The 113520-nt window shown below is 72.3% G+C and carries 97 protein-coding genes and 2 pseudogenes; 46 read left to right on the top strand and 53 right to left on the bottom strand.

Features of this window, described 5'->3' with window-relative positions:
- Positions 1-73 precede the first annotated feature (73 nt).
- From ACIPSJ_RS02435 to ACIPSJ_RS02415, 5 genes are all read right to left on the bottom strand, one after another.
- The gene (locus ACIPSJ_RS02435; protein ID WP_401342860.1) at positions 74-2245 is read right to left on the bottom strand and encodes a SpoIIE family protein phosphatase; all 2172 of its coding nucleotides are present in this window, start codon (positions 2243-2245) and stop codon (positions 74-76) included.
- Between the two features lie 219 nt (positions 2246-2464).
- Positions 2465-4432, bottom strand: coding sequence for an acetoacetate--CoA ligase (locus tag ACIPSJ_RS02430; protein ID WP_401342859.1), 1968 nt, complete (start codon positions 4430-4432; stop codon positions 2465-2467).
- Complete coding sequence (locus tag ACIPSJ_RS02425) at positions 4429-6066, bottom strand: bifunctional 3-(3-hydroxy-phenyl)propionate/3-hydroxycinnamic acid hydroxylase (RefSeq protein WP_401342857.1); 1638 nt, start codon at positions 6064-6066, stop codon at positions 4429-4431. The genes ACIPSJ_RS02430 and ACIPSJ_RS02425 overlap by 4 nt, the downstream gene beginning before the upstream one ends.
- A gap of 17 nt (positions 6067-6083) precedes the next feature.
- Entirely contained in the window at positions 6084-7022 is a 939-nt protein-coding gene (locus tag ACIPSJ_RS02420) for a fumarylacetoacetate hydrolase family protein (RefSeq protein ID WP_401342855.1), read from the bottom strand.
- A 32-nt stretch (positions 7023-7054) separates the two neighbouring features.
- Positions 7055-8212, bottom strand: a complete 1158-nt coding sequence (locus tag ACIPSJ_RS02415) for a VOC family protein (RefSeq protein WP_359223669.1) — start codon at positions 8210-8212, stop codon at positions 7055-7057.
- A gap of 135 nt (positions 8213-8347) precedes the next feature.
- Here ACIPSJ_RS02415 and ACIPSJ_RS02410 point away from each other — a divergent pair, with 135 nt between their 5' ends.
- Positions 8348-8983, top strand: coding sequence for a TetR/AcrR family transcriptional regulator (locus tag ACIPSJ_RS02410; protein ID WP_359223667.1), 636 nt, complete (start codon positions 8348-8350; stop codon positions 8981-8983).
- Between the two features lie 8 nt (positions 8984-8991).
- On the opposite strand, the gene ACIPSJ_RS02405 is transcribed toward ACIPSJ_RS02410, so the two are convergent.
- Together ACIPSJ_RS02405 and ACIPSJ_RS02400 are read right to left on the bottom strand one after the other, a co-directional pair.
- Complete coding sequence (locus ACIPSJ_RS02405) at positions 8992-9753, bottom strand: DUF2993 domain-containing protein (RefSeq protein ID WP_401342852.1); 762 nt, start codon at positions 9751-9753, stop codon at positions 8992-8994.
- A gap of 122 nt (positions 9754-9875) precedes the next feature.
- Entirely contained in the window at positions 9876-10496 is a 621-nt protein-coding gene (locus tag ACIPSJ_RS02400; RefSeq protein WP_401342850.1) for a TetR/AcrR family transcriptional regulator, read from the bottom strand.
- Positions 10497-10698: 202 nt separating this feature from the next.
- Between ACIPSJ_RS02400 and ACIPSJ_RS02395 the strand changes: the two genes are divergently transcribed.
- Positions 10699-12312 carry an MFS transporter gene (locus tag ACIPSJ_RS02395; RefSeq protein WP_401342848.1) on the top strand — a complete coding sequence of 538 codons (1614 nt, stop codon included), beginning with the start codon at positions 10699-10701 and terminating at the stop codon, positions 12310-12312.
- Positions 12313-12631: 319 nt separating this feature from the next.
- Here ACIPSJ_RS02395 and ACIPSJ_RS02390 read toward each other — a convergent pair whose 3' ends face one another.
- Positions 12632-14299, bottom strand: a complete 1668-nt coding sequence (locus ACIPSJ_RS02390) for a PASTA domain-containing protein (RefSeq protein ID WP_401342846.1) — start codon at positions 14297-14299, stop codon at positions 12632-12634.
- 149 nt (positions 14300-14448) lie between these two features.
- Positions 14449-15114, bottom strand: a complete 666-nt coding sequence (locus tag ACIPSJ_RS02385; protein ID WP_401342844.1) for a TetR/AcrR family transcriptional regulator — start codon at positions 15112-15114, stop codon at positions 14449-14451.
- 92 nt (positions 15115-15206) lie between these two features.
- Between ACIPSJ_RS02385 and ACIPSJ_RS02380 the strand changes: the two genes are divergently transcribed.
- Both ACIPSJ_RS02380 and ACIPSJ_RS02375 read left to right on the top strand, forming a co-directional pair.
- Positions 15207-16166: a D-2-hydroxyacid dehydrogenase family protein gene (locus ACIPSJ_RS02380; protein WP_401342842.1), complete on the top strand. Its 960-nt coding sequence runs from the start codon at positions 15207-15209 to the stop codon at positions 16164-16166.
- A 122-nt stretch (positions 16167-16288) separates the two neighbouring features.
- Positions 16289-16576 (top strand): chaplin, encoded by a 288-nt coding sequence (locus ACIPSJ_RS02375; RefSeq protein ID WP_355711807.1) that lies wholly within the window; start codon positions 16289-16291, stop codon positions 16574-16576.
- Positions 16577-16640: 64 nt separating this feature from the next.
- Here the strand turns inward: ACIPSJ_RS02375 and ACIPSJ_RS02370 are convergent, their stop codons facing one another.
- From ACIPSJ_RS02370 to ACIPSJ_RS02340, 7 genes are all read right to left on the bottom strand, one after another.
- A complete protein-coding gene (locus ACIPSJ_RS02370) occupies positions 16641-17507 on the bottom strand; it encodes a tyrosinase family protein (RefSeq protein ID WP_401342840.1) in 867 nt (288 codons plus the stop codon).
- On the bottom strand, positions 17491-17985 hold the full coding sequence (locus ACIPSJ_RS02365) for a tyrosinase family oxidase copper chaperone (RefSeq protein WP_359223651.1): 495 nt from the start codon (positions 17983-17985) through the stop codon (positions 17491-17493). Before ACIPSJ_RS02365 ends, ACIPSJ_RS02370 begins: the two co-directional genes overlap by 17 nt.
- A 142-nt stretch (positions 17986-18127) precedes the next feature.
- Positions 18128-18652 (bottom strand): hypothetical protein, encoded by a 525-nt coding sequence (locus ACIPSJ_RS02360; protein WP_393793220.1) that lies wholly within the window; start codon positions 18650-18652, stop codon positions 18128-18130.
- A 146-nt stretch (positions 18653-18798) separates the two neighbouring features.
- Entirely contained in the window at positions 18799-19383 is a 585-nt protein-coding gene (locus tag ACIPSJ_RS02355) for a vitamin K epoxide reductase family protein (RefSeq protein WP_401342837.1), read from the bottom strand.
- The gene (locus ACIPSJ_RS02350) at positions 19383-19883 is read right to left on the bottom strand and encodes a DUF5949 family protein (RefSeq protein ID WP_401342835.1); all 501 of its coding nucleotides are present in this window, start codon (positions 19881-19883) and stop codon (positions 19383-19385) included. Before ACIPSJ_RS02350 ends, ACIPSJ_RS02355 begins: the two co-directional genes overlap by 1 nt.
- A gap of 153 nt (positions 19884-20036) precedes the next feature.
- Positions 20037-20327, bottom strand: coding sequence for a hypothetical protein (locus tag ACIPSJ_RS02345; RefSeq protein WP_355711819.1), 291 nt, complete (start codon positions 20325-20327; stop codon positions 20037-20039).
- A 220-nt stretch (positions 20328-20547) separates the two neighbouring features.
- The gene (locus ACIPSJ_RS02340; protein WP_355711821.1) at positions 20548-20787 is read right to left on the bottom strand and encodes a chaplin; all 240 of its coding nucleotides are present in this window, start codon (positions 20785-20787) and stop codon (positions 20548-20550) included.
- A 267-nt stretch (positions 20788-21054) separates the two neighbouring features.
- Between ACIPSJ_RS02340 and ACIPSJ_RS02335 the strand changes: the two genes are divergently transcribed.
- The 9 genes from ACIPSJ_RS02335 (at position 21055) to ACIPSJ_RS02295 (ending at position 31412) form a co-directional block, all read left to right on the top strand.
- Complete coding sequence (locus ACIPSJ_RS02335) at positions 21055-22146, top strand: DUF3344 domain-containing protein (protein WP_401342832.1); 1092 nt, start codon at positions 21055-21057, stop codon at positions 22144-22146.
- Between the two features lie 57 nt (positions 22147-22203).
- On the top strand, positions 22204-23343 hold the full coding sequence (locus ACIPSJ_RS02330; protein ID WP_401342830.1) for a glycosyltransferase: 1140 nt from the start codon (positions 22204-22206) through the stop codon (positions 23341-23343).
- A complete protein-coding gene (locus ACIPSJ_RS02325; RefSeq protein ID WP_359222413.1) occupies positions 23340-24761 on the top strand; it encodes an exopolysaccharide biosynthesis polyprenyl glycosylphosphotransferase in 1422 nt (473 codons plus the stop codon). The genes ACIPSJ_RS02330 and ACIPSJ_RS02325 overlap by 4 nt, the downstream gene beginning before the upstream one ends.
- Before the next feature lie 2 nt (positions 24762-24763).
- Positions 24764-26056 (top strand): O-antigen ligase family protein, encoded by a 1293-nt coding sequence (locus tag ACIPSJ_RS02320; protein WP_401342828.1) that lies wholly within the window; start codon positions 24764-24766, stop codon positions 26054-26056.
- Between the two features lie 74 nt (positions 26057-26130).
- Complete coding sequence (murJ, locus tag ACIPSJ_RS02315) at positions 26131-27768, top strand: murein biosynthesis integral membrane protein MurJ (RefSeq protein ID WP_401342826.1); 1638 nt, start codon at positions 26131-26133, stop codon at positions 27766-27768.
- Positions 27752-28516 (top strand): polysaccharide deacetylase family protein, encoded by a 765-nt coding sequence (locus ACIPSJ_RS02310; protein WP_401342824.1) that lies wholly within the window; start codon positions 27752-27754, stop codon positions 28514-28516. The genes murJ and ACIPSJ_RS02310 overlap by 17 nt, the downstream gene beginning before the upstream one ends.
- Entirely contained in the window at positions 28517-29656 is a 1140-nt protein-coding gene (locus ACIPSJ_RS02305; protein WP_401342822.1) for a glycosyltransferase, read from the top strand. It begins immediately after the preceding gene.
- Positions 29653-30294 (top strand): lipopolysaccharide biosynthesis protein, encoded by a 642-nt coding sequence (locus tag ACIPSJ_RS02300; RefSeq protein WP_355711837.1) that lies wholly within the window; start codon positions 29653-29655, stop codon positions 30292-30294. The genes ACIPSJ_RS02305 and ACIPSJ_RS02300 overlap by 4 nt, the downstream gene beginning before the upstream one ends.
- Positions 30291-31412 carry a GNAT family N-acetyltransferase gene (locus ACIPSJ_RS02295; protein WP_401342820.1) on the top strand — a complete coding sequence of 374 codons (1122 nt, stop codon included), beginning with the start codon at positions 30291-30293 and terminating at the stop codon, positions 31410-31412. Before ACIPSJ_RS02300 ends, ACIPSJ_RS02295 begins: the two co-directional genes overlap by 4 nt.
- Here the strand turns inward: ACIPSJ_RS02295 and ACIPSJ_RS02290 are convergent.
- A complete protein-coding gene (locus tag ACIPSJ_RS02290; protein ID WP_401342819.1) occupies positions 31409-32800 on the bottom strand; it encodes a glycoside hydrolase family 26 protein in 1392 nt (463 codons plus the stop codon). The two genes, ACIPSJ_RS02295 and ACIPSJ_RS02290, sit on opposite strands and share 4 nt — an antisense overlap.
- A gap of 139 nt (positions 32801-32939) precedes the next feature.
- Between ACIPSJ_RS02290 and ACIPSJ_RS02285 the strand changes: the two genes are divergently transcribed.
- Positions 32940-34295, top strand: coding sequence for an ATP-grasp domain-containing protein (locus ACIPSJ_RS02285; protein ID WP_359222426.1), 1356 nt, complete (start codon positions 32940-32942; stop codon positions 34293-34295).
- Complete coding sequence (locus tag ACIPSJ_RS02280; protein ID WP_359222428.1) at positions 34295-35551, top strand: FAD-dependent oxidoreductase; 1257 nt, start codon at positions 34295-34297, stop codon at positions 35549-35551. Before ACIPSJ_RS02285 ends, ACIPSJ_RS02280 begins: the two co-directional genes overlap by 1 nt.
- Positions 35552-35609: 58 nt before the next feature.
- Here ACIPSJ_RS02280 and ACIPSJ_RS02275 read toward each other — a convergent pair whose 3' ends face one another.
- The 3 genes from ACIPSJ_RS02275 to ACIPSJ_RS02265 form a co-directional block, all read right to left on the bottom strand.
- A complete protein-coding gene (locus ACIPSJ_RS02275) occupies positions 35610-36362 on the bottom strand; it encodes a chaplin family protein (RefSeq protein ID WP_401342816.1) in 753 nt (250 codons plus the stop codon).
- A gap of 121 nt (positions 36363-36483) precedes the next feature.
- A complete protein-coding gene (locus ACIPSJ_RS02270; RefSeq protein WP_359222432.1) occupies positions 36484-36711 on the bottom strand; it encodes a chaplin in 228 nt (75 codons plus the stop codon).
- 289 nt (positions 36712-37000) lie between these two features.
- Positions 37001-37417, bottom strand: a complete 417-nt coding sequence (locus ACIPSJ_RS02265; protein WP_401342813.1) for a rodlin — start codon at positions 37415-37417, stop codon at positions 37001-37003.
- A 270-nt stretch (positions 37418-37687) separates the two neighbouring features.
- Here ACIPSJ_RS02265 and ACIPSJ_RS02260 point away from each other — a divergent pair, with 270 nt between their 5' ends.
- Together ACIPSJ_RS02260 and ACIPSJ_RS02255 are read left to right on the top strand one after the other, a co-directional pair.
- On the top strand, positions 37688-38104 hold the full coding sequence (locus ACIPSJ_RS02260; RefSeq protein WP_401342811.1) for a rodlin: 417 nt from the start codon (positions 37688-37690) through the stop codon (positions 38102-38104).
- Between the two features lie 229 nt (positions 38105-38333).
- Complete coding sequence (locus tag ACIPSJ_RS02255) at positions 38334-38747, top strand: rodlin (RefSeq protein ID WP_401342809.1); 414 nt, start codon at positions 38334-38336, stop codon at positions 38745-38747.
- 64 nt (positions 38748-38811) lie between these two features.
- Here the strand turns inward: ACIPSJ_RS02255 and ACIPSJ_RS02250 are convergent, their stop codons facing one another.
- From ACIPSJ_RS02250 to iolC, 10 genes are all read right to left on the bottom strand, one after another.
- Positions 38812-40722 (bottom strand): AMP-dependent synthetase/ligase, encoded by a 1911-nt coding sequence (locus ACIPSJ_RS02250; protein ID WP_401342807.1) that lies wholly within the window; start codon positions 40720-40722, stop codon positions 38812-38814.
- Between the two features lie 114 nt (positions 40723-40836).
- Positions 40837-42342 (bottom strand): VWA domain-containing protein, encoded by a 1506-nt coding sequence (locus tag ACIPSJ_RS02245; protein ID WP_401342805.1) that lies wholly within the window; start codon positions 42340-42342, stop codon positions 40837-40839.
- 157 nt (positions 42343-42499) lie between these two features.
- Positions 42500-43363, bottom strand: coding sequence for an ABC transporter permease (locus ACIPSJ_RS02240; RefSeq protein ID WP_359222444.1), 864 nt, complete (start codon positions 43361-43363; stop codon positions 42500-42502).
- Entirely contained in the window at positions 43360-46005 is a 2646-nt protein-coding gene (locus tag ACIPSJ_RS02235; RefSeq protein ID WP_401342803.1) for a CocE/NonD family hydrolase, read from the bottom strand. Before ACIPSJ_RS02235 ends, ACIPSJ_RS02240 begins: the two co-directional genes overlap by 4 nt.
- 217 nt (positions 46006-46222) lie before the next feature.
- Positions 46223-47623, bottom strand: coding sequence for an APC family permease (locus ACIPSJ_RS02230; RefSeq protein WP_359222448.1), 1401 nt, complete (start codon positions 47621-47623; stop codon positions 46223-46225).
- 330 nt (positions 47624-47953) lie between these two features.
- Positions 47954-49456 carry a CoA-acylating methylmalonate-semialdehyde dehydrogenase gene (gene mmsA / locus ACIPSJ_RS02225; protein ID WP_393533365.1) on the bottom strand — a complete coding sequence of 501 codons (1503 nt, stop codon included), beginning with the start codon at positions 49454-49456 and terminating at the stop codon, positions 47954-47956.
- 14 nt (positions 49457-49470) lie between these two features.
- Positions 49471-51348 (bottom strand): 3D-(3,5/4)-trihydroxycyclohexane-1,2-dione acylhydrolase (decyclizing), encoded by a 1878-nt coding sequence (gene iolD / locus ACIPSJ_RS02220; protein WP_401342800.1) that lies wholly within the window; start codon positions 51346-51348, stop codon positions 49471-49473.
- Positions 51345-52160: a 5-deoxy-glucuronate isomerase gene (gene iolB, locus ACIPSJ_RS02215; protein WP_355710654.1), complete on the bottom strand. Its 816-nt coding sequence runs from the start codon at positions 52158-52160 to the stop codon at positions 51345-51347. The genes iolD and iolB overlap by 4 nt, the downstream gene beginning before the upstream one ends.
- Positions 52161-52167: 7 nt before the next feature.
- Positions 52168-53049: a deoxyribose-phosphate aldolase gene (locus ACIPSJ_RS02210; RefSeq protein ID WP_359222533.1), complete on the bottom strand. Its 882-nt coding sequence runs from the start codon at positions 53047-53049 to the stop codon at positions 52168-52170.
- Between the two features lie 65 nt (positions 53050-53114).
- On the bottom strand, positions 53115-54065 hold the full coding sequence (iolC, locus tag ACIPSJ_RS02205; protein WP_401342798.1) for a 5-dehydro-2-deoxygluconokinase: 951 nt from the start codon (positions 54063-54065) through the stop codon (positions 53115-53117).
- A 124-nt stretch (positions 54066-54189) separates the two neighbouring features.
- Here iolC and ACIPSJ_RS02200 point away from each other — a divergent pair, with 124 nt between their 5' ends.
- From ACIPSJ_RS02200 to ACIPSJ_RS02190, 3 genes are all read left to right on the top strand, one after another.
- Entirely contained in the window at positions 54190-55116 is a 927-nt protein-coding gene (locus ACIPSJ_RS02200; protein WP_401342796.1) for a sugar phosphate isomerase/epimerase family protein, read from the top strand.
- Positions 55117-55325: 209 nt separating this feature from the next.
- The gene (locus ACIPSJ_RS02195) at positions 55326-56198 is read left to right on the top strand and encodes a helix-turn-helix domain-containing protein (RefSeq protein WP_401344533.1); all 873 of its coding nucleotides are present in this window, start codon (positions 55326-55328) and stop codon (positions 56196-56198) included.
- A gap of 404 nt (positions 56199-56602) precedes the next feature.
- Complete coding sequence (locus ACIPSJ_RS02190; RefSeq protein ID WP_355710446.1) at positions 56603-56803, top strand: MerR family transcriptional regulator; 201 nt, start codon at positions 56603-56605, stop codon at positions 56801-56803.
- Positions 56804-56813: 10 nt separating this feature from the next.
- Here the strand turns inward: ACIPSJ_RS02190 and ACIPSJ_RS02185 are convergent, their stop codons facing one another.
- Together ACIPSJ_RS02185 and ACIPSJ_RS02180 are read right to left on the bottom strand one after the other, a co-directional pair.
- On the bottom strand, positions 56814-57857 hold the full coding sequence (locus ACIPSJ_RS02185) for a zinc-dependent alcohol dehydrogenase family protein (RefSeq protein WP_359222458.1): 1044 nt from the start codon (positions 57855-57857) through the stop codon (positions 56814-56816).
- Positions 57858-57911: 54 nt separating this feature from the next.
- Positions 57912-60173 (bottom strand): MMPL family transporter, encoded by a 2262-nt coding sequence (locus ACIPSJ_RS02180; RefSeq protein WP_401342793.1) that lies wholly within the window; start codon positions 60171-60173, stop codon positions 57912-57914.
- 198 nt (positions 60174-60371) lie between these two features.
- Here ACIPSJ_RS02180 and ACIPSJ_RS02175 point away from each other — a divergent pair, with 198 nt between their 5' ends.
- From ACIPSJ_RS02175 to ACIPSJ_RS02160, 4 genes are all read left to right on the top strand, one after another.
- Entirely contained in the window at positions 60372-61034 is a 663-nt protein-coding gene (locus tag ACIPSJ_RS02175; protein WP_401344532.1) for a TetR/AcrR family transcriptional regulator, read from the top strand.
- A 121-nt stretch (positions 61035-61155) separates the two neighbouring features.
- Entirely contained in the window at positions 61156-62106 is a 951-nt protein-coding gene (locus ACIPSJ_RS02170) for a PrsW family intramembrane metalloprotease (RefSeq protein WP_359222462.1), read from the top strand.
- A gap of 73 nt (positions 62107-62179) precedes the next feature.
- Entirely contained in the window at positions 62180-62419 is a 240-nt protein-coding gene (locus tag ACIPSJ_RS02165; protein ID WP_359222464.1) for a heavy metal-associated domain-containing protein, read from the top strand.
- Positions 62420-62569: 150 nt separating this feature from the next.
- Positions 62570-64840, top strand: coding sequence for a heavy metal translocating P-type ATPase (locus tag ACIPSJ_RS02160; protein ID WP_401342791.1), 2271 nt, complete (start codon positions 62570-62572; stop codon positions 64838-64840).
- 564 nt (positions 64841-65404) lie between these two features.
- Here ACIPSJ_RS02160 and ACIPSJ_RS02155 read toward each other — a convergent pair.
- Together ACIPSJ_RS02155 and ACIPSJ_RS02150 are read right to left on the bottom strand one after the other, a co-directional pair.
- A complete protein-coding gene (locus ACIPSJ_RS02155) occupies positions 65405-66694 on the bottom strand; it encodes a citrate synthase (RefSeq protein WP_351690840.1) in 1290 nt (429 codons plus the stop codon).
- A 178-nt stretch (positions 66695-66872) separates the two neighbouring features.
- Entirely contained in the window at positions 66873-69161 is a 2289-nt protein-coding gene (locus tag ACIPSJ_RS02150; protein WP_401342789.1) for an ATP-dependent RecD-like DNA helicase, read from the bottom strand.
- A gap of 243 nt (positions 69162-69404) precedes the next feature.
- Between ACIPSJ_RS02150 and ACIPSJ_RS02145 the strand changes: the two genes are divergently transcribed.
- Positions 69405-72152: a P-loop NTPase fold protein gene (locus ACIPSJ_RS02145; protein WP_401342787.1), complete on the top strand. Its 2748-nt coding sequence runs from the start codon at positions 69405-69407 to the stop codon at positions 72150-72152.
- Between the two features lie 211 nt (positions 72153-72363).
- On the opposite strand, the pseudogene ACIPSJ_RS02140 reads toward ACIPSJ_RS02145, so the two are convergent.
- Positions 72364-72905: pseudogene (locus ACIPSJ_RS02140) on the bottom strand (DUF5753 domain-containing protein); the annotation flags it as partial.
- Here ACIPSJ_RS02140 and ACIPSJ_RS02135 point away from each other — a divergent pair.
- Positions 72852-73048: pseudogene (locus tag ACIPSJ_RS02135) on the top strand (ATP-binding protein); the annotation flags it as partial. The pseudogenes ACIPSJ_RS02140 and ACIPSJ_RS02135 sit on opposite strands and share 54 nt — an antisense overlap.
- 12 nt (positions 73049-73060) lie before the next feature.
- Here the strand turns inward: ACIPSJ_RS02135 and ACIPSJ_RS02130 are convergent.
- Together ACIPSJ_RS02130 and ACIPSJ_RS02125 are read right to left on the bottom strand one after the other, a co-directional pair.
- Positions 73061-73795: an SDR family oxidoreductase gene (locus ACIPSJ_RS02130; protein WP_393533410.1), complete on the bottom strand. Its 735-nt coding sequence runs from the start codon at positions 73793-73795 to the stop codon at positions 73061-73063.
- Complete coding sequence (locus tag ACIPSJ_RS02125; RefSeq protein WP_401342785.1) at positions 73792-74061, bottom strand: Atu4866 domain-containing protein; 270 nt, start codon at positions 74059-74061, stop codon at positions 73792-73794. Before ACIPSJ_RS02125 ends, ACIPSJ_RS02130 begins: the two co-directional genes overlap by 4 nt.
- 139 nt (positions 74062-74200) lie before the next feature.
- Between ACIPSJ_RS02125 and ACIPSJ_RS02120 the strand changes: the two genes are divergently transcribed.
- The 4 genes from ACIPSJ_RS02120 to ACIPSJ_RS02105 all read left to right on the top strand — a co-directional run bounded on the left by ACIPSJ_RS02120 (position 74201) and on the right by ACIPSJ_RS02105 (position 77954).
- Complete coding sequence (locus tag ACIPSJ_RS02120) at positions 74201-75028, top strand: helix-turn-helix transcriptional regulator (protein WP_401342783.1); 828 nt, start codon at positions 74201-74203, stop codon at positions 75026-75028.
- An 87-nt stretch (positions 75029-75115) separates the two neighbouring features.
- On the top strand, positions 75116-76057 hold the full coding sequence (locus tag ACIPSJ_RS02115) for a CPBP family intramembrane glutamic endopeptidase (protein ID WP_401342781.1): 942 nt from the start codon (positions 75116-75118) through the stop codon (positions 76055-76057).
- Between the two features lie 100 nt (positions 76058-76157).
- Positions 76158-76940: a VOC family protein gene (locus ACIPSJ_RS02110; RefSeq protein ID WP_359222483.1), complete on the top strand. Its 783-nt coding sequence runs from the start codon at positions 76158-76160 to the stop codon at positions 76938-76940.
- 126 nt (positions 76941-77066) lie between these two features.
- Positions 77067-77954 (top strand): 4Fe-4S domain-containing protein, encoded by an 888-nt coding sequence (locus tag ACIPSJ_RS02105; protein ID WP_401342779.1) that lies wholly within the window; start codon positions 77067-77069, stop codon positions 77952-77954.
- On the opposite strand, the gene ACIPSJ_RS02100 is transcribed toward ACIPSJ_RS02105, so the two are convergent.
- Genes ACIPSJ_RS02100 through ACIPSJ_RS02090 form a run of 3 tightly spaced genes read right to left on the bottom strand, consistent with a single transcriptional unit; the run spans position 77883 to position 79283 of the window.
- On the bottom strand, positions 77883-78494 hold the full coding sequence (locus ACIPSJ_RS02100) for a GNAT family N-acetyltransferase (RefSeq protein ID WP_401342777.1): 612 nt from the start codon (positions 78492-78494) through the stop codon (positions 77883-77885). The genes ACIPSJ_RS02105 and ACIPSJ_RS02100 overlap by 72 nt on opposite strands.
- Positions 78495-78543: 49 nt before the next feature.
- Positions 78544-78714 carry a hypothetical protein gene (locus tag ACIPSJ_RS02095; RefSeq protein WP_401342775.1) on the bottom strand — a complete coding sequence of 57 codons (171 nt, stop codon included), beginning with the start codon at positions 78712-78714 and terminating at the stop codon, positions 78544-78546.
- Positions 78711-79283 (bottom strand): dienelactone hydrolase family protein, encoded by a 573-nt coding sequence (locus ACIPSJ_RS02090; RefSeq protein ID WP_359222488.1) that lies wholly within the window; start codon positions 79281-79283, stop codon positions 78711-78713. The genes ACIPSJ_RS02095 and ACIPSJ_RS02090 overlap by 4 nt, the downstream gene beginning before the upstream one ends.
- An 81-nt stretch (positions 79284-79364) precedes the next feature.
- Here ACIPSJ_RS02090 and ACIPSJ_RS02085 point away from each other — a divergent pair, with 81 nt between their 5' ends.
- The 8 genes from ACIPSJ_RS02085 (at position 79365) to ACIPSJ_RS02050 (ending at position 87882) form a co-directional block, all read left to right on the top strand.
- Entirely contained in the window at positions 79365-80003 is a 639-nt protein-coding gene (locus tag ACIPSJ_RS02085) for an ArsR/SmtB family transcription factor (RefSeq protein WP_401342772.1), read from the top strand.
- Positions 80004-80127: 124 nt separating this feature from the next.
- Entirely contained in the window at positions 80128-81192 is a 1065-nt protein-coding gene (locus ACIPSJ_RS02080) for a LacI family DNA-binding transcriptional regulator (protein WP_359222491.1), read from the top strand.
- On the top strand, positions 81189-82739 hold the full coding sequence (locus tag ACIPSJ_RS02075) for a sugar ABC transporter ATP-binding protein (RefSeq protein ID WP_359222492.1): 1551 nt from the start codon (positions 81189-81191) through the stop codon (positions 82737-82739). Before ACIPSJ_RS02080 ends, ACIPSJ_RS02075 begins: the two co-directional genes overlap by 4 nt.
- The gene (locus ACIPSJ_RS02070) at positions 82729-84675 is read left to right on the top strand and encodes a substrate-binding domain-containing protein (RefSeq protein ID WP_359222493.1); all 1947 of its coding nucleotides are present in this window, start codon (positions 82729-82731) and stop codon (positions 84673-84675) included. The genes ACIPSJ_RS02075 and ACIPSJ_RS02070 overlap by 11 nt, the downstream gene beginning before the upstream one ends.
- A gap of 91 nt (positions 84676-84766) precedes the next feature.
- Positions 84767-85780, top strand: a complete 1014-nt coding sequence (locus ACIPSJ_RS02065; protein WP_401342769.1) for a ribokinase — start codon at positions 84767-84769, stop codon at positions 85778-85780.
- Positions 85777-86166, top strand: coding sequence for a D-ribose pyranase (rbsD, locus tag ACIPSJ_RS02060; protein WP_401342767.1), 390 nt, complete (start codon positions 85777-85779; stop codon positions 86164-86166). Before ACIPSJ_RS02065 ends, rbsD begins: the two co-directional genes overlap by 4 nt.
- A 198-nt stretch (positions 86167-86364) precedes the next feature.
- Positions 86365-86877, top strand: coding sequence for a peptidase inhibitor family I36 protein (locus ACIPSJ_RS02055; protein WP_401342765.1), 513 nt, complete (start codon positions 86365-86367; stop codon positions 86875-86877).
- A 39-nt stretch (positions 86878-86916) separates the two neighbouring features.
- Positions 86917-87882, top strand: a complete 966-nt coding sequence (locus ACIPSJ_RS02050) for a hypothetical protein (RefSeq protein ID WP_401342763.1) — start codon at positions 86917-86919, stop codon at positions 87880-87882.
- A 14-nt stretch (positions 87883-87896) separates the two neighbouring features.
- On the opposite strand, the gene ACIPSJ_RS02045 is transcribed toward ACIPSJ_RS02050, so the two are convergent.
- The 7 genes from ACIPSJ_RS02045 to ACIPSJ_RS02015 all read right to left on the bottom strand — a co-directional run bounded on the left by ACIPSJ_RS02045 (position 87897) and on the right by ACIPSJ_RS02015 (position 94667).
- Positions 87897-88871 carry a helix-turn-helix domain-containing protein gene (locus tag ACIPSJ_RS02045; protein WP_401342761.1) on the bottom strand — a complete coding sequence of 325 codons (975 nt, stop codon included), beginning with the start codon at positions 88869-88871 and terminating at the stop codon, positions 87897-87899.
- A gap of 431 nt (positions 88872-89302) precedes the next feature.
- On the bottom strand, positions 89303-89653 hold the full coding sequence (locus ACIPSJ_RS02040) for a hypothetical protein (RefSeq protein ID WP_359222537.1): 351 nt from the start codon (positions 89651-89653) through the stop codon (positions 89303-89305).
- Between the two features lie 231 nt (positions 89654-89884).
- Complete coding sequence (locus tag ACIPSJ_RS02035) at positions 89885-90964, bottom strand: MerR family transcriptional regulator (RefSeq protein ID WP_401342759.1); 1080 nt, start codon at positions 90962-90964, stop codon at positions 89885-89887.
- Positions 90965-91141: 177 nt separating this feature from the next.
- Positions 91142-91360, bottom strand: a complete 219-nt coding sequence (locus ACIPSJ_RS02030) for a hypothetical protein (protein WP_401342757.1) — start codon at positions 91358-91360, stop codon at positions 91142-91144.
- A 171-nt stretch (positions 91361-91531) separates the two neighbouring features.
- Positions 91532-92329 (bottom strand): sugar phosphate isomerase/epimerase family protein, encoded by a 798-nt coding sequence (locus tag ACIPSJ_RS02025; RefSeq protein ID WP_359222539.1) that lies wholly within the window; start codon positions 92327-92329, stop codon positions 91532-91534.
- A gap of 32 nt (positions 92330-92361) precedes the next feature.
- Complete coding sequence (locus ACIPSJ_RS02020) at positions 92362-93513, bottom strand: dihydrodipicolinate synthase family protein (protein WP_401342755.1); 1152 nt, start codon at positions 93511-93513, stop codon at positions 92362-92364.
- Positions 93510-94667, bottom strand: coding sequence for a Gfo/Idh/MocA family oxidoreductase (locus ACIPSJ_RS02015; RefSeq protein ID WP_359222506.1), 1158 nt, complete (start codon positions 94665-94667; stop codon positions 93510-93512). The genes ACIPSJ_RS02020 and ACIPSJ_RS02015 overlap by 4 nt, the downstream gene beginning before the upstream one ends.
- 227 nt (positions 94668-94894) lie before the next feature.
- Between ACIPSJ_RS02015 and ACIPSJ_RS02010 the strand changes: the two genes are divergently transcribed.
- Positions 94895-95941, top strand: coding sequence for a LacI family DNA-binding transcriptional regulator (locus ACIPSJ_RS02010; RefSeq protein WP_398944084.1), 1047 nt, complete (start codon positions 94895-94897; stop codon positions 95939-95941).
- Between the two features lie 487 nt (positions 95942-96428).
- Here the strand turns inward: ACIPSJ_RS02010 and ACIPSJ_RS02005 are convergent, their stop codons facing one another.
- Both ACIPSJ_RS02005 and ACIPSJ_RS02000 read right to left on the bottom strand, forming a co-directional pair.
- On the bottom strand, positions 96429-97664 hold the full coding sequence (locus ACIPSJ_RS02005) for an FAD-dependent monooxygenase (protein WP_401342752.1): 1236 nt from the start codon (positions 97662-97664) through the stop codon (positions 96429-96431).
- Between the two features lie 125 nt (positions 97665-97789).
- Positions 97790-98170 (bottom strand): hypothetical protein, encoded by a 381-nt coding sequence (locus ACIPSJ_RS02000; protein WP_401342750.1) that lies wholly within the window; start codon positions 98168-98170, stop codon positions 97790-97792.
- Positions 98171-98555: 385 nt separating this feature from the next.
- On the opposite strand from ACIPSJ_RS02000, the gene ACIPSJ_RS01995 reads away from it, so the two are divergent.
- The gene (locus tag ACIPSJ_RS01995) at positions 98556-99491 is read left to right on the top strand and encodes a GNAT family N-acetyltransferase (protein WP_401342748.1); all 936 of its coding nucleotides are present in this window, start codon (positions 98556-98558) and stop codon (positions 99489-99491) included.
- A 17-nt stretch (positions 99492-99508) separates the two neighbouring features.
- Positions 99509-100309 carry a sugar phosphate isomerase/epimerase family protein gene (locus ACIPSJ_RS01990; protein WP_359222515.1) on the top strand — a complete coding sequence of 267 codons (801 nt, stop codon included), beginning with the start codon at positions 99509-99511 and terminating at the stop codon, positions 100307-100309.
- A gap of 51 nt (positions 100310-100360) precedes the next feature.
- Here the strand turns inward: ACIPSJ_RS01990 and aroA are convergent, their stop codons facing one another.
- Positions 100361-101611, bottom strand: a complete 1251-nt coding sequence (gene aroA / locus ACIPSJ_RS01985) for a 3-phosphoshikimate 1-carboxyvinyltransferase (RefSeq protein ID WP_359222517.1) — start codon at positions 101609-101611, stop codon at positions 100361-100363.
- 443 nt (positions 101612-102054) lie between these two features.
- On the opposite strand from aroA, the gene ACIPSJ_RS01980 reads away from it, so the two are divergent.
- Both ACIPSJ_RS01980 and ACIPSJ_RS01975 read left to right on the top strand, forming a co-directional pair.
- A complete protein-coding gene (locus ACIPSJ_RS01980; RefSeq protein ID WP_401342745.1) occupies positions 102055-103848 on the top strand; it encodes a glycoside hydrolase family 3 protein in 1794 nt (597 codons plus the stop codon).
- A gap of 102 nt (positions 103849-103950) precedes the next feature.
- Entirely contained in the window at positions 103951-104571 is a 621-nt protein-coding gene (locus ACIPSJ_RS01975) for a hypothetical protein (protein ID WP_359222521.1), read from the top strand.
- Position 104572: 1 nt separating this feature from the next.
- On the opposite strand, the gene ACIPSJ_RS01970 is transcribed toward ACIPSJ_RS01975, so the two are convergent.
- Positions 104573-104965 (bottom strand): hypothetical protein, encoded by a 393-nt coding sequence (locus ACIPSJ_RS01970; RefSeq protein ID WP_401342743.1) that lies wholly within the window; start codon positions 104963-104965, stop codon positions 104573-104575.
- A gap of 114 nt (positions 104966-105079) precedes the next feature.
- Positions 105080-108829, bottom strand: coding sequence for an ABC transporter ATP-binding protein (locus ACIPSJ_RS01965; protein WP_401342741.1), 3750 nt, complete (start codon positions 108827-108829; stop codon positions 105080-105082).
- A 287-nt stretch (positions 108830-109116) separates the two neighbouring features.
- Here ACIPSJ_RS01965 and ACIPSJ_RS01960 point away from each other — a divergent pair, with 287 nt between their 5' ends.
- Positions 109117-110829, top strand: coding sequence for an MOSC domain-containing protein (locus ACIPSJ_RS01960; RefSeq protein WP_401342739.1), 1713 nt, complete (start codon positions 109117-109119; stop codon positions 110827-110829).
- Positions 110830-110837: 8 nt separating this feature from the next.
- Here the strand turns inward: ACIPSJ_RS01960 and ACIPSJ_RS01955 are convergent, their stop codons facing one another.
- Entirely contained in the window at positions 110838-111332 is a 495-nt protein-coding gene (locus ACIPSJ_RS01955) for a hypothetical protein (protein WP_401342737.1), read from the bottom strand.
- A 121-nt stretch (positions 111333-111453) separates the two neighbouring features.
- Here ACIPSJ_RS01955 and ACIPSJ_RS01950 point away from each other — a divergent pair, with 121 nt between their 5' ends.
- Together ACIPSJ_RS01950 and ACIPSJ_RS01945 are read left to right on the top strand one after the other, a co-directional pair.
- The gene (locus ACIPSJ_RS01950; RefSeq protein ID WP_401342735.1) at positions 111454-112302 is read left to right on the top strand and encodes a serine hydrolase; all 849 of its coding nucleotides are present in this window, start codon (positions 111454-111456) and stop codon (positions 112300-112302) included.
- A 77-nt stretch (positions 112303-112379) separates the two neighbouring features.
- Positions 112380-113405 carry an esterase-like activity of phytase family protein gene (locus ACIPSJ_RS01945; RefSeq protein WP_401342733.1) on the top strand — a complete coding sequence of 342 codons (1026 nt, stop codon included), beginning with the start codon at positions 112380-112382 and terminating at the stop codon, positions 113403-113405.
- Positions 113406-113520: the final 115 nt, after the last annotated feature.

Below are 113520 nucleotides of genomic sequence, written 5' to 3'. Positions count from 1 at the left end.
TGCGTTCCACGGCCCCGGCTCCGCGTTCCCCGGATGCCCGCGCAAAAAGGGCTGGTTATGAGTGATCTACCGGTCAGGCGAACAGTGCCTGGAGCCCGGCGGGTTCGGTCTCGCTCAGTTCGGCCCAGACCGTCTTGCCGTGGCGGGCGTGGCGGGTGCCCCAGCGGGCGGCGAGCTGGGCGACGAGCAGCAGGCCGCGGCCGCCCTCGTCGAAGGTGCGGGCGCGGCGCAGGTGAGGGGTGGTGCCGCCGGCGTCGGACACCTCGCAGAGCAGGGTGCTCAGGCCCCGCCCTTCGGCGGGCCGGGGGAGGATCAGGCGCAGCCGGACCGGGGGCCTGCCGTACCGGATGGCGTTGGTGACCAGTTCGCTGACCACCAGTTCGGCGGAGAAGGCGAGTTCGTCCAGCCCCCAGGCGGTGAGCTGCCGTGCGACCCCGGCCCGGGCCGGGGCGACGGACGCCGGGTCGGGTTCCAGGTCCCAGGCGGCGACCCGGTCGCCCCCGAGGGTGCGGGTGCGGGCCAGCAGCAGGGCGACGTCGTCGTGCGGCCGGCCGGTGGGCAGCAGGGCTTCCAGGACCGTGTCGCAGGCGGTCTCCAGGGAGGGGGCGGGCCGGGCGAGCGCCTCCCGCAGGGCGGTGAGGCCCGCCTCCACGTCGCGGTCGCGGGCCTCGATCAGGCCGTCGGTGTACAGGGCGAGCAGGGTGCCCTCGGGCAGCTCGGCCTCCACCGCCTCGAACGGCAGTCCGCCCAGGCCCAGCGGCGGGCCGGGCGGCAGTTCGAGGAGGCCGGCGGTTCCGTCGCCGTGCGTCACGGTCGGCAGCACATGGCCGGCGCGGGCCAGGCTGCAGCGGCCGGCCACGGGGTCGTAGACCGCGTACAGGCAGGTGGCGCCGATGTCCCCGGCCGGCTCCCGGTCGGGGTCCAGGTCCGGGTCGGTGTCCGGGTCGGCGGCGGCCTCGGCGGCGAGCCGGATGACGACGTCGTCGAGGTGGGTCAGCAGTTCGTCGGGGGGCAGGTCGATGTCGGCGAGGGTGCGGACGGCCGTGCGCAGCCGGCCCATCGTGGCGGCGGCGTGGATGCCGTGGCCGACGACGTCGCCGACCACCAGGGCGACCCGGGCGCCGGACAGCGGGATCACGTCGTACCAGTCGCCGCCCACCCCGGCCCGGTCGCCGGCGGGCAGGTAGCGGCAGGCGACCTCGACGGCGGACTGTTCGGCGGTCCGCCGGGGCAGCAGGCTGCGCTGCAGGGTGAGGGCGGTGGTCCGGGCGTGGGTGTAGCGGCAGGCGTTGTCGACGGCCACCGCCGTCCTGGCCGCGAGTTCCTGGGCGAGCAGCAGGTCCTCGTCGTCGAAGCGGCCGGGCCGGTGCTGCCGGGGGTACCGGGAGAAGCGGGCGACGCCGAGGGTGGTGCCGCGGGCGGTCAGCGGCACCACGAGGGTGGCGCGGTCCGCCGTGGTCTGCCGGGCGGGCTCTCCGGTGGCCAGGGCACGGGCCGCCGGTGAGCCGTCGGGGCAGATGTGCGGCTCCTGCACCTTGACCGCCGGTTCCGGACCGCCCTCGGGTCCCGTCCGCTGGGCGGCCCGGCGCAGCAGGAACGGCTCCGCGGCCGGGGTGTCGTGGCCGCGCACCACCGAGTCGAGCAGGTCCACGGTCACCAGGTCGGCGAAGTCCTCGGCGGCGAGGTCGGCCAGCTCCTGGGTGGTACGGGCGATGTCCAGGGCGGTGCCGACGCGCAGGCCGGCCGCGTTGACCAGGGAGAGCCGCCACTGCAGCCGCCGGTCCCGTTCCGCCTGGAAGGCCAGGACGCCCTGTTCGGCGGTGCGGTCCACGTACCGGGTGGCGATGGCGAGGAGCCGGCGGGCGGCCGTGTCGACCACTTCGGGGTCGTCCGACAGCCGGGGCAGTTCGGCGAGGAGCCGGTCGAGGATGACGCCCTCGCCGAGCCGGTAGGCCCGCAGCATCACGGTGACGGAGGTGCCGGTCCTGGCCAGGGTGCGGGCGCGGTCCGCGTCGGCCGGCGGCGGGTCCAGGGCGCTGGGGTCGAGGCCGAGTTCCAGGCCGGTCAGCACGCCGAGGACATGCTCGGCGGTGTTCTCGGACGTCAGCCGCGCCAGCTCCGGATCCTCGAACAGCTCGGGCACCTCGTCGCGCAGGCACCGGGTGACACCCGCGATCAGCTCGTCCACCCGCGGGGCGAGCGCACGCGCGGCCCGGGGGAGAAGCCCGTCGGCGGTGCCGTCCACACCCTCGACGGTACGCCCCGCAGGGCACCCCTCACCCGGCGACGACAGCCGGCCGGACCGCCCTGACGGACGGGACCCTCCCGTCAGGCGCCCCGCCCACCAGGCGCCCCTCCGACCGAGCGCCCCGCCCCTCATATCGCTCGCCCCGCCGAGCAGCCCCCTCCCACCGGGCGAAGCCCCGCCGGCGGGCAGCCCTCTCCGACCGGGCGCCCCCGCCCCTCACCCGGCCCGCCCCCGCCGGGCCGCTCCCAGGCGGGCGTAGTGGGCGATGAGGTCGGGGGCGTCCACGGTGGCCGGGTCGACGGCCTCCGCCACGGGGGTGCCCTGGAGGAGGCGCTTGACGGGGACCTCCAGTTTCTTGCCGGTGCGGGTGTGGGGGATGCCCGGTACTTCGAGGATCTCGTCGGGGACGTGGCGGGGTGAGGCGCCGCCGCGGATGGCGTCGCGGATCCGGTCGCGGAGGGTGTCGTCGAGGGCCGCCCCGGCGGCGAGGACCACGAACAGCGGCATCCAGTAGCCGCCGTCCGGCTCCTCCGCGCCGACGACCAGGGCCTCGGCGATCTCCGGGAGGCGTTCGACGACGTCGTGGATGTCGGCGCTGCCGAGGCGGACGCCGTTCCTGTTCAGCGTGGAGTCGGAGCGGCCGTGGACGATCACCGAACCGTGCCCGGTGACGGTGATCCAGTCGCCGTGCCGCCACGCACCCTCGTACACCGAGAAGTAGGCGTCGCGGTAGCGGGTGCCGTCCGGGTCGTTCCAGAAGTACAGCGGCATCGAGGGCATGGGGCGGGTGACGACCAGTTCGCCGACCCGGTCCACCACCGGCCGGCCCGCGGAGTCGTACGCGGCCAGCGCCACCCCCAGGTGGGGCGCGGACAACTCACCTGCCCACACCGGGGTGTTGGGCGCGCTGCCCGCGAAGCCGGAGACGACGTCCGTGCCGCCGCTGATGGAGGCGAGCAGGACGTGCCCGCCCACGTGGTCGCGGACCCAGGGGTAGGCGGAGGCGGGCAGGGCGGAGCCGGTGCAGCCGACCACGCGGATCGCGGACAGGTCGTACGCGGACGGGTCGATGCCGAACTTGGCCATGCCCAGCAGGTACTGGGGGCTGGTGCCGAAGACGGTCACCCGGTGCCGGGCGGCCAGCTCCCACAGGGTGTCGGGCTTGGCGAGCGGCGCCGGACTGCCGTCGTAGGTGCAGGTCGTGGCGCCGGTCAGGAGGGTGGAGGCGACCAGGTTCCACATCATCCAGTGGGTGGTGGTGTACCAAAGCAGGCGGTCGCCGGGGCCGAGGTCGGAGTGGAGGCCGAGGGTCTTGAGGTGTTCGAGCAGGACACCGCCGTGGCCGTGCACGATGCCCTTGGGCAGACCCGTCGTACCGGAGGAGAAGACCACCCACAGCGGGTGGTCGAACGGGACCGGGGCGCAGGCGAGTTCCTCGGTGCGGGTGGCCGCGTCCTCCCAGGGGACGACCAGGGTGGGGTACGGCCGCGCGGGCCACGGCAGGCCGACGTGGTCGACCAGCAGGGTCGCCTTCAACGTCGGCAGGGCGCGGGCGAGTTCGAGGACGGCGTCGCGGCGGTCGTGCACAACGCCGTTGAAGAGGTAGCCGTCGGCGGCGACCAGCACGGTGGGTTCGAGCTGGCCGAAGCGGTCGGCGGCGGCCTTCGGCGCGTAGTCCTGCCCGCACACCGACCACACGGCGCCGAGGCTCGCGGCGGCGAGGAACGCGACGATCGCGTGCGGGGTGTTGGGCAGATGGCCGACGACCCGGTCGCCCGGCTCCACCCCCAGGTCGCGCAGGGTGGCGGCGACGGAGGCGACCTGTGCGCGCAGCTGCTTGCCGGTCACCTCGTACGCGGCGCCGGTCTCGGCGAGGGCGACGATCGCGGGCCGGTCGTCGGTGAGGTGCCGCAGGGCGTGGTGGGCGTAGTTGAGGGTGGCGCCGGTGAACCAGCGGGCGCCGGGCATCCGTTCCTCGGCGAGCACCTGTTCGTAGGGCAGGGCGGCCTCGATCCCGAAGTAGTCCCAGACCGCGCCCCAGAAGCCCGCGAGGTCGGTGACCGACCAGTGGTGGAGGCCGGTGTAGTCGGTGCCGTCGAGCCCCGCGTGGCGGGCGAAGTCCACGATGCGGCTGCGCTCGACGGCCTGCGGATCGGGTGTGGTGAAGGGGGCCGGCCGGGTCATCGTGTGGCGCTCCTCGGTGAGGGTGAGGGGGTGGTGTGCAGGAGGGCCGCCCAGGCGGCGGTGTCGGTGAAGGCACGGCCGCCGGCCGGCACGACGTCCAGGACGACACGGTCCGGCCGCAGCAGCACGGCGTCCGCCCGGCCGGCCCGCAGCCAGGCGGCGAGCGTGCCGTCGTCCCCGAACGCGCCGACCGGAACCGCACGCACACCGAGCCCCCGGGCGAGCGCGGCCAGCGCGGGCGCGGGGCCGTCGGCCGCGGTCAGAACGGCGAAGGAGTCACCGAGCACCTCGTCGAACCGGATACGACGGCGGTCGGCGGGCCCTGCGGGACCGGCCTCGGGACCACCGCCCGCACCCCCGTCGGCGCGCACCCACGGCTGTGGGCAGTAGGTGCCGGCGAGGCTCCGGCGGGTGGTGCCGCGGCGGACGAGGGGGCCGGGGGTGAGGGGTGGGCTGAGGTCGCGGCCGGCCAGTGTGGTGAGGCCGGGGATGCGGCAGGCGGCGGCCAGCAGCCGGCGGCGCAGGGGCGCGGCGCCGTCCTGGCCGCCGGTCATGGCCCAGCCCATGGCGACGGCGAGCCGGATCACATGCCGGGCGTGCGGCCTGCGTTCGCTCTCGTAGGTGTCCAGGAGCCGCTCGTCGCCGCCCTGCCGGAGCACGCGGGCCAGCTTCCAGCTGAGGTTGTAGGCGTCCCGCAGTCCCGCGCACAGCCCCTGTCCGACGAACGGCGGGGTGAGATGGGCGGCGTCGCCGAGGAGGAAGACCCGGCCCGCGCGCCACCGGTCGGCGATCCGCGCCCGGAAGGTGTACGGCGTCTCGCGGACGACCTCGAACTCACCGTCGTAGGAGAGCGGCAGCCAGGGCGCGATCAGCTCGCGCAGCGGCCGCTCCGCCCCGGCGAGCTGCCGGAACTCCCAGCGGTAGCGGTCCTCGCCGACCCGCATGAAGGTGGCGGGCAGTTCCGGGTCGCAGACCTGGTCGACGCCGTCCCAGGAGCGGACGTCGGCGGGGGTGCGGACGTCGACGACGGTCCAGCTCTCCTCGAAGCGCAGGTCCTCCCAGACGGCCCCGACGGCCGCGCGGGTGAGGCTGTTGGCGCCGTCGCAGCCGAGCACCGCCTCGGCCCACAGCTCGTGCTCGCCGTCGTCGTCGCGGTAGGCGACCCGGACCGGGCCGGCGGTGTCCGGGCCCACCGCGGTGACCTCGGCGCCGCCGCGCAGCTCGCACTCGGGGCGCCGGGCCAGCTCGGCACGGAGCAGCCGTTCCAGCCGGGGCTGCTCGAACATGCTGGTCTGCGGGTAGCCGTGCGGTCCGTGGCCGGCGCGGCGGAACTCGGCCATCACCCGGTGCCGGGCGTCGAGCAGCCGCAGCCCGTTCCCCGGGCGGGCGATCGCGGCGAACTCCTCCCCGACGCCCGCGGCCTGGAGGATCCGGCGCACCTCGTCGTCGACGACGAGGGCGCGCGGGAGCGGATAGACGTCCCGGTGGCGTTCCAGGAGGACACTGCGGACTCCGCGCCGGGCGAGCAGCAGGGCGGCGGTCACGCCCACCGGCCCGGCACCGACGATCACCACGGGGACGTCAGGCACTACAGGTGCTACGGGCGCTACGGGTACGGCTGGTACGGCGGTCATCTGCGGCTCCCTCGGTCCTAGCGCGCGTCCGTGACGGGGGTGCGCTGCTCGCCGAGGTCGATGAGGCCGTCCGGGGTCGAGATCGTCGCGGTGACCACGTCGCCCGCGCGCAGGTAGCGCGGGTTGCGGGCCTGGCTCCTGAAGAACGCCTTCCACTTCACGGCGGGCGGCAGCAGCGCGCCGAGCTTCTCGACCGCCTTCGGCGGGGCCTTCAGGGCGGTGCCGCCGGGGGTGCCGGTCAGCAGCAGGTCGCCCGCGTCGAGCGCCTGGAAGCCGGCCAGCAGGGTCAGCGCCCGCGCCGGGCGGACGATCATGTCGGCAAGGGTGCGGTCCTGGCGCGGCTCGCCGTTGACGCTCAGCCGCAGCCGCAGATCGGGCAGCCGGTCGAGGTCGCCGGGCTCCAGCAGCGCCAGGTACGGGCCGGTGGGGGTGAAGGTGGGGTACGACTTGCTCTCGTAGAACTGCGTCTTCGTCAGCTGTACGTCCCGGGCGCTGACGTCGTTGGTGACGACGAGTCCGGCGACGTACGACGGCAGGTCCCGTTCCTCGACGACGGCGCCGACGGGCAGGGACGCGCCCATGACCAGGCCGAGTTCGACCTCGTAGTCGAGGAAGCGCACGTGCGGCGGCCGGACGACGGCCTCGGCCGGGCCGCTGACCGAGCCGGACGCCTTGCGGAAGAAGGCGGGCGGGATGTCGCCGGTGAAGCCCGAATCGCGGGCGTGGCTGCGGTAGTTGACCATCTGGGCGACCACCCGGCAGGGGGTGGTGACCGGGGAGAGGGCGACGAGGCCGGCGACGGGTGTGCCGGTCTCGTCCGAGCGGGCCGCCTCCTGGACGGCGGCCCGGTCGGCGATCAGCTCGGCGGTGGTGACGGCCTTGGTGGGGACGGGCACGGCGCGCTCGCCGCGGACGGCCCACCAGCCGTCGGCGGTGCGCAGGACGTTGGTGCTCATGGGGTGGCTCTCTGTAGGTCTGCGGGAGGGGGTCAGGAACGGGCGGCCTTGAGGAGGCCGAGCAGCCGGGCGGGGTCCATCTCGTTGTCGCCGCGCAGCGCCTGGACGACCTCGCGGATCCGCTGCGGGGAGGGGCTCGCACCGAGGAAGTCCCGGGTGGCGGGCGGTCCCCACTGGGCGAGGCCGCTGGTCGACATCGGCGCCCAGCCGGGTTCCACGTCGTGGGAGAACAGGTCGCCGTCGGCGAAGTGCTCCAGCATGAAGCGGTCCGGGTCGCGCCAGTAGTCGAAGAGCTGGCTGCCCTGGATGTGCCGGCCGATGCCCCAGCTGCGCCGGTAGCCGCGCTCCCTGAGGTACTCGCCGCCGGCGGCGATCGCGTCCAGGTCGGTGACCTGGTAGGCGGAGTGCACATAGCCCGTGCCCGGCCCCAGGTGCATGGCCAGCGTGTGGTGGTCGGCCGGTACGCCGCCCAGGTCGCAGCGGAGGAACGCCATGGTCGGGCCCCGGTCGCGCTGCCCGTCCAGGAACAGGAAGTCGGACACGATCATGCCGAGGGTGTCCAGGTACCAGTCCAGGGCCCGCCCGAACACCCGGGTCTCCAGCACCACATGGCCGAGGCGCTGGATCCGGGACGGTTCGCGGGGCGGCCGCTGGGTGGCGTTCGTACGACGGTGATCCGTGCCGGAGTTGAGCAGCAGCGGCCGCTGTTCCGGGAGCGCCGGCAGCGGCTCACCGCCGTGCACCACCCGCACCGGGAAGCCGGACGGGTCGAGCAGGTCGACCGCCTTCCCGCCGCCGGGCTCGTCCGTGTCCCGTACGGCCGCCCCCGTCGCCCGGGACAGGCGGTCCAGGTCGGCCCGCTCGGCGGCCCGGAACGCGGGGCCGATGAACCGGGAGGCGCGGCCCCGGCGGATCACCGTGCAGGGCGGGCCGGCGAAGGTGCCGCGCAGCCACAGCTCGGTGTCGGTGCGGGCGGCGACCCCGAAGCCGAAGTCCCGGGCGAAGACCTCGGCCCGGTCCAGGTCCGGCTTCTCGAACTCCAGCCAGGCCAGGTCCGCCACCTTGATCACGGGGTTCCGGGACCGGCCCGGGTGCTCCCCGCGCAGGGCACCCCGCTCGCTGTGGAGGTCCTGGTGGGCCGTCTTGACGTCGGCCTTGACGCCGGCTTCCGGGACGCGGGTTTCAGACATGGTGCCCTCCGAGCAACATCGCCGTAATGATGAAATCATCAAGTGTGACAGTTACGTCGTCAAGATGTTCCGGCCCGGAAATGATGAATTCATCAGGACTGTGACCGTCATCGCTCTCGCGACTAGACTCCGCGCATGCCTACGTCAGCCCCGCCCAGCAACCGCTTCGAGCGGCGCCGCGCCGAGACCCGTCAGGCGCTGGTGCGCGCGGCCCGGCGGATCCTCGCCGAGACCGGGGACACCGGCGCCAGCATCCAGGCGATCGCCGAGCGCGCGGACGTCGGCTTCGGCTCCTTCTACAACCACTTCGACTCCAAGACGGAGCTGTTCGAGGCGGCCGTGGTGGACGCCCTGGAGGAGTTCGGCCAGACCTTCGACGAGCGGCTGGCCGGGATCGACGACCCGGCGGAGCTGGTCGCGGCGGGTTTCCGGCTGAGCGCCCGGATGGCGGACTCGCACCCGGAGCTGATGCAGGTCCTGCGCCGCCGCGGCCTCGGCCACATCCACAGCGAGAACGGCCTGACCACCCGGGCCGTGCGGGACGTCCAGGTGGGCATGGACTCCGGCCGGTTCACCGTCGTCGACCCGGCCGTCGCCCTGTCCGCGCTCGGCGGCACCCTGCTGTCCCTGGTGGAACTGAGGTTCGCCCGCCCCGAGCTCGACGGCGACGAGGCCGCGGCGAACCTCGCCGAGATGGTGCTGCGCATGCTGGGCGTGCCGCCGGACGACGCCCGCGAGGTGGCCCGGCGCCCGTTGCCCGACGCGGACTGACATCCCCGTCAGCCCGGCCGGAAGGTGACCGACCGCCCGGTGAACCGGGCGTCGATCCCGTCCCGCGCGGTGCTGACCGACCGCAGCCGCAGCCCGTCCGGGACGTTGCGCAGCGGCACCGGCACCGACAGGGCCCGGTCGAGCAGCGCCTTCAGCGGCGGCAGCAGTTCCCCGTCGACCGCGCGGACGTCCGAGAAGGCGACCCGGTTGCCGGCGGCCGCCGAGACCTTCGCACTCACCGTCACCTCCCCGACCAGCGGCACCGTGGCCGTCGCCTCGACCCGCCCCGGCGCGTCCCCCTGGACCACGGTCACCCCGAGCGCGTCCGACACGTCGTCGTACGACAGGAACGCGGTGGCGTCCACCGCACGGGCGCGCGCCTCCTCGGCACTCCCCGAGGTCTCCAGCCCGTCCAGCCCGACCGTCAGCCGCGTCACCGGCAGCGGCCGGTCCGCCCCCTCGGCCGGTATGTCCCGGGCGACCAGATCGACATGGTCCAGCCGCCCGGCGGCGAGCTGCGTCAGCACGGGAAACCCCCGCACATGGACCTCGGGCGGCAACGGCGTCCCCATGCCGTCCTGGAACGCCCTGGCCGTACGGCTCTCCGCGTGCCCGGCGGCCACCCGGTCGACGGCCACGGCACCGAGCAGCAGAACGACCACCGAGGCCACACCGACGAGTTGCCGTCGCCGCTTCGGTGGCGGGGGGCTCGCGTAGACGGAGGCGTCGCCGTAGCAGGGGTCACCGACGGGTTCGTGATCGAGGTACATGGATGTCCTTCCGGAAGATGCAGCGCCCCGAAAGGGGCGCGGGGCTGTGACATATGCGGCTCCGCCGCGCGGGCGCGACCAGCCCCGACGGCGCCGCGCCCAACCGACAACGCATCACGGCCCTACCGCCCCAGCCCCCGCACGCAAGCAACCGCCCGGTCCCGGTCCACGCCCACGGCGACCAGCGCCGCGACCGCCGCTCCCCCACCGTCGTCGGCCCATGTACCGCCGTTCACGCACTCCAGGAGCCCCAGCAGATACCCCTCCAGTGCCCGGCTCATCGGCCCCGCCGGCACCGCCGTCCGGAAGACCCCCGCCCGCTGCCCCCGCCCGATGACCGCCGCTGCCGTCTCCCGCGCGGGCGCGAGCACCTCGGCCACCTTCTCCGCCCCGAGGTCCTGCGGCGCGAGCCGCAGCAGCATCCGGTAGCGGTCGCCGACCGGCCAGACCGCGAGCACGAACCGCGCCAGCGCGGTGTCGGCGTCGGCCTCCCGGCCCTCCCACGTACCGAGCGCCCGCCGCAGCGCCTGCGCGGCGTCCTCCACCAGGCCCGCCACGAGCGCGGCCCGCCCGTCGAAGTGGCCGTAGACCGTGCGGCGCACCACACCCGCCGCCTCGGCGATGTCACCGAGGCTGCTGTCGGGATCGCGGCCGAGTTCCCGCCGGGCCGCCTCCAGGATGCGGTCCCGGGTGAGCCGGCCACGGACCCGCGCCGGGGTGTCCACGACGGGTGCGTCGGTCATGACGGGACCTCCGATCGACGGACGGGAGAACAGGGCCGACACCAGGGCCGGCCAGGCCAGGGCCGGCCAGGCCAGGGCCGGCCAGGCCAGGGCCGGGAACGACTCGATAGTTGCACACCGACGGGCAATAAACTAGTCTGCACACCGATGGGCAATTAACCGCCCTCCCTGCTTCCCCCTACCTCCCGTCGAGGAGCTTTCGATGCCGCTCTCCGTGAAGACACCCGCCGAGAAGACCACGGAGCCCTATCCGCGCCGCTGGTGGGCGCTGCTGGTGCTCTGCCTGAGCCTGCTGATCGTCGTCATGGCGAACACGTCGCTGATCGTGGCGGCGCCGGACATGACGAAGGACCTGGGCCTGAGCAGCAGCGATCTGCAGTGGGTCATCGACGGCTACACCGTCCCCTACGCCGCGCTGATGCTCGTCCTCGGCTCGATCGGCGACAAGTACAGCCGGCGCGGGGCGCTGATCGTGGGTCTGCTGGTCTTCGCGGGCGGCGCGGTACTGGGCAGCCTGGTGGACCGGACGGAACTGGTCATCACCGCCCGCGCGGTGATGGGTGTCGGGGCGGCCGTCGTGATGCCGGCCACGCTCTCCCTGCTGGTGGCGATGTTCCCGAAGGGGGAGCGCGCCCGGGCCATCACCGCCTGGTCGGCCACCTCGGGTCTCGCCATCGCGGTCGGTCCGCTGGCCGCGGGCTGGCTGCTGGCGGACCACGCCTGGGGCTCGACGTTCCTGATGAACGCCCCGGTCGCCGTGGTCGGCGTGGTCGGCGCGCTGCTGCTGGTACCGCCGTCCAAGGCCGAGGGCATGGGCCGGATCGACTACGTCGGCGGACTGCTGTCGATCGTCTCGGTCGGCTCCCTGGTCTACGCGACCATCGAGGGCCCGCACTTCGGCTGGGGCGCCGGCCCGATCGCCGCGGCCGTGGTCGCCGGGGTCGGCCTGGTCGCCTTCGCCGCCTGGGAGCTGCGCCACCCCAACCCCATGCTGAACGTCCGCAAGTTCACCGAGCGCCCCTTCGGCGGCTCCATGCTCGCCGTGCTGTTCTTCTTCTTCGGCACCTTCGGCTCGATCTACTACTCCACCCAGTACCTGCAGTTCGTGCTCGGCTACGACGCCCTGGAGACCGGCGTACGACTGCTGCCGCTGGCCGGTGCCGTGTTCGCCGGCGCCGCGGTGACCGGCCGGGTGGCGCCGAAGCTGGGGGTGAAGGCGGTGGTGGGCATCGGCATGGCGATCGGCACGACGGGCGTCCTCCTGCTGACCCGGGTCGACTCCGGCTCGACGTACGCCGACTTCCTGCCGACCCTGCTGGTGCTCGGCTTCGCGATCGGCCTGAGCCTGTCCCCCGCCACCGACACCATCATGGGCTCCTTCCCCGAGTCCGAACTGGGCGTCGGCGGCGGCGCCAACGACACCGCGCTGGAACTCGGCGGCTCGCTGGGCATCGCCATCCTGGGCTCGCTGCTCGCCACCTCCTACAAGGACAGGCTGAGCGACCTGGTCGGCGGTCAGCTCCCGGCGACCGCGCTGGACACCGCGAAGGACTCGGTGGGCGGCGGGCTCGCCGTCGCCGAGCAGGTCGCGAAGACCCCCGGCGGCGGGGTGCAGCAGGCCCAGGCCCTGGTCGAGGCGGTGCACGAGTCGTTCGCCCACGCCGTCGCCCACACCAGCCTGATCGGCGGCATCATCATGGCCGCCGCGACCATGATCGTCGTCGCCGTCCTGCCCGGCCGCAAGAGCGCGGACCGGCGCCGCCGGGAGGAACCGGCGCCCGCCCCGCAGGAGACCGAGACCGTGGGCGTCGACTGACCCCCACCGAAAGACGGGCCGGACACCGCTCCGGCCCGCACTCCCCCGGAACGGGCTGTGCCTGAGCGGCGCACGGCCCCGGGACGGTGCCGGACGGGGACCCCCCGCCCCCCCGGCACCGTCCCCCTTTCCTTTTCCCGCCCCTCTGCCCAGCCCGCACCCACGGATCCCCCGAACCGCACCCGCACACCCGCACCCGCACACCCGGCCCCGCGCGACCGCGACCCCGGCGGACGCCGACCGCCGACGACGGGGACGCGGCCTCGCCGACGGCCGCACCCCCGCACGCGCCCCCGGAAGGCACACGACCGCCGCCGCCCTAACCCGCCTCGGTCGTCGCCGACTTGGTCGCGGTTCCGTCGGTCGGTGTCGTGCCGGCCGACGACTGTTCGCTCGGCTTCTCGGTGGTGACGACCACGGTGCCGCCCGCGGCGATCTCGCTCCCGGCGGCCGGGCCGCTCGACGTCACCACGGCGTCGGAGTCCTGGGAGTACCCGGTGGCGACGGCGAGTTGAAGGCCGAGCGCGCCCAGTTCGTCGCGGGCCTCGGCGAGGGTCGCGCCGCCGAGGTCGTCGGGTATCCGCACGGTCCGCACGGCCTCGGCCACCTCGACGTCGACCGAGGTGCCCGGCGCGACCCCGGTGCCGGAGGCGGCGCTCTGCCCGATCACGGTCCCGGCCTCGGCACCGCTCTCCACCTCGGTCGTCCGGCCCAGCTCCAGCCCCGCCCCGGCCAGCAGGCTCCGGGCCTCGCTCAGGGTCGCCCCGGTGAGATCCGGGACGGTGGCCTTCGCCGCCTCCTCGGCCGCCGTCGCGGTCGCCGTGGACCCGGGCGCCCGCTTCTTCGGGGCCCCGGTCGAGACCGTGACCGAGACGGCCGCGCCCTTGGCGAGTTCGCCGTCGCCGGGGCTCTGCTCGCAGACACGGCCCCTCGGCTGATCCGCGCAGGGCTCCCGGTCGGCGACGGTGACCGTGAGGCCGACGTTGCCCGCCGTGCTCCGGGCCTGGGCCAGGGTCTGGCCGACCAGGTCGGGGACGTCGGTCCGGCCGTCGTCGGCCGTACCGCGCCCGAACATGTACCAGCCGAGGACGAGCCCCAGGGTGACGACGCCCGCACCCGCGACGGCCAGCGCGACGGTCCCGCCCCGCCGCCCGCCCGCCGCCCGCTCCCCCTCCTCCCCCTCCTCCCCCTCCTCGCCTTCCCCGCCTTCCCCGCCTTCCTCGTGCGGGCCGACGGCCGCCACCGGCGGCGCCCCGAGACACGCCTCTACGTCGGCGAGCATCTCCTGCGCGGACCGGTAGCGGAACTCCTGGTCCTCCGTCAGCGCGCGCAGCACGATCGCGTCCGCCTTCGACCGGTCCGTCTCCGCCGTGGCCGGGTCGCCCGTGAACGGCGGGCACAGGGTGAGCAGTTCGTACAGCAGACAGCCGGTGGCGTACAGGTCGGAGCCGGCGTCGACGTCGTACCGCGCGGTCCCGAAGTCCCGCACCTTGACCCGGCCGGCAGAGGTCAGCATGACGTTGGCCGGTCTGATGTCACCGTGCGCGATGCCGCAGTGATGGGCGTGGGCGAGGGCCCGCAGGACGCCGGCCGTGATCTCCAGCGCGTGCCCGACACTCGGCGGCGGCTCCGTGTACAGGGCCTCCCGCAGGGTCGTGCCGTCGACGTACTCCGTCACGAGGTACGGCAGCCCGACGCCGTGGACCGGATGTTCGCCGGTGTCGTACACGGCGGCGACGGCAGGGTGGTTGAGCGAGGCCGTGGACCGGGCCTCGCCGCGAAACCGTTCCTGGAGCAGCGAGTCGTGGACGAGGTCGGCGCGCAGCGTCTTCACGGCGACCGGGCGGTCCAGCCGGAGGTCGTGGGCGAGGTACACCTGGGTCATGCCCCCCGAGCCGAGCAGTCGGCGCAGTTCGTAGCGGCCGCCGAGGACGGCCGCCCGCACGGGCGGGGAGAAGGTCGGGTCGTGTGGTCCGCCGAAGGTCACTGCGCTTCTCCGTCACGAGGGGAAAGTACGGCAAGATAATTGCACATGCGCGGGTAACTAAAGAAGGGGCGGCACAGACGACGAGACCCCGGTGCCGATGCACCGGGGTCTGTTCTGCTTCCTTCGGGTCCGCGGCCGGGCCGCCAGGCTCAGCCGCCGTCGGCGGCGGTGTCCTCCGGCGTGTCCTCCGGCGCGGTCTCGGCGGCGACGGCGTCGACGACCGCGCGGGCCTCCCGCTCCGGGACCCCGGCCGCGATGAGCGTGGCGGCGGCGACCCGTGTGCCGTCGTCCTCGAACGCCCCGGTGTTGACCTCTTCCAGCAGGGCGATCGTCATCGCCTCCAGGGCCGCGCTGAGCACCGCGGGCGGCAGATGGGGATGGAAGACGCCCTCCCGCTGTCCCCGCTCCACGATGGCGGTGGCCCGGATCCGGGCGGGTGCGAGGACCTCGGTGACCCGCTCCGGGCCCAGGTCCCGCTGGGCGAGGGCGAGCAGCATCCGGTAGCGGTCGCCCACCGGCCACAGCGACAGGGAGAAGCGCGCGAGCGCCCGTTCGGCCGGCTCCGCCGTCTCCGCCCCCGAGGCCACGGCGGCCTGCAGCGTCTCGGCGGCCTCCTCGGCCAGCGCCTCCAGGAGCGCGGCCCGCCCGGGGAAGTGCCCGAAGAGGGTGCGCCGTACGACACCGGAGGCGCGGGCGAGTTCCTCCAGGGTGATGTCGGGGTTGCGCCCGAGTTCCTGGCGGGCGGTGGCCAGAATGCGCGCCCGGTTGGACCGTGCGTTGCGTCGCTGCGGCACGCGGCCGACGGGCTGGGACACGGTACGACCTCGATGAAGACCGGACGGACAACGGGCGCCCTCATTCTGACACGCACCCCGGAACGCTCCGTGGTGGCCGGTACGGTGGAGCAATGCGTCTTCGGTGTGCGGTGCTGGACGACTTCCAAGGGGTGGCCGGGGATTTCGGGGACTGGTCGGCCCTGTCCGGCGAGGTCGAGGTCGTCTCGCTGCGCGAGCACCTCACCGGCGAGGACGAACTCGCCGCCGCCCTCGCCGGCTTCGACATCGTCGTCACGCTCCGCGAGCGGGTTCCCTTCCCCGCCTCCCTGCTGGACCGGCTGCCGCAGCTCCGGCTCCTGGTCGCCTCCGGCATGCGCAACACCGTCATCGACTACGCGGCCGCCGAGGCGAACGGGGTCACCGTCTGCGGTACCGCCAGCTCCTCGGCACCGCCGGTCGAACTGACCTGGGCGCTGCTGCTGGGGCTGGCCCGCTCGGTGGTCCGGGAGAACCAGAACCTGCGCTCCGGCGGCCCCTGGCAGTCCACCGTCGGCGCCGATCTGCACGGCCGCCGACTGGGGCTGCTCGGCCTCGGGAGGATCGGCGGCCAGGTCGCCCGGGTCGGGCTCGCCTTCGGGATGCGGGTGAGCGCCTGGAGCCAGAACCTCACCAAGGAGCGCGCGGAGGAGGTCGGGGTCGAACCCGCGCCGAGCAAGGAGGACCTGCTGGCCACCAGCGACTTCGTCTCGGTCCACCTGGCGCTCGGCGACCGTACGCGGGGACTGCTCGGGCCCGCCGAGTTCGCCCTCCTCAAGCCCACCGCCTACCTCGTCAACACCTCCCGCGCGGCCATCGTCGACCAGGACGCCCTGCTCGCCGCCCTGCACGAGGGCCGGATCGCCGGTGCCGGCGTCGACGTCTTCGACCTCGAACCGCTCCCGGCCGGCCACCCGATGCGCACCGCCCCCCGCCTGCTGGCCACCCCCCACCTCGGCTACGTCTCCTACGCCAACTACACGACGTACTACGGCCAGGCGGTGGAGAACATCCGCGCCTTCCTGGCGGGCTCCCCGCTACGACAGCTGCCGTGATCCCGGCCCTTGGAGTGATCGTCCCGTGATCGGCGTGACCAGGTGCAGGTCGCGGCGTTGAACGGGGAGTGCGGCGGCTGGTCCTGCCGCCGCACTCCCCGAGCAACAAGAAGGAGAACGTGATGTCTCGCATCGCGAAGGCTGCCGCCGTCGCCCTCGGCACCGGCGCTGTGGTGATCGGCGGGGCCGGCCTGGCCCTGGCCGACGCGGGTGCCAACGGCGAGGCCGTCGGCTCGCCCGGCGTGCTGTCCGGGAACGTCATCCAGGTCCCGGTCAACATCCCGGTCAACCTGTGCGGCAACACCATCGACGTGGTCGGCCTGCTGAACCCGGCGTTCGGCAACACCTGCGTCAACAACGGCCACCACGACAAGGGCGGCGACAACAAGGGTGGCGGCTACGGCCACTGAGCCACCGCACACGGAAGAGCCCCGGCGCCCATGGCACCGGGGCTCTTCCCGTCTCCAGAGCGCCTCAGCCGTACCGGTAGATCCGGCTCACGTCCTCCAGCGACTCCGGGGTGACGTCCCACGGCGGCAGCTTCTCGCGGCGGGCGACGATCCGGTCGTGCTGGGGGTCGGCGACGCCCGGCGGGGCGGCCGGCAGGTAGCGCGGCCCGCGGTGCCGGGCCTTCCAGCGCTCCCACTGCAGGTCGATGAAGGCGTGGTGGAACCAGAAGACGGGGTCGTTGACGGAGGCCCCGCCGAGCATCGCGCCGCCGACCCAGCGGTGCACCCGGTTGTGGTTGTGCCAGGACGCGCTGCCGCTGCCGGTCCCCCAGCCCTCCAGCTTGTTGCGGAAGCCGCGGGTGACGGTCGAGTCCCAGGGCGCGACGTCGTAGGTGGGGTCGTCGAGCGCCCAGCCGAGCTCCGCCCGGGTGGGCAGCTGGAGGGGATCACGGGCGCGGCCGAGGTCGCGGGCGAGGAACGCGCCGTCGGTGATGCCCTCCTTGATGGTCCAGTGCCCGGCCGAGTAGGCGAACGGGCCGGTCATCACCTGCTGGTCCCGGGCCCGGCCGTTCCCGCCGAGCAGGTCCTTGGTCCAGGGCACGGAGGTCCGGGTGCGGTCCCGGGTCCAGTCCCAGTACGGCACGGTCAGCGATGAGTCCACCCGGCGCAGGGCACGCTCCAGGTCCAGCAGGAAGCGGCGGTGCCAGGGCAGGAAGGACGGCGCCATATGGGCGGCGCGCAGCCCGTCCTCGCCGTCGGAGGTGTAGTACTCGATGTGCGTCCGCACGAACTCGTCGTACTCGCCCCGGCGTTTGACCTCCAGGAACGCCTTCACCAGCCGCTTGCGCTCGCCGGCCGTCAGCCTGCTGACGTCCTTACGCGTGTACGCCATGGTCGCCCCCCATGTTCATGTGTCCACCGCCCATCGGTCCCGGAGCCAGGTCGCGCAGCCGCTGCCCGGGCCCGATCTCGTCGACGGCCGCCCGGGCCGCCTCCAGCGGGGTCGGGTACGAGCTGTAGTGGTCGACCATGCTCAGCCAGGTGCCGTCGGCCCGGCGCATCAGATGCAGCGGCCGGCCGTCCACCGTGACCTGCCACTCGCCGCCCGCCGCGGCCCGTCCCGCCGCGGGCACCAGGACGCCCCGGATCCGGCGGCCCCGGTAGGTCTCGTCGAAGGAACTGCCCGCGGGCCCGTCCACCGAGGGCACCGGGCGGGAGGCGGCGACCACCGGGGCGAGCGCCAGCGCCGCCGCGGAGGCGAACAGCCCCCGGGTCACCTCGCGCCGCGTGGGTCTGCCCGCCCCGGCTCTGTCCGGCTGCCCGGCCCCGGGCTCCGCGCCCACCGCCACACCACCGACTCCGACGACCATGCTCACTCCTCGTACGGTTCACCGACCACTGTCGGTACCGGTAACCGTCCGAGGGGCCGCCCGGTCACCGCCGCGCCGCCATCCGGTGCACGGCGGGTCCGAAACGGCCGTGTACGCGAAGGCAGTTAGGGGGTTTCGGCGGCTACAGACCGGGTCCGGCGCCCAGGTCGCCGCCGGCGACGGTCTGGACGACCGGGGCGAGCAGGCCCACCTCGGGCTGCTTCAGGCCGGGCAGGCCGAAGTTGTTCGGGTTCGGCGCGGTGAGCGGGGCGTCCACCGACAGGCCGGGGGCGAGGGTACGCAGGTCGCCGGCGGGGGCGGAGACGCCGACGTGGTCGAAGCGGTCGCCGAGGACGTGCGGGAGCGGGGCGCGCAGGTCGACGCCGGGCAGTCCGCCGCTGAGCGGCAGCTGGGGCAGCGCGCGGTCCGGGAGGAGGTGGCCCTCGACGTAGCGCGGGCCCTCGGGGGCGCCGGGCATCAGCAGCGGCAGCTCCATGCCGAGCTTGGGCACCTCCATGTTGAGGGACTTCTCGACGCCGTCCAGGGGCACGGGGATCGGGACCGTGCCGGCCGCGGCGGCGGGCACGGCGGCGGCGCCCACGGCTGCCACAGCGGCCGCGACTCCCGTGACGGCGGCGGCGAGGGTTCCTCGGGTGGTCGGCTTCATGTCAGGTACGGGCCCTTTCCGGAGCGAGGGAGAACGAGGGGGGAGCGACGTCCGTACCGGGTAACGAGCCGGAAAACGGCATCAGTTCACAATTCGCCCGGGTGCAGCATTAGTCGGCTGGTCACCCATCCCGTTCATCCCATTCATCAGCTCGTCCAGAAGTCCCACCAACGGGTCAGGACCAGCATGCCGACGACACCGATGTGCAGCAGCGGAAGCACCCAGGTGAACTCGCCGAGGAACGCGCGCAGCCACCGCGGCGCGGGCAGGAAGCGGTGGCGTACGGCGAAGGAGGTGACGTACCAGAACAGCACGATGGTGGCGACCCAGGCCAGGCAGCACCACAGGCACAGCGCGTCGATCCGGTACAGCGACTCGAACTGCAGCCAGGAGACGAAGCCGACGCCGAACAGGCAGCCGGCGTCGAAGGCCAGCCAGTACCAGCCGGGGAAGCGGGCGCCGGCCAGCAGGCTCATGCCGACGCAGATCACCACGCCGTAGGCCACCAGGCCCAGCATCGGGTTGGGGAATCCGAACGCCGAGGCCTGGTCGCTCTTCATCACGCTGCCGCAGGACACCACGGGGTTCAGGCTGCACCCGGGGACGAAGCGCGGGTTCTCCAGCAGCTTGAACTTGTCGAGGGTGATGACCCAGGAGGCCAGCAGTCCGGCCGCGCCCGCGATCACCGTCAGCAGCGCGAACCCCCGGCCGGCGCCCGCGGTGCCGGACATCAGCCGCGCAGGCTGCGGGCCGGCAGCACGACGTGCGCGGCGGCCGTCAGGGTCTCCTCGGCTCCCGCGAACTCCTTGAGCGCCTCGGGGGTGACGGGCCTGCCGGGCTGGGCCTCGGGCCAGGGGCGGGTGGTGAACACCAGGTAGGCGTAGCCGCGTTCGCCGACGGCGGCGAGCCACTCCTCGGGCGTGGGGCACTGGGCGTTGAGCGGGGCCAGATTGAGGACGGCGACACCGGACTGGACGAGCAGGGTGACGGGCAGGCTGGGCCGGGCGGTGCCGTCGACGAGGTCGCCGCCGACCGGCAGTCCGTTGTTCTCCAGCAGCGCCGCGACGGCGGCCGTCGCGGCCTCGGGGCCGGCGGCGGAGTCACCGAGGGGATAGACCAGCAGATAGGGCATGTCGGTGCCGTCGGGGGCCTCGCCGCTCCAGGCCAGCATGACGAGCGTGCCGAGGTCGGCGGCGCGGAAGGGGCGGGTCGCGCTTGGGGTTGAGGTCACCGCGCGACCCTATCGACGGGCCGCCGGGCGGCCGGGCGGACGCTCACCCGACCGGCGGACCCGGGCGGCCCCCGCCACCCGAACGAGGGACACCTCTCGACGTCTCGAACGGTGTCCCTCGAACGGCCCTGCGGCGGGCCCGGCCTGCTCGTCTCAGCCCTGCAGGGGCAGGCCGCCGAGCAGCGGGTTGTGCTGGTTCAGGCTGCCGGCCGCGCCCTTGACGGTGCTGAGCACGGAGTCCTTGTTCTCGGTGTCGAGCGCGTTGGACTGGTGCTGCAGGGGCATCGCCTGGTTCAGGTCGATGGGGCCCTTGGTGAGCGTGTTCACGGCGCCGTTGAGGCTGGAGGGCGTGAGGTCGGCGGTGCTGTACGCGAACGCGGGCGCGGCGACGCCGGCGAGAGCCACGGAACCGGCGACGACGGCGGCGGCCTTGAGGGACTTCATCGTGTTCCTTTCTTCGGCGACTTTCGGCAACGCAAGCCACCTGCGGAAATGCTGACGCCGTACCTAACGACGCCCTCGCGGGCCGGAAACCCCGCGCCCGGAAGACATATGAGATCCCCCGAGGGAGTCCGGCGCGGCCACCAGCCCTCGGGCAGAAAACCGGCCGTCCGCCCGCGCGGGATGCGTGGGCGGACGGCCGGCGAAGGGAACTGCTGTCGCGTCAGTCGTTGACGCAGGTGTTGCCGAACGCGGGGTTCAGCAGGCCGATCACGTTGATGGTGTTGCCGCACACGTTGATCGGCACGTGGATCGGAACCTGGATCACGTTGCCGGACAGCACACCCGGGGAGTGCGCGGCGACGGCGTTCGCACCGCTGTCGGCGGCAGCCACACCGGCGCCGCCGGCGACGGCCGCGACGGCGGCGGTGGACAGGACCAGGCCCTTCGCGATACGCGACATGGAGAGGTACTCCTTGGGATCGAAACAAACATCCGGGCGGATGCCCAGCGCTGTGTCAACGCGCGGCACCGGCCCGGGTTGTGCCGCCAAAGGAGTGATCTCCCGAGAGGCCGCCTTCACCATTCCGACACACTTGTCCGGTTTCAATGGATTAGTACGGATAGCGACTAGAGTTGCGGGTCTCCTGACTTACCCGTACGGGCATCCCGTCGCACTCTTCCCGCCTCCCCCGCCTCCCCCTCCTCTCCCGAAAGGGCGAAGCCGGCCATGCGCAATCCCCTGGGCCCGCTGCTGTGCCGTGCGTCGGCGAGCGCGCTCGCCCTCGCCGCGATCTGGGCCCCGGGCGTTGCCCGGGCGACCGCCCCGCCCGCCGGCGAGTCCCCGCGCATCCCCTTCGCCGAGCGCTACCACGCGGTGCTGCACGGCGGTTTCGCCCGCGCGGCCAACGCCACCATCAGCTGCCGTACGACGAACGCCGCGCCCTCCGAGCCGCCCTGCGCGGCCGCGCGCGAGGGCCGGGTCCCGGCGGTGAACGGGAACTTCGACATGTTCTACGTCGACGTGGACGACGACCCGAACACCTACGACTCCTCCCGCGCCGAGGTGCTGCTGCCTGCGGGCTCCCGGGTCACGTACGCGCGGCTGTACTGGGGCGGCAATCTGCTGGTGGGCGAGCAGAAGCCGGCCAAGGACGACAAGCGGGTGCTGATCGCCGAACCCGGCGGCCAGTACAAGGAGTTGCTCGCCGACACCGTGGTGGGCCACCGGGTGGGCGGTGGCGCCGACGCCTTCCAGGCCTCCGCGGACGTCACCCGCCTGGTCCGGTCGAGCGGCTCCGGCCTGTGGACGGTCGGTCAGGTGAACACGGCCATGGGGAAGTCCCGGCCCGGTGCCTGGGGCGGCTGGACGCTGGTCGTGGCGTACGAGAACCCGGCCGAACCACTGCGCGCGCTCTCCCTCTGGGACGGCTTCGACTCCCTCGGCACCCCGGCCGAGGTACGGCTGAACGGGCTACATGTCCCGCGTGGCGCCGGCGGCCGGGTGGGCCTGGTGGCCTACAACGGCGACCGGGGCACCACCGGCGACTCGCTCACGTACGCCACCGCCGACCAGACCCCCCTCCCCCTGGGCGACCCCGCCGACCCGGCCGACGACGTACTCAACTCCACGATCAACGAACCCGGCCCGGTAAGCGCCCGGCGTGAACCGGCGTACGCCAACACGCTCGGCTACGACTCGGATGTGTTCGATCTAGGTACTGGTCTCGCGCAGGGCGGTGACCAGCCGACCTTCCGTCTCGTTTCCCAGCGCGACGCGGCGTGGGCGGGCGCGCTCTTCGCCGCCGTGGACGTGCAGTAGTGCGGCGCGTTCCCGCCCGCAGTCCCGAGCGCCCCCCGTGAGCGAGGAATCCCGCGTATGCACCGATCAGCACCCGACCCTCGGCCACGGGTCCTCCACCTGACGCAACCCGTCGAGGGCGGGGTGGCCCGAGTGGTCCTGGACCTGGCGAAGGCCCAGCTCACGGCCGGTCTGCGGGTCACGGTGGCCTGCCCCGGCGGCGAACTGGCCGCGAGCGCGCGGGACCTGGGCGCCGAGGTGCGCCCCTGGCAGGCCGAGCGCTCCCCGGGCACCGGCCTGCGGGACGAGGTACGACGGCTCGCCCGCCTCCTCGACGAGGTACGGCCCGAACTGCTGCACGCCCACAGCGCCAAGGCGGGCCTCGCCGGCCGGCTGGCCGTGCGCGGGCGCGTCCCGACCGTGTTCCAGCCGCACGCCTGGTCCTTCGAGGCGGTCGGCGGGGCCACCGCCGCGCTGGCGCTGCGCTGGGAACGGTGGGGCGCGCGCTGGGCGCACCAGGTGGTGTGTGTCAGCGAGGCCGAGCGGGCGACCGGCGTACGCGCCGGTGTCCGCGCCCCGTATGCCGTCGTACCGAACGGCATCGACACCGAACGCTTCACCCCCGGCGCCTCCCCGCACGGCCGGCCGGGGCCCCTGGTGGTCTGTGTCGGGCGGCTGTGCCGGCAGAAGGGCCAGGACCTGCTGCTGCAGGCCTGGCCCGAGGTGCTGCGCCGGGTGCCCGACGCCCGGCTGGCCCTGGTCGGCGACGGACCGGACCAGGAGGCGCTGCGCCGGATCGCCCCCGCCTCCGTCGAGTTCCCGGGCGCCGTCACCGACGTCCTCCCCTGGTACCGGGCCGCCGACCTGGTGGTGCTGCCCTCCCGCTGGGAGGGCATGGCGCTGGCCCCGCTGGAGGCGATGGCCTGCGGGCGGCCGGTCCTGGTCACCGATGTCGACGGCGCCCGCGAGAGCCTGCCGTCCGCGCACGCCGCGCACTGCCTGGTCCCGCCCGGGCGGCCGGGCGTGCTGGCCGGGGCCGTCGCCGGGCTGCTGCTCGACCCGGGGCTGCGCGCGTCGCTCGGCGAGCGGGGGCGCCGGCACGTCCTGTCCACGCACGATGTGCGGCGCACGGCGCAGGCGGTCGCGGGGCTGTACCGCGAACTCCTCGGCGGGCGGCCGCTGGTGTCCTTCGAGTGCAGGGAGTCCATCCACTCGTGACCGCGGAAAGCACCGTCCCCTCCCCCGGCGCGCAGCCGCGGGACCACGGACTCTCGCCCGTCTCGGTCCTCCCGCCGCGCGCCGCCGGCGGCTTCCGGTTCCCGCTGCGGCGGCCGCCCGCGCGGCCCGCCTCCCCGGCGCCGCTGCTCGCCGCCGACCTGTGTGCCGCGCTGCTCGGCGCGGCCGCGCTCGACCAGGCCACCCACCGGCCCGTCCTGGTCGGGCTGCTGATGTCCGGGGCGATACTGCTGCGCCCGCCCTCGACCCGGCGGGTGGCCGGCGTCCTCGACGAACTCCCCTCCGTCTGCGGCCGGATCGCCGTCGTCTGGCTGGGCCTGGCCGCGGTCGTCGCCGCCTGGAACCCGGACCGCGCGCTGTCCGCCCGCGCCCTGCTGCTGGGCTTCGCCCTGCACACGGTGGCGGCCTGCGCGGGCCGCGGCCTGGTGCACTCGCGGCGCCGCCTGGCCCTGCTGCGCCGGCCGCGCGCCGCCCTGGTCATCGGCCCCGCCGCCACCGCCCAGCGGGTCGCCGCCGCGGTACTGCGCCACCCGGGCTGCGGGGTACGCCCGGTCGGCGTGGTCGCCGAGCACCCCGAGGGCCCCGCGGGGCTGCCCGTGCTGACCAGCGGCGAGGAGGTCGAGCGGGCCCTCATCCAGAACGGCGTCCGGGCCGTCCTCGCCGTCCACCCCGCCGTCCGCACCGAACAGGGCCCGCTGCTGCGGGCGCTGGCCGAGTCGGGCTGCGTGGTCTGGGAGGTCGACGCGGACTCACCGGCGTACGAGATGCGCGACCAGCTCGCCGGGTTCTCCTGCCGAAGGCTGGAGATGGGCTCGCGGCGGCGCGGCAGCATCGGCAAGCGGGTCCTCGACATCGCCGTCTCCGGGTCGGCGCTGGTCCTGGTCAGCCCGCTGCTGCTGGTGTGCGCGGCGGTGCTCCGGCTCACCGACGGGCCGGGCGTCGTCTTCCGGCAGGAGCGCATCGGCAAGGACGGCCGCCCCTTCACCCTGCTGAAGCTGCGCACCCACCGCCCGGTCGACGAGCACGAGGCCGCCACCCGGTGGAGCGTCGCCGGCGAGATCCAGATGAGCCGCTTCTGCCGCTTCCTGCGCCAGACCTCCCTGGACGAGCTGCTCCAGCTGTGGAACGTGCTCTGGGGCGACATGAGCCTGGTCGGACCGCGCCCCGAACGGCCGTACTTCGTCGGCCAGTTCAGCCAGAGCTACCCGGGTTACGCGGCCCGCCACCGGATGCAGACCGGCATCACCGGACTCGCCCAGATCAACGGGCTGCGCGGCGACACCTCGATCGAGGACCGGGCCCGCTTCGACAACGCCTACATCGACAACTGGTCGCTGTGGCAGGACATCTGCATCCTGCTGCGCACCGCGGCCGCGCTCGTGCGCTCGACGGGGAGCTGACGATGAGCTTCGCACTGTCCCCGGCCCGGCCGCTGCGGCTGCCCCCGGTGCTGGCCGCGGTCGCGGTGCTCGCGGTCCTCGCGCTGCCGCTCGCGGCGGGCGGCGACGGGGAGAGCGGGGCCGGACCGGCGGACGCGGTGTCCGCCCTGGTGGTGCTGTACGCCGCGCTGCGGGCGGTACGGGAACGGCGGCGGCCGCTGTCGGCGACGGCCGCGGTGGTGCTGGGCATGCCGGTGGCGGGACTGGCCGTCGCGGCCATGGGCGCGGCCTCGCCGGGGGCGGGACTGACCGGCCTCGGCCGCTATCTCCAGGTGTTCGTGCTGGTCCCGGCCGCGGTCGTGCTGCTGGTCCGCGACCGGGCCGACTTCCGGCTGCTGGCCTGGTCGTTCGTGGGACTCGCGGTCTGGCAGGGAGCGGTCGGCGTGCACCAGTACGTCACCGGGACCGGGGCGTCGTACCAGGGCGAGCTGATCCGCGCGGTCGGCACGTTCGGGCCGCAGGACGTGATGGGCATGGCGACGGTCGTGTCCTTCGGGCTCGTCTGCGCGCTGGGCCTGGCGCTGGGCCGTGCGCCGGTACGGCAGCGGGTGGCGGCGGGCGCGTGCGCACTCGGGCTGCTGCTGCCGCTGGCCGTGTCCTTCAGCCGCGGGGCCTGGATCGCGACCGTGCTGACCTGCGCGGTCCAGCTGGTCCTTGCCGGGCCGCGGCGGGCGCTGAAGGTGGCCGCGGTCGCGGTCGCGGCGGGCGTGGTGCTGGTCGGGGGCTTCGGGATCGGTACGGCGATGCTCCAGGAGCGGCTCAGCAGCATCGGGCAGGTGACCGACGCGCCGGACCAGTCGGTGGTCGACCGGTACACGTTGTGGGCGGCGGCGACCGGGATGTGGCGCCAGCACCCCGTGACCGGCGTCGGTCTGAAGAACTTCCCCGCATACCGGGACGGGCACGCGTCGCTGGCGCTGTCCTCCGGGAGCGACACGGAGGGGGCGGGGGCGGCGTTCCGGAAGCAGCCGCTGCTGTCGCCGCACGACATGTATCTGCTGGTCCTCAGCGAGCAGGGGCTGCTCGGGCTGCTGGCGCTGGCGGGCAGCTGGCTGGCCTTGCTGGTGTGCGGGCTGCGGGGGCTGTGGCGGGTGCGGGGCGGTGCCGGGCTCGACTGTGCGCTGGTGGGGTGCGGGTTGCTGATCTGGCAGCTCGTCGACTTCGCGTACGCCGACATCGGGGGGCCGTCGACCGTGCTGACGGCGGTGGTGTTCGGGGTGGTGGCGTGGTGGGCGTTGGTGGGGGCGGCCGAGTAATGCAAGGGGTGCAGGGGTCGGATGTCGACCGCGGGTCGGTGGGGGCTGGGCGCGCCCACGCGGCGGAGCCGCAAATGTCACAGCCCCGCGCCCCCAAGCAGGGAGTTGGCGACACCGGAGTTGAAGGGGCGCCGCCAACTCGTGGATTCCTCGCCAAGGCCGCTCTCGTCACCGCCGTCTTCTCCGTCGCCGGTGCGTTGCTCGGGCTCATTCGGGATCAGTCGCTCGCGCGGCTCTTCGGGGCGGGGCGGGACACCGACGCGTTTCTTGTCGCCTGGACGATCCCGGAGTTCGCCGCGACGCTGCTCATCGAGGACGGGCTGGCCTTCGCGCTGATCCCCGCCTTCAGCATGGCGCTCGCCCGGCGGGCGCAGGGGGCGGCGGGAGATCCGGTGCGGGCGCTGGTCGCGGGGACGCTGCCCAAGCTGGCGCTGGCGTTCGCCGCGGTGGGCGCGCTGCTCGTCGGGGGTGCCCCGCAGCTCGTCGAGGTGCTCGCGCCGGGGCTGCGCGATCCCGGGCTCGCCGTCGACTGCACCCGGCTGACGGCGACCTGTGTGCTGACGTTCGGGCTGGCCGGGTACTGCAGTGCGGCCCTCCGCGCCCACCGGCGCTTCCTGGCCCCGGCCGCGATCTACGTCGCCTACAACGCCGGGATCATCGCGGCGATGTTCGCCCTCGGCGGGCACTGGGGCGTGCGGTCGGCGGCGTTCGGGGTCGCGGCCGGGGGCGCGCTGATGGTCGTCGTACAACTTCCAGCGCTGCTCAGGCAGTTGCGGAACAAGGCCAAGGGCAAGGCCAAGGCCGAGGCACGGGAGAGCGCGGCCGTCGCCGGGGCGCAGCCGCTGAACCTGGTGCTGATGGCGACCGTGCTGCTGTTCGCGCTGTGCCGGCAGTCGCAGGTGCTGATCGAGCGGTTCCTCGCCTCGCATCTGCACTCCGGGGCGATCTCGCACCTGAACTACGCGCAGAAGGTCGCGCAGATCCCGATGACGATGTCGATGATGCTGTGCACGGTCACCTTCCCGGTGGTGGCCCGGGCGCTGGCCGAGGGCGACACCGAGCGGGCCCGGCGCCGGGTGGAGCGGGACCTGTCGGTGGCGGCGAGCGTCGTGCTGCTGGGCACCGCCGTGGTGGTGGCGTGTGCGCCGCAGCTCATCCATCTGCTGTTCCAGCGCGGGGCGTTCACTCCGCAGGACACGGCCGCCACCGCCGGGGTGATGCGCGTGTACGCGCTCGGGCTGCTCGGGCAGACCCTGGTCGGGGTGCTGGTCCGCTCCTACTTCTCGGCGGGCCGCGCCACCTGGTACCCGGTCGCCGCCATGGCCGCCGGGATCGTGGTCACGTCGTGGATCGGCGCCCTGACGGTCGGGTCGTACGGCGTCACCGGTATCGCCGCCGCCAACGCCACCGGCATCACCGCCACCGCCGTCGTCCTGCTGGCCGGGATGGGCCCGCGCAGTGTCCCGGTCGGTGTCCGGCGGGTGCTGGCGGAGCTGAGCCGGCCGGTGCGGGCGGCCGTGATCGCGACCGTGGTCGGGACCTTCTTCGCCCAGCGCCCGGCGGATCCGCTCACCGGTCTGGCCGCCGGGGTCACGACCGTGACCGCCGTCTTCGTCCTGCTCGGCTGGGCCCTGGACGCCCAGGGCTTCGCACCCGCACTCCGTTCCGTAGGCACCGTCACCCGAAGGCTCGCGCATGCCGTCTTCCATTGAGTCCGCCGATTCCGCCGAGCAGGTCCGGCCCGTCACGGGCCCGGTCCCCTGGGTCGCCATGTACCACTCGGTGGGCGACTGCTCCGACGATCCGTACCGCATCACCGTCACCCCCGAACGGCTGGAGAGACAGCTGGGCTGGCTGCGCCGACGCGGGCTGCGCGGGGTGTCGGTCGGTGAACTGATCGCCGCCCGGGCCCGGGGCGAGGGGCGGCGGCTGGTCGGGCTCACCTTCGACGACGGGTACGCCGACTTCCTCGACCACGCCCTGCCGCTGCTCGACCGCTGGGGCTGCGGCGCCACCCTCTTCGTGCTGCCGGGGCGGCTCGGCGGCCACAACGACTGGGATCCGCTCGGCCCGCGCAAGCCGCTGCTCACCGCCGACGGGATCCGGCGGGCGGCGGCCGGCGGGGTGGAGATCGGCTCGCACGGCCTGACCCATGTCGATCTGACGAAGGCCGACCCGGCGACGCTCGCCGCCGAGACGGTGCAGAGCCGGGCCCGGCTGGAGGAGCTGGTCCAGGCGCCCGTCGGCGGATTCTGCTACCCGTACGGCACGGTCGACGGGCGGGCCGTGGACGCCGTGCGGGCCGCCGGGTACGGCTACGCCTGCGCCATCGACCCCGGCGACCTGAACGGCGTCCACGCCCTCCCCCGGGTGCACGTCGGGCAGAACGACCGCGCCCCGCACCTGTTCCTGAAGTACCGGCTGCACCGGCTGCGCCGCCGTCCCGTCGAGGGGCTGTGAATGAAGGCGCTGCATGTCATCACGGGCCTCGGGGTCGGCGGGGCGGAGCAGCAGCTCCGGCTGCTGCTGCGCCATCTGCCGGTCTCCTGCGACGTCGTCACCCTCACCAACCCGGGGCCGGTCGCGCGGGGGCTGACCGCCGACGGGGTGCGGGTGGTCCACCTCGGGATGGCCGGGAACCGGGACCTGGGCGCGCTGCCCCGCCTGGTCCGGGTGATCCGGCGGGGCCGCTACGACCTCGTCCACACCCATCTCTACCGGGCCTGTCTGTACGGGCGGATCGCCGCGCGGCTCGCGGGGGTACGGGCCGTGGTCGCCACCGAGCACTCGCTGGGCGACACCCAGCTGGAGGGGCGTGAACTGACCGCCGGGGTGCGGGCGTTGTACCTGGCGGGCGAGCGGCTCGGGCGGTCCACGGTCGCCGTCTCGCCGACCGTCGCCGAGCGGCTGCGCCGGTGGGGGGTGCCGGGGCCGCGGATCGAGGTCGTGCCCAACGGCATCGACCTGGAGCGGTTCCGGTTCGACCCGGCCGTACGGCAGCGCACCCGGGCCCGGCTCGGCCTGCCCCAGGACGCGCATGTCATCGGCGGCATCGGGCGGCTCGCGCCCGGCAAGCGGTTCGACGTGCTGATCGAGGCCCTGGTCCGGCTCCCGGCCGACTGCCGGCTGCTGCTGGTGGGCGGGGGCCCTGAGGAGGGCGCGCTGCGCCGCGCCGCACGCACGGCCGGGGTCGCCGGCCGGGTGCTGTTCGCCGGTGAGCGGCCGTACGTCTCCGACCGGGCGCACGACCCCGACCTGCCCTCCCTGGTCGCCGCCATGGACGTGCTGGCCTCGCCGTCGGCCCAGGAGGCGTTCGGGCTCGCGGTCGTCGAGGCGCTGGCGGCCGGGCTGCCGGTGCTCTACAGCTCCTGTCCGGCCGTCGAGGACCTGCCGCCCGCCGCGGCCCCGGGCGCCCGCCGGGTCGAGGGCGGGGCCGAGGCCTACGCCGAGGCGCTTTCCGCCGTCCGCGCCGCGGGACCCGGCCCGCGCACCGCTCCGGAGGCCGCCCGCCACTACAGCATCACCCGCAGCGCCGCCCAGCTCATGGACGTCTACGCGGCCGCACTCGCCACCTCACCTCAGGGAGTCAGTACGCCATGACCGAGAACCCCGTCCGAGCACCCCGCCCCTTCGCCCGCGCGGTCCGGCCCTGGTCGCTGCTGGCGGCCGGGGTCGTCGCCGGCGGTCTGCTGGGCGGCGCCTACGGCGTGCTCAAGCCCCGCACCTACACGGCGACCAGCTATGTCATCGCCGTCCCCGTCGACCGGACCGACACCGCGTCCGCGCAGGGCTTCGCGCAGGCCTACGGCCGGGTCGCCACCCAGCTCGCGGTGCTCGGGGACGCGCAGATGTGGGCCGGGGTGCCGGTGAACACGCTGCGCACCAGTGTGCAGGCGGAGACCTCGCCGGACGCGCCGATGGTCGCCGTCTCGGCCACCTCGCCGCACCCCCTGCAGGCCGCCGACATGGCGAACGCGGTGGCCCGCTCGCTCACCCGGCACGCCAACGAGACCAAGGCCGACACCCACGTCGAACTCCTTCAGTTCTCCCGGGCGCTGAAGCCGACCGCGCCCACCTCGGCGTCCCCGAAGGTGACCGGTCTGGTGGGTGCGAGCGCGGGCGGGCTGCTCGGCGGCCTGGTGCTTCTGGTGCGGCCCCGGCGCCGCGAGGAGGAGACCACCGTGCAGGCCTCCGTGCCCGGTCCCGCCGTCGCCGCCGACGTACACGGGCAGCTGTGACGACGACGGCCTACCCGACGCTCGCCGCGTACAGCACCGAACTCGTCACCGACGAGCGCGCCTTCGCCGAACTCGGCCCCGCCTGGGGCCGCCTGTACCGGCGGTGCTCCACGGCCACCCCGTTCCAGAGCCACGCCTGGCTGCACTCCTGGTGGCGCTCGTACGGGGTCCCCGGCCGGCTCCGCCTCGTCCTGGTGCGCCACGGCAGTGAACTGGTCGGCGCGGCGCCGCTGATGCTGGTGCGCCGGCCGCTGCCCACGCTGGTGCCGCTCGGCGGGGCGATCTCGGACTACGCGGACGTGCTGCTCACCGACGCCGACGACGACGGCCGGGCGGTGGGCGCCCTCACCGGTGAGCTGGCCCAGGCGGCCCGGACGGCACTGATCGACTTCCGCGAGGTGCGGCCGGGCGGCGCGGTGGAGCGGGTCTACGACCGCTGGCACGGGCCGTGCCGGAAGGTGGCCGACTCGCTCTGCCTGGAACTGCCCGCCGTGTCGATGGAGGAGCTGGTCGGCCGGCTGGCGTCGAACAAGGCCCAGCGGGTGCGCGCCAAGCTGCGCAAGCTCGGCGCGCTCGGGGTGCGCCGGGACACCGTGGCACCCGACGGCGTCGACGCGGCACTGCACCGGCTCCTGGAGCTGCACCGGCTCCAGTGGCAGGGGCGGAAGGTGACGACCGAGCACCTCCAGACACGGTTCCAGGAGCACCTGGTGCGCTCGGTGGGGCCGATGGTGCGCTCCGGGGACGCGGTGGTCACCGAGTTCCGGCTGGACGACGAGGTGGTGGCCGTCGATCTGACGCTGCTGTCGCCCAGCCTGGCCGGCGGCTATCTGTACGGGGCGCATCCGCGGCTGCGGGAGCGCAAGGCGGACGTGGCGGTGATGCTGCTCGACGCCTGCGCCCAGCACACGGGGGCGAGCGAGCGGGGCGCGCTGAGCCTGCTGCGCGGGAACGAGCCGTACAAGCACCACTGGCGGCCCCGGCCGGTCGTCAACCAGCGGCTGCTGCTGGCCCGGCGGCGCACCGCCCCGCTGCTGACGGCGGCGCTGTGCGACGCCGCCGCCCGGCAGCGGGTCAAGGAGGTGCGGCACCGATGGAAGGAACGCCGGCCGGACTAGGACCCGGTGCGCGACCACCAGTCGAGCCGGACGCAGAGCTTCCCGCCGATCCAGTACTCGACCCAGGCGCCCAGGTCCATCGGCGCGCAGTTCGCCGGGGGCGTGACGACCGGCGTGGGGGTCGGGGCCGTGATGTCGGGCGTGGTGCTCGGGGCCGGCCTGGGTGTCGCGGTCGGCGTCGGGGTCGGCCTGGGTGTCGGGGTCGGTGTCGGGGTGGCGGTGTCGAGGCGGCCGGAGAGGGCCGCGCGGTAGACCTTCGACGAGCGCGGGTTCGCCGGGCACTGCCAGACACCGTGCGGGCAGTAGTCGGTCACCGTGTTGTAGAGCGGCTTGTGCTCGTCCATCCAGGCGAGCATCCGCCGCATGTACTCGGTGTTGTCGCCGTTGCGGAAGAGACCCCATTCCGGATAGGAAATGGGTTTCCCGTGGGCCTTCGCGAAATCGACGTGCTGCTGAAGTCCATAAGGCTCCCGCACCTGTTCGTCGAAGGAGAGACCGGTCGGCTGGTCGTACGAATCCATGCCGACGATGTCGACCGTGTCGTCCCCGGGATAGCACTGTGTCCACGGGACGGCGTCCCGGCCGCGGCTCGGTGTGAAGTCGAACCGGAATTTCTGGCCCGGCACCGCGCGCATGGTGCTGACGATCCTGTTCCAGTATTTCTTCCAGGCCTCCGGGTCCGGCCCGCAACGATGGGTGTAGGTAGTGCCGTTCATCTCCCAGCCGAGCACGATCACGGTGTCCGGGACCCGCAGTTCCACCAGCCGTTCGGCCAGGGCCCGGAAGTGGTGGTCGAACTGCCCGGCGGCGCCCTGCCGCAGCAGCGAGCGGACCTCGAAGTCCCCGATGCCCTCCTCGTTGCGCTCCTGCATGGGCACGTTGAGGACGAGCGTCCGGTCGGCCTGCTCCCGCCGCCAGTGCGCCCACACGTCCAGGAAGCCGGGGGCGCCCTCGATGTCGCTCCACCGGTTGCCGGGCAGATACGTGTGCGCGACCTTCAGCTCGGTGCCGCCGAGCCAGCTGCTCAGCTGGGCCATCCGGGCCACGCCCAGCGGACCGGAGTCGAGAAAGGCCCCGAAGGCCGGAGGCGTCACCTTCCCGGGCACGGGCGCGGGACTCGACGCCACGGGCGTGGGGCTCACCGGTACGGGCTTGGGACTCACCGGTACGGGCTTGGGGCTCACCGGCACCGGCAGGGGTGCCGCCGACGCCGGGACGGACGTCGTGGGGGTCGGAGCCGGTGTCGGGTCCGCGACCCGAGCCGTCCCCGCGCCCGCGGCGAATCCCGGACCGGTGGTCAGGGTCGCCGAGGCGACGACGACCGCCGCCGCGACCACGGCCAGGCGGGACGACCGGGACCCCGGCCGCTTTCGCTGCTGCGGAGCCATGCCTGCTCCTTTCTCCATTCGCTGAGGAAGTGCCAGTTACTGACACTCAGTCATATCAATATGAATTCCGCCAGTGCGGTTGCGGCTTTCGGGTGCGCCGAACGTCCGCACGGGTGAACCGACGCAAAGGAAATGGCCTGTGTCGCTGCTAGACATCCGGGTTCCCGCGGTTCTGCTGCGGATCGACCGGAATCCCTTTCACCACGGCACTCTGGGGGCCGTCCGCTCGCTCGGCAGAGCCGGTGTGGACGTCCATGTGGTCGCCGATTCCACCGGAAGTCCGGTCCGCAAGTCCCGGTTCGTCCGGCAGCTGCATCCGCCGCCGGCGCCGGGCGCGTCCCCCGCGGAGATCGTCGCCGTGCTGCGCCGGGTGGCGGCGCGGGTCGCGCGTCCGGCGGTGCTGATCCCGATGGACGACGCGAGCGCGATCGCGGTCGGCCGGCACCGCGAGGACCTCACGCCCGCCTACCTGCTTCCGCAGCAGCCCGCCACCCTGCCCGAACGCGTCGCCGACAAGGCGGAGTTGGCCGAGGTGTGCGCGGCGGCCGGGATCCCGTACCCGAGGACGCTGGTCCCGGACAGCGCCGAGCAGGCCGCCGCCGCCGCCTGGCGGCTGGGGCTTCCGGTGGTCGCCAAGTGGAGCCGGCCCTGGCTGGTGCCGGCCGGGTCCGGGCTGCGCAGCACGGTGGTCGTCCGTTCGGCGCGGGAGGCACGGGAGCTGTATCTGCGGACCGACGAGGCGGGCAGCCGGCTACTGCTCCAGGAGTTCCTGCCGCCGGGTACGGACCGCGACTGGTTCTTCCACGGCTACGCCGACCGCACCGGGACCGTGCGCGCGGGCGGCCCCGGCCGCAAGCAGCGGGCCTGGCCGCGCGGGGCGGGCCTGACCGCGGTCGGCCTGTGGACGCCCAACCCGCAGGTGGAGGCGCTGGCCGAGCGGCTCACCGGCGAGCTGGGCTTCCGGGGCATCTTCGACCTCGACTTCCGCCGCTGCGGCACCACCGGCGGCTATCACCTGCTCGACTTCAACCCGCGTCCGGGCGCCCAGTTCCGGCTCTTCGCCGACAGCGCGGGCCTGGACGTCGTACGCGCCCTGCACCTGGACCTCACCCACCGGCCGCCGGCCGCCGGGGCGCCGCTGGCCGGGCGGGCGTTCGTGGTGGAGAACTACGCGCCGCTGAGCGCGCTGCGCCCGGCCCCGCGCGGGCGGGAGCTGGCCTGGAGCGCGCCGGACGACCGGGGTCCCGGCCTGGCCATGTGGGCGCTGTGGTGCCGGCATGTGGCGGGCCGGCTCCTGGCCCGGCTGTGCCGTCCCGCGCCCGCGGAGCCCGGGCCGCACTCCCCCGTGGTCCGCCAGGCCGGGGAGCCCCCCATGACCGGCGTACCGGGCGAGGAACTCCCCGGTGTGTCCAGCCTCTCGGGTCTGCCTCTCTCCGGCCTGCCCATCGCCGGTCAGCCCGACCGGTCCGACGACGAGAAAGCGAGCAGCTGCTGATGTACGACCTGCTGGTGGTGGGCGCGGGCCCGTACGGCCTGTCCATCGCCTCCCATGCCGCGGCGGCGGGCCTGAACGTGCGGGTCTTCGGCCGCCCGATGGCGTCCTGGCGCGACCACATGCCCCGCGGGATGTTCCTCAAGTCCGAGCCCTGGGCCTCCAACCTGTCGGACCCCGAGGCTCGCTGGCGGCTGGACGTGTACTGCGCGGGCCGGGGGACGGAGGCCCGGCACGGGCGGCCGATCCCGCTGGAGATGTTCGCCGACTACGGCCTGTGGTTCGCCCGCAACGCCGCCCCGCCCGTCGACGAGCGCATGGTCACCCGGGTCGCGCCCCGCACCGGCGGCTTCGAGGTGACGACGGAGGACGGCGAGACCGTGCGGGGACGGACGGTCGCGCTCGCCGTCGGTGTGCTGCCGTTCGTCGAGATCCCGGCCGCCCTGCGCGGCCTCTCCCCCGACCTGGTCTCGCACAGCAGCCACCACGCCGACCTGGACCGCTTCAAGGGCCGGGACGTCACGGTGATCGGCGGCGGCCAGGCGGCCCTGGAGACGGCCGCGCTGCTGGCCGAACAGAGCAGCCGGGTCCGGGTGCTGGTGCGCGCGGACCGGCTGTGCTGGAACGACGTGCCGCCGCCCTGGGAACGCCCCTGGTGGCAGTCGCTCCGCTCCCCGCACAGCGGTCTGGGCCCCGGCTGGCGCAACTGGTTCTACTCCGAGCGGCCGGGCCTGTACCGGCGGCTCGCGGAGCCGACCCGGGCGCGGATCGCGGCCACCGCCCTGGGTCCGGCCGGCGCCTGGTGGGTGCGGGAGCGGGTGGAGAACGGGGTGGAGGTGCTGCTCGACCGCGAGGTCACGGAAGCCCGCGCGACGGCGGGCGGGGTACGGCTGGACACGGCCGGCCGCGGCGGCGGGGTGGGCACCCTGGAGACCGAACACGTCATCACGGCCACGGGGTTCACCGCCACCCGGGAGCGGCTCGGGCTGCTCGCCGAGGAGGTGCGCGGCACGCTGGTGACGGGGGCCGACGGGGCGCCGGAGGTCGGCCGGGACTTCGAGTCGTCGTACCCCGGGCTGTTCCTGGCCGGTCTCATCACGGCGGCGGGCTTCGGCCCGGCGATGCGCTTCGTGCACGGCGCCGGTTTCACCGCGGGCACGCTGGTGCGCGGGGTGCGGCGGCGGCTGCGCTCGGGGCCGGCCGGCTGGACCATCCCGGCGGGCCGCACCGAGTCGGCACCGGACACGGTGCGAAGCTGACGGACGACGGGTGCCGGGCGTTCTGGGCGTCCGGCACCCGGCTCCGCATGCGGCGGGGCTACGGCCTGCGGGACGCGGTCCGGCCCCTGCGGTACAGGATCGTCCCGCCCGCGATCAGTGCGGCGCCGGCCGCCGAGGACGCGAGCAGGGCCTCGGTGCCGGTGTGCGCCAGGGTGGGCGGCGGCGCCTGATGGTTCCCGCCGGGCGGGGTCGTCCGGCGCGGTGGCGTCGACGGACCGGGCGGGGTCGAGTGACCCGGGGGGCTCGGCGGGGTCGAGTGACCGGGCGGGGTGGGCGGGGTCGAGTGACCCGGCGGGGTCGGCGGGGTCGAGTGCCTCGGCGGGGTCGACGGCGGCGGCGTCTCGTCGCAGGGGGGAGAGGACTCATCCCCGTACGGGGGCGGGGTCTCGTGACCGTACGGGGGCGGGGTCTCCCGGGGGCCCTCCGAGCCGTAACCCGGGGTGTCGTGGCCCGAGTTGTCGTAGCCCGAGTTGTCGCCGTGGCCGGAGTCGCCGTAGCCCGGGCCGCCGTGGGGCGGCTCGTGGGTGCGGCCGGTGGCGTGCTCGTGCGACACGTTGGCACAGGAGTTGCCGAAGGCCGGGTTCAACGCGGCGGCCGCGTCGACCGAGTTGCCGCAGACGTTGACCGGCACGTTCACCGGGGCCTGCACGTTGTTGCCGGACAGGACGCCCGGCGAACCGTTCGCGGCGCCGTTCGCTTCCGTGTCGGCGAGAGCGGGACTGGCGTACAGGGACAGAATGCTCGTCGCGGCGGCGGCCGCGAACATCCCCCTGCTGAGGCTCTGTCGCAATCTCGTTGATCTTCCTGCTTGAAGAAGTGGGAAAGCCGGCCTCGGAGCGCGGATGCGAAGGATCGACGGTCCGAGGCCGGCCGTGACGCAGCCGGGGTGCTGGTGTGCTGCGTAGGTGTCGTCAGTCGTTGACGCAGGTGTTGCCCAGCGTGGGGTTCAGCAGCGCGATGATGTTGATGCTGTTGCCGCACACGTTGATCGGCACGTGGATCGGGACCTGGATCACGTTCCCGGAGAGGACACCCGGGGAGCCGACGGCGGCACCGTGGGCACCGGCGTCCGCGAAGGCCGGGGCGGCACCGCCCAGGGCCAGGATCGCGCCGACGACGACAGCTGCGGTCTTCTTCATGAACTATCCCTTCTCTGCGGTCATGCCCGTGTGACGGCCGAAACCGAGCGAGCACAGCATGGACGGCTCGCACCATGACCGGCAGGCTGTAGAACGAGGGACGGACGGCGGAAGAAACTGCGGAACATGCGCCGTCGCCCAATTCACTCGAACGCCTTCAGGGAATTGACGCGAAGAGGGGAAACGGTTCTTCAGAAAGGTTCCGCGCAGGAATTCCGAGGATTGCAGCGAAAACCGCTCGGGCGGCGCGTGAACACACGCCGCCCGAGCGGGCCTTACGACAACGGGGTCACTGGTTGCCGACGCCGTTCGCCGACAGGGCCGAGATGTCGTCCAGGATGTGCGACAGCGGCTCGTCGCCCTTGGCCTGGGTCGAGTTCTCCGCGCACTGCTGGTTCTGCGCCGCGGAGAGGATCGGCACGTCCTGCAGGACGCCGACGGAGGCGAGACCGGAGATCACGCTCTGGACGTTCGCCTTCACGGGCAGGCCCACACAGAGCTTGTTCAGCGAGCCTCCGACCAGGGTGGCCTGCGGGCTCATGTTGCCCTTGGTCACCGCGTTGCCGAACGCCTCGTGGGCGCCGTTGCCGCTGGCGGAGGTGGTGCCGTGGTCGTTGCCGGTGGCAAGCGCCATGGGGGCTGCCGCCGCCGACACACCTACGACGGACGCGGCGACCGCCGCCGCGGCCATTGCCTTCTTCAGCATTTCCTGTTTCCTTTCCCGGCTTTTGAGCCAAGACGGACGTTCCTGCCCGGCATCAACCGCTCGCGTCCGGAATGGTTGCGGCAGGGACCCGGCACGTCACCCGATCGGATCGACGGGCTGCCCGGAATTCCCCGTGAACACTGGACCGTCGGCGGATTCACGGATTGCCGGGCCGTGGGCCATTGGGGTGAAGGGGAGCAACCAACCGGAACGCGGGCAGTTGACCAGAGCGCTCCGGTGGACGGGGTGTCCTCAGAAGGGAATTGACAAGTGATCAAGAAGATTCTGGCCTCCGCCGCTGTCGCCGCCTCCGTCGTCGGCGTCTCGGCCGCGGCCGCCGCGCCGGCCCTCGCCACCGGCAACGACCACGGCACTACCTCCGCCAGCGGCAACGGCGCGTACCAGTCGTTCGGCAACTCCGCCACGTACGGCAACATGAGCCCCCAGATGGCGCTCATCCAGGGCTCCTTCAACAAGCCGTGCATCGGCCTGCCCGCGAAGCTGAACGTCCAGAGCGTGGCCGCCGTCGGCGCCGCCATCGGCGTGCTGCAGGACGTGCCGATCCTGTCCGCGCCGCAGAACCAGCAGTGCGTCGAGAACTCCACCCAGGCCAAGGGCGACGAGCCGCTGTCGCACATCCTCGACGACATCTCGGTGCTCGCGGCCAACGGCGTCAAGAACAAGTAGTCCGGACGTTTTCCGGGTTCCTTCCGAGGGCCCCTCGGCCGGTGGGCCGCCGACTTCCGGCGGCCCACCGGCCTGCGTCTTCTCCGGTGCGCGTGCCACCGGCAGGGCGCTCGTCGATTGATCGGACTACGCTCCGCCAATCGGGGCAAAGCACGCAACCCCAGCAGGGTTCCGGCAGTTGATGATCACGCAGCTCCTCCCCGGAGTCCGCCTTTCGAAAGGGAACAACATGAAGAAGCTGTGGGCAACCGCGGCCGTCGCCGCCACCGTCGCCGGTCTCGCCGCCACGGCCGCCCCCCAGGCTCTGGCTGTCGGCAACGACCACGGCACCACGTCGGCCAGCGGCAACGGCGCCAAGTCGGAGTTCGGCAACTCGGCCACGTTCGGCGACATGAGCCCGCAGCTCTCGCTGGTCCAGGGCTCGCTGAACAAGCCGTGCATCGGCCTCCCGGCGAAGCTGAACATCCAGAGCGTGATCGCCGGCGCCGCGGCCGTCGGCGTCCTGCAGGACGTGCCGATCCTCTCCGCGCCGCAGAACCAGCAGTGCGTCGAGAACTCCACCCAGGCCAAGGGCGACGAGCCGCTGTCGCACATCCTGGACGACATCTCGGTGCTCGCGGCCAACGGCGCCGGCAACAGGTAGTTCCCAGACGTTCCGCGGGCGGCGGGTCACCGGTTTCTCCGGTGGCCCGCCGCCTTTGCTTCGGTCACCTGCGGTAGAGCGCCTCGATCGCGTCGGCGTAACGGGCGGTCACCGCGTGCCGCTTCACCTTCAGGGACGGGGTGAGCAGGCCGTTGTCCTCGGTGAACTCGCCCTCGACCAGGGCGAAGGCGCGGATCGACTCGGCGCGGGAGACGGCCTCGTTGGTGTGGTCGACCGCCTTCTGCACCTCGGCCCGCATCCGGTCGTCCCGCACCAGCTCGGACAGCGGGGTGTCCGGGGGCAGCTTCCGTACGGAGAGCCAGTGGGCGACGGCCTCCGGGTCGAGGGTGATCAGCGCGGCCACGAAGGGCCGGTTGTCGCCGACCACCAGGCACTGGCCGACGGGCGAGCGGCTGCGCAGCCGGTCCTCCAGGACGGCCGGGGAGACGTTCTTGCCGCCGGAGGTGACCAGGAGGTCCTTCTTGCGGCCGGTGATGGTGAGATAGCCGTCCGCGTCGAGCGAGCCGAGGTCGCCGGTCGCGAACCAGCCGTCGTCCGGGAGGACTTCGGCGGTCGCGGCCGGGTTGTTCCAGTACGACCCGAAGACCACCGGCCCCTTGATCAGCACCTCGCCGTCGTCGGCGATCCGGACGGCCGTCCCGGGGATGGGCTGCCCGACCGTGCCGGGGCGGGGTGCCAGCGGCGGCACGATGGTGGCGGCCGCGCTGGTCTCGGTCAGGCCGTAGCCCTCGTAGACGACGATCCCGGCCGCGTGGAAGAACAGGTTGAGGTCGCGGTCGAGCGGCGAGCCGCCGCTGATGGCGTACCGCATCCGGCCGCCGAGTTCCTTGCGGACGCGCCGGTAGACCAGCAGGTCGTACAGCGCCCACGCCGCGTACAGGCCGGGCCCGGGGCCCTTCCCCGTGCCGAGGAACTTCCGCAGGTAGGCCTCGGCGAAGCGGACGCCGATCCGCTCGGCACGGTCGAAGGACGCGGCGCGCCCGATCTTCTCGGCCGTCGCCCGCCCGGTGTCATGGATCTTCTCGAAGAGGTACGGCACCCCGACCAGGAACGTCGGCCTGAACTCCCGCAGCGCGGGCCGGAGTTCGTCGGGCTTGACGCTCGGGAAGTGGCCCATCTCGATCCGGCCCATCAGGCACGCGATCTGGAGCGTGCGGCCCAGGATGTGGGCGAGCGGCAGGAACAGCAGGGTGGAGGCGGTCTGGCCGGTGACCGCCTGGAAGACGGGGTGCAGCAGCTCGACCGTGTTGGCGGCCTCGGCGTGCAGGTTGGCGTGGGTGAGGACGCAGCCCTTGGGGCGGCCGGTGGTGCCGGAGGTGTAGCAGACGGTGGCGACCGTGTCGGGGGTGAGCGTGGCGCGGCGCTTGGCCACCTCCTCGGCCGGGACGTCCCGGCCGAGGGTGGTCAGGTCGGTGACCGCGCCGGCCGCCAGCTCCCAGATGCGCGGCGGCTGTTCGTGGGCGGCCGTGCCGGTGGTGACGGTGGCCGTGTTCTCCGGGGTCTCGGTGACGACGTGCCGGGCGCCGGAGTCCCTGACGATCCACTCCACCTGGTCCGCGGAGGAGGTGGGGTAGACCGGGACGGTCACCCCGCCCGCCGCCCAGACGGCGAAGTCGAGGACCGTCCACTCGTAGCGGGTGCGGGACATCACCGCGACGCGGTCGCCTGCGGCGAGGCCGGCGCCGATCAGTCCCTTGGCGACGGCGGTGACCTGGGCGGCGAACTCTTCCGCGGTGACCGGGCCGTCGGGGCGCCGCAGTGCCGTGGCGTCGGGTTTCTCGGCGGCGTTGGTGTAGGGGAGGTCCGCGAGGGAGCCGGTGGTGAGGGGTGGGGCCAGGTGCTCCCGGCGCACCTCCCGCACGACCCCGGCCTCGTCCTTGATGACCTCGACCTTGCTCCGGTCGGCCAGGTCGGTTCGTTGACGTGCTCGTTTGAGGTCGCTGCGTACGCTCATGGGGCGTCAACTTACTCGGAAGTAAGGGTAGGTCAATGGGTCCGGACGGTTGGGTTTCGGGTGCGGGTGAGTGGGGGTTGAGCGCGCAGTTCCCCGCGCCCCTGAAGGGGCGCTTCAGCTCGCCTCTTGGATGGCCCTCGCGAGGTCCGCCACGTCCTTGTCCTCCGTCGTCCTTGCCAGCGTCGCGGCGCGGGCCTGGAGCTTTCCGAGGTCCGGGCTCCCCGGTATGTCGTACTCCCCGTCCGCCAGCGCGTCCGCGAAGTAGGCCGCGACCGCCGCCACTTGGAAGCGGGGGGAGGCCGTCCAGACCGAGTCGTGCAGGGCGCTCGTCTCCATCGAGCCGGTGTTCTCGTGCGGGGTGCGGGTGGTGGGGTCGAGCCAGCGGACCGTGGCCGTGGCGAGGTGGCCGTCGGTGTCGGGTCGGGTGCGGACGGCGTAGAGGGCCGTGACCGTGTGGCCGGGGCCGACCTCGCCGCCGTCGACGCGGTCGTCGCGGAAGTCCTGGTCGGCGACCTTGCGGTCCTGGTAGCCGATCAGGCGGAACTCGGCGACGGTGTGCGGGTCGAAGGCGACCTGGGCCTTGGCGTCGCGGGCCACCAGGTCGATGTTCTGCGGGAGTTGGCGGCAGAAGACGTCGGTGGCGGTCGCGGTGTCGGAGACGTAGGTGGTGTGGCCGTCGCCCTTGTCGGCGAGGCGTTCCATCAGGGCGTCGCCGTAGTTGCTGCCGACTCCTATGCCGAACAGGGTGATGCCGTACGCGCGGCGGTCGCCGTCGATGCGTTCGAGGATGGCGTCGGGGTCGGTCTGGCCGTCGTTGGCGAGGGCGTCGGAGATCAGGACGACGCGGTTGGTGGCGTCCTTGCGCAGGCCCTCGACGGCGGTGGCGTAGCCGGTCTCGACGCCTTCGCCGAGGTTGGTGGAGGAGAGGGCCCGGAGGCTGTCGACGGCGTCGTGGATCTCGGCGCGGTGGCCGCCGAGGCGGGTCATCGGCAGGACCGTCTCGGCGTGTTCGCTGAAGGTGACGAGGGCGACCGAGTCGTCGTCGCGCAGCCGGTCGGTCATCGTGTCCAGGGACTTCTTGGCGAGGTCCAGGCGGCCCGGTTCGTCCATGGAGCCGGAGACGTCGATGACGAAGGTGAGGGCGGCCGGCGGGCGGTCGTCGGCGGACTCTGCGGGGCGGGTGCTGAGGCCGACGCGGACCAGGGACCAGTTCGGGCTGCTGGTGCGGGCGCCGTCGACGGTGACCGTGAAGCCGTTGTGGTCGGGGGTGCGGTAATCCTGGCGGAAGCTGTTGACGAACTCCTCGGGGCGGATCGTCGAGGGGTCCGGGCGGCCGCCGTCGGCGAGGGTGCGGCGGGCGTAGCCGTACGAGGCGGTGTCGACGTCGAGGGCGAAGGTGGAGAGGAGGTCGGAGGAGGGGGCGGAAGGGTCGGAGTCGGCGGACGGGGTGGCTTCGGCGCCCTGGGCCCGGGAGGGGGCGGGGGCCGGGAGGCCGGTGTGGTTCGGGCCGTTGGAGTGGCTCTCGTCGCCGGCGCCGCAGCCCGTCAGGAGCAGGGCCCCTGCCGTGGTGAGGGCGAGCAGTGCGCCGTATGTCTGTCGTCGGGTCGGGTGTCGGTCCATCGTCTGTGCCCCCTGTGCCGGTCGGAGTCGACGTCCTGACGTGTCGTCGACTGTGACGGCGCAGGGGGCCGGAACGTGCGCCCCGATGCGTTGCGGATGAATCTCGAACCGGCCACGGACCAGGGGCCTCGAAGCCGGAGGGAGATCGTCCGGTGACCTAGGAGACGATGTCCTTACGGGCGAAACCCCGGAAGGCCAGGGCGAACAGCACCAGGGCGTACGTTATCGAGACCGCCGTGCCCTGGATCATGCCCGACCACTCCAGGTGGGGTTGTACGGCGTCCGCCCAGGCGAACTGCCAGTGGGCGGGCAGGAAGTCGCGCCAGTGGCCGAGGGCGGTAACCGCGTCGAGGACGTTGCCGACGATGGTCAGGCCGACGGCGCCGCCGACCGCGCCCAGCGGGGCGTCGGTCTTGGTGGAGAGCCAGAACGCCAGGCCCGCGGTGACCAGTTGGGACAGGAAGATGTACACGACGACGATCGCCAGGCGCTGGGCCGCGGTGCTGGTGTCCAGTGCGCCGCCGGTGGGGATCTGGAGGGGTCCCCAGCCGTAGGCGGCCGTGCCGACGGCCAGGGCGACCAGCGGCAGCAGGATCATCGCGGCCAGGCTGAGGCCGAGCGCGACGACCAGCTTGGACCAGAGCAGCCGGGCCCTCGGCACGGGTGCGGCCAGCAGATAGCGCAGGGAGGACCAGCTGGCCTCCGAGGCGACCGTGTCCCCGCAGAACAGGGCGACCGGGATGACCAGCAGGAAGCCCGCCGACACGAACAGGTTGACCGCGGCGAAGTTGGCGCCGGAGGCGGTGGCCGTGTCCAGGAGGGTGACCTGGCCGTTCCGCTCGCCCGGCTGCCCGCCGATGGCGAACGCGATCAGCAGCACGAACGGCAGGACGGCGAGGATCCCGCCCATCACCAGCGTGCGGCGGCGCTTGAGCTGGCGGACCAGTTCGACGCGCAGTGGCAGGGTGCGGCCCGCCCGGTAACCGGAGGCGACCGCGGCTCCCTCGGTGAGCGTGCTCATGCGGATCCTCCGATCAGGGTCAGGAAGGCGTCTTCCAGACGGCGGTGGGGGCCCACCGACGCCACGGGCACGTCGAGCCGGACGAGTTCGGCGACCAGGCGCGGGGCGCTGCCGCCGGGCTCCATGCGGACAAGGAGGCCGTCGTCGGTGCGGGTCACCGAGGCGATGCCGGGCAGCGCGGCGACCTTCTCCACGACCGGCTCCTCCACGGGCACGGAGGTGCCGACGAGGAGGGTGTCGCCGGAGCCGACGATCTGGGCGACCGGGCCGGCCTGGATCAGCCGGCCGCGGTCCATCACCACGAGGTGGGTGCAGGACTGCTCGACCTCGGCGAGGAGATGGCTGGAGACGATCACCGTACGGCCGGCGGCCGCGTAGCGGATCATCACCTCGCGCATCTCGCGGATCTGCGGCGGGTCGAGGCCGTTGGTCGGTTCGTCGAGGATGAGCAGGTCCGGCAGGCCGAGCATGGCCTGGGCGATGGCGAGGCGCTGGCGCATGCCCTGCGAGTACGTGCGGACCGCGCGGGCCAGCGCGTCGCCGAGGCCGGCGATCTCCAGGGCCTCGTCGAGGTGGGCGTCCTCGGGCGGACGCCCGGTGGCCTGCCAGTAGAGCTCCAGGTTCTCGCGGCCGGACAGGTGGGGCAGGAAGCCCGCGCCCTCCACGAAGGCGCCGACGCGGGAGAGGACGGGGGTGCCCGGGCGGATGGCGTGGCCGAAGACGCGGATCTCGCCGTCGTCCGGTGTGATCAGGCCCATCAGCATGCGCAGGGTGGTGGTCTTGCCCGCGCCGTTGGGGCCGAGGAGGCCGAGGACCTGCCCCTTCTCCACCCGGAAGGACAGCTCGCGGACGGCGTACCGGTCCGTCGAGCCCTTGTAGCGCTTGCTCAGGTCCGTTATCTGGAGCGGGACTTCGGCCAGCTCCGGGGCGGGGGCCGGGCCCGCTGTCCGGCGGCGGCCGGTGACCAGCAGGGCCAGGGCGGCGAGCGCGCCGGCCAGCGGCAGCCACCACACCCAGGCGGGCAGCGGTGCGGCGGCCGTGTCCACCTGGGGTGCGGTCGGCACGCTCAGGGCGCCCTTGAGGGAGACCGTGTAGGTCGCCGGGGCGGTCGGGGAGGCGTAGCCGAGGTCGGTGGAGGCGAGGACCAGGCGCAGCCGGTGGCCCTTCTGCACCTCGTGGTCGATCGCCGGGAGGGTGATCGTGACGTCCTTGCCGGCCTTGGCGCCCTCGACGCGGATCGGGGCGACCAGCTGGGAGGGCAGCACCTGCTGGCTGCCGTCCGGGCCGACGTCGTACACCTTGCCGAAGAGCACGGCGTCGTCGCTGGTGGAGGTGAGGTGGACGGTGGCGGTGGGGGTGCCGGTGATCTGCACGTTGTCGGTCATCGGTGCCGAGTCGAAGCGGGCGTACTGGCCCGGGAAGTCCAGGGAGACGCCGACGCCGAGGGAGGAGAGCTGGGAGAGGCCGCCGCCGCCGAGGCCGGGCAGCGCGGAGACGCCGGGCGGGCTGGCGCCGGCCGGGTTCTCGACGCGCTGGGTGCCGCCCTTGAGGGCGATGTTCTTCCGGTCGCTCTCCAGGCCCGGGTAGCCGTCGGCGGTCGCGCCGCGCAGCTGGGCGGCGCCGTCGGTGGAGTCGACGCCGCCGGTGCGGGTGATCCGGAAGGCCGGGCCGGTGTCGGTGGCCTTGTCACCCTTCAGGTAGCGGTCGAACCAGGAGGTGACCCGGCCCTCGACGCGGCTGGTCTCCAGGTCGCCGCCGTCGTGGCCGCCGGCGATCCAGTCGACGTCCACGGGGGCGCCGTTGGCCTTGATCGCCTTCGCCGCCGCGTCGGACTGGGAGAGCGTGAACAGGGAGTCGGTCTGGCCCTGGAAGAGGAGGGTCGGCACCTTGATGCGGCTGCCGACGGCCGACGGTGACCGCTCTTCGAGGAGCTTGACCGCGGCGGCGTCCGGCCTGCCCGACTCGGCGACCCGGTCGTACATCTGGCACAGCGCCGGCTGGAAGTTGGCGCAGCCGCCGCCGGTGTTGAAGAAGATCCCGGCCCACAGCTTCTTGAAGACGCCGTTCGGGAACAGAGCGTCCGCGAGGTTCCAGTACGTGATCGACGGGGCGATCGCGTCGACCCGGCTGTCATAGGCGGCGGTGAGCAGCGAGATCGCGCCCCCGTACGACCCGCCCGCCATGCCGACCCGCGGGTCACCGGCCTTGTCCAGCTGCACCTGCGGCTGCCTGGCGAGCCAGTCGATGAGCCGGGAGACGTCGGCGACCTCGCCCTTCGGGTCGTTGAGGCCGATCTTGCCGGTGGACCTGCCGAAGCCGCGCGCGGACCAGGTGAGGACCGCGTAGCCGTCGCGGGCGAGGTGCTCGGCCTCGGCGCGCATGTCGTCCTTGCTGCCGCCGAAGCCGTGGGCGAGGAGGACCGCGGGGCGCCGGCCGGTGCCGGACGTGGTGAAGAACGAGGTGTCCAGACGGACCCCGTCCACCGCCATCACCTGGTCCGTGCTGTGCACCGGGGGCGGGTCGTCGGAGGCGACGGCCGTCCATGTACCGGCGCCGACGAGCACGACGACGGCGGCCGCGGCGGCGAGGAGCCGTCGCGGCCGCCGGAGCAGGGCTCGTAGGCCGGGGGGTCGAAGATCCATGCTTCAACGGTACGGGGCGGCACCGACATCCGAGGCCGACGGTGGGGTGAACCCCGAGCCATCCCTCGGGAGTACGGGGGTGCCGGCACGTACTTCGAGCGCGGTACGACGCCCGTCCCGTTTCCCGGTGCCGAACGGGACGGTGGGCACCTGCGAGCCGGTGGGGGCTGGTCGCGCCCGCGCGGCGGCAGCCGCAAATCGATACAGCCCCGCGCCGCTAGTGGGGTGCTACGTCCTCCGGGATCGAGACGACCCAGTGGGTCTCCTTGCGGGGGCGGAGGTAGAGGGCCCAGTAGAGGGTGGCGGCTGCGGTGATGCCGCCGGTCCAGAGGAGGTAGGTGGTTTCCTGCTGGGTGAGGATGTAGGCGAGGACGGCGATGAGGAGGACGGGCATGGCGGGCCAGAGGGGCATCCGCCAGGCGGGGGTGTGCTTGTGGTGGCCGCGGCGGGAGAGGAGGGCGGCGACGGCGACGAGGAGGTACATGCCGGTCACGGAGACGCCTGTCACGCCGTAGAGGGTGTCGAGGTTGACGAAGCAGAGCAGGGCGCCGGGGACGCCGACGGCGAGGGTGGCGACCCAGGGGGAGCCGAAGCGGCCGAGGCGGGAGAGGGCGCTGTTGACCGGTGCGGGCCAGGCCTTGTCGCGGGCCGAGGCGAACAGGACGCGGGAGTTCTGGATGACCATGACGATGCCCGCGTTGATGATGGCGAGGGCCACGCAGAGGCTGACGAAGGTGCCGACCGCGGAGTTGGACCAGGCGGTGACCATGGAGCTGATGTCGCCGCCGGTGAGGGCCTTGAGGTCGGTCGCGCCCATGGTGATCGCGACGACCGGGACGAGGATGATCACCGTGGAGATCGCGAGGGTGGCGAGGACCGTGCGGGCCACGTTGCGGCGCGGGTGCTCCAGTTCCTCGGACAGGTAGACGGCCGTCGAGAAGCCCTGGGTGACGAAGAGGGCGATGGCGAGGCCGGAGACGACCAGCATGGCGGTGACCGTGGTGGTGTGGCCGCCCGTGTCCGCGACCTGCATGGAGGTGAGGCTGCCGACGCCGCGCTGGCTGTGGGAGAAGCCGAGGACCGCCACCACGCCCGCCGCGATGACCTCCAGGACCAGGAAGACGCCGGTGATCCAGGCGTTCGCGCGCAGGTCCAGCAGGCCGGCGAGGGTCGCGAGGAGCATCACGCCGGCGCCGGTCATGGCCGGGTCGAGATGGACGATCGGGGCGAGGTAGTCGGCCGTGCCCATGGCGATCACCGGGGGCACGATCATGACGACCAGCAGCGAGAGGACGAAGACCAGCCAGCCGGCCAGGCGTCCCGCCAGCGTCGACACCATCGCGTACTCGCCGCCCGCGCTCGGGATGAGGGTGCCGAGCTCGGAGTAGCAGAACGCCACGGCGATACAGAGGAGGGAGCCGATGGCGATCGTCAGGGCGGTGGCGGTGCCGAGGGAGCCGAACAGGTCGGGGACGACCACGAAGAGCGTGGAGGCCGGGGTGACGCAGGAGAGGGTGAGCAGGGTGCCGCCGACTACTCCGATGGAGCGCTTGAGCGTCTTGGGACTGTCGGACGCCTCTGTGACGGCGTTCTCGACGGGGCGGAGCGTGTCGGTCATGCGGCGGTTCCGATCGACTCTGGCGGATGCCTCCGGCGGCTGGACTGTGCTGCATGGAACCCCGACGAAAACCATTGCGTCAATGGCTGTTTACCTTCGGATTCCGCACTCGTAAAGCGACCGGCGTCACATCGCTTTCTTAGGGAGCGGCGGCCGGGATGGACAATCATCAAGCCTTTCGAGCACATGACCTTGGATTCGAAGATCATGTATCGACGATACTTAAGTCACCCGTTTCATCCCCTCAGAACGAGAACCGCAGCACCGCTGACAAAAAAAGTTGAGGCCGTCCGATATCCGGACGGCCTCAACAGGGTCGGGCGGTGACACTCAGTGGTTGCGCGGGAAGCCCAGGTCGACGCCCGCAGGGGCCTCGGAGGGGTCGGGCCAGCGCGTGGTGACGACCTTGCCGCGGGTGTAGAAGTGGGTGCCGTCGTTGCCGTAGATGTGGTGGTCGCCGAAGAGCGAGTCCTTCCAGCCGCCGAAGCTGTGGTAGCCGACGGGGACCGGGATCGGCACGTTCACGCCGACCATGCCCGCCTCGATCTCCAGCTGGAAGCGGCGGGCGGCGCCGCCGTCCCGGGTGAAGATCGCGGTGCCGTTGCCGAACGGCGAGCTGTTGATGAGGGCGACACCCTCCTCGTAGGTGTCCACCCGGAGCACGCACAGGACCGGGCCGAAGATCTCGTCCGTGTAGGCCTTGGCGGACGTCGGGACCTTGTCCAGGAGCGAGATGCCGATCCAGTGGCCGTCCTCGAAGCCCTCCACCGTGTAGCCGGTGCCGTCGAGGACGACCTCGCAGCCCTCGGCCGCCGCGCCCTCGACGTAGGAGGCGACCTTGTCGCGGTGCACGGCCGTGATGAGGGGGCCCATCTCGGACGTCGGGTCGTTGCCGGGGCCGATCTTGATCTTCTCGGCGCGCTCGCGGATCTTCTCCACCAGCTCGTCGCCGATCGCGCCGACCGCCACGACCGCGGAGATGGCCATGCAGCGCTCGCCCGCGGAGCCGTAGGCGGCGGAGACGGCCGCGTCGGCCGCCGCGTCCAGGTCGGCGTCCGGGAGGACCAGCATGTGGTTCTTGGCGCCGCCGAGCGCCTGGACGCGCTTGTGGTTGGCGGCGGCGGTGGTGTGGATGTAGCGGGCGATCGGGGTGGAGCCGACGAAGGAGACCGCCTTGACGTCCGGGTGCTCCAGGAGGCGGTCGACGGCCACCTTGTCGCCGTGCACGACGTTGAAGACGCCGTCCGGCAGACCGGCCTCGGCCAGCAGCTCGGCGATCTTGATGGCGGCGGAGGGGTCCTTCTCCGACGGCTTCAGCACGAACGTGTTGCCGCACGCGATGGCCATCGGGAACATCCACATCGGGACCATCGCCGGGAAGTTGAACGGCGTGATGCCCGCGACGACACCGAGCGGCTGGCGGATCGAGGAGACGTCCACCCGGGTGGCGACCTGCGTGGACAGCTCGCCCTTCAGCTGCACGCTGATGCCGCACGCCAGGTCGACGATCTCCAGGCCGCGCGCGACCTCGCCGAGCGCGTCGCTGTGCACCTTGCCGTGCTCGGCGGTGATCAGCTCGGCGATGGCGTCGCGGTTGGCGTCGAGCAGCGCGCGGAACTTGAAGAGGATCTCCGTGCGCTTGGCCAGGGAGGCCTGGCCCCAGGTCACGAAGGCGTCCTTGGCGGTCTGCACCGCCGCGTCGACCTCGTCGACCGAGGCGAAGGCGACCTTCGTGGTGACCGCGCCGGTGGCCGGGTCGGTGACCGGCCCGAAGTTGCCCGACGTGCCGTCGACGGACTTGCCGCCGATCCAGTGGTTGACGATCTTCGTCATGACCGGTTACTCCTTCACAGATGGCGGCGTCGGGTCGAGACGTGCCGTTCGTAGAGCTCACGTGCCTTGACCGCGGCGGATCGGGTCGCGGTCTCGGCCACAGGTACATCCCACCAGGCCTGCGCCGGAGGCGGGCCCGACACAGTGTCTGCGGTTTCGGTCTCCACGTAGACACATGTGGGAGTGTCGGCGGCCCGGGCCTCGGCGAGTGCCGATCCCAGGTCGCGGACGGTCTTCGCGCGCAGCACGCGCATGCCGAGGCTGGCCGCGTTGGCGGCCAGGTCGACGGGGAGCGGGGCACCCGTGAGGGTGCCGTCGTCCGCGGGGAAGCGGTAGGCGGTGCCGAACCGCTCGCCGCCCACCGACTCGGACAGGCCGCCGATGGAGGCGTAGCCGTGGTTCTGCACCAGCAGCACCTTGATGGCTATCCCCTCCTGTACGGCGGTGACGATCTCGGTCGGCATCATCAGATACGTGCCGTCACCGACCAGTGCCCACACGTTGCGCTCCGGCGCGGCCAGCTTCACCCCGATGGCGGCGGGGATCTCGTAGCCCATGCACGAGTAGCCGTACTCCACGTGGTACTGGTCGTGCGACCGGGCCCGCCACATCCGGTGCAGGTCGCCGGGGAGGGAACCGGCCGCGTTGATGACGATGTCCGACTCGTCGGCGAGGGCGTCCAGGGCGCCGAGGACCTGGGGCTGGGTGGGCCGGATGTCGGGCTCGTCGGCCTCGTAGCAGGCGTCGACGCGCTGCTCCCAGCGCTCCTTGTCCTCGGTGTACTCGGTGACGTACGAGTCGGCGACCGTGTGGTCGTGCATCACCAGCGCCTCGGTCAGTTCGGCGAGGCCGCTGCGGGCGTCGGCGATCAGGGGCAGGCCGGCGAGCTTGTGGCCGTCGTAGGGCGCGATGTTGAGGTTGAGGAAGCGGACGTCCGGGTTCTCGAAGAGGGTGCCGGAGGCGGTGGTGAAGTCGGTGTAGCGGGTGCCGACGCCGATCACCAGGTCGGCGGTGCGGGCGAGTTCGTCGGCGGTGGCGGTGCCGGTGTGGCCGACGCCGCCGACGTCCTGCGGGTGGTCCCAGCGCAGCGAGCCCTTGCCGGCCTGGGTGGAGGCGACCGGGATGCGGGTGGCCTCGGCGAACTCGGCGAGCCCGGCCTCGGCGCGGCTGTGGTGGACCCCGCCGCCGGCGACGACCACGGGGCGCCGCGCGTCCCTGATCGCCCTGACGGCCGCGGCGAGTTCGACGGGGTCGGCACCGGGCCGTCGTACGGTCCACACCCGGTCGGCGAAGAACTCCTCCGGCCAGTCGTACGCCTCGGCCTGGACGTCCTGCGGGAGCGCGAGGGTCACGGCGCCGGTCTCGACGGGGTCGGTGAGGACCCGCATGGCGGCGAGCGCGGAGGGGATCAGCTGCTCGGGGCGGGTGATCCGGTCGAAGAACTTCGACACCGGGCGGAGGGTGTCGTTCACCGACACGTCGGCGGCGTGCGGGAGTTCGAGCTGCTGGAGGACCGGGTCGGCGGGGCGGGTGGCGAAGGCGTCGCCGGGCAGGAGCAGGACCGGGAGGTGGTTGACGGTGGCGAGGGCGGCGCCGGTGACCAGGTTGGTGGCGCCGGGGCCGATGGAGGTGGTGACGGCGTGCGTGGCGAGACGGTTCGATTGACGCGCGTAGCCGACGGCCGCGTGCACCATGGCCTGCTCGTTGCGGCCCTGGTGGTACGGCATGTCGTCCGCGTACTCCAGGAGCGCCTGGCCGAGGCCGGCCACGTTGCCGTGGCCGAAGATGCCCCAGGTGGCGCCGATGAGACGGCGGCGCTCGCCGTCCCGCTCGGTGTACTGGGCGGCGAGGAAGCGGACAAGCGCTTGCGCGACGGTCGACCGAATCGTCATCGGTAACCCTCCAGATGGTCCGGGTGGAAGCAGATCCGCCACTCCCGCGTCGCGCCCGGCCCCGCCATGACGTTCAGGTAGTACATGTCGTGCCCGGGCTGCGCGATCGACGGGCCGTGCCATCCGTCGGGAACGAGCACGGCGTCGCCGGAGCGGACCTCGGCGAGGACGTCCGTACCGCCCTCACGGGAGGGGAATACGCGCTGATACCCGATACCGTTCGGTCCGTCGATCTCGAAGTAGTAGATCTCCTCCAGCTCCGACTCCTCGCCGGGCCGGTGCTCGTCGTGCTTGTGCGGCGGGTACGAGGACCAGTTGCCGCCGGGGGTGATCACCTCGACGGCGATCAGCTTGTCGCAGTCGAAGGAGTCCGCGGAGGCGAAGTTGCGCACCCGGCGGGCGCTGGTGCCGCTGCCGCGGTCTTCGACGGGGACCTCCGGCGCGGGGCCGTAGCGGGCGGGGAGTTGTCGCTCGCACTTCGCTCCTGCCAGGGCGAAGCGGCCTCCCGCGCCGGAGGCGATCTGGACCTGGGCGTCCCGGGGCACGTACACGAAGTCCGAGACTCCGCTGAACACGCTCTCCCGGCCCAGGATCTGGAACTCGTTTCCCTCTGTTTGCACCGTACAACCGCCCTGTAGCGGAAGCACGATCCACTCGCTGTCCCCGGTGGTGAACAAATGCGTTCCACCAGGGGTCAGTTCGACGATCCGGAGGCTGCTGTGCGCCCAACCGGCCCGCTTGGGGTCGATGTCGAGCGTGTACTGGGCGTTCGCGGTCGAACCCTTGCTCAGGTGCAGCTCGTTGGTCGTCATCATCGCCTCACAGCAGTCCGACGGCGGTGTCCACGGCGGCGGCCACGTCGCCGTCCGCCGGGTAGAGCAGCGAGCGGCCGACCACCAGGCCGCGCACGGTGGGGAGTCGCAGGGCGCTGCGCCACTTCTCGTAGGCGCCGTCCTGATCGTCCCCGACCTCCCCGCCGAGCAGCACGGCGGGCAGCGTCGACGTCTCCATGACCTGGGCCATGTCGTCGGGGTTGTCCGTCACCGGCACCTTCAGCCAGGTGTAGGCGGAACTCCCGCCCAGGCCGGAGGCGATGGCGATGGACCGGGTGACCGCCTCCGGGGACAGGTCGTTCTTGACCTTGCCCTCCGGGGTGCGGCGGCTGATGAACGGCTCCACGAAGACCGGCAGCCGGCGCGCGGCCATGTCGTCGATCGCGCGGGCCGTGGACTCCAGGGTGGTCAGGGACCCCGGGTCGTCGTAGTCGATGCGCAGGAGCAGCTTGCCGGCGTCGAACCCGAGGCGCTGGATGTCCTCGGCGCGGTGGCCGGTGAACCGGTCGTCGAGCTCGAAGGAGGCGCCCTGCAGGCCGCCGCGGTTCATCGAGCCCATGACGACCTTGCCGTCGAGGACCCCGAGCAGCAGCAGGTCGTCCAGGATGTCGGCGGTGGCGAGGACGCCGTCGACGCCGGGCCGGGACAGCGCCAGGCACAGCCGCTCCAGCAGCTCCGCCCGGTTGGCCATGGCGAGCTTGTCGCCGCCCACGCCGAGGGCGCCGCGGGCCGGGTGGTCGGCGGCGACGATCATCAGCTTGCCGTCCTCGTTGAGGAGCGGACGGCGGACGCGGCGGGTGGCCGCCTCGGCGATGGCCTCGGGGTGGTGGGTGCGGGTGTGGACGAGGGCGGAGATGTCCACCTTCACCTGCGGGGCGGGGGCACCCGCGCCGGCGCCGTCGACGGGGTGCGCGCCCGTGACGCGGCCGGCCCTCACAGCACCGCTCCGGCGGCGAGCGCGGCGTCGATCTCGTCCGGGGTCGGCATCGCGGAGGAGCACTCCAGGCGGGAGGCGACGATGGCACCGGCCGCGTTGGCGTGCCGCATGATCTTCTCCAGGTCCCAGCCTTCGAGGAGGCCGTGGCAGAGGGAGCCGCCGAAGGCGTCTCCGGCGCCCAGTCCGTTGAGGACGGTGACGGGCAGCGGCGGGACCTCGGCGGAGTCGCCGGCCCGGTTGACGGCGAGGACGCCCTTGGGGCCCTGCTTCACGACCGCGATCTCGACACCCGCGTCCAGCAGCGCCTGGGCGGCGGCCCGCGGCTCGCGGACGCCGGTGGCGACCTCGGCCTCGTCGAGATTGCCGACGGCGACGGTGGCGTGCTTGAGCGCCTCCACGTAGAACGGGCGGGCCGCCTCCGGGTCCGCCCAGAACATCGGCCGCCAGTCCAGGTCGAAGACCGTGGTGCCGGCCTTGGCGCGGTGGGCGAGGGCCGCGAGGGTCGCCGTACGGCTGGGCTCCTCGCTCAGGCCGGTGCCGGTGATCCAGAAGATCCGGGCGTCCCGGACGGCGTCGAGGTCCAGCTCGTGGGCGTCGATCTCCAGGTCCGGGGCCTTGGGCTGCCGGTAGAAGTACAGCGGGAAGTCGTCCGGCGGGAAGATCTCGCAGAACGTCACCGGGGTGTTCAGGCCGGGCACGGAGGTGACCCAGCGGTCGTCGACCCCGAAGCCCTGGAGGGCCTCGTGCAGGTAGGCGCCGAAGGCGTCCTCGCCGGTGCGGGTGATGACGGCGGTGCTCCGGCCCAGGCGGGCCGCGGCCACGGCCACGTTCGTCGCCGAACCGCCGAGGAACTTGCCGAAGGACGACACCTGGGCGAGCGGTACACCCGTCTGGAGCGGATACAGGTCCACTCCGATCCGCCCCATGGTGATCAGGTCGTACGCCATCGGCTTCCCTTCGTCACGGCTCTCCCCCGGTTTGTAGCCCCGCACACCGAGCCCTGTCAATGTTTTGTCCAGACATTCGGACCACCCTTGACAGGGCTTTCTTCCGAGCCGCACCCTGGCGGCCATGACTACGTTGTCACCGCGGTCCCCGCAATCCTCCCTGTCCCGTATCCGGATCGGTTCCGCGCCCGACTCCTGGGGCGTCTGGTTCCCCGACGACCCGGCTCAGGTGCCGTGGCAGCGCTTTCTGGACGAGGTCGCCGACTCCGGCTACGAGTGGATCGAGCTGGGGCCGTACGGCTACCTCCCGACCGACCCCGCGGTGCTCACCGAGGAGACGGCACGGCGCGGCCTGAAGGTGTCCGCCGGCACGGTCTTCACCGGGCTGCACCACGGCGAGGCGGTGTGGGACAAGACCTGGGCGCACGTCGCCGACAACGCGGTGCTCGCCCAGGCGATGGGCGCCGAGCACCTGGTCGTCATCCCGTCCTTCTGGCGGGACGACAAGACCGGTGAGGTCCTGGAGTCCGCCGAGCTGACCGCCGACCAGTGGCGGAACCTCACCTCGCTGACCGAGCGGCTCGGCCGGGAGGTGCGGGAGCGGTACGGGCTGAAGATCGTCGTGCACCCGCACGCCGACACCCACATCGACAGCGAGGAGAACGTCGTCCGGTTCCTGGACGGGACGGACTCCGACGACGTCTCGCTGTGCCTGGACACCGGGCACTACGCGTACTGCGGCGGGGACAGCGTGAAGCTGATCGAGACCTACGGGGAGCGGATCGGGTACCTGCACCTCAAGCAGGTCGACCCGGCCGTGCTGGCCGACGTCCGCGCGAAGGGGACGCCGTTCGGGCCGGCCGTGGCCCAGGGCGTGATGTGCGAACCCCCCAAGGGCGTGCCGGAGTTGGCTCCCGTGCTGACCGCCGCGCAGAAGCTGGGCGTGGAGCTGTTCGCGATCGTGGAGCAGGACATGTACCCGTGCGAGCCGGATGCTCCGGGGCCGATCGCCCGGCGGACCCGGGCGTTCCTGAGGTCCTGCGGGGCGTAGGGACGCCTGTCGAGGGGGCGTTGTGCTTCGCACGTGCGGGTTGTGTGTGGCTGGTCGCGCAGTTCCCCGCGCCCCTAGGGGGCTGCAGCAGGTCCTCGTAGCATGGTGCTGTGGCTTCAGGGAGCCTGCAGGTTCGTCAGGGGCAAGGGGCTGGTGGGAGCTGGGAGTTCGCCACCGCTCTGCCCCACCCCCGGCTGCGGCCGGGGGTGATGAGTTATCGCGGGATCCGGCTCGCGCTCGCCGGGCCGCGGCGGCGGCTGGAGACCCCGATCGGCGCGGTCACCCTGCTGCTGGGCTTCGACGCCCCGATACGGATCTCCCGCGCCGGCCGCCCGCCCGCGGACCTCGTCTCCCTCTGCAACGGGCTGACGACCACCCCCGCCCTGGGCGAGCACAGCGGGCGGTTCGCGGGGGTCGAGGTGCTGCTGGCGCCCTGGGCCGCGTTCGCGCTCTTCGGCACCCCTCAGTACGAGTTGACGAACCGGTCGGTGGATCCGGACGAGTTGCCGCACCTGCTCGGCCGCGGGGTGGGTGAACTCGCCGCCGCGCTGGGCTCGTTGCCCGGATGGGCGGAGCGGTTCGGGCTGGTCGACGACGTGCTGTCGCGCCGGATGGGGGCGGGCGGCGTGGCCTCGGAGCGGGTGGCCCGCGCCTGGTCGGCGCTGCGGCGCAGCGGGGGCGCGATGCCGGTGCCCCGGCTCGCCGACGAAGTCGGCTGGAGCGTACGGCAGTTGGAGAACCGTTTCCGGGAGCAGATCGGGCTGGGGCCGAAGGCGGCGGGGCGGGTGCTGCGGTTGCAGCGGGCGCGGCGGATGCTGGCGCAGGGGCGGAGCCAGGCCGAGACGGCGGCCCTCTGCGGTTTCTACGACCAGGCCCATCTCAGCGGCGAGTTCAAGGCCATGACCGGCTACGCGCCCGGGGCGTTCATGGCGGCCCGGGCCGCCTCGGCCGCGTCGCCGGCGACGGCCGACCGGGTGTCGGGGGCGGCGACGAGTCTCGTGCTGGGGGCGAACGGCCGGAGTGCGGTTTTCTCCAAGACCGGCCGGGGCGGGGTTGTGCAGGCTGATCGCACGGCCGTTTGACGGGGCAGCAACGGGGGAAGCAGGCGGGCCGGACCTGGCGCAGCGGGTCCGGCCCGTCCCCGCGTCCCCCGGTGCCCCTGGTGCCGCTCGTGCCGCTCGTGCCGCTCGTGCCGCTCGTGCCGCTCGTGCCACTGGCGTCCCGGTGCCCCCGGTGTTCGCCATGTCAACGTGCCCCGCCGGTGAACCGGCGTACGCCTTTGCTCCGGCTGTGTCACAAACGCCCCTCTTGTGTCACGCATGTCGCGCCTACGCGGGTTCTCGGTCACACCCGGCACACAGCCGCTTGCCCACGGTCACGCTCCGTCGTTCACCGGGCACAGGCTTTGTGATCGCCAGCGCAGCGCCCGGCTCCCCCGACGACCGCCCCCGGTCGCCGCCGCGGCGCGCGCAGGGAGGTGCCTCTCATGACCGACCGAAGGCTCTGGTCCTACAAGGACATCGCGGCACACATCCGGGTCCAGCCCGACACCGTCCGCTCCTACCGCAAGCACGGACTCCTCCCCCCGCCCGACCATGTCGAGGGCGGCAAGCCCTACTGGTACGCCGACACCGTCCGTGCCTGGGTGGCCTCCCGGCCCGGCAACAGAGGCCGCAGAGACGTCTGAGGGGACCGGCTCAGGCCCACGGTTCGATGACGGTCACCCCCGCCCCCGGTGCCGTGTCCATCGCCGCCAGCGCCCGCGGTGCCGCGTCCAGGGTGATCGTCGAGGTCACCAGCAGGTCGGGGCGGAGGGTGCCGGCGCGGACCAGTTCGAGCAGGGCGGGGTAGGCGTGGGCCGCCATGCCGTGGCTGCCGAGGAGTTCGAGTTCCAGGGCGATCGCGCGGGCCATCGGCAGCGGGGTGGTGCCGTCCGGGGACGGCAGCAGGCCCACCTGGACGTGCCGGCCGCGCCGGCGGAGGGAGTCGACCGAGGCCGCGGCGGTGGCCGGTGAGCCGAGGGCGTCCAGGGAGAGGTGGGCGCCGCCGCCGGTGAGGTCTCGGACCGCAGCCGCCGGGTCGGCGGTGTCCGCCGCGTTCACGCAGTGGACCGCGCCGAACTTCCGTGCCAGGTCCAGGGCCTGGGGTGACACGTCGACCGCCACCACCCGGGCCCCCGACGCGGCGGCGATCATCACCGCCGACAGTCCCACGCCCCCGCAGCCGTACACCGCGACCCACTCCCCGGCCGCGGCCCGGCCCTGCTGCACCACCGCCCGGAAGGCGGTGGCGAAGCGGCAGCCCAGGGAGGCCGCCGTCGCGTACGCCATGTCGTCCGGGATCGCGACCAGGTTCACGTCGGCGTGGTCCAGGGCCACGTACTGGGCGAAGGAACCCCAGTGGGTGAAGCCGGGCTGCGTCTGGCGTTCGCAGACCTGCTGGTCGCCGGCCGCGCAGGAGGGGCAGCCGCCGCAGGCGCAGACGAAGGGGACGGTGACCCGGTCGCCGGGGCGCCAGGCGGTCACCCCGGGGCCGGCCGCCTCGACCACGCCGGCGAGTTCGTGGCCGGGGACGTGCGGGAGCGTGATGTCCGGGTCGTGGCCCATCCAGCCGTGCCAGTCGCTGCGGCAGAGGCCGGTGGCTTCCACGCGGACGACCACGCCGTGCGGGGCGGGGTGGGGGTCGGGGACGTCTCGTACGTCGGGGGGCGTGGCGTAGTGGTCGAAGACGACGGCTCGCATGCGGCTTCCTTTCGGATGACTCCGGGAAGGGTAGGCGTTGCGGTCGCGGTCGGATCAGACACTGACGGTTGAGGGTGGCTGGTCGCGCTCACCCGGCGGCAGCCGGATATCGGATTCGGCCTCGCGCCCCTTTCGGGGCGCGTTGTCGTCGCCCTCGCTCAGGCCGAACCGTTCGTGGAAGCGGCGCAGCGGGTCCGGGGCCCACCAGGTCGCCTTGCCGGTGAGGCGCATGATCGCCGGTACCAGGAGGCTGCGGACGACCATGGCGTCCATGAGGACGGCGAGGGCGATGCCGAGGCCGAGCATCTTGGTGTTGGTGACGCGGGAGGTGCCGATCGCCACCATCACCACCGCCAGGATGATCGCCGCCGCGGTGATGAGGCCGCCCGTGCGCTGAAGGCCGAGGCGGACCGCGCGCTCGTGGTCGCCGGTCCTGTCGTACTCCTCCTTGATGCGGGAGAGCAGGAACACGCCGTAGTCCATGGAGAGGCCGAAGGCCACGCAGAACATCAGGACCGGGAGGGTGGTCTCTATGGAGCCGGGGCTGGTGAAGCCGAGCAGGCCGGAGAGGTGGCCGTCCTGGAAGACCCAGACCACGGCGCCGAACATCGCCGTGAGGCTGAGGGCGTTCAGCAGGACCGCCTGGAGCGGGATCAGGACGCTGCCGGTGAGGAGGAAGACCAGGAACAGGGTGACGATCGCGATGAAGGCCGCCGCCCAGGGCAGGCGGTCCGCTATCGCGTGCTTGGAGTCGACCAGGACGGCCGCGGTTCCGGTGACCTTGGTGCCGAAGGGCGTCTTCAGGGCGCGCAGGTCGCCCACCAGGCGCTGGGCGTCCTCGTCCACCGACTCGCCCTTCGGCTGCACCGCGAAGTACGCGGAGTCGCCCTTGACCAGGGGGCCGGAGACCGAGGCCACCTCGGGCAGGGCGGCCACCCGCTCCTTGTAGGCCGCGTACTGGGCCCGGGTCGCCCGGCCCTCGGCCAGGACCTCCAGGTCACCGCCGGGGTTGCCCGGGAAGCCCTCCCGGATGTGCTGCTGGACGACATGGGACTCGGCCGTGGACGGCAGCTGGCGGTCGTCCGCCGTGCCGAACCTGACGCCCGCGAAGGGCAGTCCGAGGGTGATCAGGAAGGCCGTGGTGACGACGGCGAAGAGCGGTGCCCGGCGCATCACCAGGGTCGCGGTGCGTGCCCAGGCCGTGCCCTCGGCGCCGGCGGGCCGGGACCGCGCGCCCCGGCGGAACAGCCCGCGCAGGTCGAGCGAGTTGACCCGGTGGCCCAGCAGGACGAGCGCCGCCGGGAGCAGGATCAGCGCGGCCGCCGCGGCGAGCAGGACCACCGCTATGCCGGCGTAGGCGAAGGAGCGGAGGAAGTACTGGGGGAAGACGAGCATCGCCGCCAGGGAGACCGCGACGGTCAGCGCCGAGAACAGGACCGTGCGGCCGGCCGTGCGCAGGGTGGTGCCGACCGCCGTCAACGGGTCGGCGCCGGAGTCGAGTTCCTCGCGGAAGCGGCGGACGATGAAGAGGGCGTAGTCGATGGCGAGGCCCAGGCCGAGGGCCGTGGTCAGGTTCATCGCGAAGACCGAGACGTCCGTGACGGAGGTCAGGGCGCGCAGCACCGCGTTGGTGCCGAGGATGGCGACGATGCCGATGCCCAGCGGGAGCAGGGCGGCGATCGCGCTGCCGAAGACCATCACCAGCAGGATCAGCGTGATGGGCAGGGCGATCAGCTCGGCGCGGGCCAGGTCCTCCTTGATGATGGTCTGCATGTCGTGGCGGACCGCGACCATGCCGCCGACCTTGACCGTCACCGGTCCGTGCGCGCCCCGGTAGTGCGGGGCGATGCGGTCCAGGGTGTCGGCCGCCGCCTTCTCGTCACCGGTGATCCGGGCCGCGATCAGCGCCTCGTGGCCGTCCTCGGCGCGCAGGGACGGTGACCCGGTCTGCCAGTACGAGCCGACGCCGGTGACGCCCTTCTCGCCGGACAGCCGGGCGGCCAGCGACTTCGCCTCGGCGGCCACCGCCGGGGTGTCCACGGAGGCGCCGCGCGTGTCCACCAGGAGCAGCAGGTTCGGCTGGGAGTCCGGGAACTCGCGCTCCAGCGCCTTCGTCGCGTACGTCGACTCGGCGGCCGGGTCCTCCCAGCCGCCGCTGCCCAGCCGGTCCGCGACCCCGCTGCCGGCCAGCACGGCGAGCGCGGTGATCACCAGGGCGAGCAGCAGGGAGAGCCGGGGCCGGGCGGTCACGAACCTGGTCCAGCCCCCCGGGCGGGCCCCGCTCCCGGCCTTCGAGGGATCGTTGACTTCGGTCATCCTGCGGTGTCCCCTTCACCCTGACCAGTGCCTGCCGGTACGCATCCGCTTCGCGCACAGGGCAGCATGGGTCGGCCATTGCCTTTTAGACTGGCAAACACGAGTCGTCGCTCGCGTTCCATCAGAATGCGAGCGACCGCTCGCGTTTGTCAATCGCGTTCGGAGAGCTGGGGATAACGCGTGCCCGACAAGCCCGACATGCCAGAGCAGCCCGGCGACACGGCCCCGGGCAAGGAGCAGCCGCGCCGACGGCAGGCCCGCGGCGAGCGGCGCATCCAGCAGCTGCTCGAAGCCGCCGCCTCGGTCTTCTGCACCACGGGCTACACGGCCGCCAGCACCAACGCCATCGCCCGCGAGGCCGGCGTCTCCCCCGGCACGCTCTACCAGTTCTTCCCGAACAAGGAAGCGATCGCGATCGAACTCGGCGACCGGCTCATGCACGACCTGCGGGACACCTACGGCGAGGCGCTCGCGCCGATCGACCCCGCCACCTCGCTGACGGACGCGGTCGGCGCCACCGTGGACCGCCTCACCGCCTTCAACACCGAGCACCCCGTGTTCTTCGCGCTGATGCACGGCCCGGACGCGCCCGGCGGCATCACCGAGGCCCACGACGCCCTGCACACCAACCTGCTCGGCCGCATCGAGGGCCTGCTCGCCTCGCTCCTCCCGCCGGACGCCGACAGGGCCGACATCACGCGCACGGCGCACGTCAGCCTCGGCATCTACAAGGCAGGGCTGGAGCTGGTGCTCAGCCACGAGGGCACCGAGCGCCAGGCGTACATCCAGGAGATCAAGGACGTCCTCGTCCGCTACCTGGACCCCCTGGTCGGCGACCGCCTGGGACAGCCCGCGCACTGACCCCGGCCACCCCGGCGGCCATCGCCCCCGAACTGCGACATACAACGCATCTGCCTAGAGTGCGGTTAAATCACACCAGTTCGCCGTCGCAGGCGCCGCAGGAGCAGCAAGGGGACCCGCCGTGATCCACTCTCCGCAGCCCGGCCGGCCGCAGGCCCGCATCCCCGGTCCGCAGCAGCCGCCCCCGCCGTACCCCCGGATCCGCGCGGGCCTGTGGAAGCGCTGCCTCGGCGGCGGGCTCACCCTGTGGGCGCTGACCGCGGTGGTGACGTACGCGACGCGGAACACCACGCTGCTGCCGACGCTGATCCTGCTCGGCGGCTTTCTGGTGCCGGTGGTCTTCGTGCTGTGGGCGTACGAGCGGCACGGCCGTGACCTCGGGGTCAGCGCGATCCTCGGCTGTTTCCTGACCGGCGGCACGCTCGGGGTGCTGGGCGCCTCGGTGATGGAGTTCTACCTGGTCCACCCCTCCTGGGGGATGTTCGTCTCCGTCGGCCTGATCGAGGAGGCGGTGAAGCTCGGCGCGCTGGTGTTCGTGCTGCGCCGGCTGCCCGGGATCCGGGGCCTGCGGGCCGGTCTGGTGCTCGGCGCCGCCGTCGGCTTCGGCTTCGCCGCGCTGGAGAGCGCGGGATACGCGTTCAACGCGGCCGTCTCCACCGAGGGCATCGACCTGCGGGCACTGATCGAGACGGAGATCCTGCGCGGGGTGCTGGCCCCCTTCGGGCACGGCCTGTGGACGGCGATCGCGGGCGCCGCGCTGCTCTCCTTCCGCCGCCCGAACGGCCGCTTCCGCCTCACCGCCCCGGTCGTCACCGCCTACCTGGGCGTTTCCCTGCTGCACGCCCTGTGGGACTCCACACACGGCATCGCGATCTGGCTGGTGGCCCGGCTGGCCGGTACCGGCCTGGACCGCCAACTGTTCGCCGAGGGGTACATCCCGCGCCCCACCGTGCAGCAGGAGCACCTCTTCACCCTCTTCTCGGTCGGCCTGCTGGTCCTCGTCTCGCTGCTCGGCATCGCCTGGGTACGTTCGCTGGCGCGCCGCGACCCCTCTTGGAGAAATACCCCCTAGGGGTATAGTGTGGCAACAGTGGGGTTCCCTCGTGGGCCCCATCGGCCCCACACGCCTCGACGAGGAGAACGACATGACCGTCCAGACCGACACCACGGGCACCGTGACCGCCGTCTACCAGGTGGCCGGCATGAGCTGCGGACACTGCGAGGGATCCGTCTCCGCCGAGATCTCCCGGCTCCCCGGCGTCAGCTCGGTGGCGGCCGTCGCGGCCAGCGGCGAGGTCACGGTCGTCTCCGAGGCCGCGCTCGACGAGGAGGCGGTCCGCGCCGCCGTCGACGAGGCGGGCTTCGAGCTCGCCGGCCGCGCCTGACAGCCGGAAGGCACGCGCAGCACCACGAGCAGTACGAGCACCACGCCAAGTACGAGCAGTACGTACGACGGAAACGTATCTCTCCGCCGGGCCGCGCCGACCAGCTGATACTGGATCCGTACGGCCCGGTCCGTTGTCTGGAGTCCGGACATGACCAGCACCACCACCGCACAGACACCGATAGCTCCGCCGGCGGCCCCCGACACCGCCGAGGTCGAGCTGCTCATCGGCGGGATGACCTGCGCCTCCTGCGCCGCCCGGGTCGAGAAGAAGCTCAACCGCATGGACGGCGTCACCGCCACCGTGAACTACGCGACCGAGAAGGCCAAGGTCAGCTACCCCCAGGGGGTAAAGGTCGCCGACCTGATCGCCACGGTCGAGAAGACCGGCTACACGGCCGAGGAGCCCGCACCCCCGGCGCCGCAGGAGACTCCCGAGGAAGCTCCCGACGCCGAACTCGCCGCCCTCCGTCACCGCCTCCTGGTCTCCGCGCTGCTCGCCGCCCCGGTCGTGCTGCTCGCCATGGTTCCGGCGCTGCAGTTCGACAACTGGCAGTGGCTGTCGCTGACACTCGCCGCTCCCGTGGTCGTCTGGGGCGGCTGGCAGTTCCACCGCGCCGCCTGGACCAACGCCCGGCACGGCGCGGCCACCATGGACACCCTGGTCTCGGTCGGCACGCTCGCCGCGTTCGGCTGGTCGCTGTGGGCACTGTTCCTCGGCGACGCGGGCATGGCCGGGATGCACGACGAGTTCCGGTTCACCGTCTCGCGGATGGACAGCGCGTCCACCATCTACCTGGAGGTGGCCTCCGGGGTCGTCGCGCTGATCCTGCTCGGCCGCTATCTGGAGGCGCGCTCCAAGCGGCGGGCGGGCGCGGCCCTCAGGGCGCTGATGGAGCTGGGCGCCAAGGACGTGGCGGTACTGCGCGGCGGCCGTGAGGTGCGGGTCCCGGTGGCCTCCCTGGCGGTCGGCGACCGGTTCGTCGTACGGCCCGGGGAGAAGGTCGCCACGGACGGGACCGTGGTCGAGGGCGCGTCGGCGGTGGACGCGTCGATGCTGACCGGCGAGTCCGTGCCGGTGGACGTGACGGTCGGCGACGCCGTCACGGGCGCGACCGTCAACGCGGGCGGGCGGCTGGTCGTCGAGGCCGCCCGGGTCGGCGCGGACACGCAGCTCGCGCGGATGGCGCGGCTGGTGGAGGACGCGCAGAACGGCAAGGCCGAGGTGCAGCGGCTCGCCGACCGGATCTCCGCCGTCTTCGTGCCCGCCGTCATCCTGATCGCGCTCGCCACCTTCGGGGTCTGGCTGGGCGTCACCGGAGACACGGCCGCCGCGTTCACGGCCGCCGTCGCCGTGCTGATCATCGCCTGCCCGTGCGCCCTGGGCCTGGCCACGCCGACCGCGCTGATGGTCGGCACCGGGCGGGGCGCACAGCTCGGCATCCTCATCAAGGGTCCCGAGGTGCTGGAGTCCACGCGCCGGGTCGACACCGTCGTACTCGACAAGACCGGGACGGTGACCACCGGGCGGATGAGCCTTCAGGAGGTGTACGTCGCCGAGGGCTCCGACGCGGACGAGGTGCTGCGTCTCGCCGGTGCGCTCGAACACGCCTCCGAGCATCCGGTCGCGCGGGCGATCGCCGCGGGGGCCGTGGAGCGGGTCGGGGAACTGCCCCCGGTCGAGCACTTCGAGAACGTCCCCGGCCGGGGCGTACGCGGGCGGGTGGCGGGCCGCGAGGTGACCGTGGGACGGCTGCTCGCCGAGACCGGCGCCGAGGCGCCCGAGGTGCCCGAGGAGCTGGCCCGGGCGCGTTCCCGGGCCGAGCGGGAGGGTCGTACGGCCGTCCTGGTCGGGTGGGACGGCGAGGTCCGGGGCGTGCTCGGCGTCGCCGACACGGTCAAGGAGACCAGCGCCGAGGCGGTCCGCGACCTGCGCGCGCTCGGGCTCACCCCGGTGCTGCTGACCGGGGACAACCGGGCGGTGGCCGAGGCGGTCGCCCGGACGGTGGGGATCGACGAGGTCATCGCCGAGGTGCTGCCCGAGGACAAGGTGGCGGTCGTACGACGGCTGCAGGGCGAGGGGCGGACGGTCGCCATGGTCGGCGACGGCGTCAACGACGCGGCGGCGCTGGCCACGGCCGACCTGGGGCTCGCGATGGGCACGGGGACGGACGCGGCGATCGAGGCCGGCGACCTGACCCTGGTCCGCGGCGACCTGCGGGTGGCGGCGGACGCGATCCGGCTCTCCCGGCGGACCCTCGCCACCATCAAGGGCAACCTCGTGTGGGCCTTCGGCTACAACGTGGCCGCGCTCCCGCTGGCCGCCGCCGGACTGCTGAACCCGATGATCGCGGGGGCCGCGATGGCCTTCTCCTCGGTGTTCGTGGTGACCAACAGCCTGCGGCTGCGCACCTTCCGGTGAAAGTTACCGCCGGTTCGCCGCACTGGATGTCACGGTCCCCCTAGAGTCCAACGCGCACCTCACATAAGCTCTTCACAAGGCTCGTGCATCATCCTTACGCTTGAGCTCCGATCGCTATATCGGGGCTCTTGCGCATCTAACGGACATATGCAAGAGACGCAGATCACAGTGATGTGAACGTAACCATCGAAGGGGTTCGAAGGTCTAAGTTGGCGATGTCAGAGATGCGTCTTGGGGGGCGCTGACCTGGCATCTGGGGATGTCTTGGGGGACTTCCTCAGAGATGCGTTGCCGGGGCACGTACGACGGGAAGCTTTGAGCGGCCCTCCCGTGCCGTGCGCGTCCCGGCAGATCGCACCGCATCACTGGAGCACGACAAGTAGTACGACGAGTTCTGCTCGTTGTGCTCAAAGCAGCGTTTCAGGCGCTGCCGTACCGAGCGCCCGGCCGGATCCCGTGGGGGGAATCCGCACCGGGACACGGGAAGGCGCCCTGGTCGCCGGCCCGTGGGGGGACCGGCGCTCCAGGGCGCCTTCTGCTATGCCCGTGTGCCTAGCGGCGCGTTCAGCGCTCCTCGACCGGCACGAAGTCGCGCTCGACGACGCCCGTGTAGATCTGGCGCGGACGGCCGATGCGGGAACCCGGCTCCTTGATCATTTCCTGCCACTGGGCGATCCAGCCCGGCAGGCGGCCGAGGGCGAACAGGACCGTGAACATCTCGGTCGGGAAGCCCATGGCACGGTAGATCAGACCCGTGTAGAAGTCGACGTTCGGGTAGAGGTTGCGCGAGACGAAGTAGTCGTCGGAGAGCGCGTGCTCCTCCAGCTTCAGCGCGATGTCCAGCAGCTCGTCGGACTTGCCGAGAGCGGAGAGGACGTCGTGCGCGGCCGACTTGATGATCTTGGCGCGCGGGTCGAAGGACTTGTAGACCCGGTGGCCGAAGCCCATCAGGCGGACGCCGTCCTCCTTGTTCTTCACCTTGCGGATGAAGGAGTCGACATCGCCGCCGTTGGCCTGGATGCCCTCCAGCATCTCCAGGACGGACTGGTTGGCGCCGCCGTGCAGCGGGCCCCAGAGCGCGGAGATACCGGCGGAGATCGACGCGAACATGTTCGCCTGCGAGGAGCCGACCAGGCGGACCGTCGACGTCGAACAGTTCTGCTCGTGGTCCGCGTGCAGGATCAGCAGCTTGTCCAGGGCCGAGACGACGACCGGGTCCAGCTCGTAGTCCTGCGCCGGCACCGAGAACGTCATGCGCAGGAAGTTCTCCACGTAGGAGAGGTCGTTGCGCGGGTAGACGAACGGGTGGCCGACCGACTTCTTGTACGCGTACGCGGCGATCGTCGGAAGCTTGGCGAGCAGCCGGATCGTGGAGAGGTCGCGCTGCTTCGCGTCGAACGGGTTGTGGCTGTCCTGGTAGAAGGTGGACAGCGCCGAGACGACCGACGACAGCATGGCCATCGGGTGCGCGTCGCGCGGGAAGCCCCGGTAGAAGTTCTTGACGTCCTCGTGCAGCAGCGTGTGCCGCGTGATCTCGTTCTTGAACGTGGTGAGCTCGTCCACGGTCGGCAGCTCACCGTTGATCAGCAGGTAGGCCACCTCCAGGAAGGTGGAGCGCTCCGCCAGCTGCTCGATGGGGTATCCGCGGTACCGGAGGATGCCCGCCTCGCCGTCGAGGTAGGTGATCGCGGATTTATAGGCAGCGGTGTTCCCGTAGCCGCTGTCCAGGGTCACAAGGCCGGTCTGCGCCCGGAGCTTCCCGATGTCGAAGCCCTTGTCGCCGACGGTGCTGTCGACCACCGGGTAGGTGTACTCGCCGTCGCCGTACCGCAGTACTACAGAGTTGTCGCTCACGTCTTCCCTCACCGACGTAGTGCCTCATCTTCGAGGTGCCCTGACTGTCTCTACCATCCCCCATTTGGCTCAGGAGAGTGCACTCGGGGTCGACCATTGGGCCTATCGGCGGCACTCAGTGCCGCCAACCTGCTCATCCTGCCCCCTTGTTTCCTCATCTGGAAGAGCCTTGTGACCTTCACGACTCATTTGATCGATCATTTTTTGTGATGCGTGGCGTCGAGAGCCTGAAGTCGAGCGCCGTACAGCGCCGGCCTGCGGACACCGTGCGCACCGCCTGCCCGATCGCCTTCCGCGAACCGACGAGGACGACCAGCTGCTTGGCCCGCGTGACGGCCGTGTAGAGCAGATTCCGCTGGAGCATCATCCACGCTCCGGTGGTGACCGGGATCACCACGGCGGGATATTCACTTCCCTGGGAACGATGGATGGTCACCGCGTAGGCATGGGCCAGTTCGTCCAGTTCGTCGAAGTCGTACGGCACCTCCTCGTCCTCGTCCGTCAGCACGGTGAGGCGCTGGTCGACCGGGTCGAGCGAGGTGACCACGCCCACGGTGCCGTTGAAGACACCGTTCTCGCCCTTCTCGTAGTTGTTGCGGATCTGGGTGACCTTGTCGCCGACCCGGAAGACCCGCCCGCCGAACCGCTTCTCGGGCAGTTCGGGGCGGGCGGGGGTGATGGCCTGCTGGAGGAGTCCGTTGAGCGTGCCCGCCCCGGCCGGCCCGCGGTGCATGGGCGCGAGCACCTGCACGTCCCGCCGCGGATCGAGCCCGAACTTGGCCGGAATCCGCCGGGCGGCGACGTCCACCGTCAGCTTCCCCGCCTCCTCCGTCTCGTCCTCCACGAAGAGGAAGAAGTCCTTCATGCCGTCGGTGACGGGCTGCTGTCCCGCGTTGATCCGGTGCGCGTTGGTCACCACGCCGGACTGCTGCGCCTGCCGGAAGACCCGGGTGAGCCGGACGGCGGGGACGGGGCTCTCCTCCGCGAGCAGGTCCCGCAGCACCTCACCGGCCCCCACGCTGGGCAACTGGTCGACATCGCCCACGAAGAGCAGATGCGCGCCGGGCGGCACGGCCTTGACGAGCTTGTTGGCGAGCAGCAGGTCCAGCATCGACGCCTCGTCCACCACCACCAGGTCGGCGTCGAGCGGCCGGTCCCGGTCGTAGGCCGCGTCACCACCCGGCTTCAGCTCCAGCAGCCGGTGCACGGTCGACGCCTCCGCGCCGGTCAGCTCGGCGAGCCGCTTGGCGGCCCGGCCGGTGGGCGCCGCCAGCACCACCTTGGCCCGCTTCGCCCGCGCCAGCTCCACGATCGACCGCACGGTGAACGACTTGCCGCAGCCCGGCCCGCCGGTGAGCACAGCCACCTTCTCGGTCAGCGCGAGCCGGACGGCGGCCTCCTGCTCGGGGGCGAGATCCACGCCCGTACGGTCCTTCAGCCAGGCGAGCGCCTTGTCCCAGGCGACGTCCCGGAACACCGGCATCCGGTCCTCACCGGTGCGCAGCAGCCGCAACAGCTGGGCGGCGAGGGCGACTTCGGCCCGGTGGAAGGGGACGAGGTAGACGGCGGTGACGGGTTCGGCGTCGGGGGTGGGGCCGGGGAGTCTCTCCCGTACGACCCCGGGGTCCTCGCCGTCCTCCGGAGGCGCGGCCAGCTCGGCGAGGCAGTCGATGACCAGACCGGTGTCGACCTGCAGCAGCTTCACCGCGTCCGCGATGAGCCGCTCCTCCGGGAGGTAGCAGTGCCCCTGGTCGGCGGACTGCGACAGCGCGTACTGCAACCCCGCCTTCACCCGCTCCGGACTGTCGTGCGGGATCCCGACGGACTGGGCGATCTTGTCGGCGGTCAGGAACCCGATGCCCCACACATCGGCGGCGAGCCGGTAAGGCTGGTTCTTCACCACGGAGATCGACGCGTCGCCGTACTTCTTGTAGATCCGCACCGCGATCGACGTCGACACCTCGACGGTCTGCAGGAAGAGCATGACCTCCTTGATCGCCTTCTGCTCCTCCCAGGCGTCGGCGATCTTCCTCGTCCGCTTCGGCCCGAGCCCCGGCACCTCGACCAGCCGCTTCGGCTCCTCCTCGATGATCCGCAGGGTGTCGGTCCCGAAGTGCTGGGTGATCCGGTCGGCGAACACCGGCCCGATGCCCTTGACCAGCCCCGACCCCAGATAACGCCGCATCCCCTGCACGGTGGCCGGCAGCACGGTCGTGTAGTTCTCGACGGTGAACTGCTTCCCGTACTGCGGGTGCGACCCCCACCGCCCCTCCATCCGCAGCGACTCCCCCACCTGCGCACCGAGCAGCGCCCCGACCACCGTGAGCAGATCACCGGCGCCTCTGCCCGTGTCGACCCGGGCCACCGTGTAGCCGTTCTCCTCGTTGGCATACGTGATGCGTTCGAGCACGCCTTCGACGGTGGCGAGTCGTCGTTCGCCTGTGGGGGTCCCCGCCTGGTCAGCCATGAACCGACGGTACTGGTGGGGACTGACAGTCAGGGACGGGGTGTGGTTTTCGGTGCCGATCGAGGCGCCGCCCTCGCGTACGTCCTGCTGGAGGCGCTTCTGCAGGGCCCGCTCATGATCCTCTTACGAGCCCCGGCCGATTCTCCAAGAATGCCGCCAGATGCGGTTTGTCTGGATCATAATCAGACAAGCCGCACCACTGGCGGGTTCTGCCGCTTGCTGAATCATTCTCGGAGGACGCGCATGCCGCAGGCTCGTGGTCAGGACATCTGGGACAGGGCCTTCGAAGACGCCATTGCACCGGACGGAGCCAACCGGAAAGCCTACGAGAAGGCGGTTGCGAACTGGCTGCGCGAGGACACCGTTCGCGTGCTGCTGGGCCGACAATCCGAAGCGGTCGCCGCGGCGGTACGCAACGCCCTGCTGGAACCCTTCCACGCACGCCAGGTACTGCGCCAGTTCGAGGAAGAGATTACCCAATACTTTGCCGCACTGGACGCCTACAGGGCAGCAAAGGCGGAAATCCGGTCAAACACCCAAGGGATCTTTCGGAAACCTTCGACGTGGGCATATCTGGCCATAAGCACGGCTTTCGCTTTCGCATTCATCAAGTCCTGGGGTTTCCTCCTCGGATTCGCGGGCATGATCGCTTTGATCGTCATTTTCGGCTCGCAGTCCGCTTACACCATGAGGCGCCGAACCCGACAGAATCGAGCCAGGACCCCGCGAACGCCGGCGTTCACACTTCTGGCACATTCGATGGAATCCGCCTTTTTCTGGGCCTCCAGCAGTAGCGCCAGGAGGTTCTGGCACCGGAGTATGCGCCTACGCACACCGCTCGCATATGTGCACTACGTGGTCGAGCGGCTGAATTACGATGGAGTTCACCCAGAATCCGGCATACCCAGTTCCGTCGGCCTTCGGCTCACGGCCGACCGGGGCCGCGTTGTCCCGTGGCGGGTGGCTGTCGAGCTGAACCAGAAGATCTCACAACTGGACGGAGGGACACTCGCGCTCAGCGGGCCACGCGGTTCAGGGAAGACTACGTTGCTGGAGGGCGCCCTCACCATCGCGACCTTGCCCGTCTACGCTCACGCACCGGCCAGCTACGCACCACAAGAGTTTCTACTGAATCTTTTTGTCGATGTCTGCGAAGGCTACCTGCGAATGCGGGGGATTTCGGTCCCGTCCTATAAAAGAGTATCCGTTCTCTTCGGCAGTGGGCGGGTGCGCGCCGTTCACCGGGGCACCTTGATATGGCGCTGCATCATCTGTCTCATGGCGGGAGGAATTCTAGTCATTGCCGCACGGGGTGGAGCGGCGTGGATCACACAGGCTCGGGGGTTCGATGTCGATTCCCGGACTTTGAGCTTATGGAAAAACATCTCTCATTTCTACGCGGAGACGGTCAGCGGACAGCATCCTTTCACCCTGATAATTCTTGGGATCTCGGCATTCCTTGCCCTCCGGGTCGCCATAGTGAAGAGCCTTGTGGACTACCTGCGCTTCACTCTGCGGGCAACCTACCTGCTGGGTGCCATCATTGCAGCATATGTCGTCATGGCGCCCTACGGAAGCGTCGAAGAAATCTTCCATTCACTGCCCTCCCTCCGGAGCGTCGGCAACATTGACGACAATCCGATCGCAATACTCATCGTGCCGTTCTCCATCGACATCGGGCTCCGCATCGGGCGCCATCGGATCTCTCCGGAGAAGTCTGAAATCTGGGCCCAGGGAGTCGTCACCGGCTACATTCTGTCCTGCCTTTTCGTGCTTCTCCACTACTCGCAGGGCGGCGAACATGTTCCAACCGTAGAGGCTCAGGCACTCATCCGACTCACCCTGGTGGTAGCTGCTACTGCGCTTGCTTTCGCCGCGCTGAGAAGCCCCAGGCGTCGCGCATATCCGCTCGCCCGCCAGTGCCGGGACCAATTGCATCGCCTCCGCACTGTGCAGACCAAGACGACATCCTGGAATCCCACGGTTCAGCAGATCAGCAGCCTGGCAGGCGGTTCATCTGCCACATATTCAACCCTTCCACCGAATTATCCTGAGTTGGTGTCGGAGTTTCGTAGACTGCTGAGCAGCATCGCTCACGAGATCTACGAGGAACATGGGACATGCATTATTGCGGTCGATGAACTGGACAGACTCGGGAGCGCAGACGCCGCGATCAGCTTCCTCAATGAACTCAAGACGATCTTCGGGATCCCATACGTTCATTTCTTGCTCGCGGTTGCCGACGACGTCGGAGCCACCTTCGTGCGACGCGGTCTGCCCAATCGGGATGCCACGGACTCGACTCTGGATGACATCGTCCACGTGATCTATTTCAACCTGGACGAAGCACGCGCGCTCCTGCTTCGCCGCGTTCCGAATCTGGGAGATTCCAACATTCTGTTTGCGTACGCGCTCTCCGGCGGGCTCCCGCGGGATCTGGTCCGCTATTGCCGACGCATCGTTGACCTGCACCGGACCGTCCCCGTAGAGTCTACGGAGAGTGTGGTACGGCTCCTGGCGGCCGAAGAGATGACACAGGTGCTCGGAGGTTTCCGCCTCCTCTTGGCGAAACTTCCGCTGACGCCACAGGGTGGGGCAGCCCTTCATCTGCTGCGCAGGCTGATATTCGAAACCCGAACCGGGCGACGGCCGAGCGTGACATCGCTTGAGGAATCCCTCACGGCTTTGGTGCATCATGGCCAGGCAGTGCCTCTCGCTGACGGTGCCCGCGGCCTCCCCGACGAAGAAGGCGCCCTCATAGCCGAGGCAGCGACATTCGCCTATTTCCTGCTCACCGTCCTGCGGATCTTCATCAGTCCTGATCTGATGAGCAGAGTACGCAGGACGACGCCGGCAGGATGGCGCGGTCATCCGGCACATTTGGCTGAGGCCCGCCTGGAACTCGGAGTCTCTGCCTACAGCGCCCAGCACGTAATCAACGCCATACGCGATGCATGGGGAATGGAAATACTTCTGGGTGACGCACCCTGAGAGCGATGGCCACACCGTGAGCGTCTCCGGCTCCGCGTCCCGAATGACGCCGACGGTTGAGCCGCGTCAGGGGTGGGGGTGCGACGCCTTCAGGGCTTCGAGTGGGGAAGGTGAGGGTGGCTCTGGCCGGGACCTTGGTGTCGCGGACGGCTGTGTGGGCCATCGCCTTCGCCCGAGTACGACGACTTCCGCCAGGTGTCCGTGAGGCTCCTCACAGCTCTTTCGTCAGGTTGTGGATGAAGTCACGCGACCGTACGGGTTCGAGTGATACATCCTCTACCCTGCGGAAACGCGTTCGATAGACGTTGAGCTGAGACTCGGAGTGTCCAACTTGGCCACGGAGCCGCCCACGTAGGTCATGGTGCTTGAAGCCGTGGCGAATCCGTCCAGATCGAGCGGGATGACGCGCAAGGTGATGTGGTCCGCCTCCGAAACCTCAACGAGCCTTTTGAACTGAGCCCGGCAGGCAGATCGGTCACGGACCCTGATGCGCAGGGCCGACTCGTGGATCACCAACTCGTGCGGGATGGCGATCTGCTGGCGTCGAAGCCGGTGCCGGACACGCAACTCCAGTTCATCAGAGGTGAGTTCAGGCAGCCTGGACGAGAAGACTGCGCGGGCGTAGTCCTCCGTCTGCAGCAGCCCCGGCACGTGCAGGATCGCGACGTGACGCTGGAAGCGGGCGTGGTGCTCCAGTTCGGCACCCTCCGGATCGGGGCGTGGGACGCGGACCCGGAACCGCCGGAGCCCCCCGTGCCGTTGCGGCGGCTCGGGGAGCTGGAGGAGGGGCGGGGCTGGCGCTCGTACGGGCCTGTTCGGACCTGTGGGGCTGGCAGCCGCTGTCGAGGTACGGGAACCGGGGCAAGTACGTGTGGTGCGAGCTGGCGGCGGCGTAGGGCGCGAGCCGGTTACTGGGCGCTCGCGGTGGGACGTACGACGATCTCGTTGACGTCGACCTGCGGCGGCTGGGAGACGGCGTGGGCGATGGCCGCGGCGACGGCGGAGGCGGGGAGCGCCACCGCGCGGTAGGTCTTCATGGCCTCGCGGGCGGCGGGGTCGGAGATGCCGTCGGCGAGTTCGGACTCGGTCACGCCCGGGGAGACGAGGGTGACCCGGATGTCCCCGGTGGACTCCTGGCGCAGCCCCTCGGAGATCGCGCGGACCGCGAACTTGGTGGCGCAGTAGACGGCGGCGGTGGGAGAGACCTCGTACGCCCCGACGGAGGCGATGTTCACGAAGTGCCCGCCGCCCTGGGCACGCATCACGGGCAGCGCGGCGGCGATACCGTGCAGGACACCCCGCACGTTGACGTCGATCATCCGGTCCCACTCGTCGGTCCTCAGCGCTTCCAGCGGCGAGAGCGGCATCACGCCGGCGTTGTTGACGACCACGTCCACGCGGCCGTAGCGCTCGCGGGCGGCGGAGACGAAGGACCGGACATCGGCGGCGTCCGTGACGTCCAGGCGCCGGAAGGCCGCGGTGCCGCCCGCGGCGGTGATCTCCTCGGTGAGTGTTTCGAGGCGGTCGGTGCGCCGCGCTCCGAGGAACACGCGGTGGCCGTCGGCGGCGAGCCTGCGGGCGGTCGCCTCGCCGATCCCGCTGCTCGCTCCGGTGACCGCCACGACCTTGGCTGCGTCTGTCATGCCTGCTGTTCCTCTCGGTAGAGCACGAGGTGCTCGTGGTGGAGCACGCCGTCGCGGATGTCGCCCGTCGCGGTGAAACCGGAGTCGTCGACGTAGTCGATATGGCGGCCGGTGACCGTGTAGCTGCCGGTGTAGGCGCTGCGCCGGCTGCCCCGGGCCTCGTCGTAGCGGCCGTCCGCCCGCAGCTCCTGGCGGATGTGACCGTCGGCGGTCACCCACATTCCGGCCACGTCGGCACGGTCCTCGTCCGTCGTGTTCTCGGTCATGACGGCCTCTCCTCGTCCACGGGTGCGGATCTGTCTCCCGGCCGAGTCTGGGCAGGTCGGAGGCGGTCGACCAGGGTGTCCGCTGCCTGGGTGCGGTACGCCCAGGCAGCGCACCGGCCGCGCGGCCTAGCCTGGGGACATGCCCGACAACCACCTGGGAGAGTTCCTGCGCGCCCGCCGGGCGGGCCTGCGGCCCGAGGACGTCGACATGGCGAGCTACGGCGTGCGCAGGGTCGCCGGTCTGCGCCGTGAGGAGGTCGCGGTGCTGGCGGGCGTGAACGTGGACTACTACACCCGCCTGGAACAGGGACGTGAGCGTCATCCCTCGGCCGCCGTCGTCGACGCGCTCTGCCGCGCGCTGCGGCTGGACGCCGACGCCCACGCACACCTGCACCGGCTGGCCGGGACGGTGCCGAGTGATCTGTTCGCCCACACCACGGACCGTGTCGACCCCGCCCTGCGCCAGCTGATGGACGGCTACCCGGGCGCCCCCGCGTTCGTCGTCAACCGGACCTTGGACGTCTTGGCCGGCAACGCCTTGGCCGAGGCCATGCACTCACCCTTCGAGCAGGCGGACAACCTCGCCCGCATGGTCTTTCTCGACCTGGCGGGCCGGCAGTTCTACACCCGGTGGGGCCAGACGGCCCGGACCACCGTGGGCCACCTGCGGCAGGCGGCCGGCCTCGATCCGGACCACCCACGGCTGCGTGAACTCGTCCGCGTGCTCACCGCACACAGCGCGGACTTCACCCGCTGGTGGAACACCCACGCCGTCCACGGCAAGACCCGGGACGCCAAACACCTCCTCCACCCGGACGTCGGTCCTCTGACCCTCACGTACCAGGCGTTCGACGTACGGAACGCTCCGGGCCAGCAACTCGTCGTCTACCAGGCCGAACCCGGCAGCCCGAGCGCCCAGGCCCTGGCCCTGCTCGGCTCCCTGCACGCGACCACCACCGCGCTGTAGCCCGGCGGCCCCGGTACAGCCTGCTGTACCGGCATTCGGGGCGTGCGCGGCAATGTTCGGCGAGGGCCGCGCTGGTGTGCTGGGGGCATGACGATCACCGGTATTCCGCAGGTGCGGAGCATGTCCGCGCCGCTGCGTTCGCGTATCCGCCGCGCTCCGCTGACCTGGTTCTTCTCGCTGGCGATGGGGCTGAGCTGGCTGGCCTGGACGCCGTACATCCTGGGCGGGAACGGGGTGGGGGTGTGGGGCTGGAGCTTTCCCGGCGGGGCCGCCGGGAGTCAGTTGCTGGGGGTGCTGCCGGGTGCGTATCTCGGGCCGATCGCGTCGGCGTTGTTCGTCACCGGGATGACGGAGGGGCGGGCCGGGCTGCGGGCGTGGCGGGGGCGGATGACGCGGCTGCGGGTGCGGTGGCGGTGGTTCCTGGTCGTGGCGGTGTCCGTGCCCGCCGCGCTGACCGTCGCCTCGGCCGCGCTGACCGGCCAGGACCCGGTGCTGCCCCGGGCCGCCGTGCTCGCCGCGTACCTGCCGGGGCTGATCATCCAGATGGTGACCACCGGGCTCGCGGAGGAGCCGGGCTGGCGCGAGTTCGCGATGCCGCACATGCAGCGCCGGTACGGTCCGCCGGTCGCCACCCTCGTCGTCGGGCTGCTGTGGGGCGCCTGGCACCTGCCGCTGTTCCTCACGGAGTGGGGTGGCGGGCCGCATGTCAGCCCGACGCGGCCGCTGGAGTTCATGGCCACCACGCTCGCCTTCAGCTACGTGATGACCTGGGTCTTCAACCGCTCCCGCGAGAGCATGCCGCTGGTCATGCTGCTGCACACCAGTGTCAACAACTACTTCTCCCTGGCCTGGACGGACATGTTCCCGCACGCCACGGTCGAGGACACCGGCCACGCCTTCCTGCTCGCCTCGGTGCTGGCGGCGGCCGTCGTGCTGGGCGCGACCCGGGGGCGGCTGGGGCTGCCGACCACGCCGCCGTCCACGCGACCGTCCACACGGTCGTCCACACGGTCGTCCGCGCAACCGTGACCCCGACCGTCACAACCCTCTCCCCTCGGGTGGCGGGATCCGCCGCGGGCGGTGATGGTGGGCGGCGGGGGACTTCACCGCGCGCAGGGGAGACCTGGAAATGCCCGAGATCACTGCTCCGTACCCGACCGGCACCCCGTGCTGGGTCGATCTGATGGCGAAGGACCAGCAGGCGGCGCTGGACTTCTACCGTGACCTGTTCGGCTGGGAGGGCTCGGTCGGCGAGGCCGAGTTCGGCGGCTACGCCGTCTGCACGCTGCACGGCAAGCCGGTGGCCGGCATCGGCGCGGCCATGGCCCCCGAGGGGCAGCCGGAGCCGCCGACCGTCTGGACCACCTACCTGGCCAGCACCGACGCGCAGGCCACCCAGGACACGATCGTCTCGGCGGGCGGCACCCTGCTGGCCCCGGTGATGGACGTCGGCGGCCTCGGCCGGATGCTGATCGCCGCCGACCCGCAGGGCGCGGTGTTCGGGGTGTGGCAGCCGGGTGACTTCCACGGCGCGGGGCTGGTCAACGAGCCGGGCACGCTGATCTGGAACGAGCTGAACACCAGCGACGTACTCGCCGCCACCGGCTTCTACGGCGAGGCCTTCGGCATCGAGATCCAGCCGATGGAGGGCGCCGGCGGGAACTACTGGTCGCTGAACGTCGGCGACCGGGGCGTCGGCGGTGCCGCCCGCCTCGGCGACGACCGGCCCGGCACCCCGCCGCACTGGCTGACCTACTTCGCCGTCGACGACGTCGACTCCACCGTGGACGCGCTGGTCAAGCGGAACGGCACCGTGTTCGCCCCGCCGTTCGAGATGATGGCCGGCCGCATGTCCGTGGTCGCCGACCCGCAGGGCGCGGTCTTCGCGGTCTTCAAGCCGAAGCCGATGTAGGCAGCCGCCCGGCAGAGCAGCCCCCTGCCGTAAGCACCAGGTCCCGACCCCCTTCCGCTTTCCGTACCGCCCGGGCTACCCCTGAGGTGACCGCCGGTACGGACAGCGGAAGGGGACGGGCCGACCATGGGACACGAACAGGCCGCACACGGCTGGCAGGTGGACGGGCGCTGCACGAACTGCGATGTGGCGCGGCAACTCGCCCCCGGTCTGATCGGTGAGGCCGGCGGGCGTTCCGTCGTACTGCGCCAGCCGCGCGACGCGACGGAGACCGGGCGCTTGCACGCGGCCGCGCACGCCTGCCCCACCCGGTCCGTCCGTCCCCCGGGCGGCCGGCCGGACGCGGCCCGGGACCCCTTCCCGCTCCCCCTGGACGACACCGTGCGGCTGTGCGGGCACAACTCCCCGCACACGGCCGGCGCCAACTCCTACCTCCTCCACCGCCCCGACGGCACGTCGATGATGGTGGACACCCCGCGCTGGAGCCCGGCCCTCGCCACCCGCTACGAGGCACTGGGCCCGGTCACCGACGTCCTGCTCACCCACCGCGACCACGCCGCGCACGGCCGCCGGTACGCCGACCGCTTCCACGCCCGGCTCTGGATCCACGAGGGCGACCTCGACGCCGCCCCGGAGGCCGACCGGGTGCTGCGCGGCACCGAACCGGCCGAGATCGCGGACGGCGTCCTCGCCCTCCCCTTCCCCGGTCACACCCGGGGCAGCGTGCTCTACCTCGCCGACGACCGGTACTGCTTCAGCGGCGACAGCTTCTACTGGTCCCGTACGACGGCGGACCTCGAAGTGGCCGACAGCGTCACCTGGTTCTCCGTCCGCGAACTGGCCGCGTCCCTGACCCGGGCCGCCGGCCGGCTGCGCTTCGAGTGGCTGCTGCCGGGGCACGGGGACCGGCGCCGTCTGCCCCACGAGGAGATGACCGCGCGGCTACGACGGTTGGCGGTCCGTACCGGCCGACTCCGGCCCCGGCCGGTCGACTTCGGGGCGGTGCGCTGGTGAAGGTCGTACACCGAACCACTGCTCGGCGCCGAACTCCTCGAACCGTGCCGCCTCGGTGAAGCCCAGCTTCAACGCGAGGCGCAGCGCGCGGTCGTTGGCGGTCTGGGTGCAGAGCACCACCGGCTCGCCGGGGAGTTCGCCCGCGCACCAGTCGAGCACCGCCGCGCACGCCTCGGCGGCGTAGCCGTGGCCCCACGCCTCGGGCAGGAACAGATAACCGATTTCGGCCTCCCCGGCACCCGCACCCGGCCCCTGACGGACGTGGCCCGGCCGCGCCGCGTCCCGCCGGTCCAGCGTGACCATGCCGATCATCGCCCCGTCGAGATCGGCCACGAAACAGCCGGGGCGCCGCCCGGGCACCTCGGGCACCGCCCGTTCGAGCTCCTCGCGCGGCCGGGGGCCGCCGGTGTAGGCGCCCACCTCCGGCGAGGCGAAGAGCTGGACGAACGCCGCCCGGTCCCGGGCGGCGGACTCGCGGAGCACGAGCCGATCCGTGCTGATCGGGGCGGGCGGCCAGGCCACGGGTCCGAGTCCGGTCATGGCGGGCAAGCTATCGCACGCCGTCGGCTCGTCGCTGCGGTCGGGTGCGTCACCGCCGGCGATGGACGAGACCGCGCGCGTAGGCCGCCAGGAACACCAGGTAGAGGGCGGACACCGTGATCGCCCAGGCCGGGGGAAGCTTCCCGCCGGCGATCAGGGAACCTTCCATGAGGACGACCAGGAGCAGGAGCGCGCCGTCGCGTATCTCGGCGCGCGTCATGTCCGGGCGTCGAGGAAGTCGACCGCCCGCCGGGTCAGGAGCTTGGTGGCGTCCGGGTCGTGGTCCGGCAGCGAGCTGTCCGCGAAGAGGTGCCGGTCGCCGGGATACAGGAACAGCTCCGCGCCGGCGTGGCCGGCGACGAGGGCGTGGGCGGCGTCGGCGTCCTCGGCGAAGAACGGGTCGGCTTCCATCGCGTGGACCTGCACCGGCACCTCGCCGGGCCAGGCCGCGCCGAACTCCGAGACCGGGACGCAGGAGTGGAACAGGAGCGCGCCCCGTGCGCCCGCCCGCGTCTGCGCCAGCTTCTGGGCGGGCAGCACACCGAGCGAGAAACCGGCGTAGACGGCATCCCTCGGCAGCGGTTCGGCCGCGCGGACACCGCGCTCGGTGAGTTCACCGAAGCCGATCCGCCCGACCTCTTCGAGGCCCTCCTCCAGGGAGCCGAAGGTGCGGCCCTCGAAGAGGTCGGGCGTGTGGACGGTGTGGCCGGCCGCCCGGAGTTCGTCGGCGAAAGCGGCGACCCCCGGGGTCAGCCCCTGCGCGTGGTGAAACAGTACGACCTCTGCCATGCCCGAACTCCCTACGTGCGGGTTTGCCTGCGAGGCCACCTGCCGGTGGCGAATGATCCGGAAGTTTAGAATAATCGAGGAGTGTCGAACAATACCCGTCTCCCCGACTACGACCTCGCCGACATCACGGACGTGACCACCCCGGCCCAGCTCCGCGCGCTGGCCGGCCCGCTGCGCGACGCCATCCTCGAACTGCTCCTCGAACGCGCCGCCACCGTGACCGAACTGGCCGCCGCGCTCGACCGCCCCAAGAGCACGATCGCGCACCACGTGAGCGTGCTGATGGACGCCGAGCTGCTGAAGGTGGTGCGGACCCGCCGGGTACGGGCCATCGAGGAGCGCTACTACGGCCGTACCGCGCGCATCTTCCGCGTCGGCAGGATCAGCCCGGCCGACGGGGTCACCCCGCCCTACGGCACCAACGATCTCGTCACCGCGGCGACCGAGTCGGTCCCCGCGCACGAGGCGGACCAGCTCTCCTCGATCGTGCGGTACGTGCGGATCCCCCGGGAGCAGGCCCTCGACTTCTGGATGCGGGTGCTGGCGCTCGCCAACGACTACGCGCAGCTCCCGCGCACCGGCGACGTGGTGTACGGCTTCGCGGCCGGACTCTATCCGACCGAGCGCCCGGCGCTGCCGGAGGCCGAGCCCGCGGATGCGGACACGGAGGCGGAGGCGGAGGCGGAGGCGGACACCGACACGGAGGCGGAGGCCGGCTGACCCTTCGCGAGGGTCACGATTGGATTTCAGCCACCCTCTCCCCCTTGCCGCCCCGCCGTGTAATCGATTCCAATCCTCGTTACGCACATGCGTGTAATCGATTCCACGAGGAGGTGGAACGGCGATGGCGAGCATCAAGGACGTCGCCGCCGAGGCAGGCGTCTCCGTCGCCACGGTGTCCCGGGTCCTGAACGACCATCCGTCGGTCAGCGACGAGGCCCGCGCCCGGGTCCTGGCGGCCGTCGCGGCGCTGGGCTACCGGCCGAACGCCGTCGCCCGTTCCCTGCGCACCGACCAGACCCACACCCTCGGCCTGGTCATCAGCGACGTGCTCAACCCGTACTTCACGGAACTGGCCCGCTCGGTCGAGGAAGAGGCCCGCGCGCACGGCTACAGCGTGATCATCGGCAACGCCGACGAGCGGCCGGAACTCCAGGACCACCACGTACGGACCCTGCTCGACCGCCGTATCGACGGCCTGCTCCTCTCCCCCACCGACGGCGGCTCGCCGCTGATGCTGGAGGCGGCGCGGGGCGGGACGCCGATGGTGTTCGTCGACCGGTGGATCCCGGGCGTCGAGGTGCCGGTGGTGCGGGCGGACGGGCGGGCCGCCATCCGCGACCTCGTCGCGCATCTGCACCGGCTGGGGCACCGCCGGCTCGCGATCATCGCCGGACCGGCCGCCACGACCACCGGCAGCGAGCGGGTGCGGGCCTTCCGGGAGGCCCTCGCCGAGTACGGCGTCCCCCTCCCGGACGCCTACATAGGGCAGGGCGACTTCCAGGCGGAGAGCGGGCGGCGGGTCACCGAGGGGTTCCTCGACCTGCCCGAGCCGCCCGAGGTCGTGTTCGCCGCCGACAACCTGATGGCGCTGGGCGCGCTGGACGCGGTGCGGGCGCGGGGGCTTCGGGTGCCGTGTGACATAGCACTCGCGGCCTTCGACGACATCCCCTGGTTCGTCCACACCGACCCCCCGGTCACCGCGATCGCCCAGCCCACGGGCGAGCTGGGCCGGGCCGCCGTACGCGCGCTGATCGACCGGATCGAGGGGCGGCCCCCGCAGTCCGTCACCCTCCCCGCCCGGCTGGTCGTACGCCGCTCGTGCGGTGAGCCGGACACCCCTCAAGAGCTGTCCCCAGAGCTGCCCCAAGAGCTGTCCCCCTCCCCAGTGCAAAGGAGCACGACGTGAGCAACCCGGACGAGTTGCTGCGCATCGAGGGCATACGGAAGTCCTTCCCCGGCGTGGTCGCGCTCGACGGCGTCGACTTCGATCTGCGCCGGGGCGAGGTCCATGTGCTCCTCGGTGAGAACGGCGCGGGCAAGAGCACCCTCATCAAGATGCTCTCCGGCGCCTACACGCCCGACGAGGGGCGGATCCTGGCCGGCGGCGAGGAGGTGCGCATCCATGGTGCGCAGGACTCCGAGCGGCTCGGGATCGCCACCATCTACCAGGAGTTCAACCTGGTCCCCGATCTCACGGTCGCCGAGAACATCTTCCTGGGACGGCAGCCGCGCCGCTACGGGATGATCGACCGCAAGCGGATGGAGGCGGACGCCGAGGTCCTGCTGAAGCGGGTCGGGGTGAACGTCTCGCCCCGCGCGCGGGTCCGTGAACTCGGCATCGCCCGGCTCCAGATGGTCGAGATCGCGAAGGCGCTCAGCCTGGACGCCCGCGTGCTGATCATGGACGAGCCGACGGCCGTGCTCACCTCGGAGGAGGTGGAGAAGCTCTTCGCGATCGTGCGGCAGCTGCGGGAGGACGGCGTCGGGATCGTCTTCATCACCCATCACCTGGACGAGATCGCCGCTCTCGGGGACCGGGTGACCGTCATCCGGGACGGGAAGTCGGTCGGACAGGTGCCGGCCACCACGCCCGAGGACGAGCTGGTACGGCTCATGGTCGGGCGGTCCATCGAGCAGCAGTACCCGAGGGAGCGCGCCGAGACCGGTGCCGCGCTGCTGTCCGTGGAGGGGCTGACCCGGGACGGGGTCTTCCACGACGTGAGCTTCGAGGTTCGCGCCGGGGAGGTCGTGGGGATCGCCGGGCTCGTGGGGGCGGGTCGTACGGAGGTCGTACGGGCCGTGTTCGGGGCCGATCCGTACGACAAGGGGGCCGTGAAGGTCGCCGGTACGGCGCTGCGCCGGGCCGACGTCAACGCGGCCATGACGGCCGGGATCGGGCTCGTGCCCGAGGACCGCAAGGGGCAGGGCCTGGTCCTCGACGCCTCCGTGGAGGAGAACCTCGGGCTGGTCACGCTGCGCAAGGCCACCCGGGCCGGGATCGTCGACCTCAAGGGCCAGCATGTGGCCGCCGAGCGGATCGCCGGGCAGCTGGGCGTGCGGATGGCCGGGCTGGAGCAGCACGTGCGCACGCTGTCCGGCGGCAACCAGCAGAAGGTCGTCATCGGCAAGTGGCTGCTCGCCGACACCAAGGTGCTGATCCTCGACGAGCCGACGCGCGGTATCGACGTCGGCGCGAAGGTCGAGATCTACCAGCTGATCAACGAACTGACGGCGGCGGGGGCCGCCGTACTGATGATCTCCAGCGATCTGCCCGAGGTCCTCGGCATGAGCGACCGGGTGCTGGTGATGGCCCAGGGCCGGATCGCGGGCGAGCTGACCGCCGACGAGGCCACACAGGACTCCGTGATGGCGCTCGCCGTCAGCAACCCCGCCCCGACCGACACGACGGACAAGACCGACACGACTGGCAAGGAGGCCGCTCGTGGCCACTGACACGCTCAAGAACCGCACCACGGGCGGCGGTGGCGCCGCGGGCGTGCGCCGGCTGCTCCTGGACAACGGCGCGCTCACCGCGCTGATAGTCCTCGTCATCGCCATGTCGGCGCTGTCCGGGGACTTCCTCACCACGGACAACCTGCTCAACGTCGGTGTCCAGGCGGCCGTGACGGCCATCCTGGCCTTCGGTGTCACCTTCGTGATCGTCGCGGCGGGCATCGACCTGTCGGTCGGCTCGGTGGCGGCCCTGTCGGCCACCGTGCTGGCGTGGAGCGCCACCCAGCACGGCGTGCCGGTGTTCCTCGCCGTGGTGCTGGCCGTCGCGACCGGTGTCGCGGCCGGTCTGGTGAACGGTTTCCTGATCGCCTACGGCAAGCTGCCGCCGTTCATCGCGACGCTCGCGATGCTGTCGGTGGCACGCGGTCTGTCGCTGGTGATCTCCGAGGGCTCCCCGATCGCCTTCCCCGACTCCGTCTCGCACCTCGGCGACACCCTCGGCGGCTGGCTGCCGGTGCCTGTGCTGGTCATGATCGTCATGGGGCTGATCGCGGCCTTCGTGCTGGGCCGGACCTACATCGGTCGTTCGATGTACGCGATCGGCGGCAACGAGGAGGCCGCGCGCCTGTCCGGACTGCGGGTCTCCAAGCAGAAGCTCGCCATCTACGCGCTGTCCGGGCTGTTCGCGGCCGTCGCCGGCATCGTGCTCGCCGCCCGGCTCTCCTCGGCGCAGCCGCAGGCCGCCAACGGCTACGAGCTGGACGCGATCGCGGCGGTCGTGATCGGCGGTGCCTCGCTGGCCGGCGGTACCGGCAAGGCGTCGGGCACGCTGATCGGCGCGCTGATCCTCGCCGTGCTGCGCAACGGCCTCAACCTGCTGAACGTGTCCGCGTTCTGGCAGCAGGTGGTGATCGGTGTCGTCATCGCGCTCGCCGTCCTCCTGGACACCGTCCGCCGCAAGGCCGGAGCCACCCCGCTCGCCGCCGGTACCGGCGGGAACAGGGGCAGGCAGGCCGGGACGTACGCGCTCGCCGCGGTCGTCACCGTGGCGCTGGTCGCCGCGACCTCGCTGCTGCACACCGGCTCCTCCTCCGCCAACCCGAAGATCGGCCTGTCCCTGTCCACCCTCAACAACCCCTTCTTCGTGCAGATCCGGTCCGGCGCCCAGGCCGAGGCGAAGAAGCAGGGCGTGGACCTGACCGTCACCGATGCCCAGAACGACGCCTCGCAGCAGGCCAACCAGCTGCAGAACTTCACCAGTTCGGGCCTCGGCGCGATCATCGTCAACCCGGTCGACTCGGACGCGGCGAGCAACTCCGTGAAGGCCGCCGACAAGGCGGACATCCCCGTCGTCGCCGTCGACCGGGGCGTCAACAACGCCAGGACGGCGACCCTGGTCGCCTCCGACAACATCGCCGGCGGCGAGCTGGCCGCCAAGACCGTCGCCGAGAAGCTCGGCGGCCACGGCAAGATCGTGATCCTGCAGGGCCAGGCGGGCACCTCCGCCGCCCGGGAGCGCGCGCAGGGCTTCGCGAACGGCCTCAAGGCCTACCCGGGCATCCAGGTGGTCGCCCAGCAGCCCGCCGACTTCGACCGCACCAAGGGCCTCGACGTGATGTCGAACCTGCTCCAGGCCCACCCGGACGTCCAGGGCGTCATCGCCGCCAACGACGAGATGGCGCTCGGCGCGATCAAGGCGCTGGGCTCCAAGGCCGGCACGTCCGTCCCGGTGGTCGGCTTCGACGGCACTCCGGACGGCCTGGCCGCGGTCAAGAAGGGCACGATGTACGCCTCGGTCGCCCAGCAGCCCAGCCAGCTCGGGAAGATCGCCGTGGACAACGCGCTCAAGGCGATCCAGGGCAAGTCGGTCGAGTCGGCGGTCAAGGTCCCGGTGAAGGTGATCACCAAGGACAACGTGGCCGGGTTCACGGGCTGAGCCACCGGGGAGGCGGCCGGGCTGTTGAATTGAGGCCCGGCCGCCTCGATTCACGCGCGTCATGCGCGTCATGCGCAGAGGGAGTCATGTGATGTACGACTACGACCTGCTGGTCGTGGGATCGGCCAACGCCGACCTGGTGATCGACGTCGAACGCCGACCCGCCGCCGGGGAGACGGTGCTCGGCGGCGACCTCGCCACGCACCCCGGCGGCAAGGGCGCCAACCAGGCGGTCGCGGCAGCCCGGCTCGGCGCCCGTACCGCCCTGCTGGCCCGGGTCGGCGACGACGCGCACGGCAGGCTGCTGCTGGACTCGCAGCGGGCGGCCGGGGTGGACACGGTGGGCGTGCTGGTGGGCGGGGCGCCGACGGGCGTCGCGCTGATCACCGTGGACCCCTCCGGCGACAACAGCATCGTGGTCTCGCCGGGCGCGAACGCGAGGCTCGCCCCGGCCGACATAGGCTCCGCCTCCTGTCTCTTCCACGCCTCCCGGGTGGTCTCCACGCAGCTGGAGATCCCGCTGGAGACGGTGCTGGAGGTCGTACGGAACCTGGCTCCCGACAGCCGTTTCGTCCTCAACCCCTCGCCGCCGCAGCCCCTTTCGGGGGAGATCCTGGCGGCCTGCGACCCGCTGATCGTCAACGAGCACGAGGCGAAGGTGATCCTCGGCGAGGCGTGCGTGAGCGAGGACCCGGTCGACTGGGCGCGGATCCTGCTCGCGAAGGGCCCGAGGTCGGTGGTGGTGACGCTGGGCGCGGAGGGCGCGCTGGTCGCCGACGGCGACGGTGTCGCGCACGTCCCCTCCGTGAAGGTGGACGCCGTCGACACCACGGGGGCCGGGGACGCGTTCACGGCGGCCCTCGCGGTACGGCTCGGGGCGGGCGAGCCGCTCGCCGACGCGGCGGCCTACGCGGCCCGGGTCGGGGCGGCGGCGGTGACGCGGCGGGGCGCGCAGGAGTCGTACCCGACGGCGGCGGAGGTCGACGCGCTGTGCTGTGCCAACCCGGGGGACGCTCTGTCCGACAGCGGCTCCGTCGCGGGCCGGACCCCCGGCCGGGGGTCGGAGATCTGGCCCGGAGCGGACGAGCGAGGCGGAACACTGTGAAGAAGGCGGGAATCCTCAACCGTCATCTCTCCGGCGCGCTCGCCGAGTTGGGGCACGGGCACGGGGTGCTGGTGTGCGACGCCGGGATGCCGATCCCGCACGGGCCGCGGGTCGTGGACCTCGCCTTCCGGGCCGGGGTGCCGTCCTTCGCGGAGGTGCTGGAGGGGCTGCTGGCCGAACTCGTCGTCGAGGGCGCGACGGCGGCGACCGAGATCCGCGCGGCCAACCCGGCCGCCGCGAAGCTCCTGCACGGCCACTTCCCCGCCCTGTCCCTGGTCCCGCACGAACACCTCAAGGACCTGTCGGCGGACGCGCGGCTGATCGTCCGGACCGGCGAGGCCCGGCCGTACGCGAACGTGCTGCTGCGGTGCGGGGTGTTCTTCTAGGGCCGGGCCCGAACGGAGCTCAAGGCGGGTGCGGAGCAACGGATTCCCGCTCCGCACCTGGGACTTTTCATCCCGGTGAAACGTGATGGCCCCGCTCTGTCCCTGTTGGCAGGATCGCTCACCACCGTTGCAATCGCCCCTTGTGTCCCGAGGGGCGAACTTCGGCAAGCCAACAGCCCGAGAAAGAGGGAATCCCCGATGAGATCCTTCCGCTTAGCCGCGGCGCTCGCCGCCACCGCTCTGGCCGTGTTACTCGGCCTCTCCCTTCCCGGCAGCGCCGCCGCCGCGGACGCCCACACCGCCCCGGCCGCCAGGCCGGCCGCCGCCGCACCGCAGGCGGCCCAGGCCACCTCCTCCGACGAGGTCTCCCCGCAGGCCATCGGGGACTGCCCGAGCACCTACTTCTGTTTCTGGGTCAACTCCGGCTACGGCGACGGGCCGGGCAAGTTCTCCGGCGCGAACGACAACTGGGGCGACTACAGCCACTCCACCTGCGCCAGCGGCACATGGAACAACTGCGCCTCGTCCGGGTACAACCACGGCACCAGCGGCCTGGGCGTCGAGGTATGGAACGGCACCGGCTACACCGGGCTCTCCTCCTGCCTGCCCAAGGACTGGTCCAACAGCAACTTCGCGAACCTCGTCTGGCCGGGCTCGAGCACCAGCTTCAACGACTCGATCAGCAGCAACTACTGGACCTCACTCTGCTGACCGGGAACGCTCCGGCCACCCGATGACGGGCGATCACCCATGACAGAGCTCTCGCGCCGCCGTACCGGGCGCCCACCGTCCCGCCTGCTGCCCCTGCTGATCCTCGCCGTGAGCCTGGTCTGTGCCGCCGCGACCGCGTGCACCGGACCGAGCACGGCCGCATCCGCCGAGGCTGCGCCGGCGGCGCGGGAGTCCGGTCACGCCGCCACCGTCCTCACCTCGGACGCCGACGCCCTGCGCCAGCGCTGGCAGCTCTTCGGCGCCCTGCAGATCCTCACCCAGCGCTGCATGCGCGACCGGGGACTGCGCTACCTGGTCACGAGCGCGGGCCCGCGGCCGCCCGCCGGGGCGACCACGGCCGACTCCGTCGGCTCCCGCTCGGCCCCCGGCTACGGCGTCTCCACGGCGCTCGGCCGGATGAACGACGGCCCCACGGCCCAGGACCGCTACGTCCGCTCCCTGCCCACCGCCGCGCAGACCCGTTACACGGCCGTCCTCGACGGCCCCGCCGACCAGGTGGCGGCGCTGACCCTGCCCAGCGGGTCGAGCGGGACCTACACCACGGGCGGCTGCCTGGCCCGGGCGCGGGCCGGACTGTACGGCACCGTACGGGCCGCCCTGGAGGACACCCTCGTACCGCAGGACGTCGACCAGTTGCTCGAGCGGTACCTGGCCACCGCCCCCGCCTATCAGAAGGCCCTGAAGCGGTGGCAGCGCTGCATGGCCGGCACCGGCCGGACCGCGAAGACCCCCGCCGCGCTGATCCAGTCGCTGCAGGCCGAGGCCGTCAAGGGGGCGAGCGCCGCGGAACTGGCGCGTGGGCAGCGTGCCACCGCGGCGGCCGATCAGCGCTGCGACGCGGCGAGCGGCCTGCGCCGTACGGGCGCCGCACAGCGCGACGCGTTCCTGCGCGACCAGCCCGCGCGCACCCGGGCCCGTCTGGAGGAGGTCTGGCACAGCCGGCAGCGGGCCCTGGCCCGGGCGGCGGCCCTGCACCGCGCATGAGACTCGCCGGACGGTCACGCCCGCGGTCGGAGCAGGGCGGCACCCAGGGGGGTGAGCGTGTGCAGCACGGTGTTGTGGTGGCGTCGGCTGACGACCAGGCCGGCGTCGCGCAGCACGGTGGTGTGATGGGTGGCCGTCGGCACCGACACCCCCAGGAACCGGGCCAGTTCCGAGGTGGTCGCGCCCAGCGCCAGGGACCGCAGCGCGGCCGCCCGGGTCCGGCCGAGCAGGGCGACGAGCGAGGCGTCGGGCGGGCGGCCGGGGGCGGCGCGACGGTCGCCCTGCACGGGGTAGACCAGGAGCGGCCCGAGGGTCTCGTCGGCCAGGGAGACCGGCGACTGCCAGCAGAAGTACGAGGGGACCAGGCGCAGTCCGCGGCCCGCGAGGTGCAGGTCGCGGTCCTCGACGTAGTCGACGTGCAGGACCGGTGGATGCCAGCGGATCGCGGGCGACAGGCAGGCGAGCAGTCCGTCGAGTCCCGTCGCGAGGGCGTCCCGGCCGCGCAGGGCGCGCTCCGCGGCGACCATGGCGTGAATACGGCTCTCGTGCGGTGCGATGACCGCTTCGTGGTAGGCGCGCAGGAGTCCGGCCAGTTCCTCCCGGGCCTCTCGTTCCACCAGCCGGGGTGCCCAACCGGGAGCGCCGGTGACCCTGTCCAGCATCCGGATCTCCAGGGCGACCCGGGCGGGCGGGGTGTCCACGACCGCCGTGAGCCCGCGGTCCAGGCCGTCGGCGGCCTCGGGCGGGGTGAGGAAGTCGGGCATGTAGCGGGCCCGGGGCAGCACCGGGACCAGCAGCCTGCGGACGGCCACGCCGAGCGGGGAGCCGGCGAGGGTGGCCCGGGTCTCGCGGTACCAGTCGGCGTACGCCCAGCGGCCCCGTGAGGTCTGTAACCGGTGCAGGCTGCAGGCGATCTCCCAGAGCGGGTCGGGGGCGCTCGCCACCCGGACCCGGGCCAGATCCTGAGACGTGAAGTGGATACGCAGCACGAGAAGCGCCCCCCGAGTCGAACAGCCGTCCCGCCCAGAGAGCAGCCTGCGCCACCCCGACTGTCAGGGACAACTCAAGAACCGGTCGCACCGGCGCCCGCACACGCCTCCCGGACATGCTTCGAGGGGGCCCGATCCGTCGATCGAACCCCCTCGGCTTTCCCCTCCGTATCAGAACCCCCGCGATCCCCCCGGATCCCCCTCCGAAAGTCCTGATGCCAAGTACGACCGGCAAGGTGGGGAGAGGGTTGTACGCCCGTCCAAGATTTTTCCGCGGCCGCCGGACGCCCCTGCGCGCGCGTCGGCGTGAGCGCGTCAATTAACGACAATCTAAGGAAACGGCAAAGACAGGCGGCCCATAGGTTCCCTAGGCTCCACGGAGCCTGCCCCACCCCGGATCGGACGGGGTGGGGCAGGCTCTCAGGGCTGCTTCAGCGAACCGTGACGGACACGTTCTTGGAGACGGCGCTGCCGTCCTTGACGCGCAGGACCTCCACGCCCTTCTTGTCGAACTTGTCGTCGAGCTTGTACGCGCCCTTGGCGACCTTCGCCGTCGCGGGCAGCGACACCCACTTCTTGCCGTCCTTCACCTGAAGGGTCACCTTGCTGCCGTCCTTGAGCCCGTCCACCTTGCCGGCGAAGGTGACGACATCGCCCAGCTTGACGGTGGTGGCGCTCGCCTTGACGGTGATCGAGGGAGCCGGAGCCGGGGCGGCGACAGCGGCGGTGGCACCGGCGGCGACGAGCGCGGCAGAAGCCACGGCAACAGCGGCGATACGCATGTTCACAGGAATCTCCTTGAATTCGAATTGCCTTTTCCAACCGCAATCCCGGGCCATTTGCTCGCCCTTGCGGCTGACTCGAACTCTATAGACACGACCAGGTGGGATGCGGTTCCAGCGGATTGAATAAATCACCAACTGACAGGTGAGCCACAGCAAATAGCCAAGACGGCCGGACCTGAACAGGGAATATAAAAAAGACCTGTGTGAAGAAGTCCTCACACCGTGCCGTCAGTCCTCCAGCCGGACCGGCATCAGGAGCGAGAAGGCGCCCTCGTCGTCGGGCCGGCGGATCACGATCGGCGCCGTGGGCGCGCCGAACTCCAGAACCAGTCGGTCACGGGCCCCGGCGGCCAGCGCGGCCAGCAGGAAGTCACGGTTGACGGCGACGCGGTTCGGGTCCTCGTGGCCATCGGCTTCGTCGACATCGGCGCAGAGGGTCACCCCGCCGCCCGCCACCCTGAGCACGCTCAGATCAGGCGCCCCGGCCTCCGCGGAGCGGACAGGACCGGTCTCCAGAGCGTGCCGGAAGGCCGACACCTCGACGACGGTGCGGCGGCCGTCGGTCCGGGGCAGAAGACGGCGGTAGTCGGGGAAGTCGTGGTCGAGGCAGCGGCCGGCCGCCTGCCGGTCTCCGCCCTCCAGCGTCACCCGGTCACCGTCGACGGAGAGCCCCACGGCCCCCTCGCCGTCCAGCAGCGCACGCATCGCGTCCACGAGCGGCGTGGGCACGACGACCTGCACCCGGCCCCCGTCGTGCCCGGCGACACCGGCCCGCGCGAACGCCATTCGGTACCGGTCGGTGGCCACGGCACGAAGGCTCTCGCCCTCGATGTCGAACAGAACCCCGCCGAGCATCGGCAGCTCGGGATCGGTGCTCGCCGCGAAACGAACCGCGTCCAGCGCGGCCGCCAGCTCCGGCGCGGCGACGGACAGGCGGGCGGAGGCAGTACGGAGCGAGGTCATGACATTCTCCCGGTGATCGAGTAGTGCGCGGAGCGCGGAGAACTCGCCGCGGGCGTCGGACAGCCCCTGTTCGAGACGGCGCAGGTGCGCCTTGAGCAGTTCCCGGACCAGATCGGTGTCCGCGCCGGACCAACTGGCCAGCACCAGCCGGATGTCCGCCAGCGGCATCCCGGCCCGGCGCAGGCGGGCCAGCAGCCGGGCCTCCTCCAGCTGCCCGGGCTCGTACCAGCGGTATCCGCTCACCGGATCCACCCAGGCCGGGACCAGCACACCGGCACGGTCGTAGAACCGCAGGGCGCTCACGCCCAGGCCGCTGTCGCGGGCCAGCTCCCCGATACTGCGCATGTCGTTCTCCACACCCCGCACTCTGGGCCCTGCACAAGGTCGAGGGTCAACCCGGCAACCGCGCACCCCTGCTCTCGGCGAGGAGTCCGGCCGCGTGGTCGAGCGGCTCGCCCGCCATGCCGAGGTGCGTGCTCTCGATCCCGTCGGCGGGCCGGGAGACGTGAGCCGACGCCCCGCTCAGCGGTTCAGGTCCATGACCCCGACGCCGAGTCCTTCGTACGGCTCCGGTGCCACGGAGGCGGTCAGGCCGCCCATGGGGAGCGTCTCGTTCGGCCGCGCGGCGTGCACGGCGGCGGAGGCACCGAAGTCGACGCCCGCGCCCCGCAGTTCGGCGACGGTGACCGCCATGGAGCAGTCGTCGACGACGAGATGGAGTACGTCGACCAGCACGCCCACGTGGTCGACGATCCCGGCGCGTTGGCGCTCCGCCTCCAGGAGACAGAGGGTGGGGATGTCGAGGACGTAGTGCTCGGTCCAGCTCAGGGGTTCGGCCCCGTGCCGGCCGAGGCGGCACGGTGTGCGGCGGCGGCCGGAGAGCAGGTTCGCTTCTTCGGCCGCCGCGCCGGACTACGCCGTGTGGGTCAGGAAGCGTTCCGCCGTCTCCGCGAGTACCTCGCGGCCGTCCCTCGCCCACAGGCCGTCGTTGAAGAGTTCGACCTCGATGGGGCCGGTGTAGCCGGCGGCCTCCACGTAGCCCTTCCATTCGCGCATGTCGATCGCGCCGTCGCCGATCTGGCCGCGGCCGTTGAGGACGCCCTCGGGCAACGGGGTGGTCCAGTCGGCGAGTTGGAAGGTGTGGATGCGGTTGCCGGCGCCGGCACGGGCGATCTGCGCGGGGGCCTGGTCGTCCCACCAGATGTGGTACGTGTCGACGGTGACGCCGACCTGATGGGCGGGGAAGCGTTCCGCGAGGTCCAGGGCCTGGGTGAGGGTGGAGACCACGCAGCGGTCGGCGGCGTACATGGGGTGGAGGGGCTCGATGGCCAGGCGTACGCCGTGCTGCTCGGCGTAGGGGCCCAGTTCGGCGAGGGCGTCCGCGATGCGTTCGCGGGCGCCGTGCAGGTCCTTGGAGCCGGCCGGCAGGCCGCCCGAGACCAGGACGAGGGTGTCCGTGCCGAGGGTCGCGGCCTCCTCGATCGCGCGCCGGTTGTCGGCGAGTGCGGCGGCGCGTTCGGCGGGGTCGATCGCCGTGAAGAAGCCGCCCCGGCAGAGGGTGGTGACGGTCAGGCCGGCCTCGCGCAGCAGTTTGGCGGTCGCGTCGACGCCGTACGTCTGGACCGGCTCGCGCCAGAGGCCGACGCCCGGGACGCCCAGGTCCAGGCAGGCGTCGGCCAGTTCGGGCAGGGAGAGCTGCTTGACGGTCATCTGGTTGATCGAGAAGCGGGAGAGGTCGCCGGTCACTGGCTGACTCCGTACAGGGCGAGCAGGGTCTTCATCCGTTCCTCGGCGAGCTTGGGGTCCGGGAACAGGCCCAGACCGTCGGCGAGTTCGTAGGCGCGGGCGAAGTGCGGCAGGGAGCGGGCCGACTGGAGCCCGCCGACCATGGTGAAGTGTGCCTGGTGGCCCGCGAGCCAGGCCAGGAACACCACGCCGGTCTTGTAGAAGCGGGTGGGGGTCTGGAAGAGGTGGCGGGAGAGTTCGACGGTGGGGTCGAGGAGGGCGCGGAAGCCCGCCGTGTCGCCCGTGTCGAGGATCCGGACCGCCTGGGCCGCCAGCGGGCCCAGCGGGTCGAAGATGCCGAGCAGGGCGTGGCTGAAGCCCTGCGCGTCGCCCGCGATCAGCTCGGGGTAGTTGAAGTCGTCGCCGGTGTAGCAGCGGACGCCCTGCGGGAGGCGGCGGCGCAGGTCGATCTCGCGCTGGGCGTCGAGCAGGGAGACCTTGATGCCGTCGACCTTGTCGGGGTGGGCGGCGATGACGTCCAGGAAGACGTCGGTGGCCGCGTCGAGGTCGGTGGAGCCCCAGTAGCCCTCCAGGGCCGGGTCGAACATCGGGCCGAGCCAGTGCAGGACGACCGGTTCGGTGGCCTGGCGGAGCAGGTGGCCGTAGACGTCGAGGTAGTCCTCGGGGCCCGCGGCGGTGGCCGCGAGGGCGCGGGAGGCCATCAGGATGGCCTGGGCACCGGACTCCTCGACGAGCGCGAGCTGCTCCTCGTAGGCGGCCCGGATCTCGGCGAGGGTGCCGCCGGTGATCTGGTCGGTGCCGACGCCGCAGGCGATCCGGCCGCCGACCGCCTTGGCCTCGGCGGCGCTGCGGCGGATCAGCTCGGCGGCGCCCGCCCAGTCCAGGCCCATGCCGCGCTGGGCGGTGTCCATCGCCTCGGCGACGCCGAGCCCGTGCGACCACAGGTGGCGGCGGAAGGCGAGGGTGGCGTCCCAGTCGACGGCGGCGGGCGAGTCGGGGGACACGTCGGCGAACGGGTCGGCGACGACGTGCGCCGCCGAGAAGACCGTACGGGAGGTGAGGGGGGTGCCGGTGGTGACGGCGAGCGGCTCGGTGCGGGGTTCGTAGGTCCGCAGGGTGCCGCCCGCCGAGGGGAGCTGGATGGTCACAGCGCGATCTCCGGTACGTCGATGCGGCGGCCCTCGGTGGAGGACTTCAGGCCCAGCTCGGCGAGCTGTACGCCGCGGGCGCCGGCCAGCAGGTCCCACTGGTAGGGGGCGTCGGCGTAGACGTGCTTGAGGAACAGCTCCCACTGGGCCTTGAAGCCGTTGTCGAACTCGCCGTTGTCCGGGATCTCCTGCCACTGGTCGCGGAAGGCGTAGGTGGCCGGGATGTCCGGGTTCCAGACCGGCATGGGGGTCGCGCTGCGGTGCTGGACTCGGCAGTTGCGCAGGCCGGCGACCGCTGAGCCTTCGGTGCCGTCCACCTGGAACTCGACGAGTTCGTCGCGGTTGACGCGGACCGCCCAGGAGGAGTTGATCTGGGCGATGGCGCCGCCGTCGAGTTCGAAGATGCCGTAGGCGGCGTCGTCGGCGGTGGCGTCGTAGGGCTTGCCGTTCTCGTCCCAGCGCTGCGGGATGTGGGTGGCGGTGAGGGCCTGGACGGACTTCACCCGGCCGAACAGCTCGTGCAGGACGTACTCCCAGTGCGGGAACATGTCGACGACGATGCCGCCGCCGTCCTCGGCGCGGTAGTTCCAGGAGGGGCGCTGGGCGGGCTGCCAGTCGCCCTCGAAGACCCAGTAGCCGAACTCGCCGCGGACGGAGAGGATGCGGCCGAAGAAGCCGCCGTCGATGAGCCGCTTCAGCTTGAGCAGGCCGGGCAGGAAGATCTTGTCCTGGACGACGCCGTGCTTGATGCCCTTGGCGTGCGCGAGCCGGGCGAGTTCCAGGGCGCCGTCGAGGCCGGTCGCGGTGGGCTTCTCGGTGTAGATGTGCTTCCCGGCGGCGATGGCCTGCTTGAGGGCCTCCTCGCGGGCGGAGGTGACCTGGGCGTCGAAGTAGATGTCGATGGTGGGGTCGGCGAGGACCGCCGAGAGGTCGGTGGCGATGTGCTCGCCGGACAGTCCGTGCCGGTCGGCGATCTCGCGGAGCGCGTGCTCGCGGCGGCCGACGAGGACCGGTTCCGGCCACAGCACGGTGCCGTCGCCGAGGTCGAGACCGCCCTGCTCGCGCAGGGCGAGGATCGAGCGGACGAGGTGCTGGCGGTAGCCCATGCGTCCGGTCACACCGTTCATGGCGATCCGCACCGTCTTGCGTGTCACGTGTTTCCCTTCGTCCGCGTGCGTCTCAGCAACGCAGCAAGCGCTTTCTATACAGTCTGAAGCTAGCCTTTCACCACTGGTCTGTACAAGACCGTGATGGGGTCGAGTTGTTCGAGGGGGCGAACAACAGGAGTGAATGGCCTTATGGTCTGCTCGGCAAGGGGGCTTCCTTTGATCAGGCTGTGTACGAAGACGTACGACGAGATGCGCGACCGGAGGACGACGAGATGACGGTGACCCTGGCGGACGTGGCGGCCCGCGCCCAGGTCTCGCCCGCGACGGTGTCGCGCGTACTGAACGGCAACTACCCGGTGGCGGCGACCACGCGGGAACGGGTGCTGCGAGCGGTGGACGAGCTGGACTACGTCCTCAACGGTCCCGCGAGCGCGCTCGCGGCGGCGACCTCCGATCTGGTCGGCATCCTCGTCAACGACATCGCCGACCCGTTCTTCGGCATCATGGCAAGCGCCATCCAGGCCGAGATCGGCGGGCCCGGCGGACGGGCGGGCGGCGAGCGGCTGGCGGTGGTCTGCAACACCGGGGGCTCGCCGGAGCGGGAGCTGACGTATCTGACCCTGCTGCAGCGGCAGCGGGCGGCGGCGGTGATCCTGACCGGCGGGGCCATGGAGAACGCGCCGCACGCGGCGGCGGTGGCGGCGAAGCTGCGCAAGCTGGCGGACGCGGGGACGAGGGTGGTGCTGTGCGGGCGGCCGCCGGCGCCGGACACCGACGCGGTGGCGCTGACCTTCGACAACCGCGGCGGCGGGCGGGAGCTGACCGAGCACCTCATCGGGCTCGGCCACCGGCGGCTCGGCTACATCGCCGGCCCCGAGGAGCGCACGACCACCCGGCACCGCCTGGAGGGCCACCGGGCCGCGCTCGCCGACGCGGGCATCGAGGAGGACCCGCGCTGGACCGTGCACGGCCGCTACGACCGGCGGGCGGGGTACGAGGCCACGCTGGAGCTGCTGCGCCGGGACCCGACGCTCACCGCGGTGGTCGCCGCGAACGACTCCGTCGCGCTGGGCGCCTGCGCCGCGCTCCGCGAGTCGGGCCTGCGCATCCCCGCGGACGTGTCCGTGGCCGGCTTCGACGACCTGCCCTTCAGCATCGACGCGGTGCCGTCCCTGACGACGGTGCGGCTGCCGCTGGCGGAGGCGGGGGCGCGGGCCGGCCGCATCGCCATGGGCCGCGAGGAGCCACCGCCGGGAGGCATCGCGACGGTACGCGGCGAGTTGATGGTGCGGGGGTCCTCGGGTGTACCCCGTACCTGACCCCCACCAGCGGTACCGACTCGAACACCGGGGACGCGGCTCAGGTGCCCCCGACCACCCACTCCGGCCCGCACACCGCCGCTACGGCCCACTCCCGCCGTAGCCGCACCGAAAGCGGCCCGCACGGCCCGTTTCCCGACGCGGCGCGAGCAGCCGGCGCCTGCGCCGCTCCCAGCCACGGGCGGGGCAGCCGGCACCGCCGGTCTCCGCCGCAGGGGAAGGCGTCGGTGCCGCCGGTTTCCGCCGTGGCGGAATCGGTGGCACCGCACCGTGCGCCGCCCGGACCGCGCACTCCGCCGCAGGGGAAGACGACAGCAACTGCCGCGCTCCCGCCGTGACGGAGGCCGTCCGCGCGGTCCGATGCAGCCGCGGGGCGAGCCGCCCGTGGCTGCCCTGCTCCCCGGTCGTGCCGGGAACCCGTCGGTGGCTGCCCCACCGCAGCGGAACCCCGTCGGTTGCCTGCCCCGCCCCGTCGCGGTGGAGACCGTCAGTGGCCGGGCTGTGGGGAGTGGGTCAGGAGGGGTAGGGGGGCGGCGCCGCGTCTGCGGTCCTGGTACCAGCGGGTGCCGGTGTCGTAGGCGCGGCGGGCTCGGCGTACGGGTTTGAGCTGGGTGGCGAGGTGGGTCTGGTAGCGCCAGGGGGGCTGGTGGCCCTGGCGGACGGCCATGGCGTAGGCGAAGTCGACGGGGCCGCGGTCGAGGTAGTCGTCGAGCTGCTCGAACCAGGCCATGCTGGTGCGGGCGGCCGCCTGGACGGGGTGGAGTTCGGTGCGGCGGCGCTTGTCGTACTCGCGCAGCGCGATCCGCGGGTCCGGGAAGCCTTTCAGCGCCTCGGCCAGGATGATCCCGTCGATCATGGCGAGCCGGGTGCCGGAGCCGAGCGTGAAGTGGGTGGTGTGGGCGGCGTCGCCGGCGAGGACGACCGGCCGCCCGGGGTCGCTGCCGTCGACCCAAGTCCGGTTGGCGAGGTGGGTGAAGCGCTGCCACTTCGCGGGTGCGCCGCGCGACTTGCTGATCAGGGAGTGGCCGTCGAGGGCGCGGTGGAAGATCTTCTCCAGCAGGGGTACGGCGTCCTCCTCGTCGAGCGTGTCGAGGCCGAGGCCCTGCCAGGTCTGCGGGGAGCACTCCACGATGCAGGTGCTGACCCCCTTGAACGAGGGGTAGGCGTGGAACCAGATCCAGCCCGCGTCGGTCTGCTCGAAGGCGAAGACGAAGCTGTCGAACTGCCGGTCGGTGGCGAGCCAGATGAAGGGGTTGCGGCCGGTCTGTGTGATCGGCCCGAACTGCTCGGCGCGGCTCTGCCGGATCCTGCTGTTCGCGCCGTCGGCCGCCAGGATCAGGTCGGCGTCGGGCAGGTCGGCGGGGTCGGCGAGCCGTTCCCCGTGCCGTACGTCCACGCCGAGGGAGCGGGCGCGCCGGGTGAGGATGTCGAGGAGGGCCGCGCGGCCCATGCTGTAGCCGAAGCCGCCGAAGTACGCGGTGCCGTCGTGGCGGTTGCCGTGCAGACGGATCTCCTGCTGCTGCCAGAGCACCGAGCCGGCGCTCACCGCGCGTGCGCTCTCGGGGTCGTTGCGGTGCAGGATGTCGAGCAGGTCGCTCCAGTAGACGACGCCCCAGCCATAGGTGGCCTCGGGCGGGTCCGCCTCCAGCACGATGATCTCGTGTCCGGCGTCCCGCAGCTTCGCCGAGATCGAGAAGTACAGTCCGGCCGGGCCTCCGCCCACGCACACGATCCTCATCCGGTCACCGCCTCCGCGAGGGGTTCTGATGCATGGGTCCGGGTGCCCGAGGGGTCGGGCACCCGGATCCACCTTTTGCTGTCAGGGAGCGTCACACGCTGTGGCCTGGCTCAGTCTCCCCAGCCACCTCCGCCCCAGCCACCGTCGTCGCCGCCCCAGCCGCCGCCACCGTAGTGGCCGCCGCCCCAGCCGTAATCGTCGCCCCAGCCGCCGTAGCCGCCGCCTCCCCAGCCGCCGCCTCCCCAGCCGCCGTGGCCGCCGCCGCCCCAGCCGCCGCCTCCGTGGCCGCCGCCGTAGCCGCCGCCACCGTGACCGCCGCCGCCTCCGCCGTGGCCGCCGCCGCCTCCGCCGTGGCCGCCGCCACCGCCACCGTTGTCCTGGTAGGAGACAACGTGGTCAGGCGCGGACTGGTTGGCCGCACTGGCGACTCCGGCTCCGGCAGCGAGTGCCAGGATGGGTGCCGAAATCGCAGCGATGGCAACCCTCTTCATCCGTGTGGTGTGCGCGCGCATTTTTCGCCCCTCTCCGAGGGTGTGGTTGTGTTACGGCGGCCGCGCAGTGGCCGCTCCGCGTGCGCTCCAGAGCCTGCGCGCAGCTCTGAGCGCGTCCGCCGCCCTCGATGCCGGTTCTCCGCACCGCACGGGTTTTCTCCGGCGGACCACGTCACATCCGAAGTTGAAACGGACATAAGTGACGTTCGTGTATAAACCTACGGCGCTGGCGCGACGAAGTCAAAAGCAGGACCAGGCCCAGGCAAAAAGAACAAGTAAAGCCTGCGGAGCCGCCGTTCGGGCCGATGACTTCCGGCCGGACGGGGTGCCGGGATAGCCTCGGAGCCACGGTATCTCTGACTCAGTCAACCATCGGGGCCCAGCCATGACCGTCCAGGACATCCGCGCCTTCAACCGCTTCTACACCAACCTCATCGGCGCCCTCGACTACGGCCGCCACCTCTACGCCCCGTACACCCTCACCGAGGCCCGGGTGCTGTACGAGCTCGCGCACTCCGCGGAGACCGACGCGGCCGACCTGCGGGCCGATCTCGCACTGGACGCCGGGTACTTGAGCCGGATCCTCAACAAGTTCGAGGAGGCCGGACTGATCGAGCGCTCGGCCTCGGAGAAGGACCCCCGGCGCCGGCGCGTCTCCCTCACCCCGGACGGCCGGACCGCCGCCGAGCTGCTCGACGAGCGGGCCCGGGACTCGGTCGGCACGCTGCTGGGCGCCGTCGACCCCGGCGAGCGGGCCCGCCTCGCCGAGGCCATGCGCACCATCCGCACGCTCCTCGGCGACGGACACGCCCCCGGCGACGCCGGCGAGGTCGTGCTGCGCGAGCCGCGCCCCGGCGACCTGGGCTGGATCGTGCAGCGCAACGCCGCCCTGTACACCTCCGAGTACGGCTGGAACGCCGACTACGAGGGCCTGGTCGCCCGGATCGTCGCCGACTACGCCGAGGACCACGACCCGCACCTGGAGCGCACCTGGATCGCCGAGTGGGCGGGGCGGCCGGTGGGCTGCGTGATGTGCGTACGGGACGACGCCCCCGGCACCGCGCGGCTGCGGCTGCTGCTGGTCGAGCCGGAGGCCCGCGGGCTCGGTATCGGCGACCGGCTGGTCTCCGCCGTGATCGCGTTCGCGCGCGGGGTCGGCTACCGCGACCTGGTCCTGTGGACCAACGACATCCTGTCCTCCGCCCGCCACATCTACCAGCGGCACGGTTTCGTCCTCACCGCCGAGAAACCGCACCGCTCCTTCGGCAAGGACCTGGTCGGCCAGGACTGGCGGCTGGACCTGCACGGAACCGGTGAGTGAGAAGTAGGTTGGTGGGCATGAGGTTCGCCTTCTCCACCCTCGGGGTTCCCGGTCTGCCGGTGCCGGACGTGCTGGCGCTCGCCACCGCCCACGGCTACCACGGCGTCGAGCTGCGCGCCCATCCCGAAGAGCCCGTCCATCCCGGTCTCGGCCCGGCCGCGCGGGCCGAGGTGGCCGCCGAGTTCAAGGCGGCCGGGGTGGAGGTGCTGGGCGTCGCCGGGTACGCGCGCCTCGCGGCCCCCGGCGAGGACGGCCCGGTGCTCGACGAGACGCGCGGGCTCCTCCAGCTCGCGCACGACCTGGGCGCGTCCTTCGTCCGGGTCTTCCCCGGCGCCGACCCGGCGCTGCCCGTCGCCGAGTCCGACGCGATCGCCGCCCGGCGGCTCGGCACCGTCGCCGAGGACGCCTCCGCCCTCGGCGTACGGGTCCTGCTGGAGACCCACGACTCGCACCGCACCGGCGCCGACGCGATCCGCGTCCTCGGCCCGGTCGGCCACCGCATGGCCGGCTCGCTCTGGGACGTCATGCACACCTGGCTGGGCGGCGAGCAGCCCACCGAGACCTACGCGGCCCTCGCACCGCACCTCGGCTACGTCCAGGTCAAGGACATCGCCTCGGCCGACGACACCACCCCGCTCCCGCTCGGCGCCGGCATCCTGCCGCTCTCCGACTGCGTCGAGATCCTCTCCCGCCACGGCTGGGACGGCTGGCTGTGCTGGGAGTACGAGAAACGCTGGTACGAGGCGGCCGCCCCGCTCCCCGGACTGCTGTCGGCGGGCCGCGACCACCTGGCCCGGCTGCTCAACGAGTCGGCGTAGCGCCGCGCGGAGCCGGCCCGGCGAGCGGACCGGCTCACCCTACGGACCCGCTCACCCGCCGTCGGACGAGATGCCCCACCCGGCGGCCAGCTCCGCGAACGCCTCGTGGAAGCCGGGGAAGGTCTTCTTCACGCACCCCGGGTCGTCGAAGGAGATCCCCGGTGCGCGCAGGCCGGTCACCGCGAACGACATGACGATGCGGTGGTCGCCGAAGGTCTTGATCTCGGCGGGGGCGGGGGTGCCGGGGCGGATCTCGATCCAGTCGTCGCCCGTGCCGACCCCGACACCCAGCCGGCGCAGGTTCTCCGCGCAGGCGTCGAGCCGGTCGCACTCCTTCACCCGGGTGTTGGCGACGTCCTCGATCCGGACGGGTCCGTCGGCGAAGGGAGCGATGGCCGCGAGGGTGGGCATGGTGTCGGAGACGTCCCGCATGTTGACGGTCAGGCCCCGCAGGCCGCCGGTGCCGCGGACGGTCGTCCGGTCCGCCCCGACCGCCACCTCCGCGCCCATCCGCCGCAGCACGTCCACGAACCGCAGGTCGCCCTGGAGCGCGCCCTGTCCGAGCCCCGGGACGGTGACCTCACGGCCCGTCACGGCCGCCGCGGCGAAGAAGTAGCTCGCGGTGGAGGCGTCGGGTTCGATCGCGTAGGTCGTCGCCCGGTAGCCGCCGGGCGGGACGACGAAGGTGTCCCCCTCCCGGGTCACCTCCACCCCGAACGACCGCATCATCGCGAGTGTGATCTCCACGTACGGCGCGGAGACCAGGTCCGTCACCCGGATCCGCAGGCCCCTGCGGGTGAGCGGGCCGAGCAGCAGCAGCGCGGTGAGGTACTGCGAGGACTGCCCGGCGTCGAGGGTGACGTCACCGCCCCCGACGCCGGCCGCCTCGATGCGCAGCGGGTGGTGTCCCTCCGCGCCCTCGTGGCGCAGGTCGACCCCGAGGTCGCGCAGGGCGCGGGTGAGCGGGGCGAGGGGGCGGCGGCGCATCTGCTCGGAGGCGTCGAAGCGGTAGCTGCCGTGGCCGGCCGCGGCGAGGGTGGGCAGGAAGCGGGCGGTGGTGGCGCCGTCGCGGCAGTAGACGTCGGCGGCGGGCAGGGCGGGGCCCTGCGGGCGGCCGTCCACCTGCCAGGTGTCCGGGGTGCGGCCGACGCGGTAGCCGAGCCGGACCAGGCCCTCGGCGAAGCCCTCGGTGTCGTCGGAGCGGAGGGGGCGCAGGAGGGTGGTGACGCCGTCGGCGGCGGCCGCGAGGAAGAGGGCGCGGGCGGTGACGGACTTGGAGCCGGGGATGTCGACGAGGGGCATCCGCCCATGATCGCCGGTTGGGGGTTTCCGGTGCGGGAGGTTTCACAAGGTGGAACGGGTCGTTCGTCGGGTGCGGGCCGGTGGGGGTTGATCGCGCAGTTCCCCGCGCCCCTGACGGGGCGCTTTCCCCCAAGCCCCTTGAAACCCACCGCCCCCGACTTCCGGAACCCGGGAACCCCGTCCCCTGTCCGTCCGTCCAACTCGCAGGCTGTCGGAAGAGTCTCCGTGGTGCGGTGTCGGCCCTCGCCGCTGGCCGCGATCGCCGACCTACCCTCTCCGCCGCACCACGGCCGCCGGCCCGCCGCCATCGACGTGCCCCCCTCCAATGCGCCGATGGCGGCCCCTTTCCGGTTACCGTGCAGTCCCTTGACGGAAAGAAACTTCCCGGATAGTGGTGCTTCACGGAAGTTTCCTTCAGCGGTACTCCACCGGAAGGAGCGCACGTGCCCTCCAGACGCACCCTCCTGGCCGCGACCGCGGGTGTCACCGCGGGACTGGCCGTCGGCGCCAGTGCGTATGCCCTCGGCTCCGACGACAAGAAGCTCCGCTCGCTGATCTCCCGGATGACGCTTGAGGAGAAGGTCGGGCAGCTGTTCGTGATGCGGGTCTACGGTCATTCGGCGACCGATCCGGACCAGGTGGACATCGACGCCAATGTCGAGGAGATCGGGGTCAGGACCGCCGCCGAGCTGGTCGCGAAGTACCGGGTCGGCGGGATCATCTACTTCACGTGGACGCACAACACCCGGGATCCGCGGCAGGTCGCCGAGTTGTCGAACGGGATCCAGCGGGCCTCGCTGGCGCAGCCGCGGGGTCTGCCGGTGCTCATCGCCACCGACCAGGAGCACGGCGCCGTCTGCCGGATCGGCAAGCCCGCCACCCTCTTCCCGGGCGCGATGGCGATCGGGGCGGGCGGCTCGGCGGCCGACGCCCGCACCCTCGGCCGCATCTCGGGCGCGGAGTTGCGCGCGATGGGCGTCCGGCAGGACTACTCGCCCGACGCCGATGTCAACGTGAACCCGGCCAACCCCATCATCGGCGTACGGTCCTTCGGCGCCGACCCGGACGCCGTCGGGGCGCTGGTCGCCGCCGAGGTGGCGGGGTATCAGGCGGCCGGGGTGGCCGCCACGGCCAAGCACTTCCCGGGGCACGGCGACACCGCCGTGGACAGCCACACCGGCTTCCCGGTGATCACGCACAGCCGGGAGCTGTGGGAGAAGCTGGACGCGGTCCCGTTCCGGGCGGCGGTCAAGGCGGGCATCGACTCGATCATGACCGCGCACCTCCAGTTCCCGGCACTGGACGACTCCGGCGACCCGGCCACCCTGTCCCATCCCGTCCTCACCGGCATCCTGCGGGGCGAACTCGGCTACGACGGGGTCGTGGTGACCGACTCGCTGGGCATGGAGGGCGTCCGCACGAAGTACGGCGACGACCGGGTGCCCGTGCTCGCCCTCAAGGCCGGGGTCGACCAGCTCCTCAACCCGCCCACCCTGGACGTCGCCTGGAACGCCGTCCTGAAGGCCGTACAGGGCGGGGAACTGACGGAGTCCCGGCTCGATGAATCGATCCTTCGGATCCTGCGGCTGAAGTCGCGGCTGGGGCTGCTCGACCGGCCGTACGTGAACACGAAGGACGTCGGCCGGGTGGTGGGCACGGCCCGGCATCTCGCCGCCGCCGACCGGATCGCCGAGCGCACCACCACCCTGCTGGTCAACGAGGGCGGCCTGCTCCCCCTCTCCCACGCCACGCACGGCAGGTTGCTGGTCGTCGGCGCCGACCCGGCCTCCCCGTCCGGTACGACGGGCCCGCCCACCGGTGTGCTCGCCACCGCCCTCACCGAACTCGGCTTCACCGCCAAAGCGTTGTCCACCGGCACGGCGCCCTCGGCGGCGACCGTCGACCAGGCGGTCGCGGCGGCGCGGGACGCGGACGCGGTGGTCGTCGGGACGTACAACGTCACGGCGGGCGGCGAGCAGCAGCGGCTGGTGGAGCGGCTGGTGGCGACCGGCAGGCCGGTGGTGGCCGTGGCGGTCCGCAATCCGTACGATGTCGCCCAACTGCCCACCGTGAAGGCCGTCTTGGCGTCCTACTCGTGGACCGACGTCGAACTGCGGGCCGCGGCCCGGGTGATCGCCGGCCGGGTGGCACCGCGGGGCAGGCTGCCGGTTCCGGTGCAGCGGGCGGACGATCCGGCGCAGGTGCTGTATCCGATCGGCCACGGGCTGACGTACTAGACGTACGCAGCGGAACCGGGCGTAACACCTCCAACAGGCGGAAAGCCTCCCACACGGCTGGCGTGGGCCCTGCTCGCGGGCCACGCTGGCAGGGGGGTCGGTATGCGCGGGAGACGATGGGCGGGGGTACTGGTGGCGCTGGCCGTCGCCCTGCCGGCGGCCGGGTGCCGGTCGTCCTCGTCCGGGACCCCGGCGGGCAGCGCGCGGTCCACGGCGAGCGGCCCGGTGTCCGGGTACGGCGCGCGGTTCCTCGCGGTCGGCGAGTGCAGTTCGTTCGGGACCGCCAGCTTCACCGAGGTGCCCTGCACCAGCGAGCGGGCGGCGGCCCGGGTCGTCGCCCGGTACGACGGGACGGTCGCCGACGGGCCGCCGTGCCCGGCCACCACCGACTTCGTGCTGCACATCAGCGCCCAGCGCGCGAGCGGCGACGAGGACGGCGACGGAACGATCCCGCAGGGCTACGCCTGTATGCGCAACCTGGAACCGCCGCACCCCGGGGACCCCGGCGGGGGCGGCGGACCGCGCACCGTCGTCGGCGACTGCGTCTACGGCTCGGGCCACGGCCAGGTCCGGGAGACCGCCTGCGACGGCTCGGGCAAACGCGCCCCGCAGTACGAGGTGGTGGCGGCGGTGACCGCGCGGGCCCTGTGCCCGGAGTCCACCGCGCTCTACGTCCAGCTCGGCGGCGAACGGCCGGTCGGCTGCGCCCGCCGGCTGCGCTAGCTCAGCACAGGATCCAGCCCGAACTCACCGAGCTGCGGCCCACCGCGCCCTTCACCCACACGCACCGGTGTCCGGCGTGCACGGTCACCGGGCCCGCGCGGTGGCGGTACTTGCCCTCGTCGACCACCGGGCGGTTGCCGCGGGCCTGGACGCTGACGGACATGACGCGCTTGGAACCGGTGCTCTTGGGGAGGGTGATGGCGCAGACGTAGCCGCCCTGCCGGTAGATGTGCACGGTGCCGGTGGCGAAGGGCAGGGTCCGTACCTCGCGTCCGGCGCAGCCCGCCGCGGTCACGGCCTGGGCCTGGGCCGGTGCCACGAGGGCGAGCGCCCCGGAGGCGGCCAGCACCGCCACGCCGAGCGCCAGCCGCCGCCGTATCGCACCACTGTCCACAGTCGTCCCCTCCCGTACCGCAGCTGTGCACCCGCCATGACCGTACTGAGGTACGGACGCACGACGTATGCCGGATGGTTGCACGACCGTCAGACAGGCGTTCGGGCGGGCGGCTCAGCGGGCCGCGCCCACCGGCTCCTCCGGTTCCCCGGCCTGGCCGATGAAGGTACGCCACAGCGCGGCGTACCGGCCGTCGCGGGCCAGCAGCGCGTCGTGGGTGCCGTCCTCGACGACCCGGCCGTGGTCCATGACGACCACCCGGTCGGCACGGGCGGCGGTGGTCAGGCGGTGCGCGACGACGAGCGTCGTACGACGGCCGGCCAGCCGGTCGGTGGCCAGGTTGACCTGGGCCTCCGTCGCCAGGTCCAGGGCCGCCGTCGCCTCGTCGAGGAGCAGCACGTCGGGGTCGACGAGTTCGGCGCGGGCCAGCGCGATCAACTGCCGTTGCCCCGCCGAGAGGTTGCGGCCGCGCTCGGCCACCTCGTGGAGGTAGCCGCCGTCGAGGGTGGCGATCATCTCGTGGGCGCCGACCGTGCGGGCCGCCGCCTCCACCTGGGCGTCGGTGGCCTCGGGCCGCCCGTAGGCGATGGCGTCCCGGACGGTGCCCGGGAAGAGGTAGGCCTCCTGCGGGACGACGCCGAGCCGGTGCCGGTACGAGGTGAGGTCGAGGGCGCGCAGATCGGTGCCGTCGACCGTGACCCGGCCGCCCGTCGGGTCGTAGAACCGCGCGACCAGCTTGACCAGGGTCGACTTGCCGGCACCGGTCTCGCCGACGAAGGCGACGGTCTGCCCGGCGGGGATCGTCAGCTCGATGCCGCCCAGGGCCTCCTCCGCCTCGTCGCCGGAGCCGTACGCGAAGTGCACGTCCTCGAAGGCGATCTCGCCGCGCAGGGACGGGACCTCGCGGGGCTGTGCGGCCGCCTCCGTGGACGTCGGCTCGCGCAGGAGTTCCTGGATGCGGCCGAGGGAGACGGTCGCCTGCTGGTAGCCGTCGAAGACCTGGGAGAGCTGCTGGACGGGCGCGAAGAACAGGTCGATGTAGAGGAGGTAGGCGACCAGCGCGCCGGTGGTGAGGGTGGCCGCCTCGACCCGGTGGGCGCCCGCCATCAGCACGCTCGCCGCGGCCACCGAGGAGAGCAGCTGGACGAACGGGAAGTAGACCGATATCAGCCACTGGCCCCGGATGCGCGCCTGGCGGTAGCTCTCGCTGCGCTCCGCGAAGCGCCGGGAGCCGTCGCCCTCGCGGCGGAACGCCTGCACGATCCTGAGGCCCGCCACCGACTCCTGGAGGTCGGCGTTGACCACCGACACCCGTTCCCGGGCGAGTTCGTACGCCTTCACGCTCGCCCGGCGGAAGAAGAAGGTCGCGATGACCAGCGGGGGCAGGGTGGCGAAGACGACGAGCGCGAGCTGTACGTCGATCGCCAGCAGGACGACCATGATGCCGAAGAAGGTGACGACCGAGACGAAGGCGGTGACCAGCCCGGTCTGCAGGAACGTCGACAGGGCGTCGACGTCCGTCGTCATCCGGGTCATGATCCGGCCGGTCAGCTCCCGCTCGTAGTAGTCGAGTCCGAGCCGCTGGAGCTGGGCGAAGATCTTCAGCCGGAGGGAGTAGAGGACGCGTTCGCCGGTGCGGCCGGTCATCCGGGTCTCGCCGATCTGGGCCGACCACTGGACGAGCACCGCGAGCAGCCCCAGCAGCGCGGCCGCCCAGACCGCGCCGAGCGCCATCTTCGTGACGCCCTGGTCGATGCCGTGCCGGATCAGCACGGGCAGGAGCAGGCCCATGCCGGCGTCCACGGCGACCAGGCCGAGGCTGACCAGGAGGGGCAGCCCGAAGCCGCGCAGCAGACGGCGCAGACCGTAGGAGTCCTCGGGGCGCACCGCGCCGGCCTCGTCGATGTCGGGGACGTCGGTGGCCGGGGGCAGCGCGTCGACCTGGGCGAGGAGTTCGGGGGTGGCCGGGGTGCCGGCGAGGGCGGGGTCCCGGGGCGTGCGGTCACCGGTCCACAGCCGCGGGGTCACACCGCGCTCGGCGTCGAACTCGGCGTCCAGTTCGTCCCGGACGGACGTGTCCTCCCGCGGCGCGAGAGGGACGGAGTGCCCCGGGGAGACCCCGCCGAGCTCGTCGGGGTCGGTGAGCAGCCGCCGGTACAGGGCGGAGCGTTCCTGGAGTTCGTCGTGGGTGCCGATGTCGGCGAGCCGGCCGCCGTCGAGGACGGCGATGCGGTCGGCGAGGTTGAGGGTGGAGCGGCGGTGCGCGATGAGGAGGGTCGTCCGGCCCCGCATCACCTGGCCGAGCGCCTCGTGGATCTCGTGCTCCACGCGGGCGTCGACCGCCGAGGTCGCGTCGTCGAGGACGAGGAGACGGGGGTCGGTGAGCAGGGCGCGGGCGAGGGCGACGCGCTGGCGCTGGCCGCCGGAGAGGGTGAGGCCCTGCTCGCCGACCTTGGTGTCGTAGCCCTCGGGGAGTTCGGCGATGAACCGGTCGGCCTGGGCGGCGCGGGCGGCGGCGAGGACCTCGTCGTCGGTCGCGCCGGGACGGCCGTAGGCGATGTTGGCGCGGACCGTGTCGGAGAAGAGGAAGGAGTCCTCGGGGACCAGGCCGATCGCGGCCCGCAGGGAGTCCAGGGTGAGCTCGCGGACGTCGTGGCCGCCGACCAGGACGGCGCCGTGGGTGACGTCGTAGAAGCGGGGCAGCAGGAGCGAGACCGTGGACTTGCCGGAGCCGGAGGAGCCGACGACGGCGAGGGTCTCGCCCGGTCGGATCTCGAAGCTGAGCCCGCTCAGGACCGGGCGCTCATGGTCGTAGCCGAACGACACGTCGTCGAACTCGACGGTCGCGGGCGCGTCGGCGGGCAGGGTCTTCGTGCCCTCCTGCATGGTCGGCCGGGTGTCGATCAGCTCCAGGACGCGCTCGGTGCCGGCGCGGGCCTGCTGGCCGACGGTGAGGACCACGGCGAGCATCCGGACCGGGCCGACCAGCTGGGCGAGGTAGGAGGAGAAGGCGACGAAGGTGCCCAGCGTGATGTGACCGCGGACGGCCAGCCAACCGCCGAGCGCCAGCATGGCGACCTGGCCGAGGGCGGGCACGGCCTGCAGGGCCGGGGTGAACCTGCTGTTCAGCCGGATCGTCCGCAGCCGCCCGGCGAACAGCTTCCGCCCGACCTCCCGCAGCTTCCCGGTCTCCTGCTCCTCCTGCCCGAAGCCCTTGACCACCCGCACCCCGCTCACGGCGCCGTCGACCACGCCGGCCACGGCGGCGGCCTGGGCCTGGGCGTACCAGGTGGCGGGGTGGAGCTTGCTGCGGCTGCGCTTGGCGATCCAGTACAGGGCCGGGGCGACGGCGAGGGCGACCAGGGTGAGCGGCGGCGACAGCCAGGCCATGATCCCGAGGGAGATCAGGAAGAGGAGGACGTTGCCGATGGTCATCGGCAGCATGAAGAGCAGGCCCTGGATCAGCTGGAGGTCGCTGGTGGCCCGCCCGACCACCTGCCCGGTGGACAGCTCGTCCTGCCGCCGCCCGTCGAGCCGGGTCAGGGTGTCGTACATCTCGGTCCGCAGGTCGTGCTGGACGTCGAGGGCGAGGCGGCCGCCGTAGTAGCGGCGGACGTAGGTGGACACGTACACGAGCAGGGCCGCGCCGATCAGGGCGCCGGCCCAGGGCCCCATGGCCCGGCTGTGGTCGCCGATCACGTCGTCGATGATCACTTTGGTGATCAGCGGTACGACGGCCAGCACGGCCATGCCGGCCAGCGAGGACCCCAGCGCGAGCACGACGTCCCGGGGATGCCGCCACGCGTACCCCGCCAGCCTGCGCGCCCAGCCCTGCTGCTCCCGCTCCCCCTGTTGCGCTGCCACGCGGATGCCCTCCGTTCGCCCTGCTCTTCCGCATGGCCACAACACGAAAGGAACCGGATTTCATCCCTCCGCAACAAATCGGCGGGGTGAGGCGGGCGGGGCCGAGGGCGCCTCGCACGGTGAGACGGCGATCGAGCGGGGGATTGTTCATCGCGCTCTGTCAGCGTTCGGTGACAGGGAAGTCCGGCGGCAAGGGAAAGCCTCTCTCCGTTCGCGGAATCCCGGCGGGGGCAGCAGGATGCGTGCTCAGGGGATCGTGGTGGGGCCGGCCACCGCAGGAGGTCCGCATGGCGAGGTTGCTGTCCGTCAACGTCGGACTGCCCCAGGACGTCTCCTGGCAGGGCAGGACCGTCCGCACCGGGGCGTGGAAGTCCCCCGTGCCCGGCAGCCGCATGGTGCGGCGGCTGAACGTCGACGGGGACGGCCAGGGCGACCTGGCCGGGCACGGCGGCGAGATCCGGGCCGTCCTCGTGTACCAGCTGGACTCCTACCGGTACTGGCGGAAGCAGCTCGGCCGCGACGACCTGGACTTCGGGATGTTCGGGGAGAACTTCACCGTCGACGGCCTGCCCGACGACGAGGTGTGCATCGGCGACCGGTACCGCATCGGGGAGGCCGAGTTCGAGGTGACCCAGCCCCGCGTCACCTGCTACCGCGTCGGCATGCGCCTGGGCGAGCCCGCGATGGCCTCGCTCCTGGTCGCCCACCACCGGCCGGGCTTCTACCTGCGGGTGATCACCGAGGGCCGGGTGCAGGCCGGTGACGGGATCACCCGCACCCGCAGGGGCCCGGGAGAACTCAGCGTCGCCGACACCGACGCGCTGCTCTACCTGCCCGGCCGCGACCCCGCGAAGCTGCGCACCGCCCTGCGCGTCCCCGCCCTCAGCCCCGGCTGGCAGCAGTCCTTCCGGGAACTCGCCGCCGCCGGGCAGCCGGGTCCCGAGCCGGGGCCGCCGGGGTTCCGGCCGCTGCGGGTGGCCCGCGTCGTCCCCGAGACCGCCGACGTCTCCTCCGTCCATCTCGGCACCGCCGACGGCACGGCGCTGCCCGAGGGCCGCCCCGGCCAGTACCTCTCCCTCCGCCTGGCCGTCGACGGCACCGACCGCGCCGTACGCAGCTACTCCCTGTCCGCGACGCCCGCGGACGGCACCTACCGCATCAGCGTCAAGCGCGAGCCGCACGGGAAGGTCAGCGGCTACATCCACGCCCGGCTCCGCGCCGGGGACCTCGTGGAGGCGGCCGGCCCGCGCGGAACGTTCGTGCTCGAAGAGGGTGCCGGTCCGGTCGTCCTGCTCTCCGCGGGCATCGGTGTCACTCCCGTGCTCGCCATGCTCCACCGGCTGGCGGCCGTACGGGACCCGCGCCCCGTCTGGTGGATCCACACCGCCCACGACCGCGCCCACCACGCCTTCGCGGACGAGGCCCACGCCCTGCTGGCGCACCTCCCCCACGCCCGCGAGCACATCCACTACACCGCGCAGACACCGCTGCCCGGCGACGCCCGCGTCACCCGGGGCCGCCCGACCGCCGCCTCGCTCACCGCCCTGGGCGTCCCCGCCGACGCCGACGCCTACCTCTGCGGACCGACCGCCTTCATGGACGACCTCTCCGGTCACCTGCGCGAACTCGGCCTGCGCCCCGAGCGGATCCGCACGGAGCGGTTCGGCGCGCTCGCCGCCGTCAACCCGGGCGTCACCGGCACCGCCCCGGTACGCCCGCACCAGCCGGCCGGCCCGCAGGGCACCGGCCCCCTCGTCACCTTCACCCGCACCGGCGTCACCACCCCGTGGTCACCCGCCCGCGGCTCGCTCCTCGAACTCGCCGAAGCCTGCGACGTCCCCACCCGCTGGTCCTGCCGCACCGGCGTCTGCCACACCTGCGTGACGCCCGTGCTGACCGGCGACGTCACCTACACCGCCCCGCCCCTCGAACTCCCCGAGCCCGGCACGGCGTTGATCTGCTGCTCGACACCGGCGACCGAGGTCGTCCTCGATCTCTGAGCCCGGCACTAGGAGTCCGACCGGCCGGACGCGTCCTGGTGCCCGACGGCGATCGCCCAGCGCACGCCCGCCGACGCGGTCACGCTCACCGTGCCCCGGGTGGGGTCGCGCCTCAGGTCCGCGACGTTGTAGGTGCTGGTGACCTCGCCGTCGGCGCACGCGAGCGGGAAGCTCAGCCCCACCGCGCGGACCGCGACGGTCAGCCGGCCCTTGCCCTCGCATGCCACGTCGACCGACAGCGCGCCGCTGCCGATGTCGCCCTTGATGTCCAGCTCCCGGCTCCCGGTGACGTTCGCGGCCTGCGCGACGACGTCCTCCCCGCCCAGCGGCGGCACCTCGGTGACGGACCCGGAGGACGGTGTCTCCGTCACGGCGGCCGACGCCTTCGGCGGGGCGGCGGCCCGTGGGACGGCCGGACGGCCGCCGGTGCAGCCGACGGCGAGCGAGACGACGGACAGGACGGACAACGACATCGCGGCCGCGCGGCCACCGGCTCTCCCCATGCGGTGACCTTATGCCGGGGCCGTGGCGGAGGAGAAGGCTCCGCCGCCATAGGGCAAACGACTCGTCAAGAACACCTCACCTCGTACAACCTTTCGTGCGAACTCCCGAGTCATTCCGGGCATGACTCACCGGATACCCAGACGCGCCAGAGTGCTGGCGGCGGTCGTCGGCGGGGCCACGCTCGCCATGGGCATGGCCGCCGCGCCCGCCTCGGCCGCCGCGCCCGCGGTCAGTTGTACGTCCGCGAAGGCGGGCCTGGCCACGAAGCTGAAGAAGGACATCACGGCCGCGATCGCGAACCGCAGGGGGACCATCGCCGTCGGCCTGTACGACCGTTCGACGAAGACGACCTGCACGCTCCGCTCCACCACGCACTACGACTCGGCCAGCACCGTCAAGGTGACCGTCCTGGCCACGCTGTTGTGGGACGCGAAGAAGCACAACCGCTACCTCACCACCACCGAGCAGACGCTCGCCAAGGCCATGATCACCAAGTCGGACAACGACGCGACGACCAAGCTGTGGAAGCAGCTGGGCCTGACGAAGATCAAGGGCTTCCTGAGCGCCGCCGGGATGACGCAGACGACTCCCGGTGCGAACGGCTACTGGGGCCTGACCCAGATCGACGTGCACGACGAGCAGAAGCTGCTGGCGCTCGTCACCGCCAAGAACACGGTGCTCAGCGACAATGCACGGGCCTACATCCTGAAGCTGATGGGGCAGGTCGTCTCGTCCCAGCGCTGGGGCACCCCCTACGGCGTCCCGTCCGGGGTCTCGGTGCACGTCAAGAACGGCTGGCTGCAGCGCTCCACGCACGGCTGGCGGGTGCACAGCCTCGGCACCTTCAAGGGCGGCGGCCACGACTACCAGATGACCGTGCTCACCCACGACAACAGCACGATGCAGTACGGGATCACCACCATCCAGGCCGTCGCGAAGGTCATCCACAAGGACCTCGCGGCCTCCTGAGGCGACGGCCGGAAATCGACCCTGTCCTTCACGGGGCGGTCTCCAGGCCGTCACCGCGGCGTCCTACGGTGACGGCCATGCGCCTGCGAACCGTACTCGCCACCGTCACCGCCGGCCTGGCGGCGGCCACCTGTCTGTCCGCCGCCGGGCCCGCCAACGCCACGACGAACCACGCCTGTTCGACGTCCGTCTCCCTCGACGGCTTCTCCGACGCCCTCGACAAGACGACCTTCGGCGGCTACTTCGTCGGCAACCTGTCCGCGCTCGCCGTGGACAAGGACGGCTCCCTGGCCGCCCTCGCCGACCGGTCCTACCTGTTCGACCTGGACGCGAGGACGCTCGCGCCGAAGTCGGTCGTCGGGCTCGCCGACGAGAAGGGCGCCGCGCTCGACTCCGAGGGCCTGGTGGTGGACCGGGACGGGACCCGGCTCGTCACCTCCGAGACCGAGCCGTCGATCCGCCGCTACTCGGCGGACGGCAAGATCCTGGACCGCCTCCCGGTGCCGTCCTCGCTGCTGGTCTCCCCCGCCGGGCGGGCCACCTCCAACCAGACCTTCGAGGGCCTGACCCTGCTGAACGGCGGTCACACCCTGCTGGCCTCCATGGAGTACGCCATCGCCGGGGACACCGCCGGGATCGTGCGCTTCCAGACCTGGCAGCGCACGAAGGACAACCACTTCAGGCTGTCGGCCCAGTACGCCTACCGCACCGACGACCCGATCCTCGGCGTCCCCGAGGTGCAGGCGCTGCCCGACGGCCGGCTGCTCGTCCTGGAGCGCGGTTTCACCTCCGGCGTCGGCAACACCGTCCGCCTCTTCCTCGCCGACCCGCGGCACGCCACGGACACCAGCGGCATCGAGAACCTGACGGGGCAGCAGGGCGTCCGCCTGATCAGGAAGACGCTCCTCACGGACATCGCGAGCTGCCCGTCGCTGGGCGCCACGGCCAAGCAGCCGCAGCCCAACCCGCTCCTCGACAACATCGAGGGCATGGTCGTCACCGGCCACGACAAGGGCGGCTACAAGGTCCTCCTGGTCAGCGACGACAACCAGAACGCCGCCCAGACGACCCGCTTCTACCGGCTGTCGGTCCGCGTGCGCTGACCCGCCGGCACACCACCGGGGGGGGGGGGGGGGGGGGGGGGGGGGGGGGGGGGGGGGGGGCCGGGGGGGCGCCCGGGGGGGGGGGGGCCCCGCGGCCACGCGGCGAGCCGGCGGG

This window comes from Streptomyces sp. NPDC090088, assembly GCF_044747345.1.
In the GTDB taxonomy this organism is placed as follows: domain Bacteria; phylum Actinomycetota; class Actinomycetes; order Streptomycetales; family Streptomycetaceae; genus Streptomyces.
The sequence above is the reverse complement of the archived record's forward strand: the minus strand, read 5'-3'. Positions and strand labels throughout refer to the sequence as shown.

Coding starts and splice junctions, on each gene's coding strand:
- ACIPSJ_RS02050 (WP_401342763.1), top strand. CDS start 86,917: ATGACAGAGCTCTCGCGCCGCCGTACCGGGCGCCCACCGTCCCGCCTG.
- iolC (WP_401342798.1), bottom strand. CDS start 54,065: ATGGCGTACGACCTGATCACCATGGGGCGGATCGGAGTGGACCTGTAT.
- ACIPSJ_RS02430 (WP_401342859.1), bottom strand. CDS start 4,432: ATGACCCGGCCGGCCCCCTTCACCACACCCGATCCGCAGGCCGTCGAG.
- ACIPSJ_RS02365 (WP_359223651.1), bottom strand. CDS start 17,985: ATGGTCGTCGGAGTCGGTGGTGTGGCGGTGGGCGCGGAGCCCGGGGCC.
- ACIPSJ_RS02160 (WP_401342791.1), top strand. CDS start 62,570: ATGACCAGCACCACCACCGCACAGACACCGATAGCTCCGCCGGCGGCC.
- ACIPSJ_RS02270 (WP_359222432.1), bottom strand. CDS start 36,711: ATGAAGAAGACCGCAGCTGTCGTCGTCGGCGCGATCCTGGCCCTGGGC.
- ACIPSJ_RS02425 (WP_401342857.1), bottom strand. CDS start 6,066: ATGACCGCCGTACCAGCCGTACCCGTAGCGCCCGTAGCACCTGTAGTG.
- iolD (WP_401342800.1), bottom strand. CDS start 51,348: ATGACGATTCGGTCGACCGTCGCGCAAGCGCTTGTCCGCTTCCTCGCC.
- ACIPSJ_RS02190 (WP_355710446.1), top strand. CDS start 56,603: ATGACCGACCGAAGGCTCTGGTCCTACAAGGACATCGCGGCACACATC.
- ACIPSJ_RS02280 (WP_359222428.1), top strand. CDS start 34,295: ATGTACGACCTGCTGGTGGTGGGCGCGGGCCCGTACGGCCTGTCCATC.
- ACIPSJ_RS02095 (WP_401342775.1), bottom strand. CDS start 78,714: ATGACGCGCGCCGAGATACGCGACGGCGCGCTCCTGCTCCTGGTCGTC.
- ACIPSJ_RS02130 (WP_393533410.1), bottom strand. CDS start 73,795: ATGACAGACGCAGCCAAGGTCGTGGCGGTCACCGGAGCGAGCAGCGGG.
- ACIPSJ_RS02375 (WP_355711807.1), top strand. CDS start 16,289: ATGTCTCGCATCGCGAAGGCTGCCGCCGTCGCCCTCGGCACCGGCGCT.
- ACIPSJ_RS02305 (WP_401342822.1), top strand. CDS start 28,517: ATGAAGGCGCTGCATGTCATCACGGGCCTCGGGGTCGGCGGGGCGGAG.
- ACIPSJ_RS02110 (WP_359222483.1), top strand. CDS start 76,158: ATGCCCGAGATCACTGCTCCGTACCCGACCGGCACCCCGTGCTGGGTC.
- iolB (WP_355710654.1), bottom strand. CDS start 52,160: ATGACGACCAACGAGCTGCACCTGAGCAAGGGTTCGACCGCGAACGCC.
- ACIPSJ_RS01990 (WP_359222515.1), top strand. CDS start 99,509: ATGAGGTTCGCCTTCTCCACCCTCGGGGTTCCCGGTCTGCCGGTGCCG.
- ACIPSJ_RS02040 (WP_359222537.1), bottom strand. CDS start 89,653: ATGCGTATCGCCGCTGTTGCCGTGGCTTCTGCCGCGCTCGTCGCCGCC.
- ACIPSJ_RS02245 (WP_401342805.1), bottom strand. CDS start 42,342: ATGGACCGACACCCGACCCGACGACAGACATACGGCGCACTGCTCGCC.
- ACIPSJ_RS02265 (WP_401342813.1), bottom strand. CDS start 37,417: ATGCTGAAGAAGGCAATGGCCGCGGCGGCGGTCGCCGCGTCCGTCGTA.
- ACIPSJ_RS02400 (WP_401342850.1), bottom strand. CDS start 10,496: ATGACCGACGCACCCGTCGTGGACACCCCGGCGCGGGTCCGTGGCCGG.
- ACIPSJ_RS02235 (WP_401342803.1), bottom strand. CDS start 46,005: ATGGATCTTCGACCCCCCGGCCTACGAGCCCTGCTCCGGCGGCCGCGA.
- ACIPSJ_RS02240 (WP_359222444.1), bottom strand. CDS start 43,363: ATGAGCACGCTCACCGAGGGAGCCGCGGTCGCCTCCGGTTACCGGGCG.
- ACIPSJ_RS02415 (WP_359223669.1), bottom strand. CDS start 8,212: ATGTCTGAAACCCGCGTCCCGGAAGCCGGCGTCAAGGCCGACGTCAAG.
- ACIPSJ_RS02010 (WP_398944084.1), top strand. CDS start 94,895: ATGACGGTGACCCTGGCGGACGTGGCGGCCCGCGCCCAGGTCTCGCCC.
- ACIPSJ_RS02230 (WP_359222448.1), bottom strand. CDS start 47,623: ATGACCGACACGCTCCGCCCCGTCGAGAACGCCGTCACAGAGGCGTCC.
- ACIPSJ_RS01995 (WP_401342748.1), top strand. CDS start 98,556: ATGACCGTCCAGGACATCCGCGCCTTCAACCGCTTCTACACCAACCTC.
- ACIPSJ_RS02335 (WP_401342832.1), top strand. CDS start 21,055: ATGCGCAATCCCCTGGGCCCGCTGCTGTGCCGTGCGTCGGCGAGCGCG.
- ACIPSJ_RS02405 (WP_401342852.1), bottom strand. CDS start 9,753: ATGTACCTCGATCACGAACCCGTCGGTGACCCCTGCTACGGCGACGCC.
- ACIPSJ_RS02065 (WP_401342769.1), top strand. CDS start 84,767: ATGTACGACTACGACCTGCTGGTCGTGGGATCGGCCAACGCCGACCTG.
- ACIPSJ_RS02290 (WP_401342819.1), bottom strand. CDS start 32,800: ATGGCTCCGCAGCAGCGAAAGCGGCCGGGGTCCCGGTCGTCCCGCCTG.
- ACIPSJ_RS02410 (WP_359223667.1), top strand. CDS start 8,348: ATGCCTACGTCAGCCCCGCCCAGCAACCGCTTCGAGCGGCGCCGCGCC.
- ACIPSJ_RS02080 (WP_359222491.1), top strand. CDS start 80,128: ATGGCGAGCATCAAGGACGTCGCCGCCGAGGCAGGCGTCTCCGTCGCC.
- ACIPSJ_RS02055 (WP_401342765.1), top strand. CDS start 86,365: ATGAGATCCTTCCGCTTAGCCGCGGCGCTCGCCGCCACCGCTCTGGCC.
- ACIPSJ_RS02105 (WP_401342779.1), top strand. CDS start 77,067: ATGGGACACGAACAGGCCGCACACGGCTGGCAGGTGGACGGGCGCTGC.
- ACIPSJ_RS02395 (WP_401342848.1), top strand. CDS start 10,699: ATGCCGCTCTCCGTGAAGACACCCGCCGAGAAGACCACGGAGCCCTAT.
- ACIPSJ_RS02185 (WP_359222458.1), bottom strand. CDS start 57,857: ATGCGAGCCGTCGTCTTCGACCACTACGCCACGCCCCCCGACGTACGA.
- ACIPSJ_RS02320 (WP_401342828.1), top strand. CDS start 24,764: ATGAGCTTCGCACTGTCCCCGGCCCGGCCGCTGCGGCTGCCCCCGGTG.
- ACIPSJ_RS02165 (WP_359222464.1), top strand. CDS start 62,180: ATGACCGTCCAGACCGACACCACGGGCACCGTGACCGCCGTCTACCAG.
- ACIPSJ_RS02250 (WP_401342807.1), bottom strand. CDS start 40,722: ATGAGCGTACGCAGCGACCTCAAACGAGCACGTCAACGAACCGACCTG.
- ACIPSJ_RS01975 (WP_359222521.1), top strand. CDS start 103,951: ATGCGCGGGAGACGATGGGCGGGGGTACTGGTGGCGCTGGCCGTCGCC.
- ACIPSJ_RS02420 (WP_401342855.1), bottom strand. CDS start 7,022: ATGAGCACCAACGTCCTGCGCACCGCCGACGGCTGGTGGGCCGTCCGC.
- murJ (WP_401342826.1), top strand. CDS start 26,131: ATGTCACAGCCCCGCGCCCCCAAGCAGGGAGTTGGCGACACCGGAGTT.
- ACIPSJ_RS01960 (WP_401342739.1), top strand. CDS start 109,117: ATGGCGAGGTTGCTGTCCGTCAACGTCGGACTGCCCCAGGACGTCTCC.
- ACIPSJ_RS02150 (WP_401342789.1), bottom strand. CDS start 69,161: ATGGCTGACCAGGCGGGGACCCCCACAGGCGAACGACGACTCGCCACC.
- ACIPSJ_RS01955 (WP_401342737.1), bottom strand. CDS start 111,332: ATGGGGAGAGCCGGTGGCCGCGCGGCCGCGATGTCGTTGTCCGTCCTG.
- ACIPSJ_RS02120 (WP_401342783.1), top strand. CDS start 74,201: ATGCCCGACAACCACCTGGGAGAGTTCCTGCGCGCCCGCCGGGCGGGC.
- ACIPSJ_RS02025 (WP_359222539.1), bottom strand. CDS start 92,329: ATGACCGTCAAGCAGCTCTCCCTGCCCGAACTGGCCGACGCCTGCCTG.
- ACIPSJ_RS02145 (WP_401342787.1), top strand. CDS start 69,405: ATGCCGCAGGCTCGTGGTCAGGACATCTGGGACAGGGCCTTCGAAGAC.
- ACIPSJ_RS02340 (WP_355711821.1), bottom strand. CDS start 20,787: ATGTCGCGTATCGCGAAGGGCCTGGTCCTGTCCACCGCCGCCGTCGCG.
- ACIPSJ_RS02310 (WP_401342824.1), top strand. CDS start 27,752: ATGCCGTCTTCCATTGAGTCCGCCGATTCCGCCGAGCAGGTCCGGCCC.
- ACIPSJ_RS02090 (WP_359222488.1), bottom strand. CDS start 79,283: ATGGCAGAGGTCGTACTGTTTCACCACGCGCAGGGGCTGACCCCGGGG.
- ACIPSJ_RS02200 (WP_401342796.1), top strand. CDS start 54,190: ATGACTACGTTGTCACCGCGGTCCCCGCAATCCTCCCTGTCCCGTATC.
- ACIPSJ_RS02100 (WP_401342777.1), bottom strand. CDS start 78,494: ATGACCGGACTCGGACCCGTGGCCTGGCCGCCCGCCCCGATCAGCACG.
- ACIPSJ_RS02255 (WP_401342809.1), top strand. CDS start 38,334: ATGAAGAAGCTGTGGGCAACCGCGGCCGTCGCCGCCACCGTCGCCGGT.
- ACIPSJ_RS02300 (WP_355711837.1), top strand. CDS start 29,653: ATGACCGAGAACCCCGTCCGAGCACCCCGCCCCTTCGCCCGCGCGGTC.
- ACIPSJ_RS02370 (WP_401342840.1), bottom strand. CDS start 17,507: ATGGCGTACACGCGTAAGGACGTCAGCAGGCTGACGGCCGGCGAGCGC.
- ACIPSJ_RS02360 (WP_393793220.1), bottom strand. CDS start 18,652: ATGAAGCCGACCACCCGAGGAACCCTCGCCGCCGCCGTCACGGGAGTC.
- ACIPSJ_RS02125 (WP_401342785.1), bottom strand. CDS start 74,061: ATGACCGAGAACACGACGGACGAGGACCGTGCCGACGTGGCCGGAATG.
- aroA (WP_359222517.1), bottom strand. CDS start 101,611: ATGCCCCTCGTCGACATCCCCGGCTCCAAGTCCGTCACCGCCCGCGCC.
- ACIPSJ_RS02175 (WP_401344532.1), top strand. CDS start 60,372: ATGCCAGAGCAGCCCGGCGACACGGCCCCGGGCAAGGAGCAGCCGCGC.
- ACIPSJ_RS02195 (WP_401344533.1), top strand. CDS start 55,326: ATGAGTTATCGCGGGATCCGGCTCGCGCTCGCCGGGCCGCGGCGGCGG.
- ACIPSJ_RS02180 (WP_401342793.1), bottom strand. CDS start 60,173: ATGACCGAAGTCAACGATCCCTCGAAGGCCGGGAGCGGGGCCCGCCCG.
- ACIPSJ_RS02330 (WP_401342830.1), top strand. CDS start 22,204: ATGCACCGATCAGCACCCGACCCTCGGCCACGGGTCCTCCACCTGACG.
- ACIPSJ_RS02355 (WP_401342837.1), bottom strand. CDS start 19,383: ATGTCCGGCACCGCGGGCGCCGGCCGGGGGTTCGCGCTGCTGACGGTG.
- ACIPSJ_RS02115 (WP_401342781.1), top strand. CDS start 75,116: ATGACGATCACCGGTATTCCGCAGGTGCGGAGCATGTCCGCGCCGCTG.
- ACIPSJ_RS02000 (WP_401342750.1), bottom strand. CDS start 98,170: ATGAAGAGGGTTGCCATCGCTGCGATTTCGGCACCCATCCTGGCACTC.
- ACIPSJ_RS02035 (WP_401342759.1), bottom strand. CDS start 90,964: ATGCGCAGTATCGGGGAGCTGGCCCGCGACAGCGGCCTGGGCGTGAGC.
- ACIPSJ_RS01945 (WP_401342733.1), top strand. CDS start 112,380: ATGCGCCTGCGAACCGTACTCGCCACCGTCACCGCCGGCCTGGCGGCG.
- ACIPSJ_RS01950 (WP_401342735.1), top strand. CDS start 111,454: ATGACTCACCGGATACCCAGACGCGCCAGAGTGCTGGCGGCGGTCGTC.
- ACIPSJ_RS02345 (WP_355711819.1), bottom strand. CDS start 20,327: ATGAAGTCCCTCAAGGCCGCCGCCGTCGTCGCCGGTTCCGTGGCTCTC.
- mmsA (WP_393533365.1), bottom strand. CDS start 49,456: ATGACGAAGATCGTCAACCACTGGATCGGCGGCAAGTCCGTCGACGGC.
- ACIPSJ_RS02380 (WP_401342842.1), top strand. CDS start 15,207: ATGCGTCTTCGGTGTGCGGTGCTGGACGACTTCCAAGGGGTGGCCGGG.